The organism is Thermostichus lividus PCC 6715, from assembly GCF_002754935.1.
GTDB classification, from domain to species: domain Bacteria; phylum Cyanobacteriota; class Cyanobacteriia; order Thermosynechococcales; family Thermosynechococcaceae; genus Thermosynechococcus; species Thermosynechococcus lividus.
In genome coordinates, this window is sequence record NZ_CP018092.1 from 2,520,172 (window position 1) to 2,634,722 (window position 114,551).

112 protein-coding genes, 1 tRNA gene, 10 pseudogenes and 1 riboswitch (2 of these 124 only partly in view) are annotated in these 114,551 nt (G+C 52.8%); of the genes and pseudogenes, 56 read left to right on the forward strand and 67 right to left on the reverse strand.

Annotation, left to right across the window (positions count from 1 at the left end; translation table 11 throughout):
• A protein-coding gene (locus BRW62_RS12250; RefSeq protein ID WP_157768373.1) for a hypothetical protein crosses the window boundary here: on the reverse strand, positions 1-151 show its start. It extends 410 nt beyond the left edge of the window; the window shows 151 of its 561 coding nt (coding positions 1-151); its start codon is at positions 149-151; the stop codon falls past the left edge of the window.
• 252 nt (positions 152-403) lie between these two features.
• On the opposite strand from BRW62_RS12250, the gene trpS reads away from it, so the two are divergent.
• From trpS to BRW62_RS12265, 3 genes are read left to right on the forward strand one after another with little or no spacing between them, the layout of a single operon-like run.
• Positions 404-1,411: a tryptophan--tRNA ligase gene (gene trpS / locus BRW62_RS12255; protein WP_099799646.1), complete on the forward strand. Its 1,008-nt coding sequence runs from the start codon at positions 404-406 to the stop codon at positions 1,409-1,411.
• Complete coding sequence (locus BRW62_RS12260) at positions 1,408-2,670, forward strand: hypothetical protein (RefSeq protein WP_099799647.1); 1,263 nt, start codon at positions 1,408-1,410, stop codon at positions 2,668-2,670. Before trpS ends, BRW62_RS12260 begins: the two co-directional genes overlap by 4 nt.
• Before the next feature lie 8 nt (positions 2,671-2,678).
• Positions 2,679-3,845, forward strand: a complete 1,167-nt coding sequence (locus tag BRW62_RS12265; protein WP_099799648.1) for an aminotransferase class V-fold PLP-dependent enzyme — start codon at positions 2,679-2,681, stop codon at positions 3,843-3,845.
• A 48-nt stretch (positions 3,846-3,893) separates the two neighbouring features.
• On the opposite strand, the gene BRW62_RS12270 is transcribed toward BRW62_RS12265, so the two are convergent.
• Together BRW62_RS12270 and BRW62_RS12275 are read right to left on the reverse strand one after the other, a co-directional pair.
• Entirely contained in the window at positions 3,894-4,451 is a 558-nt protein-coding gene (locus tag BRW62_RS12270; protein WP_198406050.1) for a hypothetical protein, read from the reverse strand.
• A gap of 100 nt (positions 4,452-4,551) precedes the next feature.
• Positions 4,552-5,836, reverse strand: a pseudogene (locus BRW62_RS12275) (RNA-guided endonuclease InsQ/TnpB family protein).
• A 589-nt stretch (positions 5,837-6,425) separates the two neighbouring features.
• Between BRW62_RS12275 and pflA the strand changes: the two are divergent.
• The 5 genes from pflA (at position 6,426) to BRW62_RS12300 (ending at position 14,753) form a co-directional block, all read left to right on the forward strand.
• The gene (gene pflA / locus BRW62_RS12280; RefSeq protein WP_099799649.1) at positions 6,426-7,172 is read left to right on the forward strand and encodes a pyruvate formate-lyase-activating protein; all 747 of its coding nucleotides are present in this window, start codon (positions 6,426-6,428) and stop codon (positions 7,170-7,172) included.
• 29 nt (positions 7,173-7,201) lie between these two features.
• The gene (adhE, locus tag BRW62_RS12285; RefSeq protein WP_099799650.1) at positions 7,202-9,853 is read left to right on the forward strand and encodes a bifunctional acetaldehyde-CoA/alcohol dehydrogenase; all 2,652 of its coding nucleotides are present in this window, start codon (positions 7,202-7,204) and stop codon (positions 9,851-9,853) included.
• A 503-nt stretch (positions 9,854-10,356) separates the two neighbouring features.
• Positions 10,357-12,081, forward strand: coding sequence for an ABC transporter permease (locus tag BRW62_RS12290; protein WP_099799651.1), 1,725 nt, complete (start codon positions 10,357-10,359; stop codon positions 12,079-12,081).
• A gap of 9 nt (positions 12,082-12,090) precedes the next feature.
• Positions 12,091-13,236, forward strand: coding sequence for an anhydro-N-acetylmuramic acid kinase (locus tag BRW62_RS12295; protein ID WP_099799652.1), 1,146 nt, complete (start codon positions 12,091-12,093; stop codon positions 13,234-13,236).
• A complete protein-coding gene (locus BRW62_RS12300) occupies positions 13,236-14,753 on the forward strand; it encodes an NAD(P)H-hydrate dehydratase (RefSeq protein WP_099799653.1) in 1,518 nt (505 codons plus the stop codon). Before BRW62_RS12295 ends, BRW62_RS12300 begins: the two co-directional genes overlap by 1 nt.
• Here BRW62_RS12300 and BRW62_RS12305 read toward each other — a convergent pair.
• The 5 genes and pseudogenes from BRW62_RS12305 to BRW62_RS12325 all read right to left on the reverse strand — a co-directional run bounded on the left by BRW62_RS12305 (position 14,731) and on the right by BRW62_RS12325 (position 17,938).
• Positions 14,731-15,204, reverse strand: a complete 474-nt coding sequence (locus BRW62_RS12305) for a Tic20 family protein (RefSeq protein WP_099799654.1) — start codon at positions 15,202-15,204, stop codon at positions 14,731-14,733. The genes BRW62_RS12300 and BRW62_RS12305 overlap by 23 nt on opposite strands.
• 19 nt (positions 15,205-15,223) lie before the next feature.
• Positions 15,224-15,451, reverse strand: coding sequence for a hypothetical protein (locus BRW62_RS12310; RefSeq protein ID WP_099799655.1), 228 nt, complete (start codon positions 15,449-15,451; stop codon positions 15,224-15,226).
• Between the two features lie 117 nt (positions 15,452-15,568).
• Complete coding sequence (locus tag BRW62_RS12315) at positions 15,569-15,862, reverse strand: hypothetical protein (protein ID WP_099799656.1); 294 nt, start codon at positions 15,860-15,862, stop codon at positions 15,569-15,571.
• 21 nt (positions 15,863-15,883) lie between these two features.
• Positions 15,884-16,699, reverse strand: a complete 816-nt coding sequence (locus tag BRW62_RS12320; RefSeq protein ID WP_227517424.1) for an ABC transporter ATP-binding protein — start codon at positions 16,697-16,699, stop codon at positions 15,884-15,886.
• Positions 16,689-17,938, reverse strand: a pseudogene (locus tag BRW62_RS12325) (branched-chain amino acid ABC transporter permease). Before BRW62_RS12325 ends, BRW62_RS12320 begins: the two are co-directional and overlap by 11 nt.
• A gap of 180 nt (positions 17,939-18,118) precedes the next feature.
• Between BRW62_RS12325 and pyk the strand changes: the two are divergent.
• The 5 genes from pyk to BRW62_RS12350 all read left to right on the forward strand — a co-directional run bounded on the left by pyk (position 18,119) and on the right by BRW62_RS12350 (position 23,300).
• Positions 18,119-19,555, forward strand: a complete 1,437-nt coding sequence (gene pyk, locus BRW62_RS12330) for a pyruvate kinase (RefSeq protein ID WP_099799657.1) — start codon at positions 18,119-18,121, stop codon at positions 19,553-19,555.
• Between the two features lie 105 nt (positions 19,556-19,660).
• Positions 19,661-19,972 (forward strand): CRISPR-associated endonuclease Cas3'', encoded by a 312-nt coding sequence (locus tag BRW62_RS12335; protein WP_198406051.1) that lies wholly within the window; start codon positions 19,661-19,663, stop codon positions 19,970-19,972.
• Positions 19,973-20,291: 319 nt separating this feature from the next.
• Positions 20,292-20,630, forward strand: a complete 339-nt coding sequence (gene cutA, locus BRW62_RS12340) for a divalent-cation tolerance protein CutA (RefSeq protein WP_099799658.1) — start codon at positions 20,292-20,294, stop codon at positions 20,628-20,630.
• An 18-nt stretch (positions 20,631-20,648) separates the two neighbouring features.
• Positions 20,649-21,830: an FtsX-like permease family protein gene (locus BRW62_RS12345; protein WP_099799659.1), complete on the forward strand. Its 1,182-nt coding sequence runs from the start codon at positions 20,649-20,651 to the stop codon at positions 21,828-21,830.
• Positions 21,831-21,833: 3 nt separating this feature from the next.
• Positions 21,834-23,300 (forward strand): polysaccharide deacetylase family protein, encoded by a 1,467-nt coding sequence (locus BRW62_RS12350; protein WP_099799660.1) that lies wholly within the window; start codon positions 21,834-21,836, stop codon positions 23,298-23,300.
• Between the two features lie 84 nt (positions 23,301-23,384).
• On the opposite strand, the gene BRW62_RS12355 is transcribed toward BRW62_RS12350, so the two are convergent.
• The 6 genes from BRW62_RS12355 to BRW62_RS14760 all read right to left on the reverse strand — a co-directional run bounded on the left by BRW62_RS12355 (position 23,385) and on the right by BRW62_RS14760 (position 25,425).
• Positions 23,385-23,681 (reverse strand): hemagglutinin, encoded by a 297-nt coding sequence (locus tag BRW62_RS12355; protein ID WP_099799661.1) that lies wholly within the window; start codon positions 23,679-23,681, stop codon positions 23,385-23,387.
• Between the two features lie 167 nt (positions 23,682-23,848).
• Positions 23,849-24,133: a hemagglutinin gene (locus BRW62_RS12360; RefSeq protein ID WP_099799662.1), complete on the reverse strand. Its 285-nt coding sequence runs from the start codon at positions 24,131-24,133 to the stop codon at positions 23,849-23,851.
• Positions 24,134-24,148: 15 nt separating this feature from the next.
• Positions 24,149-24,221 (reverse strand) — tRNA-Arg (locus BRW62_RS12365).
• A gap of 18 nt (positions 24,222-24,239) precedes the next feature.
• Positions 24,240-24,959, reverse strand: coding sequence for an ABC transporter ATP-binding protein (locus tag BRW62_RS12370; protein WP_099799663.1), 720 nt, complete (start codon positions 24,957-24,959; stop codon positions 24,240-24,242).
• Complete coding sequence (locus BRW62_RS12375) at positions 24,952-25,113, reverse strand: hypothetical protein (protein ID WP_157768374.1); 162 nt, start codon at positions 25,111-25,113, stop codon at positions 24,952-24,954. Before BRW62_RS12375 ends, BRW62_RS12370 begins: the two co-directional genes overlap by 8 nt.
• Before the next feature lie 177 nt (positions 25,114-25,290).
• Positions 25,291-25,425: a hypothetical protein gene (locus BRW62_RS14760; protein ID WP_257790485.1), complete on the reverse strand. Its 135-nt coding sequence runs from the start codon at positions 25,423-25,425 to the stop codon at positions 25,291-25,293.
• 183 nt (positions 25,426-25,608) lie between these two features.
• On the opposite strand from BRW62_RS14760, the gene ubiE reads away from it, so the two are divergent.
• Positions 25,609-26,292: a bifunctional demethylmenaquinone methyltransferase/2-methoxy-6-polyprenyl-1,4-benzoquinol methylase UbiE gene (ubiE, locus tag BRW62_RS12385; RefSeq protein WP_099799664.1), complete on the forward strand. Its 684-nt coding sequence runs from the start codon at positions 25,609-25,611 to the stop codon at positions 26,290-26,292.
• Positions 26,293-26,296: 4 nt separating this feature from the next.
• Here the strand turns inward: ubiE and BRW62_RS12390 are convergent, their stop codons facing one another.
• The 7 genes from BRW62_RS12390 to pedR all read right to left on the reverse strand — a co-directional run bounded on the left by BRW62_RS12390 (position 26,297) and on the right by pedR (position 31,202).
• Positions 26,297-27,493 (reverse strand): homocysteine biosynthesis protein, encoded by a 1,197-nt coding sequence (locus BRW62_RS12390; protein ID WP_099799665.1) that lies wholly within the window; start codon positions 27,491-27,493, stop codon positions 26,297-26,299.
• Between the two features lie 5 nt (positions 27,494-27,498).
• On the reverse strand, positions 27,499-28,296 hold the full coding sequence (locus BRW62_RS12395) for a hypothetical protein (protein WP_198406052.1): 798 nt from the start codon (positions 28,294-28,296) through the stop codon (positions 27,499-27,501).
• Between the two features lie 41 nt (positions 28,297-28,337).
• On the reverse strand, positions 28,338-29,081 hold the full coding sequence (rpaB, locus tag BRW62_RS12400) for a response regulator transcription factor RpaB (protein ID WP_198406053.1): 744 nt from the start codon (positions 29,079-29,081) through the stop codon (positions 28,338-28,340).
• Between the two features lie 189 nt (positions 29,082-29,270).
• Positions 29,271-29,561, reverse strand: a complete 291-nt coding sequence (locus BRW62_RS12405) for a DUF3288 family protein (protein WP_099799668.1) — start codon at positions 29,559-29,561, stop codon at positions 29,271-29,273.
• A gap of 5 nt (positions 29,562-29,566) precedes the next feature.
• Positions 29,567-30,583, reverse strand: a complete 1,017-nt coding sequence (locus tag BRW62_RS12410; protein ID WP_198406054.1) for an aspartate-semialdehyde dehydrogenase — start codon at positions 30,581-30,583, stop codon at positions 29,567-29,569.
• 71 nt (positions 30,584-30,654) lie between these two features.
• Positions 30,655-30,906 carry a hypothetical protein gene (locus BRW62_RS12415; RefSeq protein WP_227517427.1) on the reverse strand — a complete coding sequence of 84 codons (252 nt, stop codon included), beginning with the start codon at positions 30,904-30,906 and terminating at the stop codon, positions 30,655-30,657.
• An 8-nt stretch (positions 30,907-30,914) separates the two neighbouring features.
• Positions 30,915-31,202: a photosynthetic electron transport-dependent transcriptional regulator PedR gene (gene pedR, locus BRW62_RS12420; RefSeq protein ID WP_099799671.1), complete on the reverse strand. Its 288-nt coding sequence runs from the start codon at positions 31,200-31,202 to the stop codon at positions 30,915-30,917.
• A 156-nt stretch (positions 31,203-31,358) separates the two neighbouring features.
• On the opposite strand from pedR, the gene purU reads away from it, so the two are divergent.
• Genes purU through scpB form a run of 4 tightly spaced genes read left to right on the forward strand, consistent with a single transcriptional unit; the run spans position 31,359 to position 34,243 of the window.
• Positions 31,359-32,234, forward strand: a complete 876-nt coding sequence (gene purU, locus BRW62_RS12425; RefSeq protein ID WP_099799672.1) for a formyltetrahydrofolate deformylase — start codon at positions 31,359-31,361, stop codon at positions 32,232-32,234.
• 19 nt (positions 32,235-32,253) lie between these two features.
• Positions 32,254-32,895: an L-threonylcarbamoyladenylate synthase gene (locus BRW62_RS12430; protein ID WP_099799673.1), complete on the forward strand. Its 642-nt coding sequence runs from the start codon at positions 32,254-32,256 to the stop codon at positions 32,893-32,895.
• 22 nt (positions 32,896-32,917) lie between these two features.
• Positions 32,918-33,682 (forward strand): uroporphyrinogen-III C-methyltransferase, encoded by a 765-nt coding sequence (gene cobA / locus BRW62_RS12435; protein ID WP_099799956.1) that lies wholly within the window; start codon positions 32,918-32,920, stop codon positions 33,680-33,682.
• Between the two features lie 15 nt (positions 33,683-33,697).
• Positions 33,698-34,243, forward strand: coding sequence for an SMC-Scp complex subunit ScpB (gene scpB, locus BRW62_RS12440; protein ID WP_099799674.1), 546 nt, complete (start codon positions 33,698-33,700; stop codon positions 34,241-34,243).
• Here the strand turns inward: scpB and BRW62_RS12445 are convergent.
• The 3 genes from BRW62_RS12445 to BRW62_RS12455 form a co-directional block, all read right to left on the reverse strand.
• A complete protein-coding gene (locus BRW62_RS12445; protein WP_198406055.1) occupies positions 34,215-35,093 on the reverse strand; it encodes an FHA domain-containing protein in 879 nt (292 codons plus the stop codon). The two genes, scpB and BRW62_RS12445, sit on opposite strands and share 29 nt — an antisense overlap.
• A gap of 78 nt (positions 35,094-35,171) precedes the next feature.
• A complete protein-coding gene (locus BRW62_RS12450) occupies positions 35,172-36,341 on the reverse strand; it encodes an RNA-guided endonuclease InsQ/TnpB family protein (protein WP_099799675.1) in 1,170 nt (389 codons plus the stop codon).
• A gap of 90 nt (positions 36,342-36,431) precedes the next feature.
• On the reverse strand, positions 36,432-36,707 hold the full coding sequence (locus BRW62_RS12455; RefSeq protein WP_099799676.1) for a hypothetical protein: 276 nt from the start codon (positions 36,705-36,707) through the stop codon (positions 36,432-36,434).
• A gap of 130 nt (positions 36,708-36,837) precedes the next feature.
• Here BRW62_RS12455 and BRW62_RS12460 point away from each other — a divergent pair, with 130 nt between their 5' ends.
• Together BRW62_RS12460 and cysE are read left to right on the forward strand one after the other, a co-directional pair.
• Entirely contained in the window at positions 36,838-37,449 is a 612-nt protein-coding gene (locus BRW62_RS12460; RefSeq protein WP_099799677.1) for a CRISPR-associated endonuclease Cas3'', read from the forward strand.
• A 130-nt stretch (positions 37,450-37,579) separates the two neighbouring features.
• The gene (gene cysE / locus BRW62_RS12465; protein WP_099799678.1) at positions 37,580-38,311 is read left to right on the forward strand and encodes a serine O-acetyltransferase; all 732 of its coding nucleotides are present in this window, start codon (positions 37,580-37,582) and stop codon (positions 38,309-38,311) included.
• 88 nt (positions 38,312-38,399) lie between these two features.
• Here cysE and gpmI read toward each other — a convergent pair whose 3' ends face one another.
• Entirely contained in the window at positions 38,400-39,998 is a 1,599-nt protein-coding gene (gene gpmI / locus BRW62_RS12470; RefSeq protein ID WP_099799679.1) for a 2,3-bisphosphoglycerate-independent phosphoglycerate mutase, read from the reverse strand.
• A gap of 830 nt (positions 39,999-40,828) precedes the next feature.
• On the opposite strand from gpmI, the gene BRW62_RS12475 reads away from it, so the two are divergent.
• Both BRW62_RS12475 and BRW62_RS12480 read left to right on the forward strand, forming a co-directional pair.
• Positions 40,829-41,020: a hypothetical protein gene (locus BRW62_RS12475; RefSeq protein ID WP_099799680.1), complete on the forward strand. Its 192-nt coding sequence runs from the start codon at positions 40,829-40,831 to the stop codon at positions 41,018-41,020.
• A gap of 198 nt (positions 41,021-41,218) precedes the next feature.
• On the forward strand, positions 41,219-42,541 hold the full coding sequence (locus BRW62_RS12480; RefSeq protein WP_099799681.1) for a two-partner secretion domain-containing protein: 1,323 nt from the start codon (positions 41,219-41,221) through the stop codon (positions 42,539-42,541).
• A gap of 137 nt (positions 42,542-42,678) precedes the next feature.
• On the opposite strand, the gene BRW62_RS12485 is transcribed toward BRW62_RS12480, so the two are convergent.
• The 9 genes from BRW62_RS12485 to BRW62_RS12525 all read right to left on the reverse strand — a co-directional run bounded on the left by BRW62_RS12485 (position 42,679) and on the right by BRW62_RS12525 (position 52,963).
• Positions 42,679-43,146, reverse strand: coding sequence for a hypothetical protein (locus tag BRW62_RS12485; RefSeq protein ID WP_099799682.1), 468 nt, complete (start codon positions 43,144-43,146; stop codon positions 42,679-42,681).
• Positions 43,147-43,173: 27 nt separating this feature from the next.
• A complete protein-coding gene (locus BRW62_RS12490; RefSeq protein WP_099799958.1) occupies positions 43,174-44,781 on the reverse strand; it encodes a 2-isopropylmalate synthase in 1,608 nt (535 codons plus the stop codon).
• Positions 44,782-44,856: 75 nt separating this feature from the next.
• Complete coding sequence (locus BRW62_RS12495; RefSeq protein WP_099799683.1) at positions 44,857-45,882, reverse strand: sirohydrochlorin chelatase; 1,026 nt, start codon at positions 45,880-45,882, stop codon at positions 44,857-44,859.
• A gap of 33 nt (positions 45,883-45,915) precedes the next feature.
• A riboswitch (cobalamin riboswitch) is annotated at positions 45,916-46,048 on the reverse strand.
• A gap of 63 nt (positions 46,049-46,111) precedes the next feature.
• Complete coding sequence (gene egtD / locus BRW62_RS12500; RefSeq protein ID WP_227517429.1) at positions 46,112-47,098, reverse strand: L-histidine N(alpha)-methyltransferase; 987 nt, start codon at positions 47,096-47,098, stop codon at positions 46,112-46,114.
• 35 nt (positions 47,099-47,133) lie between these two features.
• A complete protein-coding gene (locus BRW62_RS12505; protein ID WP_099799684.1) occupies positions 47,134-47,802 on the reverse strand; it encodes an amino acid ABC transporter permease in 669 nt (222 codons plus the stop codon).
• Between the two features lie 9 nt (positions 47,803-47,811).
• On the reverse strand, positions 47,812-48,735 hold the full coding sequence (locus tag BRW62_RS12510; RefSeq protein WP_099799685.1) for an ABC transporter substrate-binding protein: 924 nt from the start codon (positions 48,733-48,735) through the stop codon (positions 47,812-47,814).
• Positions 48,736-48,794: 59 nt separating this feature from the next.
• Positions 48,795-51,620 (reverse strand): translation initiation factor IF-2, encoded by a 2,826-nt coding sequence (gene infB / locus BRW62_RS12515; protein ID WP_099799686.1) that lies wholly within the window; start codon positions 51,618-51,620, stop codon positions 48,795-48,797.
• Between the two features lie 211 nt (positions 51,621-51,831).
• The gene (rimM, locus tag BRW62_RS12520) at positions 51,832-52,368 is read right to left on the reverse strand and encodes a ribosome maturation factor RimM (protein ID WP_099799687.1); all 537 of its coding nucleotides are present in this window, start codon (positions 52,366-52,368) and stop codon (positions 51,832-51,834) included.
• Positions 52,349-52,963: a precorrin-8X methylmutase gene (locus tag BRW62_RS12525; RefSeq protein ID WP_099799688.1), complete on the reverse strand. Its 615-nt coding sequence runs from the start codon at positions 52,961-52,963 to the stop codon at positions 52,349-52,351. Before BRW62_RS12525 ends, rimM begins: the two co-directional genes overlap by 20 nt.
• A gap of 187 nt (positions 52,964-53,150) precedes the next feature.
• Between BRW62_RS12525 and BRW62_RS12530 the strand changes: the two genes are divergently transcribed.
• The 4 genes and pseudogenes from BRW62_RS12530 (at position 53,151) to BRW62_RS12545 (ending at position 57,956) form a co-directional block, all read left to right on the forward strand.
• Positions 53,151-53,642 carry a CGLD27 family protein gene (locus BRW62_RS12530; protein ID WP_099799960.1) on the forward strand — a complete coding sequence of 164 codons (492 nt, stop codon included), beginning with the start codon at positions 53,151-53,153 and terminating at the stop codon, positions 53,640-53,642.
• A gap of 38 nt (positions 53,643-53,680) precedes the next feature.
• Positions 53,681-54,629, forward strand: a pseudogene (locus BRW62_RS12535) (asparaginase).
• Between the two features lie 13 nt (positions 54,630-54,642).
• Positions 54,643-55,967: pseudogene (locus BRW62_RS12540) on the forward strand (four-carbon acid sugar kinase family protein).
• A 54-nt stretch (positions 55,968-56,021) separates the two neighbouring features.
• Positions 56,022-57,956, forward strand: a complete 1,935-nt coding sequence (locus BRW62_RS12545) for a DICT sensory domain-containing protein (protein ID WP_099799689.1) — start codon at positions 56,022-56,024, stop codon at positions 57,954-57,956.
• Positions 57,957-57,973: 17 nt separating this feature from the next.
• On the opposite strand, the gene BRW62_RS12550 is transcribed toward BRW62_RS12545, so the two are convergent.
• Complete coding sequence (locus BRW62_RS12550) at positions 57,974-59,143, reverse strand: RNA-guided endonuclease InsQ/TnpB family protein (protein ID WP_099799690.1); 1,170 nt, start codon at positions 59,141-59,143, stop codon at positions 57,974-57,976.
• A 125-nt stretch (positions 59,144-59,268) separates the two neighbouring features.
• Here BRW62_RS12550 and BRW62_RS12555 point away from each other — a divergent pair, with 125 nt between their 5' ends.
• A complete protein-coding gene (locus BRW62_RS12555; RefSeq protein WP_250644939.1) occupies positions 59,269-59,778 on the forward strand; it encodes a segregation/condensation protein A in 510 nt (169 codons plus the stop codon).
• The gene (locus tag BRW62_RS14685; protein WP_250644966.1) at positions 59,748-59,993 is read left to right on the forward strand and encodes a segregation/condensation protein A; all 246 of its coding nucleotides are present in this window, start codon (positions 59,748-59,750) and stop codon (positions 59,991-59,993) included. Before BRW62_RS12555 ends, BRW62_RS14685 begins: the two co-directional genes overlap by 31 nt.
• On the opposite strand, the gene BRW62_RS12560 is transcribed toward BRW62_RS14685, so the two are convergent.
• From BRW62_RS12560 to BRW62_RS12590, 7 genes are read right to left on the reverse strand one after another with little or no spacing between them, the layout of a single operon-like run.
• A complete protein-coding gene (locus tag BRW62_RS12560) occupies positions 59,990-60,649 on the reverse strand; it encodes a Na(+)/H(+) antiporter subunit B (protein WP_099799961.1) in 660 nt (219 codons plus the stop codon). The two genes, BRW62_RS14685 and BRW62_RS12560, sit on opposite strands and share 4 nt — an antisense overlap.
• Positions 60,650-60,654: 5 nt before the next feature.
• Positions 60,655-61,185 (reverse strand): DUF4040 domain-containing protein, encoded by a 531-nt coding sequence (locus BRW62_RS12565; protein ID WP_099799691.1) that lies wholly within the window; start codon positions 61,183-61,185, stop codon positions 60,655-60,657.
• Positions 61,178-61,459, reverse strand: coding sequence for a monovalent cation/H(+) antiporter subunit G (locus tag BRW62_RS12570; RefSeq protein WP_099799692.1), 282 nt, complete (start codon positions 61,457-61,459; stop codon positions 61,178-61,180). Before BRW62_RS12570 ends, BRW62_RS12565 begins: the two co-directional genes overlap by 8 nt.
• A gap of 12 nt (positions 61,460-61,471) precedes the next feature.
• On the reverse strand, positions 61,472-61,732 hold the full coding sequence (locus tag BRW62_RS12575; RefSeq protein WP_099799693.1) for a hypothetical protein: 261 nt from the start codon (positions 61,730-61,732) through the stop codon (positions 61,472-61,474).
• Entirely contained in the window at positions 61,729-62,160 is a 432-nt protein-coding gene (locus BRW62_RS12580) for a Na+/H+ antiporter subunit E (protein WP_198406056.1), read from the reverse strand. Before BRW62_RS12580 ends, BRW62_RS12575 begins: the two co-directional genes overlap by 4 nt.
• Entirely contained in the window at positions 62,157-63,584 is a 1,428-nt protein-coding gene (locus tag BRW62_RS12585) for a cation:proton antiporter (RefSeq protein WP_099799694.1), read from the reverse strand. Before BRW62_RS12585 ends, BRW62_RS12580 begins: the two co-directional genes overlap by 4 nt.
• Positions 63,585-63,929: a cation:proton antiporter subunit C gene (locus BRW62_RS12590; protein WP_099799695.1), complete on the reverse strand. Its 345-nt coding sequence runs from the start codon at positions 63,927-63,929 to the stop codon at positions 63,585-63,587.
• Positions 63,930-64,365: 436 nt separating this feature from the next.
• On the opposite strand from BRW62_RS12590, the gene BRW62_RS12595 reads away from it, so the two are divergent.
• From BRW62_RS12595 to csaB, 6 genes are all read left to right on the forward strand, one after another.
• A complete protein-coding gene (locus tag BRW62_RS12595) occupies positions 64,366-65,967 on the forward strand; it encodes an NAD(P)H-quinone oxidoreductase subunit 4 (protein ID WP_099799696.1) in 1,602 nt (533 codons plus the stop codon).
• 140 nt (positions 65,968-66,107) lie between these two features.
• Entirely contained in the window at positions 66,108-66,335 is a 228-nt protein-coding gene (locus BRW62_RS12600) for a Calvin cycle protein CP12 (protein ID WP_099799697.1), read from the forward strand.
• Positions 66,336-66,365: 30 nt separating this feature from the next.
• Complete coding sequence (locus tag BRW62_RS12605) at positions 66,366-67,226, forward strand: fructosamine kinase family protein (RefSeq protein ID WP_099799698.1); 861 nt, start codon at positions 66,366-66,368, stop codon at positions 67,224-67,226.
• 35 nt (positions 67,227-67,261) lie between these two features.
• On the forward strand, positions 67,262-68,530 hold the full coding sequence (gene hisS / locus BRW62_RS12610; RefSeq protein ID WP_099799699.1) for a histidine--tRNA ligase: 1,269 nt from the start codon (positions 67,262-67,264) through the stop codon (positions 68,528-68,530).
• Entirely contained in the window at positions 68,527-69,213 is a 687-nt protein-coding gene (locus tag BRW62_RS12615; protein ID WP_099799700.1) for a sirohydrochlorin chelatase, read from the forward strand. Before hisS ends, BRW62_RS12615 begins: the two co-directional genes overlap by 4 nt.
• Entirely contained in the window at positions 69,210-70,247 is a 1,038-nt protein-coding gene (gene csaB / locus BRW62_RS12620) for a polysaccharide pyruvyl transferase CsaB (protein ID WP_099799701.1), read from the forward strand. The genes BRW62_RS12615 and csaB overlap by 4 nt, the downstream gene beginning before the upstream one ends.
• A gap of 6 nt (positions 70,248-70,253) precedes the next feature.
• Here the strand turns inward: csaB and BRW62_RS12625 are convergent, their stop codons facing one another.
• A complete protein-coding gene (locus tag BRW62_RS12625; RefSeq protein ID WP_099799702.1) occupies positions 70,254-70,421 on the reverse strand; it encodes a metallothionein in 168 nt (55 codons plus the stop codon).
• A 98-nt stretch (positions 70,422-70,519) separates the two neighbouring features.
• Between BRW62_RS12625 and BRW62_RS12630 the strand changes: the two genes are divergently transcribed.
• The gene (locus BRW62_RS12630) at positions 70,520-70,891 is read left to right on the forward strand and encodes an ArsR/SmtB family transcription factor (RefSeq protein ID WP_099799703.1); all 372 of its coding nucleotides are present in this window, start codon (positions 70,520-70,522) and stop codon (positions 70,889-70,891) included.
• Between the two features lie 7 nt (positions 70,892-70,898).
• Here the strand turns inward: BRW62_RS12630 and BRW62_RS14830 are convergent, their stop codons facing one another.
• The 5 genes from BRW62_RS14830 to BRW62_RS12645 all read right to left on the reverse strand — a co-directional run bounded on the left by BRW62_RS14830 (position 70,899) and on the right by BRW62_RS12645 (position 74,125).
• Positions 70,899-71,369, reverse strand: a complete 471-nt coding sequence (locus BRW62_RS14830) for a type IV pilin-like G/H family protein (RefSeq protein ID WP_099799704.1) — start codon at positions 71,367-71,369, stop codon at positions 70,899-70,901.
• Positions 71,370-71,481: 112 nt separating this feature from the next.
• Positions 71,482-71,670 (reverse strand): hypothetical protein, encoded by a 189-nt coding sequence (locus BRW62_RS13530; RefSeq protein ID WP_198406057.1) that lies wholly within the window; start codon positions 71,668-71,670, stop codon positions 71,482-71,484.
• Positions 71,648-71,962 carry a metallophosphoesterase gene (locus BRW62_RS13535; protein ID WP_198406058.1) on the reverse strand — a complete coding sequence of 105 codons (315 nt, stop codon included), beginning with the start codon at positions 71,960-71,962 and terminating at the stop codon, positions 71,648-71,650. Before BRW62_RS13535 ends, BRW62_RS13530 begins: the two co-directional genes overlap by 23 nt.
• Positions 71,914-72,111: a hypothetical protein gene (locus BRW62_RS13540; RefSeq protein ID WP_198406059.1), complete on the reverse strand. Its 198-nt coding sequence runs from the start codon at positions 72,109-72,111 to the stop codon at positions 71,914-71,916. Before BRW62_RS13540 ends, BRW62_RS13535 begins: the two co-directional genes overlap by 49 nt.
• Positions 72,112-72,457: 346 nt before the next feature.
• Complete coding sequence (locus tag BRW62_RS12645) at positions 72,458-74,125, reverse strand: DUF3370 domain-containing protein (protein WP_198406273.1); 1,668 nt, start codon at positions 74,123-74,125, stop codon at positions 72,458-72,460.
• A 439-nt stretch (positions 74,126-74,564) separates the two neighbouring features.
• Here BRW62_RS12645 and BRW62_RS12650 point away from each other — a divergent pair, with 439 nt between their 5' ends.
• Positions 74,565-75,293 (forward strand): response regulator transcription factor, encoded by a 729-nt coding sequence (locus BRW62_RS12650; RefSeq protein WP_099799705.1) that lies wholly within the window; start codon positions 74,565-74,567, stop codon positions 75,291-75,293.
• Here BRW62_RS12650 and larB read toward each other — a convergent pair.
• The 4 genes from larB to hemW form a co-directional block, all read right to left on the reverse strand.
• Positions 75,266-76,048 carry a nickel pincer cofactor biosynthesis protein LarB gene (gene larB / locus BRW62_RS12655; RefSeq protein WP_099799706.1) on the reverse strand — a complete coding sequence of 261 codons (783 nt, stop codon included), beginning with the start codon at positions 76,046-76,048 and terminating at the stop codon, positions 75,266-75,268. The two genes, BRW62_RS12650 and larB, sit on opposite strands and share 28 nt — an antisense overlap.
• Positions 76,049-76,096: 48 nt before the next feature.
• Positions 76,097-77,575 (reverse strand): site-2 protease family protein, encoded by a 1,479-nt coding sequence (locus BRW62_RS12660; RefSeq protein ID WP_099799707.1) that lies wholly within the window; start codon positions 77,573-77,575, stop codon positions 76,097-76,099.
• 54 nt (positions 77,576-77,629) lie between these two features.
• Positions 77,630-79,570, reverse strand: coding sequence for a molecular chaperone HtpG (gene htpG / locus BRW62_RS12665; RefSeq protein ID WP_099799708.1), 1,941 nt, complete (start codon positions 79,568-79,570; stop codon positions 77,630-77,632).
• A gap of 67 nt (positions 79,571-79,637) precedes the next feature.
• Complete coding sequence (gene hemW, locus BRW62_RS12670; RefSeq protein ID WP_099799709.1) at positions 79,638-80,840, reverse strand: radical SAM family heme chaperone HemW; 1,203 nt, start codon at positions 80,838-80,840, stop codon at positions 79,638-79,640.
• 125 nt (positions 80,841-80,965) lie between these two features.
• Between hemW and BRW62_RS14505 the strand changes: the two are divergent.
• The 3 genes and pseudogenes from BRW62_RS14505 to BRW62_RS12680 form a co-directional block, all read left to right on the forward strand.
• Positions 80,966-81,426, forward strand: a pseudogene (locus BRW62_RS14505) (Eco47II family restriction endonuclease).
• A 52-nt stretch (positions 81,427-81,478) separates the two neighbouring features.
• Positions 81,479-81,727 carry an Eco47II family restriction endonuclease gene (locus BRW62_RS15400; RefSeq protein ID WP_376787949.1) on the forward strand — a complete coding sequence of 83 codons (249 nt, stop codon included), beginning with the start codon at positions 81,479-81,481 and terminating at the stop codon, positions 81,725-81,727.
• Positions 81,728-81,870: 143 nt separating this feature from the next.
• A pseudogene (locus BRW62_RS12680) lies at positions 81,871-82,113 on the forward strand (DNA cytosine methyltransferase); the annotation flags it as partial.
• A 21-nt stretch (positions 82,114-82,134) separates the two neighbouring features.
• On the opposite strand, the gene BRW62_RS12685 reads toward BRW62_RS12680, so the two are convergent.
• From BRW62_RS12685 to thrC, 4 genes are all read right to left on the reverse strand, one after another.
• Positions 82,135-82,953, reverse strand: coding sequence for an MvaI/BcnI family restriction endonuclease (locus BRW62_RS12685; protein WP_099799710.1), 819 nt, complete (start codon positions 82,951-82,953; stop codon positions 82,135-82,137).
• Positions 82,950-83,876, reverse strand: coding sequence for a DNA methyltransferase (locus tag BRW62_RS12690; RefSeq protein WP_099799711.1), 927 nt, complete (start codon positions 83,874-83,876; stop codon positions 82,950-82,952). Before BRW62_RS12690 ends, BRW62_RS12685 begins: the two co-directional genes overlap by 4 nt.
• A 306-nt stretch (positions 83,877-84,182) precedes the next feature.
• Entirely contained in the window at positions 84,183-84,458 is a 276-nt protein-coding gene (locus BRW62_RS12695) for a MoaD/ThiS family protein (RefSeq protein WP_099799712.1), read from the reverse strand.
• 61 nt (positions 84,459-84,519) lie between these two features.
• The gene (gene thrC, locus BRW62_RS12700; RefSeq protein WP_099799713.1) at positions 84,520-85,818 is read right to left on the reverse strand and encodes a threonine synthase; all 1,299 of its coding nucleotides are present in this window, start codon (positions 85,816-85,818) and stop codon (positions 84,520-84,522) included.
• A 182-nt stretch (positions 85,819-86,000) separates the two neighbouring features.
• Here thrC and BRW62_RS12705 point away from each other — a divergent pair, with 182 nt between their 5' ends.
• From BRW62_RS12705 to BRW62_RS12730, 4 genes are all read left to right on the forward strand, one after another.
• Positions 86,001-86,933, forward strand: coding sequence for an ARPP-1 family domain-containing protein (locus tag BRW62_RS12705; RefSeq protein ID WP_099799714.1), 933 nt, complete (start codon positions 86,001-86,003; stop codon positions 86,931-86,933).
• Between the two features lie 1,214 nt (positions 86,934-88,147).
• Positions 88,148-89,440 carry a serine--tRNA ligase gene (gene serS / locus BRW62_RS12715; protein ID WP_099799715.1) on the forward strand — a complete coding sequence of 431 codons (1,293 nt, stop codon included), beginning with the start codon at positions 88,148-88,150 and terminating at the stop codon, positions 89,438-89,440.
• Positions 89,437-90,768: a UDP-N-acetylmuramoyl-tripeptide--D-alanyl-D-alanine ligase gene (locus BRW62_RS12720; RefSeq protein ID WP_227517432.1), complete on the forward strand. Its 1,332-nt coding sequence runs from the start codon at positions 89,437-89,439 to the stop codon at positions 90,766-90,768. The genes serS and BRW62_RS12720 overlap by 4 nt, the downstream gene beginning before the upstream one ends.
• Positions 90,769-91,055: 287 nt before the next feature.
• A complete protein-coding gene (locus BRW62_RS12730) occupies positions 91,056-92,825 on the forward strand; it encodes an ATP-binding protein (protein WP_198406062.1) in 1,770 nt (589 codons plus the stop codon).
• Here the strand turns inward: BRW62_RS12730 and BRW62_RS12735 are convergent.
• A complete protein-coding gene (locus tag BRW62_RS12735) occupies positions 92,822-93,652 on the reverse strand; it encodes an acyl-CoA desaturase (RefSeq protein WP_099799718.1) in 831 nt (276 codons plus the stop codon). The genes BRW62_RS12730 and BRW62_RS12735 overlap by 4 nt on opposite strands.
• Before the next feature lie 159 nt (positions 93,653-93,811).
• Between BRW62_RS12735 and BRW62_RS12740 the strand changes: the two are divergent.
• A pseudogene (locus tag BRW62_RS12740) lies at positions 93,812-95,052 on the forward strand (methionine gamma-lyase family protein).
• Here the strand turns inward: BRW62_RS12740 and BRW62_RS12745 are convergent.
• On the reverse strand, positions 95,037-96,311 hold the full coding sequence (locus BRW62_RS12745; protein ID WP_227517434.1) for a glycosyltransferase: 1,275 nt from the start codon (positions 96,309-96,311) through the stop codon (positions 95,037-95,039). The pseudogene BRW62_RS12740 and the gene BRW62_RS12745 overlap by 16 nt on opposite strands.
• A gap of 150 nt (positions 96,312-96,461) precedes the next feature.
• On the opposite strand from BRW62_RS12745, the gene BRW62_RS12750 reads away from it, so the two are divergent.
• The 3 genes from BRW62_RS12750 (at position 96,462) to BRW62_RS12765 (ending at position 99,205) form a co-directional block, all read left to right on the forward strand.
• The gene (locus tag BRW62_RS12750; RefSeq protein WP_099798547.1) at positions 96,462-97,631 is read left to right on the forward strand and encodes an RNA-guided endonuclease InsQ/TnpB family protein; all 1,170 of its coding nucleotides are present in this window, start codon (positions 96,462-96,464) and stop codon (positions 97,629-97,631) included.
• A gap of 334 nt (positions 97,632-97,965) precedes the next feature.
• The gene (locus BRW62_RS12755; RefSeq protein ID WP_099799720.1) at positions 97,966-98,454 is read left to right on the forward strand and encodes a DUF29 domain-containing protein; all 489 of its coding nucleotides are present in this window, start codon (positions 97,966-97,968) and stop codon (positions 98,452-98,454) included.
• 262 nt (positions 98,455-98,716) lie between these two features.
• Positions 98,717-99,205, forward strand: coding sequence for a DUF29 domain-containing protein (locus tag BRW62_RS12765; RefSeq protein ID WP_099799722.1), 489 nt, complete (start codon positions 98,717-98,719; stop codon positions 99,203-99,205).
• An 86-nt stretch (positions 99,206-99,291) separates the two neighbouring features.
• Here BRW62_RS12765 and BRW62_RS12770 read toward each other — a convergent pair whose 3' ends face one another.
• The 3 genes from BRW62_RS12770 to BRW62_RS12780 form a co-directional block, all read right to left on the reverse strand.
• Complete coding sequence (locus BRW62_RS12770; RefSeq protein ID WP_099799723.1) at positions 99,292-99,735, reverse strand: hypothetical protein; 444 nt, start codon at positions 99,733-99,735, stop codon at positions 99,292-99,294.
• Positions 99,736-99,763: 28 nt separating this feature from the next.
• On the reverse strand, positions 99,764-99,940 hold the full coding sequence (locus tag BRW62_RS14275) for a hypothetical protein (protein WP_227517435.1): 177 nt from the start codon (positions 99,938-99,940) through the stop codon (positions 99,764-99,766).
• A gap of 252 nt (positions 99,941-100,192) precedes the next feature.
• Positions 100,193-101,896, reverse strand: a complete 1,704-nt coding sequence (locus tag BRW62_RS12780; RefSeq protein WP_099799724.1) for an ABC1 kinase family protein — start codon at positions 101,894-101,896, stop codon at positions 100,193-100,195.
• Between the two features lie 339 nt (positions 101,897-102,235).
• Between BRW62_RS12780 and BRW62_RS12785 the strand changes: the two genes are divergently transcribed.
• The 4 genes and pseudogenes from BRW62_RS12785 (at position 102,236) to BRW62_RS12800 (ending at position 106,173) form a co-directional block, all read left to right on the forward strand.
• Positions 102,236-102,661 carry a ChuX/HutX family heme-like substrate-binding protein gene (locus BRW62_RS12785; protein ID WP_099799963.1) on the forward strand — a complete coding sequence of 142 codons (426 nt, stop codon included), beginning with the start codon at positions 102,236-102,238 and terminating at the stop codon, positions 102,659-102,661.
• Positions 102,658-103,632 (forward strand): thylakoid membrane protein ThyD, encoded by a 975-nt coding sequence (gene thyD / locus BRW62_RS12790; RefSeq protein WP_099799725.1) that lies wholly within the window; start codon positions 102,658-102,660, stop codon positions 103,630-103,632. The genes BRW62_RS12785 and thyD overlap by 4 nt, the downstream gene beginning before the upstream one ends.
• Positions 103,633-103,714: 82 nt before the next feature.
• Positions 103,715-105,086: pseudogene (glmM, locus tag BRW62_RS15405) on the forward strand (phosphoglucosamine mutase).
• A 164-nt stretch (positions 105,087-105,250) separates the two neighbouring features.
• Positions 105,251-106,173: pseudogene (locus BRW62_RS12800) on the forward strand (4-hydroxybenzoate solanesyltransferase).
• Here the strand turns inward: BRW62_RS12800 and BRW62_RS12805 are convergent.
• From BRW62_RS12805 to tnpA, 6 genes are all read right to left on the reverse strand, one after another.
• Positions 106,163-106,897, reverse strand: coding sequence for a 2-phosphosulfolactate phosphatase family protein (locus BRW62_RS12805; RefSeq protein ID WP_099799726.1), 735 nt, complete (start codon positions 106,895-106,897; stop codon positions 106,163-106,165). The pseudogene BRW62_RS12800 and the gene BRW62_RS12805 sit on opposite strands and share 11 nt — an antisense overlap.
• A gap of 19 nt (positions 106,898-106,916) precedes the next feature.
• Positions 106,917-107,051, reverse strand: coding sequence for a hypothetical protein (locus BRW62_RS14770; RefSeq protein ID WP_257790486.1), 135 nt, complete (start codon positions 107,049-107,051; stop codon positions 106,917-106,919).
• Positions 107,048-107,602, reverse strand: coding sequence for a photosystem II repair protein Psb32 (gene psb32, locus BRW62_RS12810; protein ID WP_227517439.1), 555 nt, complete (start codon positions 107,600-107,602; stop codon positions 107,048-107,050). The genes BRW62_RS14770 and psb32 overlap by 4 nt, the downstream gene beginning before the upstream one ends.
• Before the next feature lie 108 nt (positions 107,603-107,710).
• On the reverse strand, positions 107,711-108,991 hold the full coding sequence (locus BRW62_RS12815) for a glutamyl-tRNA reductase (RefSeq protein WP_099799727.1): 1,281 nt from the start codon (positions 108,989-108,991) through the stop codon (positions 107,711-107,713).
• A gap of 158 nt (positions 108,992-109,149) precedes the next feature.
• Entirely contained in the window at positions 109,150-110,958 is a 1,809-nt protein-coding gene (locus BRW62_RS12820) for an ABC transporter ATP-binding protein (RefSeq protein WP_099799728.1), read from the reverse strand.
• A 306-nt stretch (positions 110,959-111,264) separates the two neighbouring features.
• On the reverse strand, positions 111,265-111,474 hold the full coding sequence (gene tnpA / locus BRW62_RS15410; RefSeq protein WP_227517440.1) for an IS200/IS605 family transposase: 210 nt from the start codon (positions 111,472-111,474) through the stop codon (positions 111,265-111,267).
• Between the two features lie 107 nt (positions 111,475-111,581).
• Between tnpA and BRW62_RS15415 the strand changes: the two genes are divergently transcribed.
• The 5 genes and pseudogenes from BRW62_RS15415 to BRW62_RS12845 form a co-directional block, all read left to right on the forward strand.
• Positions 111,582-111,830 carry a zinc ribbon domain-containing protein gene (locus BRW62_RS15415; protein WP_157768376.1) on the forward strand — a complete coding sequence of 83 codons (249 nt, stop codon included), beginning with the start codon at positions 111,582-111,584 and terminating at the stop codon, positions 111,828-111,830.
• Positions 111,831-112,018: 188 nt separating this feature from the next.
• Positions 112,019-112,705 (forward strand): hypothetical protein, encoded by a 687-nt coding sequence (locus BRW62_RS12835; RefSeq protein ID WP_227517441.1) that lies wholly within the window; start codon positions 112,019-112,021, stop codon positions 112,703-112,705.
• A gap of 17 nt (positions 112,706-112,722) precedes the next feature.
• Positions 112,723-112,998: a hypothetical protein gene (locus BRW62_RS14295; RefSeq protein WP_227517442.1), complete on the forward strand. Its 276-nt coding sequence runs from the start codon at positions 112,723-112,725 to the stop codon at positions 112,996-112,998.
• A complete protein-coding gene (locus BRW62_RS12840) occupies positions 112,995-113,336 on the forward strand; it encodes a hypothetical protein (protein ID WP_099799731.1) in 342 nt (113 codons plus the stop codon). Before BRW62_RS14295 ends, BRW62_RS12840 begins: the two co-directional genes overlap by 4 nt.
• A gap of 157 nt (positions 113,337-113,493) precedes the next feature.
• Positions 113,494-114,551, forward strand: a pseudogene (locus tag BRW62_RS12845) (histidine kinase); its annotated part runs 49 nt beyond the window's last position; the annotation flags it as partial.

Genomic DNA, 114,551 nt, shown 5'->3' on the forward strand with positions numbered 1-114,551 from the left:
GGGGGGTGATATCAACAGGGCCACGAGGTGGGTTGCCGGCCGGTCGCCCACGTCCGCGAGGAGCCGCCATTACTGACAGGGCACTGCTTCCCAAAAAGGCTATGCCGGTTATGAACACGGGGAGCGATCGCCAGCGCGGTGGCTGAATCATGGTGGTTCGACCTCAACGTAAACGGATAGGAGAGTTGCTATGATAATTAGGATCTCTCGTTTCCACTCTAGCCAACCCTCTTAACCCTCATCCGTCCACTGTTACTCACTGTTACGTTTCGACAGAGGATACAGAACTTCTTTACATTTTGTCTTGTTTTCGCCTCGCTGCTTGCTTAGAATCCCTAGGGCAATCGCCGGAGGGGTGACAGTCCCCAGTAGCATAGAAAAGGAGCCATCACGGGAGAGTCGGGTGACCAAAAAACGGGTGTTATCGGGGGTTCAACCCACGGGAAGTTTACATCTTGGCAATTACTTAGGGGCTATTCGCAATTGGGTGGCCGGTCAGGCAAACTACGAAAATTACTTCTGTGTTGTTGATTTGCACGCCATTACGGTGCCCCACGATCCAACGGTACTGGCTGCCAATACCTATACCGTTGCTGCTCTCTACCTTGCCTGTGGCATTGATCCGAACCATGCCACCATTTTTGTGCAGTCCCACGTCAGTGCCCATGCTGAGCTAACTTGGCTGCTGAACTGCATCACGCCCCTCAACTGGTTGGAGGACATGATCCAGTTCAAGGAAAAGGCCGTCAAGCAGGGGGAGAATGTCGCTGCTGGGCTGCTGGACTATCCGGTACTGATGGCGGCAGATATTTTGCTCTACGATGCTGATCTGGTTCCCGTGGGCGACGATCAAAAGCAGCATCTAGAGCTGACCCGCGATATTGCCGCCCGGGTCAATTATCTGTTTGCCCGCAACCAACCACCCATCCTAAAGCTACCGGAGCCCTTCATTGCTAAGGCAGGGGCACGGGTGATGAGCCTCACCGATGGCACCAAGAAAATGTCGAAGTCAGACCCGTCGGATATGAGTCGCATTAACCTATTGGATTCTGCCGACGAGATTCGCAAAAAAATTAAGCGCTGTAAAACGGACCCCATCCGAGGGTTGGTTTTTGACGATCCAGAGCGTCCCGAAGCAAATAATTTGCTGGGGTTGTACCAAGTGTTAACAGGACAAACCAAGGAAGCGGTGGCGGCTGAGTGCGCTGAGATGGGCTGGGGACAGTTTAAGCCCTTGCTAACGGATGCGGTGATTGCAACGCTTGAGCCGATTCAGCAACGCTACCGCGAGATCATGACCGATCTCACCTATTTGAGAGGGTTACTGAAGGCCGGCCGAGATCAAGCCGCGACCGTTGCCAATGCCACTCTTGAGCGAGTGAAGTTAGCGTTTGGCTATGCCCTGTTATGACGATTGGCCGGCAGTTGCGGCGGGGCTGGCGCACGTTCTGGCGGCGATCGCGCCTTGTCAATAACGAACCCCTGAATCGGGTAAGTTTAATCGTCATTATTTTGGTGGATATTTTTATCCTCATTAATGTCTTTAGTGGCCTAGCGGAAATTGGCAACTGGCTGCTGAGTCCGAGCCAAGCACAGCCGTGCTATGCCCCATGGCAGGCCTATCGCCAGCAAACGGGGGGCGATCGCCACTGGCAGTTTATCGAGCAGCAAATTCGCGATACCCTTCCCCAACCCTCTGAGACGAGACCCCCTACTTTTCTAGAAGCTCTAGAGCAGAGTGCTGTCGGGAAATTGGGGCAAATCTCTGAGAGTTGTGTCACCTATGCCCGCTATCAGGATGCAGTGAACACGACAGTCAATCAGGAGCGGCTCCGCCTACTGAGGCAAAAGCAGCAGGAGATCGATAGCCTCGAAGCCACTAACCAGCAGATTCGCCAAGAGTATGACTCAACGCTGCTTGAACAATTAGCAGGCCAACCCACAGAGCAATCCATCAACCTAGTAGAAGCCGCTAAAGCCAAGGCGACCCTAGAGACCAACAACCGCAAAATCGCCACCCTAAATCAAGAGAAGGCAGCTCTTCAGCAAACGATTCTGAATGAGCCATCGAGCCAAACATTCCTACAGTTTTTAGCTAACGATGCCACCTTTGCCACCCTTGAGGCTGAGTACCAGCACTCGCAGTTTTGGTACCCTAGCCTGCGGTTTTTGCTGCAAGCGCTCTTTTTAGTCCCCTTGATTGGGGTGGCGTGGGGGGTCAACCGCTACGCCGATCGCCACCAGTACGGCTTGGTGGCGCTGATGAGTTGGCACCTACTGGTCATTTTCTTGATCCCGCTGATCCTGAAAATTTTTGAACTGTTGCAGGTGGGGGTGCTGTTCCGCTGGCTGTCGGAGCTGGTGGTGACCCTGTTTGGTGATCTCCTTTTTCTGGTGCGCTACCTCTATATTTTGATCATTCCTGTGGTTGGCTTTGGCCTGATTAAGGTGGCACAGGCGCTATTCCTCAACCCCCACCGCCAAGCGGCTGGGCGGGCGCAAAAGCAGCGGTGTCTCCGCTGTGGCAAGCGATTACAGCACGGCGATCGCCACTGTCCCCATTGTGGTTACTTGCAGTGGCTGCCCTGCCCGTCCTGTCAACAGCCCACCTATCGCCACCTTCCCTATTGCCGCCATTGTGGCGCTTCAACCACGCTGCCGCCCTCGTGAGACACGCTATGGATCTTGAAACCCTCAACGCTTATCACCACAGTTATCCGGCTCTGCTGAATAAAACCTATCTCAATTACGGTGGCCAAGGCCCACTGCACCAACAGACATGGCAGGCGCTGATCCAAAGCGATCGCCACATCCAAGAGCAAGGTCCGTTTGCGAATCGAGTCTTCCCATGGCTCGCGCAGCAATTACAAGACCTACGCCAAGCCCTCGCCGATTTACTCAACACCACTCCCGACACAATAGCTCTGACGGATTCAGTGACCAGTGGTTGCAATATCGTTCTCTGGGGTATTAACTGGCAAGCAGGGGATCATCTGTTGATCTCGAACTGTGAGCATCCCGGAGTAGTGGCCATTGCTGAGCAGTTGCAGCGGCGCTTAGGAGTGGTGGTGGATCGGGTTAATTTCTGGCCATGGTGTGAGGACGATGTGACAGCCATTGCAGCGCGGCTTCATCCCCGCACTCGCTTGGTGGTGATCAGTCATCTGCTGTGGAACACCGGTAAGCTATTACCCCTGCAAGACATTGTGCAGTTATGCCATCAGCAGGGGATTCAAGTGCTAGCGGATGCCGCCCAGAGTGTGGGAATGGTGCCCCTGAACCTACCTGCCTTGGGGGTGGATTACTATGCGTTTACGGGGCATAAGTGGTGCTGTGGGCCTGCGGGTCTGGGTGGACTGTATATCCGCCGCGATCGCATCGAAACCCTTGAACCGACCTTTGTGGGCTGGCGGGGCATTCATCAGACCCGGGATGCGCAACCCGCTGGCTGGAAAGAGGATGCCAGCCGCTTTGAAGTGGCTACCACAGCATTTTCCTTGGTCAGTGCCCTCACCACGGCTGTTGGGGTACACGATCAATGGGGCAGCGTTGGCGATCGCTACCGTCGCATTTGTTATCTTAGCCAGTACCTATGGCAACAGTTGCAGGGCATTGCGGGCTTAACCTGCCTCAGTCCAGTGCCTCCTCCCTCCGGCCTCGTGTCCTTTCAGCTTGCCAATGGTCAACACCGCCAACTGGTGCAGGATCTCGAAGCCCAAGATATTCTTGTGCGGGAGTTGCTATATCCTCCTTCGGTGCGCGCCTGTGTGCATTACTTTACCTTGCCCCAAGAGTGCGATCGCCTTGTCCTAGCGCTCAAAGACTGGCTAAAGAGTCACCCCTAAATACTAGCTGACCTACGCCGCAGGAATTTCCCTAGAAAACGCCGCGCATCATCGATCGTGGTGGCTGGAATAAAATGCGAGGCATTGTGCCGCGTCTGAAAACATCCCAAGGCAGCCTCTAGGTTTCCTTCGGCACCAATCCAGCGCCAAAATTGCGGAAAGGCGGTTTTCAATCTCCGCTAGGTCAATGGTCATGGTGTGGGTTTTATCGCGCAAAAAGAACTCAATGTTGCTGTTAACCGTGTCGCAGTAGTCTAAGCACACGGCAAGGGGATCTGCATTGGCAGGGAGGTTCAGCAAAATACCTTCCCGGTAGGCTTTCATGATCCAAATACCATAGCGTTCGCGATAACTGCGGGCTACACTGGCTGCATCCCGGCGCAAATGCACGTAGAAGGCGCGATCGCCGTAGGCACGATCTAAGCGGCCTAAAAACCATGAGAGGCGATTATCCACTTCGATGTGTTGATCCGGATAGGCGAGGCGATCGCCTCCCAGCAGAAAGGTGCGCGACTCGTGGGCACTAGTGAAGTTCGTCATATAGCTACAGGCCTTGGCAAAGGTCACCGAGCCGCAACGACCGGTACACAGCACAAAAACATTCATCAGAACCTCCGAGACACCCATTTTGGCAGGGGGTTAACCCCTGCCTACTGCTTCTTTCACTGAACCACACCGTGGGGCTAGTGTTGACATACTCTCCGCTCTAAAGAGCAGGGATTCTTGTTCTTGGTTCTACGAGCGCACTTACCATGTTAGGTTGCCCTTCCATAGCAGCGGTACATCTCTCCCCAAGCGTTCCCTCTTGCGAGGCGGTTCCCTTATGCCCTAAGGTACCGTTTTGCCATTCCATCCCCAAGATGCTTAGCCCCTTTTTCAAGATATTCAGAGCCGCGTTCTGGTCTCTGTCTAACTCAAACCCGCACTTAGGACAACTATGGGTTCTAGTGGATAGAGTTTTTGGCACCCTATGACCGCAATGAGTACAGTCCTGTGTGGTGTATTGTGGCGGTACTGACACTACTGCCTTATCCCACACCTTCCCGTAGTAGTCCAGCCATTGGGTGAACTGAGACCAACTAGCATCATGGATGGATTTGGCAAGATGATGATTCTTGACTAGGTTCTTCACCTGCAAGTCCTCATACACCACGACAAAGCGCTCCGCGCCGCCAAAGGCGAACGTTAGATGCCACTACGCACCGAGCAAGCTTGATTGCCCAGTCTTTACGTTGGCGTTGAACTTTCAGATGTACTTTGCCTAGTTTTTTCCTTTGCTTGTGATAATTCTTGGACTGAGGCTTGGCTCCTTTATTGAACGTCCTACTTAACCTGCGTTGGTGTTGCTTTAACCTCCGTTCACTACGTCTTAAAAACTTAGGACAATCGACCGTGTTTCCGTTCTGGTCGGTGTAGAAGTGTTTTAACCCCAAGTCAATACCGATGACATTGCCTGTGTATTGTCCTTGCTCTTTGCGCTCTACATCCAAGCAGAATTGAGCATAGTACCCATCTGCCCTGCGTATCACCCGCACTCGGTTGATTTTAGAGTTGAGGATATACTGTCTTGCCTCTCCATTGCAGTACAAGGCAAATGTACCTGCATTGAAGCCATCAGTGAAGGTGATGGACATCCCATCCCCTGACAGCTTCCAACCCGATAGCTTGTACTCTACAGAGCGGCAATGCTTCTTGAATTTGGGGTATCCCTTCTTTGCCTCCTTGTTTTTGCAGTTGGTATAGAAGCGAGAAATGGAAGCCCAAGCTCGCTCTGCACTTGCCTGCCTTGCCGCTGAGTTTAACTTTTTAGCAAAATCAAACTCTTGAGCCAAGGTTTTGCAGTGGGAATAGAGGTCATTCCTGCCCACACCCTTGTTGTCCATCCAGTGCCGTACACACTTGTTGCGCACAAATTGTGCGGTACGGATGGCTTCGTCCAGAGACTGATATTGCTCTTGTGTGCCCTTTAGCTTGGCTTCTATGACTCTCATGGCTCCATTTTATCACAGACTCAGCTTGATAAAACAATATGCGCCTTATATCCCCATAGCTAAAGCTAGGGGCTTTACGGCGTTTTTTCGGTAAAGCTACCCTATGGGCATGGTGCTAGGAAACAGCTTGTTTGGTGCAAATTAATTGCCAGCAAATAGGTCACACCGCTACAGAAACTTAAATCAGAAAATAGACGTTGATAAATTTTATATAATCTAAAGTGAGGTGCATTCCTAACGATGCGATCGCCTCACTTAAACAATGCCTAAATCAGCAGTGGCAAGGAATCAGACTATTCCGGGCAAATATTAAGCAAATCAGCAATTCTCAGCAATCTCTGGCCTTTATAAAGTCTTGATTAAGGAATGAATTCTCTCTGGATCGTTCTTTTATAATGGATTTAGGGACATATTTGAAATTGCTGTTATTAGCTATTATTAGTTGCTTGTCCCTCTCCAATTTACCGTCATTGAGACTGTATCAAGAGTCCCAAACAGCGTAAACCGGCTTATGAATTCATTCACCACAAGAGGTTTCAGCATTGTTGTCCAGTGGTAACACACCAATTCAATTTCCCTTGAGGTACCTATGGTGTCAACTCTGCCCGAGCAGCAGACAATCGGTTACATTCACTCCGTTGAGACCTGTGGCACGGTTGATGGCCCAGGGATCCGCTACGTGATTTTTACTCAGGGATGCCCGCTGCGCTGTCTGTACTGCCATAATCCTGATTGTCGTGAACCCCATCAAGGCAAACCGGTCACCGTCACAGAACTGCTCAACGACATTGAGCACTACCGCTCTTACCTGCGGCAGGGGGGGGTTACCGTCAGTGGTGGCGAACCCTTAATGCAGCCAGAGTTTGTCCGCGAAATTTTTGAGGGCTGCCATAACCTAGGGTTACACACGGCCTTGGATACCTCTGGCTATGTGGTGTTAGATGTGGCCAAGCCAGTGGTAGCGGCTGCTGACTTGGTGTTGCTGGATATTAAATCCTTCTTGCCAGATACCTATCGGCGGGTCACTAGTGTCGCCATTACACCCACCCTTGAGTTGGCTCGCTACCTCGATCAGATTCACAAACCCACTTGGATTCGGTTTGTGCTAGTGCCCGGCCTCACGGACGATCCGGACAACATCCGTGGCCTCGCCCAATTTGTTGCTGGTCTGCGCAATATCGAAAAGGTTGAAGTCCTGCCCTTTCACAAAATGGGGGAATACAAATGGCAGCAGTTAGGGTTGCCCTATCAATTGTATGACACCCCTGCCGCCAGTCCGGACGATGTTGCCCGGGCGATCGCCATCTTTCGTGACTACAATCTCACAGTTCAATAATCCCTTGATGAAGGTTTAAGGAGTAGCCAATGACTGCCACCACCAGCTATGCACCGGTCAAGGATTTGACGGGGTTAGAAGCACTCATCCAGCGCGTCAAAGACGCCCAAGCACGCTACGCCCAGTTTACCCAAGCCCAAGTCGATCATATTTTTCATCAGGCTGCAATGGCCGCTAACCAAGCCCGCATCCCCCTTGCCAAGGCTGCGGTTGCCGAAACTGGCATGGGGCTTGTCGAAGATAAAGTGATTAAAAACCACTTTGCCTCAGAGTTTATTTACAACAAGTACAAAGAGGAAAAAACCTGTGGGGTGATTGAAGATGATCCCCTCTTTGGCATCCAAAAAATTGCTGAACCCGTAGGCATTGTGGCGGGGGTGGTGCCGGTCACCAATCCCACCTCGACCACGATTTTCAAAGCCCTGATTTGCCTGAAAACTCGTAATGGCATTATCTTTTCTCCCCATCCTCGTGCCAAAGCCTGTACGGCTGAGGCCGCCAAGATTGTCCTAGAGGCAGCAGTGGCGGCGGGTGCCCCTGCTGACATCATTGGCTGGATTGATGAACCCACCATTGAATTGTCGCAGGCACTCATGCAACACCCTGAGATCAAGCTGATTTTGGCAACGGGTGGGCCGGGGATGGTTAAGGCCGCCTACTCCTCCGGCCATCCCGCCATTGGGGTGGGGGCTGGCAATACCCCTGCCCTCATTGATGCCACTGCCGATATTGCCACCGCTGTTAGCTCGATTTTGCTCAGTAAGTCCTTTGACAACGGCATGATTTGTGCATCGGAGCAGTCAGTCATTGTGGTTGATGACGTGTATGAGGCAGTGAAAGCCGAATTTCAACGGCGGGGCGGCTATATCCTCAAACCAGAGGAGCAAGAGCGGGTTGGGCAACTCATTTTGAAAGATGGCCGCCTGAACGCCGCTATTGTCGGTCAGTCAGCGTCTCGTATTGCTGCTATGGCTGGCATTGAGGTACCCCCACAGACGCGGGTGCTGTTGGCAGAGGTTACCGAGATTGGTGTCCAAGAGCCGTTTGCCTACGAAAAACTGTGTCCGATCTTGGCACTCTACCGCGCTCCCCAGTTCCATAAAGGGGTTGAGATGGCAGCGCAGCTAGTCAACTTTGGAGGGATGGGGCACACGTCCGTTCTCTATACCGATCCCCGTAATCAAGATGATATTGCCTACTTTAAGTATCGGATGCAAACTGCACGGGTACTCATTAACACGCCGTCTTCCCAAGGGGCGATCGGGGATCTGTATAACTTTAAGCTGGATCCCTCCTTAACACTGGGCTGCGGCACGTGGGGCGGCAACATCATTTCCGAAAACGTCGGCCCCCATCATTTGCTGAATATCAAAACCGTGAGCGATCGCCGCGAAAATATGCTTTGGTTCCGGGTGCCACCTAAAATTTACTTCAAACCTGGGTGCTTACCTGTGGCACTGCGGGATTTAGACGGCAAACAACGCGCCTTTTTAATTACCGATAAACCCCTTTTTGACCTAGGTATTACCGATCCCATTACCCATGTCCTTGAGGAAATGGGGATCAAACACGATATTTTCCACGAGGTAGAGCCAGATCCCACCCTGAGCACGGTTAACCGTGGCCTTGCCTTGCTTCGACAGTATCAGCCAGATGTCATCATTGCCGTTGGTGGTGGCTCCCCCATGGATGCAGCCAAAGTCATGTGGCTTTTGTACGAGCATCCTGAGGTCGAGTTTGACGGCTTGGCCATGCGCTTCATGGATATCCGCAAGCGGGTCTATCAATTGCCTCCCTTAGGACAAAAAGCCATCATGGTCGCCATTCCTACCACCTCGGGTACCGGCTCAGAAGTCACCCCCTTTGCTGTTGTCACCGATGACCGCGTGGGGATTAAGTATCCCTTAGCTGATTACGCCTTAACCCCCACGATGGCCATTGTGGATCCTGAGTTGGTGCTGCACATGCCGAAAAAACTCACGGCCTACGGTGGCATTGATGCCCTCACCCACGCGTTGGAGTCTTACGTGTCGGTACTGTCCACGGAATTTACCGAAGGATTAGCCCTAGAAGCCATTAAGCTGCTGTTTGCCTACCTGCCACGCGCCTACCGCCATGGGGCTGCCGATCCAGAAGCGCGCGAAAAAGTGCACTATGCCGCTACCATCGCGGGGATGGCCTTTGCCAATGCCTTTTTGGGGGTGTGTCACTCCATGGCGCACAAGCTCGGATCTACCTTCCATGTCCCCCATGGTCTAGCCAATGCCCTGTTAATTTCCCATGTCATTCGCTATAACGCGACGGATGCTCCCCTGAAACAGGCAATCTTCCCGCAGTATAAGTATCCGCAGGCCAAAGAACGCTATGCCCAGATTGCCGATGCGTTGCACCTAGGGGGTGAAACGGCAGAGGAAAAAGTCGAACGGCTGATTGGGGCGATCGAAGACCTGAAAGCTCAGCTAGAGATTCCAGCTACCATTAAGGAAACACTGCATAGTGAAGATCAAATTTTTTACGATCAAGTAGCAGAAATGGCAGAGCTAGCCTTTGACGATCAGTGTACGGGAGCCAATCCCCGCTACCCGCTCATTCAGGATCTGAAGGAGCTTTACACCCTTGCCTATATGGGGTGCCGCTTAGAGGCCGCAGCCTATCATCCCGAACATTCATCAACCGCTTAGGCGATTTGCCCCTAGCTACACTTCCGGCAAAAAGAGCAAATCAGGATTTGCCAATATTTGACACTCCCACCACCTAAAGGTGGGGGATTCTTACGCAGTCCATAAACGGACTCATAAAGGCGCTGTCAAGACGCCCCTACACAGTTCCGTGTTCCAGCTAGCATTACAGTGCAGCGGATTGACGGGCGATCGGGGCTGCGTTGAAGATCTCTGCAACTGCTGATCTTGGCCGTTAGGTAGCTTGAGCGATTGTTTGGGTGTTGAGCCAACTGCCATTCATCCTTATCAAGAAGCAACTTGGTATGAGATGGCTGCGATCGCCAAGCCCAATCTCTAATATTCGATCAGTTGAGATTAACTGCGATGCCGCATCTGCTTTTGGAAAGATCTGCAAAGGAACCTTTAGCAGATGCCGCTGTGATGCTGTTGTATTGCCCCACTCAGATACATTGGCGGTGGAGCGATATAATTTGCCTCGTGAAGATGCCCCGTGGAGGAACCGCATGGCACGCCCCCTCACCCCCGATAATCAAACTCTGAACCGTTCATGGACGTGGCAAGATGGCTTGATTATTCTTGCCCTGATTACGCTTATTTTCTGGATTGTGAACACGGCGGCAAAATTCACCGCTAGCTATGACCCTACCATCACCATTCAGCTCAGTCCCAGCGTCTTACCCAGTTATACGGCGCAGACGCTCCTACGGATGCTAATTGCCTACATCATTTCCTTAGTGTTTAGTGTGTTGTATTCTTACTTGGCGTTTTACAACCGCACCGCCGAAAAGATTTTGCTACCGCTACTGGATATTTTGCAGTCAATTCCAGTGCTGTCGTTTTTGCCCGGCGTTGTCCTAGCGCTGATTGCGATTTTTCCGGGAAGTCGCCTAGGGGTGGAGTTAGCGGCGATTATTCTCATCTATACTGGCATGGCCTGGAACATGACGTTTAGCTTTTACCAATCCCTCATCAGTGTGCCGCGAGAATTGCGGGAGGTGGCCAAAATCTACCGCTTGGGCTGGTGGCAGCAGGTGTGGACGCTGGACTTACCCGCAGGAGCCATTGGTTTGATCTGGAATAGTGTGATGTCGGTCGCGGGGGGCTGGTTTTTCTTGATGGCGATCGAGTCGTTTACCATTGGTGAGCAAACCTTTACGCTTCCGGGGTTAGGCTCGTACCTTGCAGAGGCAGCGAACCAGCAGGACTATGCCGCCTTGGTTTACGGGTTGGCGGTGCTCATTAGTGTCATTATTGCGGTTGATATTGTGGTCTGGCGGCCACTGATTGCTTGGGGGGAAAAGTTCAAAATAGAGATGGTCGAGGCCGAAAGTACGCCTAAGTCTTTTGTGTTAGATTTTCTGCGGCGATCGCCCACCCTGCGTGCCTTTCATCAAACGGTCTTTACGCCGGTGTGGGAACGGCTAGACAATTACCTGCGCCCTAAAGGGGCACAGCGGACGACCGCTGCTCCCCCTCGCAGTCATAGTGTGCCTATTTTGCCGATCGTGTTCTTTTTGTTTGTTGCTGTGGTCGGTTGGGGCACCATTGCCTCAGCCGTGCAAATGACGACCGTCAGCATCCGCGATTGGCAACTCATCGGCATTGGTGCGGTGTTAACCACGGTGCGGGTCAGTGTTGCTCTAGTTTTATCCCTATTGTGGACCGTGCCAGTGGGGGTAGCCATTGGCCGCAATCCACGGGCGGCGCAGGTGCTCCAGCCCTTGGTGCAAATTGCTGCGTCAGTGCCAGCAACGGCGCTGTTTCCGGTGCTCCTGCTAGCGTTGGCCAACTTAGGGGGGGGGTTAGAAATTGGCGCTGTGGCATTAATGATGCTGGGGACAATGTGGTACATTCTCTTTAACGTCATTGCTGGGGCACAGGCCATTCCCACGGAGTTATTTGAGGCGGCAACGATCTATCAACTCTCGTGGTGGCAACGCTGGCGCACTGTTATTCTGCCGGGCATTTTCCCCTACCTGATTACGGGGATTATTACCGCTGTGGGGGGGGCATGGAATTCCAGCATTGTCAGTGAGTACGTTGAGTTTCAGAACCAAACGGAGCAGACGTTGGGCTTAGGTGCAATTATCTCTGAAGCCAGTGTGAAGGCTGATTTTCCGCTGTTGCTAGCGTCCACCGTTGTGATGTCTCTCCTAGTGGTGCTGACGAATCGCTTCGTTTGGCGACCCCTGTACCGCTTGGCGGAAACTAAATATCAGCTCTTATAGGAGGGTGCCATGCGGGTCATTGGCCTGATCAGCGGCACATCGGTGGATGGCATTGATGCGGTGTTGGTGGAGTTGCAGGGGCGGGAACTGGACTTGCGGGTGCAGGTGCTAAATTTTTGCACAGTTCCCTACCCGCCGGAGTTACGGCAGCAGATTTTAGCAGTCTGTGCCGCAGAGCCGCTTACTATGGCGGCGTGGTCGGAACTAGACGATGCCATTGCTACTGCCTTTGCTACCGCCGCGTTAACCGTCCAGACGGGCTACCCGCCAGCGCAACTGATTGGCTCCCATGGTCAAACGGTGTTCCATCGTCCCCCCACGGGCGATCGCCTCGGTCACAGTGTGCAGTTGGGGCGCGGTGAACTGATTGCCCATCGCACTGGCATTCCCACCGTTTCGAACTTTCGTGCCCAGGATATTGCCCTAGGGGGGCAGGGGGCACCCCTCGTGCCGCGGGTGGATTGGTGTCTGCTGGGGCACCCCCAAGAGTATCGCTGTATTCAAAATATTGGCGGCATTGGCAATGTGGCCTACCTCCTCCCCCAGCAACAGGATCAAAGCGGCAATCACGTGCTGGGGTGGGATACTGGCCCTGGCAACGTCCTCCTTGATCTGGCGGTGAGTTATTTTTCTGCTGGACAACAGCGCTACGATGCGGATGGGCACTGGGCACGGCAAGGGCACGTGTGTGAGGCGTTAGTGGTGCAATGGCTGAGCCATCCCTTTTTTAGTGCACCGCCCCCTAAATCCACTGGCCGGGAACTCTTTGGCTGGCTATTTTGGCAGCAGTGTTTAGAGCAAGCCACTGCCCTAGGCCTTAAACCAGCTGATGTGTTAGCCACCCTCACGGAGTTTACCGCCCGCAGTATTGCCCAGAGCTATGAGCGCTTTTTACCCCGGCGACCGGATCGGGTCTTATTGTGTGGTGGCGGTGCCCATAATGGCTTTTTGCAGGAACGCCTACGGCTACATCTGGGGGAAATTCCAGTAGAAACCACGGCAGTGGTGGGGGTACCTGTGGATGCCAAAGAGGCGATCGCCTTTGCGGTGTTGGCCTACTGGCAACAGTTGGGGATTCCGGGGAATGTGCCGCAGGTCACCGGTGCCCATCATGCCGTACCCCTTGGTCAGTATTGGCAGTCGGTGCGCGTCTAATGGTTAGTCAACCCTTTCCTAGCATCGTCACTACCTCAGAAATGCAGGCGATCGAGGCAGCGATGTTTGCGGCTGGCTTACCGATCGCGGCTCTCATGGAAAAGGTGGGGCAGCGCCTCAGCGATCGTCTATGCTGCCTCTATCCGGTCACCACCCATCCCAAGGTGGGGGTGCTGGCCGGTCCTGGGCACAATGGGGGTGATGCGTTGGTTGTGGCGCGGGAGTTGTGGCACCGGGGCTACACTGTAACGGTGTGGCAACCCTTTAGCCGCCTGAAACCCCTAACGGCGGATCACGCCAAGTATGCCCGTTTTCTTGGCATTCCCTTCACTAGCGAGGTAGCTGAGCTAGCAACGGCCAACCTAATTGTGGATGGGGTGTTTGGCTTTGGGCTAGAGCGGTCTGTCAGTCATGAGCTAGGGGCTGCCTTTGCTCAGGTGAATCAGTGGTGTGTGCCGCGGCTGAGCATCGATGTGCCCTCTGGCCTGTGTAGCGATCGCGGGGCAGTGTTGGGGACAGCCATTCAAGCCACTCGCACCCTCTGTCTAGGCCTGTGGAAGCGGGGACTTCTGATGGATGAGGCGCTGCCGTGGGTGGGGGAGGCCGAACTCCTTGCCTTTGACATTCCTGCAACCGTCATTGATAACGTCCTAGGAACGATGCCGCGGCGCTATTGCCTCGATTCTCAGTGCTGGCAGCTGTTACCCCTCGCCAGATCCCCCATAACCCATAAGTATCGGCAGGGGCAACTGTTACTCATTGGCGGCTCGGCGCGCTTTGGTGGCAGTATTCTCCTCAGTGCCTTAGCAGCGCGCTGTACGGGGGTGGGGATGCTGGTGGTGGCAGTGCCCAACTCCTTAAAACCCTTGGTGCTTGCGCGGGTACCCGATGCCATTGTGGTGGGCTGCCCAGAAACCAACACAGGCGCGATCGCCCACTTGCCAGCAGATTTAGATTTACAACGCGTTCAGGCGATCGCCTGTGGGCCGGGCTTAACCACTGCCGCCACAACCGTTATCGAACAGGTGTTAGCGGCGGGGATACCCACAGTACTGGATGCCGATGGTTTGAACATTTTAGCCGCCCTCTCCCCGTGGCCCTTGGCCGCACCGCTGGTGTTGACCCCTCACCTAGGGGAATTTCGGCGGCTCTTTCCCGACCTAAGTGCCGAGGGCGATCGCCTTGAGCAAGTACAAGCGGCAGCCGCTCACAGCAATTGTCTTGTAGTCCTCAAAGGTGCACGCACCGCGATCGCCACCCCTGCTGGCAACCTGTGGATCAATCCCGCCAGTACCCCTGCCCTTGCCCGTGGCGGCAGTGGCGATGTCCTCACTGGCCTCATTGGTGGTCTCTTGGCACAACAGGAGCTGCTGCACTCAACCCTTGGGGGCGTATGGTGGCATGCCCAAGCAGGACTTGCAGCAGCCAAGCAGTGGACCACCTTAGGGGTGTATCCTGAGCGCCTTGTGGATGCGCTGCTACCGACCCTCAGCGCTAAAAAACCTGACTTTTTGTAGCATCAGAGAGGGTCGGAATTTCCGCATAAATGCCGCGAATAGACTGGACAACGGCAAAGATAACCCCTGCCACTGTTGCAATGAAAATAAAGTTAAACAATACCTTCATCAGCAGTTCAAAGCTGGCAACGCGGGTCAAAAGCTGTAGCACCAATTGCGCGATAAACAGGGCAATCCCCATCAGCATTGCCTGCATCGTGTTGTAGCGAATAAATAGACTAATGCGGGAATTGCGAACCACCAGCAGGTACAGCAGCATAAATACAATTAACCCCGCAAACGGAATGGAGTACAGTAGGGCAACAGGCAACACCACGATAAATAAAGCTTGCAGCGGCGGAAACATCTCAAAGAGGAACCCCCCCAACGGCATAACGTAAAACAGGGGCAAGAGGTAGGCCAAGCAAGCAAAGATGCGATCGGGGATCGTTGTTGTGGCACGCCAAGTCACAATGTAGCCCTCACAATGATTAGGTGTCTTGTTCTAGGGTAGCGGGCAAATCCGACACTTGAACTAGATGAAACCCCATCTGACAGCGAAACTGCTGACACCCCCGCTCTGAGGAACCATACACAGGGGCACCGCACCGCAATTGACCTTCTTTCCAGCGAGGTTGACCATGGCGATCGGCAAGGAGACAGGACTGGCAAACAGACTGTGACGGTAGAATATGATTCTGGGTCAGGATCACTAGCATGACAGACCTCCCGACAGAGCTTACGCTGCTGCTAGCTACTTATAAATCAGCTAAATCAGCGTAATTCTCATGTATGTATTTTACCGCCTCTGAAGGGGCGACTCACTGCCACTGTGATCAAGACGATCGGGACAAGCAGACGACAAACCCAAGCACTGGGTGCAGCGCTTGAACTAGGACAAGAACCGCCAGCAGAAACGTAACAATTTTCGCCCAGAGGGGGCGTAAAGGGCAGTATAGAAAGCCACAAACTGCTAGTGCGCCTACAAGGACACTGCCAAAAACCTCAAGTAAGCCATAGGGCATCCCACAGATGCGGGTAGGTTGATAGTACACAGGCACCGCAAATAAAGCCACAACAAACGTAGCAACAGTCCAGCCAACCGCTATGAGGCTTTTGCGATGTGCCATCTTTTTGCTCCTGATGCCAAATCACTGTCCTAGGTACGCTCTCAAGACATCAGGATTCGTTTGAATCTCACTGGGAGAGCCATTCGCAAGGTTTTTACCTTCTGCCAATACCCAGATGTGATGACACAAAGACATTATGACATCCATATTGTGCTCAATAATCAGGAAGGTGACACCATCCTGTTGATTCCACTGAAGAATATACTCACAGATTTGATTAATGAGGGTAGGGTTAACACCAGCCGCTGGCTCGTCCAACAGAACAAGCCGCGGGCGATGCATCATCACCCGTGCCATTTCCAAGAGTTTGCGCTGACCACCGGAAAGGGCACCGGCATAGTCATTGGCTTTAGCTGCTAGTCCAACAGACTCTAAAAGATGCCAAGCACGCTGCCGTAACTCTTGTTCTTCTTGGCGAATGCGCAGGGGCTTGAGCCAACTATTCCAGAATTGTTCACCGGTTTGCCGGGGAGCCGCCAAGAGCATATTTTCTAGAACCGACAGCCGGGACAGTACCCGCGGTACCTGAAAGGTGCGCAGTAGCCCCTGCAGCGCCACTTGGTGGGGGGGTAAATGGCTAATGGGTTCACCGTCAAAGATCACCCGGCCTTGATCGGGGGGAATAAAATTGCAAAGCAGGTTAAAGAGCGTTGTTTTGCCTGCGCCGTTGGGACCAATCAGACCCGTGATACTATTGCGAGCCACTGAAATTTCGGCATGATCGACGGCATGAATGCCTCCAAAGCACTTGCACAATCCCGTTGCCACCAGCAGGTTGGGGTCAGGTGACTGAGTGACTCCACTGGAAACAGGTGCAATGGATGGTTCATCGACCAAGGCTGAGTTCCTCCTTTTTGCCCAAAATACCCTGTGGTCGCCACATCATCAAGAGGATCAAGAGCACACCAATGAGCATCATCCGCAAGGCTTCGAGGCGACCCCCATCTAGGGGAATAAAGCGTGTTAAGGCAGTATAGGCCCAAAACAGAGTGGCACCTAAGAGGGTACCCATATTATTGCCAGCACCGCCGAGCACCACAATAGTCCATGCCTGAAAAGTAATGAGGGAAACAAAGCCATCGGGGTTCACAAAGGTCAGTTGCCACGCATAAAATGACCCCGCTACTGCCGCGATCGCCCCTCCCAGCATCAAGGACTGCATTTTATACGCAAACACGTTTTTACCCAGCGCCTTGGCCACCTCTTCATCTTCACGAATGGCTTTGAGCACTCGTCCCCACGGAGAATGGATCCAGCGCTCCAATTGCCACACCACAATCGCTAGCACCAACACTAACAACCACAGCAGGCCAGCCCGATAGCTAAAATCCCACAGGCCAACGGTTAAGGCTTGCACCACCAGTCCCACCAGCGCTGCCGCTAAGGTATTTAAGCCTATGGGCACGATTGGAACCCCACGCCATTGACTACCCAACAGCGCGATCGCCCCGCCAAGGGTGATCAGGGTGACCACCAACGGTGCTATAGCAAGGCCACGCCCTAAACTCAGTGGTTCAAGGGTCAGCCACAACCCCACAGACCCCGCAACCAGTAGAGCAGCGTAGGCAGGTAGTCCCCAAGGGGGGAGCGATCGCCCCCGACTGTACTGGCGCTCTAACCACTGCCACCACTGCACTGCTGCGGCCACCACTACCCCCAGAAAATGGCAATCATCCCCAGCTTAGTCGGCAGATTCGGCTCAAACTGTGCCAAAGGTAACGGAAAGCCATAGACCCCCCGCCCACCCCGGGTCAGCCAATCTTCATTCAGGGCAACCAGACGGACAATTTCCGCCATCCCAATTGTGACAATGGCCAAATAATCCTCCCGTAGGCGCAGGGTAGCAATCCCCATCACAAACCCCAGCCCCATTGCCAGAATCACACCTGCTAGAACCGCAAAGAGCATCGGCACCCCAGCAATCCCCAGCAAAATCGTGGTGTAGGAGCCTAAGGCCAAAAACCCCACATGGCCAAAGTTAATCAGCCCTGTGTAGCCCCACTGTAAATTTAAGCCCAAACTAAAGAGGGCAAAGGTTGCGGTAAAGATACCCAAGGAAATTAGATAGCCAACCATGTGTTGCGATAGATGACTCAGTGAAGATGAGCTCAAATTACCACAGTTAAGAGAGGCTGCGGCTGTTGAAAATCTGGTCGCGGATGTTTAGCAAAAATTTAAGGCAAGGTGCAGTCTAGGTTACCCTGCGGGCTAAAGGTCTCCCCCTATAGTGAGTAGTAAGTTTTGCAGGTTGCTTCCATGACCTTCTCCTTTCGTCGGACAAAAATTGTCGCCACCATCGGACCTGCCAGCCGCTCCCGCGACATCATCGCGCAACTGCTCGCGGCGGGGATGAGTGTAGCGCGGCTGAACTTCTCCCATGGCGATTATCGCGATCATGCCGAAACTATTACCCTACTGCGGCAGGTGGCGAATGAGCAGGCAACCCCCCTAACGCTGCTCCAAGATCTGCAAGGCCCCAAAATTCGGGTCGGACAGCTACCATCCGGCTCTGTTGAACTGGTGGAAGGGGCGCAGGTTAATTTATTGCCCTTAGCAGAAGCAACGGAGAGCACCAGCGGCATTGGGATTGACTACCCCTACCTTGCTGAAGAAGCTCAGCCCGGAATGCAGGTGCTGCTCGATGATGGGTTAATGGAATTAGTGGTGGAAGCCGTTGCCGAAAAGGTAGTAACCTGTCGGGTGGTGCAGGGCGGTACCCTCAAAAGTCGCAAAGGGGTCAATTTACCCGACTTAAACCTGCGGTTGCCATCCCTAACGGAAAAAGATCGGCAGGATATTCTCTTTGGTATTGCCCAAGGGGTAGATATTATTTCCCTTAGTTTTGTGCGCCGTGCAGAAGATTTGTGGGAATTGCGGGAATTCTTGGCGGCTCATGGTGCCAGTGATATGCCCATCTTGGCTAAAATTGAAAAGCCTCAAGCCGTAGAAAACCTAACGGCGATTTTGGGGGTTGCCGATGCCATTATGGTGGCTCGCGGTGATCTGGGGGTGGAAATGCGGGTGGAAAAAGTACCGCTGCTGCAAAAACAAATTATCCGTGAGTGTAACTACCGCTCTATTCCCGTCATTACTGCCACGCAAATGCTGGAGAGTATGATCCACAACCCCCGTCCGACCCGTGCCGAAGTCAGTGATGTTGCCAATGCCATTTTGGATGGTACCGATGCAGTGATGCTCTCAGGGGAGTCGGCCGTGGGAGCGTTTCCGGTGCGCGCCGTCCAGATGCTAGCGCGCATTGCTGCGGATGTGGAACCTCAGTTAAATTTTGAAAATATGCCCGCCTACCGCAATGATGAAACCCATGCCCTAGGTGAGGCGCTATCTACGATTGATAATATTTTGGAGTTGAAGGCGATCGCCTGCTTTACGGAAACCGGATACACCGCCACAATTGCTTCTGGTGAGCGCGTTAAGTGCATTATTGTAGCCTTTACCGATCGCCCACGGGTCTATCACTGGATGAACTTACTCTGGGGGGTCAAACCGATTTTGCTTGACACCTTGCCCCTGACCTTTGAAGGCATGATTGCCACTGCCGAAGCCCAGCTCCAAGAACGTGGCATAGCCGCCACAGGGGAGAAAATTTTGATCATGGCGGGTCTCCCTGCCCAAACTCCCCAAGGAACAAATTTCCTTAAAATTCATACCATGGGAGGCGCAAGTCAGTCCTGAGTTAACAAGGATCATTCTTAGAGTAGCCCCATAAGCCATGGCCTTCAGGAGAAATAAGCAGTAAACTACTCCCAGCTAAAGCAGGGAGCTTTTAGTAGCCCTGCAGTGACGACCTTACTTGATGAATTGGGCGATGGATTAATCAAGCGGTTTGGGCTATCTCAGGATTTTGCAACCCTGCGGGCTACGGCGCGGCTGGCGGCGTTTCTTCATGACTTGGGTAAGGCCAATGACCATTTTCAAGCGGTGGTTCGCGGGTTCAAGAAACCAATGGACAATCCACAACTGATGCGACATGAGGCGCTATCGGTCTTGTTGGCCTGGGAATTGAGAGATTGGTTATCGACAGGGGAGGGGGATCTGATGGTGGCGATCGCCGCTGCGGGTGCCTCTACCTTTGATGCCGTAAGGCGTTGAGCACGTTGTTTATTTATTGTTGTTCCTAACACTACTACTGCCCCAGTACCAATTTTATACCCTCCCGCCGTTTATCCTCCTGTATTTCCTCCTACCATGCAAACAGGAAATCCAGTAGCATATCAGGTGATGGCACAAAATGGTTTGATGCCTGTTGCCTGTATGCCCGGAACAGTGATGATCCAAAGTATGAGTTATCCCGGCTATCCTCCATCGCCTCCTATGTGTGCTTACCCAACGCCTTACATTCCTGCGGGCAACTACTATATCCATTAGAGGTTGGGCTGGGGGGTATCGGATAGGAGCCGGTTGTTGAGCTATGGCGAGTATCTATCAGTACTGTGTTGTCATTGTAACCACTGCTACAGAGGCGGACGCAACACTGTTAGCTCAGCAACTGGTGCAAGCTCGGCTCGCTGCCTGTGTACAAATTTATCCTATTCAGTCGATGTATCGCTGGCAGGGAGAGGTTCATCAGGACAGGGAGTGGCAATTGCTCATTAAAACCCGCTATGCTCTGTTTCCGCAGGTGCGCGATCGCCTTCAGGAGTGGCACTCCTACGAGGTTCCAGAAATCATTGCCCTGCCTATCATTGCAGGTTCATCTGCCTATCTGGGTTGGCTGGAGGCGGAAACACAGGTGCCCCCCACAGAGTAAACAGAGTATAATAGCGCAATGGTTTCTCTTGCCCGTAAAAACCTGTTAGAGGACTTTAGCCGCTTTTTGGTGGCTCAACTGGGGATTACCTTTGCGGTCAGCCTAGTCACGATTCAAGCAGGCTTACTGGAGGGCTTTGGCCGTTCGGCAACCCTGCTCATTAACCAAAGCGAGGCAGATGTTTGGATTGCCTCCAGTGAGCTACGCTACTTTGGCTTAACATTGCCCATTGAGTATCAAACGGTCATTGATGCCAAATCGGTGGAGGGTGTAGCCTCAGCGGAGCCTCTGCTGATGCAGTCTGCCATTTGGCGGCGATCTGAAACAGCTAATATTGATCCGGTACAGATCATCGGTCTTGAACCTACAGGCTCATTACTGCCGTTGCGGACGGTAGCTGGCGCTTCGGTAACAGAATTAGAAAAGCCCTACACCGTGCTGGTGGATCAAATTGACCTCGATGCCCTATCAATTACTGCCCTAGACCAAACAGCTAAGATTAATAACTATCCAGCGGTGGTGCTGGGCTGGACGCGGGGGGTTAAGTCCATTGTGTCGAGTCCTTATGTTTTTACATCGTTAGAAACAGCAAACCTGTACCTGAACTTTCCCCGTTTTGATGAGAAGGAGCCGCCTCCTACCTTTTTGCCCTTGATTGAACCCAGCAGCCGCATTACCTACGTGATGGTCAAAGCGTCTCCAGAGACTAGCTTGGCTGACCTGAAGCAGCGCCTCAAGGCAGCTTTACCTAACCATACAGTGCTCAGTTCGGCGGAGCTGAAACTGCTGACTCGGCGCTATTGGTTGGCCAGCACCAGTGTTGGCTTTATTTTGGGGCTTGGGGCAGGTGTTGGGATGATTGTGGGTGTGGTGATTGTGAGTCAGATTCTGTACTCCTCTGTGAGCGATCGCCTACAGGAGTATGGCACCCTTAAGGCGATGGGTGCTTCTGACTGGTACCTATACCGGATTATCATTGAGCAGGCATTGTGGATGGCGGTGCTTGGCTATTTGCCCGGCTTGGGGCTATGTTTGGGTCTAGGGATGTGGACCATGCAGGCACGGGCTATTCAAATTATTATTACGCCGCAGCTTGCGATCGCGGTTTTTAGTACTACGGTGGTGATGTGTGTCAGTGCATCACTGTTAGCTGTGCAAAAGGTGATGCGTCTCGACCCCGCCCAAGTGTTTCGAGCGTAAGTCATGCCCTATCTTTCTTTACCATGGCCTGCGGTTACCCCAGTGGGGCAACCCATTCTGAGTGGCTGGGAGGCGCAACTGGCTGCCCTCCGACCCAGCGAACCCCTTGTGCCATCGGACTACAGTATCATTCGGGCGGGCTTCGCCTGTGCCCTACACATGCATCAACCAACCATTCCCGCCGGACATGATAGCCGTTTAATCAGCCACTTGCAGTATATGCTGGAGCACCCCCACGAAGGGGATAACCATAACGCCCAAACCTTCCTCTGGTGTTATCAACGTATGGGGGACTGGATTCCAGAGCTTGTGGCTGAGGGCTGTCAGCCCCGCATTATGCTGGACTACTCCGGGAATTTACTGTGGGGACTTCAGCAAATGGGTCAGGAGGGGGTGCTGGATGCTCTGCGCCGCATTACGGTAGAGGCGACTTATGCGCCTTACGTGGAGTGGCTTGGCACCTGCTGGGGGCACGCGGTTATTCCCTCTACTCCGATCCCTGACATTGAGTTACACCTGCGTGCTTGGCAGCATCAGTTTGTGGCTTTATTTGGGGTTGAGGCGCTGCAGCGGGTACAGGGATTTTCGCTGCCGGAAATGCACTTGCCCAATCACCCTGATACCCTGTTTACACTCGTGGAATGCCTCAAACGCTGTGGCTATCGTTGGTTGTTGGTGCAGGAGCACAGTGTTGAGCAGTTGGATGGCTCACCCCTGAGTGCCACGGCAAAATACGTACCCAATCGTCTAGTGGCGCGGAATTCTCAGGGCGAGGTTAGCGAGATCACCGTGTTGATTAAAACCCAAGGGTCAGATACGAAGCTGGTGGCGCAGATGCAGCCCTACCATGAGGCGAAGCATCTGGCGACCTATTGGTCTGGGGCGATCGCCCCGCCCTGTGTGACCCAAATTGCAGATGGTGAAAATGGCGGTGTGATGATGAATGAGTATCCCCGCGACTTTATGCCGGTGTGGCACGAGCTAAAAGCACAGGCAGCAGCAGGGGTTGTGGGACTCAACGGCAGTGAATACCTTGCCCTATTAGCCGCCAAGGGGATCACTGCTGCGCAGTTTCCGCGCGTGCAAGCGGTACAGCAGCACAAACTCTGGCAATACGTCGATAGCACCTCCTGTACACCAGAGGCAGTGGCGGTAGCGATCGCCCAGCTGAGTGCCACTGACCCCCACTTTTCGATGGCAGGCACATCGTGGACAAACCACATTAGTTGGGTCAAGGGTTACGAAACCGTGCTGCAACCCATGGAGCAGCTTAGTCGTGAGTTCCATCGTCGCTACGATCCGTTAGTTGCAGCAGATCCCCAGATCACCCAAACAGCGGAGTACCAAGAAGCGCTGCTTTATCTGTTGACCTCCCAAACCAGTTGTTTTCGCTACTGGGGCAGTGGTCGCTGGACAGAGTATGCCAAAACAATCTGTGAACGGGGTCTGGCACTGTGTGCAGCAAACTGAGAGGATGTCTGGAACAGTAGCTCAGTATCAGCTAATTCACCGGATTCGCCGTGATCTGTGCTGCTTTCGTGTTGATGGCTCTTTTTAGGCACGGTCAAACCAGAGCACCTTAATCACGCTACCACCCACTAGAGTGACCAGCCCCACAATGAACGCCCATAACCTTGCATCCGTCGTCTTCTGTTGGCTACGTAGCTCGGTAACATTGTCTCGCAGCTCAGAGCGGAACGCCTCAACCTTGTCATCTAGCGCCTTAATTTCAGCCTTCACCGTCTTGAATTGCTCATCCGTTCTAGCGATGTGGACATCTAGCTTCTTATCCATGGATTGTAGTAAATCCATGATTTGCTTGGCTTCACTGGCTGTGATCTGCTCACTCATGACTTGCCTCCACTGACAAACGTAGCGGCATAGATAGCCGCCGCCTTAGCCTTCCATTGGCTACTTAAGTTAATCCCTTTAGCCGCCATCATTCTTCCTTGCTCTTGCTTCAGGATATTCCTCTTTTCACATCGCTCAACATTGTGGCTATCACCGAAGCCCATAGGTCATATCTTGTCGAACAGTGTGAGCTTCACCAACCCAGCGGCCAGCAACAAAATTAACGCCACAATGAAACTCCACAGACGGTTATCGATCGCCCGCTGCCTATCCCGTAACTCCTCAACCTTCTCATTGAGCGCCTTAAATTGCTCGTCGTTCTTCGTCTGGTTAACTTTGACTTCCATGGTCAATGCCTGGAGTTCAGACTTGACCGCTTTCATATCGCCGTGCAATTCCTTGAGAATATCCATGATTTGCTTGGCTTCACTAGCGGTGATCTGTTCACTCATGGCTTGTCTCCATTACGGACGTGGAGGGATTCGAACCCCCGACCCTCAGAACCGGAATCTGATGCTCTATCCACTGAGCCACACGTCCAGCTTATCAATCATATCACTATCCGAGATAGGCTTGCTTCACTCGTTCATCCTGCAACAGTTCTGCGCTCGTGCCACTCAAGGTAATTTTTCCAGCTTCAAGCACATAGGCGCGATCGCCCAGTTGCAGGGCAAGATGAGCATTTTGCTCTACCAAAAGTATTGTGATACCTTGCTGCCGCAGCTCTGCCAAAATCGTAAAAATGTCCTGCACCAGATTGGGAGCTAGGCCTAAACTAGGTTCATCGAGCAAGAGTAGGCGCGGCCGGCTCATCAGGGCGCGGGCAATGGCTAACATTTGCTGCTCACCACCGCTGAGAGTGCCCGCCAATTGGTGCTGACGATCCCGCAAGCGTGGAAAGCGTGTGAGTTGTTGCTCGAGATCTTGTTTCACTTGGATGGGGTCATGACGGGTATAGGCACCCAGCAAAAGGTTATCGCGAACTCGCTGTTGTGCTAATATCTGCCGTCCTTCAGGACAGTGGGCAATGCCTAGGCGGACGAGTTCATGGGGCGATCGCCGCTGTAGTGACTGTCCTTGAAAACGAATCACCCCTTGACTGAGGGGGACTAACTTAGAAATAGCCCGCAGCAGTGTGGTCTTACCGGCACCGTTTGCGCCCACTAGGGTAATGCATTCCCCCTCGGCAATACTGAGGCTGACCTCTGTCAGGGCACAGATTCCCCCATAGTGAACCGTGAGGGATTCAATCTCAAGAATCGCTGCTGTCTTAGACACTAGTGTTATGGGAGGTCTCAGATTCAATGGTACTGCTTGGGCAAACGGTGGCTTCTTCCCATTCGCAGATGGCAGCGTGTTCCGTTTGAGCCGCGGCACTGGTGACCAAGGTTGTGATTTCGCGGGGAGAAAACCCTTCCTCTAGGAGCTCCATATAGATAGGGTAAACTACTCCCAGCTAAAGCAGGGAGCTTTTAGTAGCCCTGCAGTTAGCAAGCCAACCACGAGCCTCTGGGGTGGTTTACAACACCCCCAATCGACCGTTACCAGTGCCTTAAACAACCGTTTCTGGTGTCCGCAGTACAATTATAACCTAAGGCAACTAAAGTTGCTAAAGGAGCTTTCCTCCCCGTACTTCAGTGCGGGGCTTCCAGCCATACCCGATGTGAAGATTGCGCTGTAATTCTTTGAAGATGGCACGGGCACGATCGGTGTAGCGAAAATTTTGATCAAACAGGCTAGCCATAGAGCGGTTCCGGTTGCGATGATGGAAGAACGGCCACGGGTCGGGAGAACACAATTTTTATGATAAACGGCGCAGCCACGGATCATTGTTAGCTGAGTGTTGCGGAATTCCCCATCGATGCGGTGGGGTAGTTTATGATGACATCCTCCTCTGTTGTTCACGCGGGGGGTGTTGGAGGTTCTGATGACCGATGTTCGGGCATTGTTTGAGCGGATTGCCCCGCTGTACGATCGCCTCAACGATCGCCTAAGTTTTGGCTTGCACCACGTCTGGAAACAGATGGCGGTGGATTGGTTACACTTAGAAGCGGGAGCTAGGGCGCTAGACCTGTGCTGTGGCACTGGAGATTTGACCCGCTTACTGGCACGGCGGGTCGGTCGCCAAGGGCAGGTGATTGGCTTGGACTTTGCGGCGGCACCCTTGGCCATTGCCCAGCAACGCAGTCTAGGGTACCCACAAATTCAATGGGTTCAAGGCGATGCCCTTGCCGTTCCCTATGGCGATCGCACCTTTGCAGCCATTACCATGGGCTACGGTTTACGCAATGTGGCTAGTATTCCGCAGGCATTGCGGGAAATGTACCGGCTCCTGCAACCCCAAGGACAGATAGCCATTCTTGAGTTCAGCCACCCCGAGTCCCCTGCGCTTGAGCAGTTCCAAGCATGGTATCTCCAGCAGTGGGTGGTGCCAACGGCCCAAGCCCACGATTTTGGCACTGAGTACGACTATTTATGGCCAAGTATCCAAGCCTTCCCCAAACCGGCAGACCTCTGTGCCATGATTCAGGCGACCGGGTTTCACGCCATTCGACACTATCCCCTGCTCGGCGGCTTGATGGCCGTTACCCTGGCTGAGCGCGATGGGTGATGGATTATTCCCGAGTGCTAGGCGTGGTCCATGACTGTTGGGGCAAAAAGGCGCGATCGCCCGGCAAGGGAGCCACCGCTTCTGCAAGGGTAAACTCACCCTTAAGAATCCATTCCTTGAGGCGCTCCGCAATCTGCTGGCCAAAGTAAAGACTGGTGAGCGGGGCAGTGCGCACAGTTTTCCCGTCGATTTTGATAGTGCCGGACTTTAATTGCGCATAGTTCACTACGCCAAAGGTGGGACGAACCCGGCGCGGAATTGAAAAATCAATAATTGGCGCCACCACGTCCTCATCGCGAATGGCGCAGCGAGCAATCACCTCTTCATCCAGCACTGGCAGGGGAATCCCCACCCCTAACATCAGGGACGCACCATAGTTTTTGAAGTAACAGCCGCGCACCCAAAAGGGGTCCATCTGCTTGGCATCGCCAATGAGGGCAAGGGTTGCCGCTGGGCCAATGGGCGTGTCGTTTGCGAGGCGTTTTTGTAAAGGGAAGTGTTGGGTTCCCTCCCAGGCAATGTAGCCAATGCCACCCCCAAGAAAAATCCGGGTGCCAATGCCCACTAAGCGCAGGTACGGATCATTTAACAGTGGTGAGAGGGCACCACTACTGGCATAAACCGCATTGCCTAACTGGGGCTGGAGCGGGCCTAAATAGGTATAGAGGGGGCGATCGCCACCATTGACCCCAACAATAAAGTTCTGGTACAGATTGCGTGGATTGTAGAGGTAAAACTGGTTAATCGTGTCCTTGCTAATCATGGTTTCCAGACTGGCGCGCGGATAGCAGTCAGTGACGTGCCCCAGCGCCCGTAATGGGATAGCCTTGCCCGCAATCAAATCCGCAATGACATGACCGCCGCCGCGCTCCCGCAGGGTATCCGCTTCCCCTCCCTCTGGATTCAGATCCACAGACTGCGCCGCTCCCAAATAGAGATCAACGGCGCCAATGCCACTGTAGGCAGGAATGCCATCTAACCAGCACTGCCGCAGTTTGAGGGGGGGATCCGTCGGGCCAAGGTTAATGATGGCACCGGAGGACTCCATTGGCTCAAAGGTACCCGTTGTAATGACGTCCACCTGCTGGGTGGCTTCGGCCACAGTAAGGCTCTCGAGGCGTTCTTTGAGTTCTGCCAACGTCCAGACGATAGCATGGCCACTGCGAATCTTGGCATTAATTTCGGCAATAGTGCGCTCCACGATCGTTACCGCAAATCTTCAGGGTGGCGAATTTGCCAACTGCCATCGGGAAGGCGAGAGACCTCCCCCCCCAAGCGTTCAATATTTTCAATGGCGGTTTCGCGGGAGCGATCGCTCACAGCATTCACCAACGCCCAAATCCAAGCGTTAATTTGCGCCATGCGACTATCAGGGTCATTGCGGAGGGTCTGCGCCAGCGATCGATAGTAGGGCGCCGCCTCCCGAATGTGCGGGTCTGTTTGTAGTTCTGCCCACTCCGCCGCGCGATTGTAGGATTGAGCCGCCGCCAGCCCCTGACCTAAAAAGAGCAACTCATCCATGGCCCGAAACACCCACACTAGGTACGCACTCGGTTGATAGTGGGGGTCGAGATGGGTTAAGCCCTGCGCCATGAGTTCTACCGATGTTTTGGGCTGACTGGCATAGACCGTGATTGCCGTTGAAAGGTAAGGGTAGCTTTGGACAAAGCGCGGATCCTTCGCTACAATCACACGAAAAAAGGCAGGCACCTGATCATAGCCAGTGACACGGCGGGCATCAGAGTCACCAAAAAATTGCAAAAACTGTAGGAACGCCCAATCACTCACAAGATTATCAAACCCCAAGGCCGGTAGCTTCGCCAAGGCCTCCATCTGGGCAATGGTCTGGGCAGTTTGCCGCTGGTATTCGGCCTCCGTAAGCACTTGCCCCGATGGGTCTTGCAGGGTCTCTAGGGATCGCCGTTGCATAATGGCCACACTGCTGAGTGCCACCAGTGTCACTGCTAAGCCAATGACATCAGACCATCGCCAGCCGCGTTTCATGATGTACCCGCCTCTGGATGAGGGAATCGCACTAGGACGAACTACTGGGCTTTATTCAGCATTTCACCGGGTTCGATAATGCGCTGAAATAGATACCCCGTCCCCCGCGCCGTGAGAATTAACTCCGGATTACTGGGATCTTCCTCTAGCTTAGCCCGTAGTCGGGAGATATGAACATCTACGACCCGGGTATCCACGTGCCGCTCCGGCGTATAGCCCCATACCTGCTCAAGAATTTCCCCCCGAGAAAATGGCTCCCCGGAACGCCCCACCAGCAGTTCCAAAAGCATAAACTCCATTCCCGTTAGGCGAATGCGCTCATCCCCTTTATACACCTGCCGCTTATTGGTATCGATGCGAATATTGCCAATCTGAATGACACCGGAACTGGGAATACCTGAGGTGGTGGTCTTTTCAATGCGCCGTAGAACCGAGCGAATCCGCGCTTCTAGTTCCTTGGGCGAAAAGGGCTTGACCACATAGTCATCTGCCCCAAGTTCCAGACCCGTGATGCGATCGGCCACATCCCCCAACGCCGTGAGCATAATGATCGGCACGTCGGACTCTTTACGCAGTTCCTGACACACGCCATAGCCATCTAACTTGGGCATCATCACGTCCAGCACAACTAAATCAGGCTGTTCGTGCCGAAATGTGGTTAGAGCTTCCTCGCCATCAGCCGCCGTAACCACGGTGTAACCAATCATGGATAGGCGGGTTTCGAGGATGCGGCGAATACTCGCTTCATCGTCAACGACGAGAATTTTCTCTTTATGGCTCTCCAAAGTGATGAATACTCCCTTCTCAAGAGGACAGGATTTACAGCAGTTTAAATGGGAATTTTTTGTACTCTATCATTTTTGTGCCAGCTCCAGAAAGCCCTCTAGCTCTTCCTGAGCGCCGATTGTAAGATTTTTCTACCAACTTTAGCCTTTAAGATTTTTTAACAACCCAATAGTCCTTAAGCTGAGGGTCTAGGTCCAATCCTCCCGCTTGTTACTGCCAACTTTATAGATTCCCCCTTTGGCATGGATGGCGCGGGTGCGCTCAAAAAGCTCAGTCTCTGTCAACCCCCACCGTTCCAGAATGTTGGCTAGCTGTGTCTTAATGCCCTCGGCTCCAGGAAACCCCTCGTAGCGAATGAGCAGGCGGCCTAACTCCGCCAAATTGTAGTCGCTCATGTCTTCTTGAAGCAGCCGCTCAATCACCAGCCGATCAAGGGCTTCGCGAGGGTGCTGTTGACGTTTGAGATTCACATCAGCCATTGATCTTAAATTAAACCCTGTGCAATTAAGGACTCAGCAATTTGCACCGCATTCAGGGCTGCTCCTTTACGAATTTGATCGCCACACAACCACAACTCTAGGGCATTGGGTTCTGAGAGGTCTTGCCGGAGTCGTCCCACAAAGACGGGGTCTTTACCTGTGGCCTCAAGGGGCATCGGGAAGTAGTTGCGCTCCCAATCCTCAACAAACGCTACCCCCGCCGCCTGCTGCAGGAGATTCCGAGCCTCGGCTAGAGGAAACGGCTCAAAAAATTCGACATTGAGTGCTTCAGAATGGGCGCGCAGAACAGGCACCCGCACACAGGTGGCACTCAAGCGCAGGTCAGGGGTATGGAAAATTTTGCGGGTTTCATTGATCATTTTCATTTCTTCTTGACAATAGCCTTGGTCATTAAGAGGCGAGTTATGGGGAAAGAGATTGAATGCCAAGGGATAGGGAAACGCTGCTGTGCGGGGAGGGTTTCCTTTGAGTATGTCAAGGGCTTGGTCTTTGAGTTCTTGCATGGCTTTGGCACCGGCACCACTGGCAGATTGGTACGTTGCGGCAATAATTCGCCGAATGGGTCGGACTTGGTGCAGCGGCCATAGCGCCACTGTCATCAGAATGGTGGTGCAGTTGGGGTTGGCAATAATCCCCTGATGATCTTTTAAGTCTTGGGGATTCACTTCTGGAACCACTAGGGGCACATTGGCCTCCATGCGGTAGGCACTAGAGTTATCGATGGCGATCGCCCCGGCCTGAACAGCAATGGGTAACCACTGCCGCGAGACGCTAGCTCCGGCAGAGGCTAAAATCAAATCTAGCCCTTGCAGCGTTTCAGCACTCACGGCTTGCACTGGGAGGGGGGTACCAGCAAAGGTCAGGGTTTGCCCCGCCGAGCGCGGTGAAGCCAGCAGGCGTAAGTCTGCGATGGGGAGCGATCGCTGCGCTAAAATGCCAAGGATTTCGGTGCCAACGGCACCCGTTGCCCCTAAAACCCCTACTCGCAATCCTTGAGCCAAGATCCTAAACTCCGAGAAAACAAAACTATTCTAACTTTTGCGGGGGGGACGCTCTCAACCGATGTCAATCCTTAAGTGGAAGATACCGTTTGCCATCCGCCGTAGCGATCGCCATAGTGCTGTAGGATGTGCTCTAGCTGACGCACTAAGGTAGGGGGTAGGCTCTCAGGAACCCCTAGGGCAACCCCAGCAACTTGGCTGAGGGAGTAGTCAAACTGGGGACTTGTTTGGGGCAGTAAGCGCACCTCCACGCCCTCTAGCAGCCCTAGGTGTGCTGCCATTTCCCGATAGACCGCCAAGGGCATTTGGCTGTTGTAGTACACCTGCTCCTTCATAGCGCTGGTGGTGTGGTTTCGGTGGAGGTCGGCAAGGCACAGCAGTTCACATTATCCAAGCAAACCTTGCCCCACGCCAGTGCCCAGCGGACTAAGGCCACACGATTTTCTGACTTTGTTTTGGTCAGGATATTACTGATGTGGTTATCGACTGTCCGCTTACTGATGTCTAACTTTTGAGCAATATCATGATTGGTCAAGCCAGCAGCCACTAGCTCTAGTACTTGTAGTTCTCGCTCTGAGAGCAGTGAATACTCAAACCCATCACTCTGCGGTATAGACATCCCTAAATCCGTATAATTACTTAGACCCTTGTTCTGATTGTAGGGGAAAATTTTTGCTTGTGGCCAAGCAGCGCACAGACAATCTCAACTGCCGCAGTAGAATACAAATCGCCCCTAGACCCTCTGAGACCGTTACCCGTCTTGACCGAGGTGCCCATGCCATCGCCCACCATGACCCTCTCGATCTCCTGTCCCGATCAACGAGGACTAGTGGCTAAGCTGGCGCAGTTTGTCTATCGCTACAACGGCAACATCATCCATGCCGATCACCATACCGACGCAGTGGCCGGTATCTTTTTGTCGCGCTTGGAGTGGGAACTGGATGGGTTTGGCATTCCCCGCGAGCAAATTGGCGCCACGTTTATTAACTATGCCCAGCGAGAGAAACTCTTTGCCAGTTGGCAGGGGGTACGCTGGCAACTCCGAGCCTCAGATGTGCCCTACCGCTTGGCGATCTGGGTGAGCCGACAGGAGCATTGTCTTTGGGACTTGATCCTGCGACAGCGGGCGGGAGATTTACCCGCAGAGATTCCGCTGATTCTCAGTAACCATGAACAGATGCGTCCCATCGCCGAGCAGTTTGGCATTGACTTTCACTACATTCCGGTCACACCAGACACTAAGCCTATGGCAGAGGCCAAGCAACTACAGCTTCTGAACGATTACAAGATTGACTTAGTCATTCTGGCAAAGTATATGCAAGTCCTCAGCCCCCAGTTTTTAGAGCAGTTTTCACAGGTGATTAACATTCACCACTCATTTTTACCTGCCTTTGCGGGTGCAAACCCCTACCATCGTGCCCATGAGCGGGGAGTGAAAATTATTGGGGCAACAGCCCACTATGCCACGGCTGACCTAGATGAAGGCCCAATCATCGAGCAAGCTGTGGTTCCTGTGAGCCACCGCGATACGGTGGCCGACCTGATTCGCAAGGGTAAAGATCTAGAGCGCATTGTGCTGGCGCGAGCCGTGCGCCTTCACCTACAAAACCGCGTTCTGGTCTATGGAAACCGCACTGCCGTGTTTACCTAGGTGTACCATAGATACCAACATGGCAGAGATTTTTACCCTCCACCCCGTTAATCCACAACAGCGCACCATTGAGCAAATTGTGGCAGCGCTGCGGCAGGGGGCAATTATGCTGTACCCCACAGATACGGTCTATGCCATTGGCTGCGACATGAATAATAAAGGAGCCGTACAGCGGGTACGCCAACTCAAGCAACTCTCGAACGATAAGCCAGTGACGTTTTTATGCTCGTCGCTGTCTAATATTGCCCATTACGCCTACGTGAGTGATGCGGCATATCGGCTGATGCGCCGCTTGGTTCCGGGGCCTTATACGTTTTTACTGCCAGCCACTAAGCTGGTACCCCGTTTAGTCCAAAATCCTAAGCGGAAAACCACAGGAATTCGTGTGCCGAATCATGCGGTCAGCCAAGCGCTGCTCACGGGACTTGGCAACCCGATTATTTCAACCTCAGCACGGTTGCCTGATGACCAAACCTACTATATCAATACCGCTGAGCTATTTGATACGCTTGATAAGCGTGTGGATCTCATCCTCGATACGGGCGAGCCACCCGGACAACAAATGTCTAGCATTCTTGACTTCACGGTGGAGCCACCGGCCTTAGTCCGTAAAGGGCAGGGGTGGGAGAACTTACCCCCAGAATTGTTGGCGATAGACTAAAGGCATGAGTAAACCAGCAGGCATGAGTAAACCAGCAATTGTCGGCAAGGTGTATTTGGTGGGGGCAGGCCCAGGGGATGTTGGCCTTTTAACCGTGCGGGCAAAAAGCCTCTTAGAGTGCGCCGATGTGGTTCTCTACGATGCCCTCATCAGTCCAGAAATTCTTGGAATTATCAACCCTCGTGCGTTGAAGGTTCATGTGGGGAAGCGGCGCGGTAACCATACTCTGTCTCAAGAGCAAATTAGCGAGCGCCTGATTGCGTTGGCGCAGCAGCACGCGGTGATCGTACGCCTTAAGGGGGGAGATCCCTTTATTTTTGGCCGTGGTGGGGAGGAGTGTCTGGCTTTGGTGCAAGCAGGGATTCCGGTGGAGGTAGTGCCCGGAGTGACCAGTGGCATTGCGGCAACGGCCTATGCGCAGATTCCGCTGACGCATCGTGACTTTAGTTCGTCTGTAGTCTTTGTAACAGGCCATGAGGCAGCAGGTCGCTATCAGCCGCGAGTGAATTGGGCCGCGTTGGCAACCGCGGTGGATACGATTGTGATCTATATGGGGTTGCACCATTTAGGGGACATTGTGCCTGCACTGTTAGCGGGGGGGCGATCGCCCCAAACCCCCTTGGCCTTTATTGAAGCAGGTACAACACCGCAGCAGCGCGTCGTTGTTACTACTCTCGCGGACGCGATCGCCACCTGTGAGCAGGAGCACATCCAAACCCCCGCCCTCATTGTTCTTGGCACCGTCATCAACCTGCGACAATACTGGCACTGTCCTCCCTCGTTCTAAGGTCTTTGCGTGCCAATGGCTCCTGAACCGGATCACCCCCCTGCCCATGACTCAGCTATCGCTGACCTAGCAGAGCTAACAATGCGGGTGGAAGCCATCCTGTATCTGAAAGCTCAGCCTCTCACGCTTCACCAATTGGCAGATCTAGCAGGTCACGAGGCAACGGCTGTGGAGCTGGCTCTGATTGAGCTATTCAATGACTATGCTCACCGCCAAACAGCCTTAGAAATTGTCGAAGTAGAGGGGAAGTATAGCCTGCAATTGAAGCCTCGCTATCAAGACCTCGTACAGTCTTTAGTGCCTGTTGAGTTGGGGATTGCGGTGCAGCGTACCTTGGCGATGGTTGCCTTGCGCGGCCCCATTCGCCAAACAGAACTGATTGAACTGCGTGGCTCCAGTGCCTATCAACACATTCATGAGCTAGTGGAGCTCGGTTTTGTGCAACGGCGGCGGGAAAGCCATGGCCGCTCCTATACGCTACAGGTGACAGAACGCTTTTATCAGTATTTTGAGGTGGATCAATTACCTGCAGTTATTGGGGCAGAGACGGCGGCTGATTGATATACTCGCTGAGCAGTTGCGAGGGTAAATCATCATTGGTGGCTAGTTGCAGGTTGAGCAGTGAAACAGCCAGTTTTTCTTGTTCTAGATTACTGCGACCCAAGGCTTTGAGAACACGCTTTAACTGGGCGGCAACTTCAGCACCGTACATGGTTAAGTTGTCATCCGGCAGTGCGGGCAACCAATCAATGGCACCGTACTGGGTTGCCCATTGCCGCTGCATGGGGGAGATGTGATTATCGTAGCGGTCAATAATAAAACTGCGCAGCTTGGGATAGGTGGCCTTGACCCATTCTAAGAGCTTGCTAATATCCGGCGTTTCTAGCTGGGAATCTAACATCAATATGTCAGGATTCCGGTGCATGACACTAATAAAATCACTAATAATGCGGCGACTGTTAATTTTTCCGGATTCAACGACGACTTGCAACCCTTGACTGCGTAATAGTTCTTGCCAAATCTGGACTTGGATGCCCGGGGGTTGAATGATCAGGACAAGGGGTTGGAGCGCAGTAGGGGTCTCTGGCGGCATGGTTGAGACGGCTTCGTCAGTGCGAAACTCAAGGGTTGTTTTGCCAATGATGAAGCGATCGCCGGTTTTTAGGAGGGTCGGCACTTGAATGGTTTGGCCATTGAGGACGCAGCCATTGCGACTACCTAGGTCAATGAGGTAATAATCTTCGGTGTCTAAACGCTGCACCATGGCATGACGTCGAGACGACCAGCGATCCGCTAGGACGATAGTGCAGTCTTTGCCCCGACCAATGACCCACGAGTTTCCTTGGGTGAGGGGAACAATGTAGGTGCTGGCTTCTGTGGAGATGACTAGTTGCGGATACTGTGCAGGCAATGTTATCCCCTTTCCAAACGTAGGCAATGGTGAAATGTTAATGTTAGAGAGTAATTAGTAAACTTCCCCTGACTGAAGTCAGGGGCTTTCAGTAGCCCTGAGCCTGTTATGTTCTGCAAGAGAACAAGACAGACCCGAGCCTCTAGGCTGGTTTACGACAGCCCCCAAAAGCGCAATTACACTAGCACCATTGAAATCTGCGTCTCCTGTCCAGCCACAATGCCCACACTTAAACTGCTTCCCAGTGCGATAGGACTGCTTTGGGTCGGGGTAAATATGCAGGCATCTGTGGCAAGTTTGACTACTGTAGCGAGGATTAACTAGCACTATTCCCACACCTGCTTTGAGTGCCTTGTAGCTAATGAAGCTACGCAGTTGGTAAAACGCCCAACTGTTGGCACGCCTACGCTCTGTTTTAGAACGAGGTACTTGATTAGTGCGCTCCCGTATCCCTGTCAGGTCTTCCAAAGCAATAACACTGCCCGTTGCTTTTGCCCTTGCCACAATGGTCTTAGAAATGCAGTGGTTCACCCATGCCTGAAAGCGTCTCTCCCTGCCAGATAGCCGTTTCACCAGTTCCCGACATCTACGCCTAGAACTGCGTGTGCCTTTACTGGCTTTCTGCTGGAGTACCGCCCTCAGTTTGGAGTAGTGGTCTCGTACCTTAGTTAACTGCTGTCCATGCCAGTTGTCTCCTTCCGATGTATGTGCAATGTCTGTCCTACCAAAGTCAACGCCCAAAACCCCATGTCCAGTCTGAGGTTCTGGCAATTCTTCCTTTACTTGGATGTGGATATAAAACTTACCATCTTTGCGTTTGCAGAGAGTGGCAGAAGTAGGCTTCTTGCCCTTGAGTTTTTCTATCTGGTAGTTACCCACCACTAAGGGAATGCGTTCCCGTCCGTCTAGGGTGGAGAGGCTAACGCATTGTTCTTTCGCTCTGTAGTCAAACAGGCGAGCATCATAATCCACAGAAGTAGCCCTGAATTCCTTAACCTTTCCCACCTTGCGGTTAGCGGCAACTCTGGCACAAGCCCTGACAGCCAAGTTAGCGGTTAAGCCGAATTGCTGTCGTACTGCTCTGTAAACTTCTTTCTGAATACGGTTCTTGTTAGTAATGCTGGGGCAAATGGTACTGTTGATGTATCTGCAAGCCTCAGCGAAGCCCTGCAGAACTTGGTCTAGCTTGACAATTTGCTCTGCAGTGGGATTTAGTTGACAGACAATGGTCAGTATTTGTTGTGGCATGAGTTCATTTTATGCGCCTAAATGGTAATATGGCAACTGAAGTTGCTAAAGGAGCTTTCCTCCTCGTACTGAAGTACGGGGCTTCCAGCCCTACCCGTTGTGAATGTCATAGTCTGGGCAGTGAATTGCCGCTTCTGTTGCTGCCCAGTCAGGATGGAGAGAACACTTGAGGCGATAGTCTCCAGAAAAAAACCGACACTGTGAACAGGGAATTTTGTGCATTCGCTGGGCGATCGCCAAACCCTCCTGAAAAAACCGCCAAAGATTCCATGCGAGGAGTGCTAGCAGTAGCCATGCCCCACAAAAGCAAAGGGGAACCAAAATTGGCTGTAATGCCCAGAGTAATGATGATAGCCAAAGTGCCATGGAATTTACTGAGTGATGCGTGTAACTCCTAAACTCTATAATTTTTTTCTAATTCGATTTTATCATCTATCATAAAGTTCGCTGAAAACCGTTGCAAAAGTGTAACAGCCACCGGTTCTAACCCCTACCGCTGACTAATCATGACTCAACCGTCGGCCTATGCCCACACCCTAATGCATCTGGAGACTGGCATGGTCTTGCACATCACTTACAAAAAGTGGCGGCGCGATCGCGCACCTTGGCAGAGAAGTTAGCCACCCCCCAAATGGGGTATTATGCGGGTCTCTGGCACGACCTCGGTAAATACAACCCAGACTTTCAAGCCTATCTGCAAGGGTGCGCCAAACATCAACGGGCAAACAAGTCAGTGCCCCATGCTAAGTATGGTGCACTACTGGCATACACAAAAAACTCCTCCCCCCTTGCAGTTATCATTTATGGCCACCACAGCGGTTTGCCATGCGTTAATGAGCTGAAAAATCGGTTGGCGAAAGTGGATCGGTCAACCTATGCCCAAATTGAGGCAGCGGCTAAGGCTGATGAAATTGACTTGGCGCTACCAGAGACGGTGCAGCAAGAACTAGCTGCCATTGCTAAGCATTCATTGGACTGTAAACTGTGGTTGCGCTTGCTCTTCTCCTGCCTTGTTGATGCAGATTATCTGGTTGCGATCGTCCTATGCCTACGGCAGGCTTCGCCAACGGGGCGATCGAGGATTGAAACTGTACGCCTTAATAGATGAAAAGACTGTCTTATCTTATATTTTGTGTGCTTCTGGGCAGTGGATTCCCTTGGTGGCGATCGCCAACTGGGCAACAAATTGTTAAGATCAAAAATGCACAACGTTGCCAACCGCAGCGAAGGAGCTTGCTGTGCTAAGTGTCCTAAAGGCCGATTTTCAGATCATCTTTGAGCGCGACCCAGCAGCGCGCAACTGGCTAGAAGTTCTGTTCTGCTATCCGGGCTTACAGGCAATTGTCTTGCACCGCTTTAGTCATTGGTTATGGCGGCTTGGGCTTCCCTTTGTACCCCGTGCTCTGTCGCACTTAGCACGATTTCTAACGGGCATTGAAATTCATCCGGGCGCAACCCTTGGCAAAGGGGTCTTTATTGACCATGGCATGGGGGTTGTGATTGGCGAGACCGCAATTGTGGGCAATTACTGCCTGATCTATCAGGGAGTGACCCTCGGTGGTACAGGCAAGGAAACGGGCAAGCGGCACCCCACCCTTGGTGAAAATGTCGTGGTGGGCGCAGGCGCAAAGATCTTAGGCAATCTCACGATTGGCGATAATGTCCGCATTGGCGCAGGGTCAGTGGTGTTGCGGGATGTCCCCTCCGACTGTACGGTGGTGGGTATTCCTGGGCGGGTAGTGTATCGCGCCGGAGCCAAAATCGCCCCTCTAGAGCATGGCCAGCTACCAGACTCAGAGGCAGAGGCAATTCGCTACTTGCTAGACCGCATTGAACTACTAGAAAAACAGGTGCAGGCTCTACAAAATCAACAGCAAGAGCAGGAAAAGGTGCCAGTATTGGCGCAAGGTCGCAACTGTCGCCTCAGCGATCGCGCCATTGAGGAATTCTTGAACGGTTCCGGTATCTAAGCTGCTGACGTAGTGCCTCGTGACATCCTCCCGAGGCTGATCCTACGGCGATAGCGCGGGACGTATTACTCCCCGAACCCCTCATGAGTTAAAGCTTGACGGAGAGGGGTGTACGGTTCAGGCGGCTTTCGTAGGGGGCGCTCACAATGAGCGATCGCCCCGTCATTTCCACTGGCTGGGGCAAGCCCAAAATTTCAAGAATTGTTGGTGCAATATCCGCTAAACAACCATCCTCCCGTAGAACGACCTGTGCGCCATGCCCAGGAATTTTACGTTTTTCGCCTTCTACAAGAATAAACGGCACTGGATTGGTGGTATGAGCAGTCCACGGATTGCCATCGGCATCAATCATATACTCAGCATTGCCATGATCCGCAGTGATGAGCAGGGTTCCCCCCACTTTTGTGGTCGCTTCAACAATGACCCCAACGCAGCGATCCACGGTTTCAATCGCTTCAATGGTTGCTGCCATTTGGCCAGTATGCCCCACCATATCTGGATTGGCAAAATTTACCACCACAAGGGCATATTCTTGGGTTTCAATCGCCCCTTTCACAGCCTCGGTAACCGCTGCCGCCGACATGGCTGGGGCTTGATCATAGGTGGCCACCATCGGACTTGGGATTAAAATCCGGTCTTCCCCTGGAAATGGCTCTTCCAACCCCCCATTAAAGAAATAGGTGACGTGAGCATACTTTTCTGTTTCTGCGGCTCGCAGTTGTTTCAAGCCATGCTCAGCGATCACTTCCCCGAGAATATGGTCGAGGTTTTGCGGCGGAAAGGCCACACCACAATTGAAGCTTGCATCATACTGAGTCAGGGTGACAAAGGCTAGTGGCGTAATCAATTCCCGTTCAAAGCCACTAAAGTTGGGGTCAATGAAGGCTTGGGTTAGCTGCCGGGCGCGATCGGGGCGGAAGTTAAAGAAAATAAGTCCATCTCCCGGTTCTACCGCTCCGGGGGCAATGCGGATGGGTTGGATAAATTCATCCCCCAAGTTGTGGGCATAGGACTTCGTGGCTACTTCACTGGCACTGAGGGGCTGAATGTTGTCATTCTGGGTCATGACCCGGTAGGCGGCTTCGGTACGATCCCAGCGGCGATCGCGATCCATGGCATAGTACCGACCGCTCACCGTGACAACTTGGCCACACCCCATTTGTGCCAATCGTTGCTCCATCTCTGCCAACACGCCAGCGGCATCCCGCGGTGGGGTATCACGGCCATCGGTAATCGCATGGATGCATACCTCGGCAATACCATAGCGTTTGGCTAACTCCACCAAGCCGTACAGATGCTCAATGTGGGAGTGAACCCCTCCTGCTGAACATAGCCCCACTAAATGTAACTTGCCATTGCGCTCTTTTAGGGTTTGACAAAGATTTGCCAGCACCGGAATGTCAAAAAGGCTGCCATCTTCCACAGCATCGGAAATACGCACCAACTCTTGAGGCACAATACGACCTGCACCCAAATTTAAGTGCCCAACTTCAGAATTGCCCATCTGTCCTTTCGGCAACCCCACTGCTTTTCCAGAGGTACAAATTAAGGTGTGGGGATACGCGTGCCACAGACTATCCATCACCGGTGTTTTGGCGTTGGCAATTGCGTTACCATGGGAATCTTCGCGGTAGCCCCAGCCATCCAAAATCACTAAAACAACGGGCGCAACGGGTGACGATGCCATGGCAATGCCCTACCTTACTGCAAGTCTCTGGGAAACAGGATGAAATTTGTAACCTCGCAAATCATACCATTTCCAACTGTGGGAGACAAATCCCCGCCACACCCTAACTTATATCAATTTTCGAAAAATTTGCTACACATAAAGGAAGATGGTATTGCCTAACCTCCCATGTCTGGAGTCCTCAAAAATCGATATTGCTGAATCCTCTACAGAGCTAAAAGCGGTCTTGACCCAGCAGTAACGGGTCGCTCAACGCAGTTGGGTGCAAGTGCTGTGGTGGCTAACAACAGACCAAGCAACGAGTGTTGACCAATTAGACCAAATGAGTGGCTGCCATCGTACGACCGTGTCTCACTGGCTGAGTCAGCATCGAGCGAGTGGCCTGGCGGCGCTGGGGCAGGTGACACCTCGCAGGGGGTGACCACGAGCGATTACGGGTGAGGTGCAGCCTAGCATAGTAGCAGCAGTGAGTAAAATAATTCTTGCAGTGGTGAGATAGGTTCAGTCAAATGCCAAGCTCGACTAACTGTTGAATCGGGTCCGAGTCCTTGGGTTTAAATCGGTGGATAAAGGCTTTTAATTCCCACCCAAAATGCTCTATGGGTTGAATACGCTCTTTGTCTTGCGCATCAAATGCTAAGCCCGCGTAGCCTTCACCGCAAACCCCAATGCAGCCTTTTTAGGATTTAGGGTGAGGGTCTTCTGAGTTTTGTGAGTTAACCAAAATCCCTAACCGCACCTTACGTTTTGTAAAATCTGTTTCGTTTTTCTATGGATTAAGTCATCATTGATCTATGTTAGTGTATATTAGTGTGCTCTCTTAAAGCACTATGCTGCACCACCGTTCCCTGTGGGCAGGCCTGCTGTGCGCGGTAGGCACCTTCTTACCCGCCTCAGCCCTCGGCCAAATTATCCCAGACCCCAACGGTACGGGCACCCACGTCACCCAAACCGGCCAACAGTTCGACATCAGCGGCGGCACCTTTTCAGGTAATGGTCAGAACCTCTTTCACATCGGGTAGGGCTGGAAGCCCCGTACTTCAGTGCGGGGAGGAAAGCTCCTTTAGCAACTTCAGTTGTTTTAGGTTATAATTGTACTGCGGACACCAGAAACGGTTGTTCAAGGCACTGGTAACGGTCGATTGGGGGTGTTGTAAACCACCCCAGAGGCTCGCGGTTGGCTTGCTAACTGCAGGGCTACTGAAAGCTCCCTGCTTTAGCTGGGAGTAGTTTACCTCTTCCGTGACTTTGGCCTCAGTCAAGGACAAATTGCTAACTTCCTCTCGAACCCCCACGTCCGCAATATCCTCGCTGGCGTGAATGGCGGCAATGCGAGCTACATTAATGGCCTCATTCAAGTCAGTGGCGGCACTAGTAATCTCTATCTAATGAACCCCGCTGGCATTGTCTTTGGTTCCAATGCGCGCTTAAATGTCCCCGCTGCCTTTCATGCCAGTACCGCCTCTCGGGTTCATTTTGAAGGCGGGGTCTTTGACCTCTTTAGTCCTAGTAATACCTACGCGACTCTCCTCGGCAACCCCACCGGCTTTGAATTCAACAGCAAAGGAATTCTGATTAATGAAGGACACCTGAGGGTGAAGGAGGGGCAACAACTGACCCTGATGGCGCATCAAGTGATTAATACCGGGACAGTAGCGGCACCGGGGGGCAGGGTCACAGTACAAGCGGTGCCGGAGACAGGGATGGTGCGGGTCTCGCAGGATGGGATGATTCTCAGTTTAGAGATTCCGCAGGAGCGCATTACCGGCGAGATTACTGCGGTTGATTTGCCCACGTTATTGACGGGAAGCACCCCTGAGCAGCGGGTAAATAGCGTGATTCAAAATCCCGATGGCTCGATTGCTCTCGTCCATGACCCAAACAAAGTAAGCATTCCAATGCAGGGAGCCACAGCGGTCGTGGGTGGGACGATTGATGTGTCGCATCCAACTGGGATTGGCGGCAGTGTGACTGTCTTGGCCAATCAGAATATTGCGGTGGTTGGAGCGAACATTAATGCATCTGGGAGGACGGGTGGTGGCACGGTTTTAGTTGGAGGTGATTATCTCGGGGGAACAGCGGGTACAGGTCGCCTAGATAGTAGTTTGAATGCCCAGAACCTCTTTGTGGACAGCAACACCGTGATGAATGCGGATGCACTCACGAATGGCAATGGCGGCACGGTGATTAATTGGGCAGATAACAGCACTCAATTCCATGGCACGATTACAGCGCGGGGTGGAGCTTTAGGGGGTGATGGCGGGTTTGTCGAAACCTCTGGGCGAGAGCTACTGAGTGTGACAGGTAGTGTCGATGCTAGTGCGCCCCTTGGTAAGCCAGGGTTATGGTTGCTTGACCCTCACAATGTCACAATCACTAATACCAGTACGTCCAATGGCAGCTTTAGTGGTGGTAGGTTTGGTCAGGAGTCAACAGACTCAATACTTGCTGAAGCACTGTGCGAGTTTGCAGGGGACGAGCAGATTATCAATCTTGAGATATTGGCAAATCCTGATCTGCTCTTTTTGCCGGAGTGTAGATAGCGGCAAGTCGCCTAAGGGGTTGATGAATGTTCGGGATGATAGGCTGCGGCCTCTAAGCGACACCCCATATAGGCACCCATATAGGCAAGGGTGTAAAGCTTCTGTAGATCCCGAATGAAGCGTTGGCATCACTCCCTTCATCGGTGGCGATCGCGTCCAAACAACGGTTGCACCGGTGCCAGTCCGGCAAAAATACGCAACACTAAAACCGCATGGGCAAAAAATGTTAACCCCACCCAAAACAATGGAAACCAGTGCCAGCGATCGCCACTGAGGGGCGGAAACATCTGCTGCCCTAACCAGACTAACCCTGGCGGCAGGGTAATCAGTAACACACCAAGGACAATGGCCGTATAGGTCAGGGTGACAGGCGGCGTGTTGAGCGATCGCCACGTGGTGCCAGTCCACTGCCAGCGAAACACCATTGCCGTGTCTTCTAGGCGTGCCGTTTGATGGGTGAGGTCAATGCTGAGGATATGGCGGCAAAAATTACAGGCATAGGTGTCCATGAGCACCATAGGGGCAATCTGACCATGGCGACACACCGGACACAGATATACCCCCTCAGGCTCTAACAGCTTCGGTGAGGGAACCAACTCCGCCATAACATCCTTTAAGCTCTAGAACCTTCCTTACACTTGAGGATGCAACACCCGCTGCTCTAAACCACGGTAAAGCCGATTGAGGGCATTCATATAGGCTTGTGCCGAAGCCACAATCACATCGGTGTTGGCCGCATGACCGGAATAGATGCGATCTTCGTGCTGCAGGCGAATAGTTACTTCACCGATGGCATCAATGCCCGCCGTTACTGATTGCACTGAGTATTCAATAAGCCGGTTAGGAATTTGCACCACCCGGTTAATGGCACGATACACCGCATCTACAGGACCGGTGCCAATGGCTGCATCTGTGAGTTCTTCGCCGCTGGGGGTGCGTACCGTCACTGTTGCCGTAGGTCGGGCATGATCACCGCAGGAGACTTGCACAAACTCCAATTGGTAGCCCTGTAGATCGATGCCTTGGGTTTCGTCCTTGGCGATCGCCTCTAAATCCCAGTCGGTGATTTCCTTTTTCTTATCCGCCAGATCTTTAAAGCGTAAGAAGGCTTTGTTGAGTTCAGTTTCCGTTAATTCAAAGCCCAACTCCCGTAAACGGGTAGCGAAAGCATTGCGACCCGACAGTTTACCTAAAACGATTTGGTTGTCTGCCAAGCCAATTAGGTGAGCATCCATAATTTCGTAGGTGCGCTTGTTCTTGAGCACCCCATCTTGGTGAATCCCCGACTCATGGGCAAAGGCATTAGCACCAACAATGGCCTTGTTGGGTTGGATAAGCATCCCCGTTAAGTTGGAGACTAACCGCGAGGTTTTATAGATTTCGCGGGTATTGATATTCGTGAGGGGAGCCTCCGACTCGGCGGGGCGACCCAAGAAGGGGTTAAAGTACTGCCGCCGCACGTACAGTGCCATCACCAGTTCTTCGAGGGCAGCATTACCCGCACGCTCGCCAATACCGTTGATGGTACATTCCAGTTGACGGGCACCGTTTTTAACTGCCTCAAGAAAGTTGGCCACCGCCAAGCCAAGATCATTGTGACCGTGGACTGAAATGACCGCTTGCTGAATGTTCGGCACATTTTCCTTGATACCCTTGATCAAGGCTCCAAACTCTGCCGGTGTGGTGTAGCCCACTGTATCGGGAATATTGATTGTGGTGGCGCCTGCCGCAATCACCCGCTCAAGCACTTGGTACAGAAACTCGGGGTCAGAGCGGCCAGCATCCTCCGGTGAGAATTCCACATCCTCCACAAAGGATTTGGCATAGGCGACCATCTCTGGGGCAATCTCTAGTACCTCTGCGCGGGTTTTCTTGAGCTTGTACTCAAGGTGAATGTCAGAGGTGGCAATGAACGTATGAATGCGTGGATAGTAGGCCGGTTTTAAGGCGTTGGCTGCCGCTTCAATATCCGAGCGGGTGGCTCGTGCTAGGCCACAAATCACTGGCCCTGTTTCGGTGCCCACCACTTCGGCAATCCGCTGCACGGCTTCAAAATCTCCAGGGCTGGCAAAAGGGAAACCAGCCTCAATAATATCCACCCCTAGCCGAGCCAGTTGACGGGCGATCGTGAGTTTTTCATCTACATTCAGTGCGGCTCCCGGAGACTGCTCTCCGTCCCGCAGCGTCGTGTCAAAAATCAAAACGCGATCAACCGTCTGGGGAGGATACTTTATCGCCATAAACAAGCCCCGTCCAAGCTTGAAAAAAGGGATCATTACCCCCTAGTCTAGCATTTTCCTTAGGTGGCCATCCCCCTAGGGAACCTGCCAAATCCGTTGATGGTAGCTGGGTAGATGATCTAAATTCACACTGGGGTGATGATGCCCGTGGGAATGAGACTCATGGTTATGGTTGTGATCGTGGTGGTGATGGTGGGAATGATCGGCACCATGGGCGATCGCCGCCAAGCGAAATTTACAGGCTTCGCAATTCATGGCCACTTGGCCGGTGAGGGTTTCTATTTCCCGTTGCCGCGTTAAATAAAATAACTGCGGATGTAACCCAATTTCCGGCAAGTTAACGTATTCTACCGCCGGGTACTGTTGCTGGGCAGTAGCGGTCAGGGTATAGATTTTTTTCACCAGTGCGCCAGTGAACATAAAGTGGGGCAGGACAATCACCCGCTGCGGCTGATAGAGATTGGCGCGGGCAAACCCTACCTCTAGGCGGGGATGGGTAATACCAATAAAGCACACCTCAACGGTCTTGTAGCCACTACCTTCCCAGAGCATCCGCGCTAGCTTGAAGACATCGCCGTTGGCATCGGGGTCACTCGAGCCACGTCCCACCACCAGTAACACCGTGTCGTCGCGGCCAATGCCTCGGGGGTTAAATTCCGGTGAGTCGAGCATTTCAAGGCGCGATCGCCAGAGGGTGAGAATTTCAGGGGCAATGCCATAGTGGCGACCGTAGTGATAGCGCAACTGCGGGAACGCTTGGCGAGCACGATCCAGTTCATTGGTCACATCAAACTTGTTATGGCGCGCCGCAAATAATAAAATCGGCAGTACCGACAGATCGGTGTAGCCCTCTACTGCACACTGGCTTAAAACCTCAAAAATCGAGGGTTGAGTCAACTCCAAGAAGCAAGGAAAGACCGGGCGGCAAGGATCTAATTGATGATACGCATGGGCAAAGTCTAAAAATGCTTGGCGGCCTTGCGGATCGCGAGTGCCATGCCCCACCATCAGTAGCGGTCGGGGCTGGGGTAAGGGTGGTAAATCAAGGCTAAAACTCAGGGGATTAAGAATTGAATCGTTGGGCTGAATAGTAACGACCACGCTATAACTCCATGCCTGTGCAACGCAGACAAATAGAGTGAACCGCAGTAGGTAGGCATTCTGGCTTAGGGATCGCTCCCCTCACAGCTGCGGCACAGCCCCAGATTTACACTGGTGTTTCCCTACAAACTGCTCTTCACGGTTAGCCTTCCAATTCTAACGAGCGTATTGTGGCTCTGTCTATGCGGGGGGTGGGGACTCGCTACCCCCTAGACCGCCTCCTGTGTGTTCACCGGCAACACAAACATAGAGCAAACCAGTGGTTTGGATCGGTAAAGGCTCGAACCCACGTCAAGCCAGCCGCCACGAGGTCTGACCTTAGGGAATCCAGCCAAAACTTCCGCGAGATTTCTGTGAGGATGCTTTCCCCGGCGGCAATGTCACAGGTCAATTCTAGGGCAGTTAGGGTTACCGTCTGTGTGTTTTGGCTGTCAAGATACATTTCGATTTGCTGTGCCACTGGGTTATAAATGGCTCGATGATCGAAGGCCAATGGCTCGAAGTTGCCCTGAAATCGCCAGTTAAGGTGGCTAAGGATATTGCGGTTAAAGGCAGCCGTAATTCCCTGAGCATCATTGTAGGCGGCAAGCAAAATCTTGGTATCTTTCACTAGGTCAACCCCTAGGAGCAGGTAGTCACCAACATTGAGCACCCGGTACAGTTGGCTGAAGAAACGTTGGCACTCAACCGGTGAGAGGTTGCCCAAGGTACTGCCTAAGAAACAGAGTAAGCGTCGCGGTGCAAGGGGTGGGGGCAAGTGCTCTAGGCCAATATCGTAGGTGCCCACAAGGCCATTGATCCACAGTTGGGGATAATCCTTCAGCAGCGCTATGGCACTAGTTTTGAGCATCGAGCCACTGACATCAATGGGACGATAGACAAGCTGAGGTTGTAGCTGGGCATAGGCGGAGAGTAAGTAACGGATTTTGCGATCGCTGCCGCTGCCGAGCTCAATTAATTCACAGATGCCGGTCAGGGTGGCAATTTCTTTGGCGTGTTGACTCAGCAGCGCTAGTTCGGTGCGGGTGAGGTAGTACTCTGGCAGGTCAGTAATCTGCTCGAATAACCGCGACCCAACGGCATCATAAAAGTAGTAGGAGGGTAAATATTTTTGCGGTGAACAACTCAAGCCAGCAATGACATCTTGGCCAGCAGGATCGGTTTTAGAACCACTCAGGTAGGTCAGGTGTAGGCGATCGCCCACAGAAGGCAACATCAACTGGCTCCAGCAACTGGTAACAGAGGCAACCCCTAGGACATTCTAGCCTTTAGACGGTGTTCGATGTGCCGCCCCCACGCAGCGATCGGCAAACTCATCAACAAATACAGCACCAGCGCTAGGGCATAAAGGGGGAAGGGATGACTACTATGACGGATGATCCAGACCCGCAACACCGATGTCAGATCGACCCCTGCAATCACACTGACAATGGCCGAATCCTTGAGCATATAAATGAAATCATTGATCAGGGGTGGAATAACAATTTGCGCCGCCTGCGGCAAAATCACCCGCACAAACCCCTGCTGCTGGGTCATCCCCAAGGACAGCGCCGCCTCCCGTTGACCCGAATCCACGCCGCCCAGGCCAGCCCGAAAGACCTCTGCTTCGTAAGCGGCATAGTTAAGGGCTAGAGCCGTGACCCCTGCTGTCCACGCATTCACCCACGTTGCTAAATTGATCTGCGCTAAAACTGCCCCGACACCGTAGTACAGCAACAACAGTTGGGTGATCATGGGGGTACCGCGCATCACCTCAATAAATCCGGCAGCAGGCCAGCGCAAAAACAGGTAAGGGGAGGTGGTCATTGCTGCTAAGAGAATGCCAAGCACAATGGCGATCGGGAAGGAAATCGCACAGTAAATAAGGGTATTCAGCGCCCCCCGCAGAAAGGCCGGTAACGCCGCTTGGATTAACTCCATCCCCTACTCCTAAACAATGCCAATTTGCGCTTGCTGATCATTCCACAGTTTCCAGTGCTCATAAATTCGCCGCAGGGTACCATCGGTCTTGAGAATTTCAAGGGCTTGATTGACCTCTGTTTCTAGGGTTTTTGCTTTAGGGCTGCTGGCATTGAAGGCAATGACGTAATTGTTCAGGAAAATTGGCACTCCAATGGGTTTTAGGGCTGGGTTGACCGTGCCGCCGGGGCCTGATCCCAAAACATAGTAGGCCACAATCGGAAAGTCCACCATCACTGCATCAATCCGTCCCTGCACTAGATCATCGAAGGGCAAGTTGCCATCATAAGCGCGGGTTTTCAGGTTAGGGTCTTGCTCTAGAATTTCTTGAGCTTTGTAGCCAATGCCGGTGCCCACCGTCATCCCTGCCAAGTTGGCAAGGGTAACATCACTTGCAGCATCGTACTGGGCAAACCGCTCGTCATTGGTACGAACCACAATTTGCTGGCCGTAGCGATAATAGGGCTGGGAAAAACGCTGAGTGCGCTCGCGATCGGAGGTAATTTCCCAACCGTTGAGGATGAAATCAAAGCGGTTGGCAGCTAAGGCGGCGGGTAGCTGATCGTAGGCAGTTGCAACAAATACGGCCTTTACACCCATCAGTTTGGCGATCGCGTCGGCAATTTCCACCTCAAAGCCAATGAGTTGACTAGGATTGACCGGATCATAAAACACGTAGGGGGCACCACTGATGGCTTCGGCACCCCACGCCAGCGTGCCTGGGTTCAACAGCCCCTTACTAGAAACAACCCCTGCAGCAGACCTGCCCTCTTCCGTAGCGGTATCGAGATTACCGGCACAGCCCGTCAATAGGGATTTTGTGCCTGCTGCCAAAACAAAAGCCCCTGCCCCTTGAGCTACACGGCGCAAAAATGCCCGTCGTTGCAGTCCCATGCCAGTGTCCTCACGAACCTGAACAGTAGATCACAATCAATGATCAACTCTGCTTCAGTTTAGGTTTTCTCGCTACCGCTGCCAAGACTACGACGTTTTGTCACGGTTTGATAGGCGGCAATAATGTCCCCCTCTTGCCACAGTTGGAAGTCGTCAAGGCGAACACCGCACTCGTACCCCGCAGCCACCTCACGGACATCGTCCTTCATGCGCTTCAACGAGCTAAGGATGCCAGTGTGCACAACGGCCTGCTGTCGCAGCACCCGCACCTTGCAATTGCGCACTAGCTTGCCATTGAGGACATAACAGCCAGCAACCGCCCCCTTGCTGAGGGGGAAGACAGCCCGCACTTCCGCTTGCCCGAGGTCTTCTTCGACGAGTTCCGGCTCTAACAACCCTTCCATTGCCCCTTGAATGTCATCGAGGAGCTTGTAAATAATGTTGTATTCGCGGATATCAACATTGTTTTGATCCGCTGCTTGACGCGCACCACTGGCAAGGGTGGTATTAAAGCCAATAATTACGGCATTACTGGCAGTGGCAAGATCAATATCGGTTTCTGTAATCTCCCCCGGAGCCGCTAGTAAAATGCGCAGCTGCACCTGATCCTGCGGAATCTGGTTCAAGGCCGCTAAGATCGCCTCTACGGAGCCTTGGACATCTGCTTTGAGGATGAGGTTCAGCTCTTTTAGCTCTCCTTCGCGGGCTTGATCTGACAACGAAGTCAGGGACACCCGCCGCGCCGTAGCCGCTTGAGCCAGACGAGATTGCCGCTGAGCCGCAGCACGCTCTTCGGCGATCGCCCGTGCAGATTTTTCATCACTAAAGACTTCAAACTCATCCCCAGCAGCAGGCACCTCTGCCAACCCTAGGACTTCCACAGCAAAGGAGGGGCTAGCGGTTTCCACCCGCTGGCCGCGATCGTCAATCATGGCGCGAACTTTGCCAAAACACGCCCCTGCCACCAAAATATCGCCAACTCGCAGCGTCCCGTTTTGCACAAGCAACGTTGCCACCGGGCCACGGGCACGATCTAAGTGGGCTTCAATAACGGTTCCCTTGGCTGGACGATCCGGATTGGCGTAGAGATCTTCAACCTCCGCCACCAAGAGGATCATCTCTAGCAGCGTATCAAGATTTTGTTGTTGCAAGGCGCTGACGGGCACCATAATCGTTTCGCCACCCCATTCTTCGGGGACAAGGCCAAACTCGGTTAACTCTTGCTTGACGCGATCGGGTTGCGCCGATTCTTTATCAATTTTGTTAATAGCGACAATGATTGGCACCTTTGCCGCTTTGGCATGGCTAATCGCTTCAATGGTTTGCGGCTGCACCCCATCGTCTGCGGCTACCACGAGAACGGCAATGTCTGTCACCCGTGCCCCCCGCGCCCGCATCGCAGTAAAGGCTTCGTGACCGGGGGTATCTAAAAAGACGATCTGGTGCTTCTCGCCATTTTGCTCCACATCCACATGGTAGGCACCAATGTGCTGGGTAATGCCACCGGCCTCGCCTTGGGCAACCTTGGCATTGCGAATGGCATCCAAAAGGCTGGTTTTACCATGGTCAACGTGCCCCATGATCGTCACAACCGGTGGTCGCCGTTGCAGATGGTCTAGGTCACTGGACTCGAGCATTTCAGTGACCTTCGCGGCCTCGGCACTGTGGCTGGCGGTTTCTACGGTAATGCCTAGCTCATTGGCAACCAGTTCAATGGTTTCTACTTCTAGGGTTTGGTTAATGGTGGCCGCAATCCCCTTAAAGAATAAAATTTTAATGATTTCAGCTTCTGAGTGGCGCAGCAAACTGGCCAATTCTTGCACTGACATTGCCCCTTCAATGGTGATGCGCTCCGGTGGGGGTTCTGGGGCGGTTTCTTGGCGGCGATCGCGACTTCGGGGCGGTTTCTTCTCAGGGTGTTTTTCTGGTTTAGTGACTGGGGTGGCAGGGCGGCTAGTGCGTGCGGGCTTTGCTTTGGGGGGACGCTGTAGTGATTGACTTACATCCACGGTCACTTGGGGCAGACCCACCAAACGGCTACTTAGCTCTAGCTCATCATCGTCATCAATAGTTTCTTCCCGTGGCTTCAGGCTCCGCGGCAGCTTCCGCTTGTTATCTTCCTCTTCAAGATCTTTATTGCGATGCCGATCTTTAATGACTTTGTTGATGGTTCGGGTATCCAAGACCTCAATCCCTGACTCCTCGGGGGGCAGTTTCGGTGGAGTGGGGGAGCGCAGCACTGGTGCCACGGGTTTTGGCGGCGGTTGCAGTTCGGGCAGGGCTGGCTTGGGTGCCATTTCTGGCTTGATGGGTGGCGCCGGACGACGGACAATTTCAATGCGATCTTGACTATGAACCTTGGGTACGTCTGCGACTTTCTCTTTTTTGGCAGACTCTTTGCGCGGTGGTGCCGGTTTCTCGGCTTTTTGGGGACGTGCTGGGGGTGCTACGAGGGCAGGGGCTGGCTTGGGAGGAGCAGGCTCTGGCTTGACGGGGGTAGGAACGGGTTTAGGAGCCTCAGCCCGTGCTTGCTGAGGGGGGTGGGGGCGCACCGGAGCTTTGGGACGGCTGGGAGGTTGCTGCAACTGTGGGGAAGCAGTCGCTGTGTCTGGGCGGGGTTGGGTGTGAACTGCAACAATTTGCTGGTTTTTAGGAGCGGTATTTGTTTTGACTGGCCCTGGGGGGGAGGCCACTTTTTTCGGTGGGGTTGGCTCAGGGGTATAGGTTTTAGCAGTTTCGCGAATGCGATCGGCATCGACATCAGAAATGGTACTGCTGTGACTTTTGTAGGGAATGCCCAAGCGATCGCAGATCGTGAGTAACTCGCGATTGTCTAGGTTTAATTCTTTAGATAGGTCATAAATACGTACTTTACCAATGCTCATGCTGACTCTCAAAATATCTGACGGCGATAATATGTTGTATGGCGGTAGGGCAATCGCTAGGGATTGCGCAGGTCAGGGCTACCGCAATGTAGGGGGAGTTAAAACTTTTTAAGGGGTTGGTTGGGGCAACTCACTCAGCAGATTCTCAATACTAGGGGCAAAATAAATAAAACCAAGTAAGTCTATTATTAACGATTTCGGGGGAGAATGATCAGGGGAGCAAGCCCAAAGGCGGATCAATTTCAATCCGTTGGCGGTCTAGGTCAATCTGAGTAACAATGGCGGGCACAAAAGGAATATACGCATTAGCCGCCTCTGGCAGCGCTACCTCCAGCAAGTCATTGCCAGCACTGACTAACCCTACCACCTGACCCACATACCGATCGCCTTGGTAAACCCTGAGGCCAATTAAATCCATCAGATGGTACTCGTTGGCCGCCAGCGGGGGGCGATCGCTGGCAGGTACTAGCACGTCTGCTCCCTTGAGGTGCTCGGCAGCGGTGCGGTTGTCAATTTCCGCAAAGGCGACAACAAACTGTTCGGATCGGGGTAAAAAGCGCCCTCGCACCAGCGTCACGGGGGCGGGTTCCTCGCGGTAGGTGTGGCGCAGCCAGCGTTGCCCGGGGATGGTAAAGCGCTCCGGAAAATCGGAAAATGCTCTGATGCGCACCTCACCCCGCAAGCCATGGGCAGCCACCACTTGGCCAATACACAGCCATTCAGAGGGGTCAGGGGTTGGGTTCACCATAGGCTGTCCATGCCAACTGAATCAGGCCATTCACGATTGCTGTAGCCACAGCCACCCCTCCCTTACTGCCTTTGATCGTAATATGGGGCACCCACGACTTTTGTAAGCGATCCCCAATGGGGGGTAAAAAATTGGGGGCAGCATCGATAATGAGGGCGGGTCGAATCTCTTGGGCTTCCACCAACAGCAGCAGCGGCTCAAGGGCAGAATAATCACTACTAATGACAAAGATGGCCGTTGGATGCCGACGGGCTAAGGTTTCCATGCCAAAGGCAATGCGTGACTTTTCCTGCTGCGGTCGCGTAAAGGTTTCGGCACCGCAATAGATGGGGTTCGCAAAGCTGTCTTGAGTTTGAGGGAGCAGTCCCACCTGCACCATGGTGACATCCACAACAATGGGGACGTGGGCTGCCAGTGCCGCCACTCCCGACTGCAACGCCTGCTCTGAGTACCGAATGAGATGGAGGTATTCCAGATCCCCAGTGGCATAGACCACCCGCCGGACAACGTCGTACTCTGCTGGACTGAGGTTATGCCCAGCCAAAAGCTGATCGATCAGTCGAAGTTGAGCCACGTCGGCCTGATGCCATTCCATGCAGACTTACCGCAAAGGGGAAAGGACTAATCACTATAGCAACAAACGTCTCGCCTCACTAGCGCAGGCGTGTTGGGTGCCATCCCCTAGTTTACGGGCTGAGGGCAGCGTTTCATCCACTCGTGAATCGATCCACGATCCCAAAGAGACTGGTATGCTGGAGGCAGTGTCTTCACATTTTGCCACTGTGTCTCAAACGCTCTGTCCTGTTCCGGCGGATCAGCGACCGATTAACGAGTACCGCGATTTACAAGGGTCGTGGTTTTTTGGCTGGTCTATGTGGCCGTTGCCCCGCTTTCAACGCCGTTTAGCACTGCTTTGGGGGATGGCGGGGGTGGTGAGTGGGCCACTGGCGATCGCCAGCATGACGAGCCAAGCAGCACCCGCTAAGGTGGCAGTGGCGGGGGTACTTGGAGCAAACCTCTTCGTGTTACTGGTCGTTGTGCGGTTAATCTTAGGCTGGCTCTACGTGGGCGATCGCCTGCAACGCCCCACCGTCATCTACGAAGAAACAGGGTGGTACGACGGTCAAGAGTGGCCAAAGCCAGAAGCAGAACTCGCTCAAGATCGGCTGATTTACACCTACGAGCTACGGCCCATTTTGCAACGGTTACGGGTTACCTTGATCATACTCCTTCTCTTTTCCGTTAGCCTGATTGGGCTTTGGGGCTGGTTGTAGTCCCTGCAATGTTTTATGGTGTCCTAAATTAATAACCTATGGCGAAACGAACCCAGTCCCCTCCTCTTGAGGTCTGTTTATTACGGGAAGGAATTATTGAATCCAAGCATCATGCCCATGGGGTTGTGTGTGATGCCCGCGGGCGTATCCTTGCCTTGGCGGGCAATGCCGAAACTGCCGCCTTTATTCGCTCAGCTCTAAAACCCTTACAAGCCTTGGCGGTGACCACCACTGGCACCATGGAGCGGTTTGACCTCAGCGATCGCGACCTTGCAATTATTTGTAGCTCTCACCAAGGGCGCATTGAGCAAGTGCGACAGGTCTTTAATATTCTGTGGCGCGGCGATGTTTGATCCCACTGCCTTGCAATGTCCGGTTCCCCAAGGGCGGCAAGGGGCATTAGCCCATAACTGTTCTGGCAAGCACGCAGGGATGCTCGTCGTCTGTCAGCAACGCAACTGGCCTTTGGGCAGCTATTTGCACAAAAATCATCCGGTTCAACAGCTAATTTTGACTAAAGTTGCAGAACTGTTGAAAATGCCCGCAGCAGAATTCATCTATGCCCACGATGACTGCGGTGCCCCCACCTACCTGATGCAGTTAGTGCAAATGGCCACCCTCTACGGTCAGTTAGCCTCCGGCAATGACTGGGCGATGGAGCGCGTTGTACGAGCCATGACCCACCATCCGGATTTTGTGGCGGGGTCGGGGGAGTTTGACAGCGAACTCATGCGCCTCACGGAAGGGGAAGTGCTGAGCAAATCCGGTGCCGAAGGGATTCAATGCCTTGGCCGGGTTGGGGAAGGGATGGGGCTGGCCATCAAAGTCACTGATGGTGCTAAGCGTGCGAAGTATGCTGTCGCCATTCAACTGCTGAAACAATTGGGCTGGATTACCCCTAGTGTGGCAGAAGCCCTTGGAGAGCAGTTCCTAACGCTGAATCAGTTTACCCGCCTTGAGGTGAATGGCGAGCTAACCTTCGCTTAGGGGAATAATAATCATGGCTCAACCTAAAATCATTGTGCTAGACGATGACCCCACCGGCTCCCAAACCGTTCATAGTTGCCTGCTGTTGACCCGCTGGGATGTGGACACCCTCTGCACGGGGTTAACCGATAGCGTCCCCATCTTTTTTATCCTCACCAATACCCGCGCCTTACCGGCGGTTGAGGCGGCTGAGGTCACGCGCACCGTCTGCCGTCATCTGAAGCAAGCGTTGGCGCTAACAGGAGTCAGCGACTATATCGTGGTTAGCCGCTCTGACTCAACCCTGCGGGGGCACTATCCCCTTGAAACCGATGTCATTGCTGCGGAGCTAGGACCGTTTGATGCCCATTTTCTGGTGCCAGCCTTTCTGGAGGGGGGACGCATTACCCGCAACAGCCAGCATGTTCTGATGGTTGAGGGGCAGCCTGTGCCAGTGCATGAAACGGAGTTTGCCCGGGATTCAGTGTTTGGCTATCGCCATAGTTATCTGCCGGAGTATGTGGCGGAAAAAACGGCAGGACGCATTCCTGCAGCGGCAGTGGAGCGCATTTTACTGCCAGATCTGCGCAGTGCTGGGTTGGCTCAGCGGTTAGCACGCTTGACGGGGAATGTCTGTGGGGTTGTGGATGCCGAAACCCAAGCGGATCTGGATCAGTTTGCTGCTGCCGTTCTTGAGGTTGCCAGTGGCGGCAAGCGGTTTTTATTTCGCAGTGCGGCGAGCTTACTCACGGCATTGGCTCAGTTACCGCCGCAGCCGATCCCACCGGAGGCGATGGCGACCTATTGTCGCCCCGGGCGGCGCGGCGTGGTGCTGGTGGGTTCCCACGTCCGTAAAACCACCGAGCAGCTAGAGGTGTTACTCTCAGAACCCGATATTGCCCCCATTGAAGTGCCGGTTGCTCCCCTCAAAGACAGTGCCACCGCAGAAGCGCAGATTATTGCCACGGTGCTAGAGGCGGTGAACGGTGCCGTTGCGGCGGATCAAACACCGGTGATTTTCACCAGTCGGCAGGAGCTGACCTTTGCGGATGCGGCTACACGTCTTGCCTTTGGCCAGCGGGTGTCTGAGGTGTTGATGGCTATTGTGCAGCAGTTACCTACAGACCTACGCTTTTTGATCAGTAAGGGGGGGATTACCTCTAACGATGTGTTAAGTAAGGGCTTGGCACTGCCGACGGTACGGCTGTTGGGGCAAATTTTGCCGGGCTGTTCGGTGGTGCGCACTGGTGCTGATCACCCTCGGTTCCCCAATTTACCCGTGGTGCTCTTTCCGGGAATGTGGGCGATCGCCAAGGGTTGGCCACGGTTTATCATCGCTTGCATTGTGCAAAGGGCTAATTATGGATAATTACTGATAATGGTAGCGTAGGGCATTGTTGATGGATTGTTTCCATGGCCAACAAGATCATTGTTAGGTCGGTTCTTGAGGATTTGTTGGCACAGATCCCCCGTTTGCGATCGCAGTTGTACTTTAAGACCTCCCTCACTGCCTTATCCCATGCAATGGAAGATCAGGTTTTGGCCAGTGCTGATACCCCAATTATTATTGCCTGTTTTCAGCGGGAGCGGTTTTATCGGCAAGAAGCGCATCGCTATCAGCGCATTGCCAGCAAATCAGATCAGGTTTATGTTTTAGCCGCACCGGAAACCGAGTTTACAAATTGCTCCGGAGACTACGAAACCATTGCCTTTGATCCGCAGGATGCCCTCAGTCAGGAGTGGCACTTGGTGGTGCTTAGCCCTAACTACAGCACCTGTTTAATCTGTCGTGAGGTGCGGCGATCGCCCACGGCAACCCGACCAGATGTGCTGCCCCCCCTCGATCAGGCGCGGCGCTTTGAAGGGATTTGGACGTTTGACCGCGAGGTTACGGCCACAGCGGCAACAATGCTGCTGCAACGAATTCAGGAATACCGCCCAGAGCTATGCCAAAAAGTAAGTACAGCGTTGAGCATGGTGGCGCAGTTTCGCTCCCGCGAGGGATGTAGCGGCGACCCGGCTCCCTTCGCCGATCGCCTAGTCACCTATCTGCAAGCGGGGCAATACAAGCAAATTAAAGCCTATCGCCAAATTGCGATCCAAGAGCGCAAGGAACGCCTCACCAATGCGATGACCACTACAATTCGTAACTCCCTGAACCCAGCGGAAATTTTGACCCAAGCAGTAGCGGAACTTGGCACAGTGCTAGAGAGCGATCGCTGTTTGATCTACCGCTGCCGCAGTACCGATAGTCGGGTGCGCATTGAGTACGAGTACACCACAGCAGGAACCCCCTCCCTGCGTCATCAGTACTGGCCTGTGGCCGAGCATCCCTACACGCAGCAAGCCCTAGCCCATCAACAGGCGGTGCAGGTCGATGATCTGAGGGCGGATCCGCGCTGGCAACATCCTGAGGAGGCGAAGTATTTTAAGCCCTTAGAAACTGCCGCTGTTCAAGCCCTCTTGCTTGCCCCTGTGCTTTACCAAGGGCGCTTACTGGGAATGGTAGAACTGCACCGCACCACCCCAGTACCTTGGCACGATATGGATGCGGAACTGGTGGCGGCGATCGCCATCCAAGTGGGGGTTGCCCTCATTCAAGCGGAAGCCTATGCCGATCTCGAAGAACTAAACGCCCAGCTAGAAGCCCTCGATCGCACCCGCAGCAACTTGATTGCCATTACCGGCCACGAACTGCGCACCCCCCTTTCGACCATCCAAATCTGCCTCGAAAGCCTCGCCAGTGAACCGGACATGGATCCGGAACTGCGGCAAGTGATGCTGAGTACGGCTCTTGCCGATGCCGAGCGGATGCGCAAACTCATTCAGGACTTTCTTACCCTGTCCCAACTAGAGAGTGGCCGTGTCCAGTGGCGACCTGAACCCTTGCCCATTCAGGAACTGGTGGATTTAGCCCTCAGCAGCCTGCGCACGCCGAAAGAACAACTGCCCAGCATTCATGCCACCCTCCCCCAAGAGTTGCCCCTTGTTCGAGCCGATGGGGAATGGCTGGTGGAGGTACTCTCTAAGCTGCTGGACAACGCCTGTAAGTTTACAGAGCAGTCTGGCCAAGTCTCGATTGTGGCCACACCGCGCCAAGATGGGTTACTGGAGGTAACCATTGCCGATACAGGCCGCGGCATTGAGCCGGATCGGCTGGAAACTATTTTTGACCGTTTTTACCAAGAAGAGGGCGCACTGCGACGATCCGCGGGGGGCACTGGTCTGGGGTTGGCGATCTGCCGCCAAATCATTACAAACCTCGGCGGGCAAATTTGGGCAGAGTCCGCTGGGCGCGATCGCGGCAGTGAATTTCACTTTACAATTCCCCTCGCTGACCCCTTGTAAACTTCCCCTGACTGAAGTCAGGGGCTTTCAGTAGCCCTGAGCCTGTTATGTTCTGCAAGAGAACAAGACAGACCCGAGCCTCTAGGCTGGTTTACGACAGCCCCCAAAAGCGCAATTACACTAGCACCATTGAAATCTGCGTCTCCTGTCCAGCCACAATGCCCGCACTTAAACTGCTTCCCAGTGCGATAGGACTGCTTTGGGTCGGGGTAAATATGCAGGCATCTGTGGCAAGTTTGACTACTGTAGCGAGGATTAACTAGCACTATTCCCACACCTGCTTTGAGTGCCTTGTAGCTAATGAAGCTACGCAGTTGGTAAAACGCCCAACTGTTGGCACGCCTACGCTCTGTTTTAGAACGAGGTACTTGATTAGTGCGCTCCCGTATCCCTGTCAGGTCTTCCAAAGCAATAACACTGCCCGTTGCTTTTGCCCTTGCCACAATGGTCTTAGAAATGCAGTGGTTCACCCATGCCTGAAAGCGTCTCTCCCTGCCAGATAGCCGTTTCACCAGTTCCCGACATCTACGCCTAGAACTGCGTGTGCCTTTACTGGCTTTCTGCTGGAGTACCGCCCTCAGTTTGGAGTAGTGGTCTCGTACCTTAGTTAACTGCTGTCCATGCCAGTTGTCTCCTTCCGATGTATGTGCAATGTCTGTCCTACCGAAGTCAACGCCCAAAACCCCATGTCCAGTCTGAGGTTCTGGCACTTCTTCCTTTACTTGGATGTGGATATAAAACTTACCATCTTTGCGTTTGCAGAGAGTGGCAGAAGTAGGCTTCTTGCCCTTGAGTTTTTCTATCTGGTAGTTACCCACCACTAAGGGAATACGTTCCCGTCCGTTTAGGGTGGAGAGGCTAACGCATTGTTCTTTCGCTCTGTAGTCAAACAGGCGAGCATCATAATCCACAGAAGTAGCCCTGAATTCCTTAACCTTTCCCACCTTGCGGTTAGCGGCAACTCTGGCACAAGCCCTGACAGCCAAGTTAGCGGTTAAGCCGAATTGCTGTCGTACTGCTCTGTAAACTTCTTTCTGAATACGGTTCTTGTTAGTAATGCTGGGGCAAATGGTACTGTTGATGTATCTGCAAGCCTCAGCGAAGCCCTGCAGAACTTGGTCTAGCTTGACAATTTGCTCTGCAGTGGGATTTAGTTGACAGACAATGGTCAGTATTTGCTGTGGCATGAGTTCATTTTATGCGCCTAAATGGTACTATGGCAACTGAAGTTGCTAAAGGAGCTTTCCTCCCCGCACTGAAGTACGGGGCTTCCAGCCCTACCCGATGTGAAAAAAAACAATGGGCACAAGCCATGGCGCGATCGTTTGCAGATACAGCCATTGATATTTTGATTGAGCTGGCAGAGCGAGGGGAGATTGATCCGTGGGACATCCAAGTCATTGATGTGTTCGATCGCTGCCTAGCAGAACTGGCCAGTCGCGGTCAACCCAACCTGAGTGAATCCGGCCAAGCCTTCCTGTATGCGGCTATGCTGGTGCTCCTCAAAAGCGATCGCCTCGTGGCTGTTGACGAGGCACCTCTGGAGGAGGATCTTGAGCCGGACAGGACAGATATGGCACCCAACCCATCCTTGGTGGTCTGGCCCGGTCAACTGGAGCAGCACCTCCACCGCCGTCTGGTGGCTCCTCCTCAGCAGCGCCGCCGGGTAACCCTCGATGAACTGATTGTCCACCTCAAAACAATGGCAGTGCAGACCGAGCGGGCCAAGGTCTTGCGCCCCCACACCCCCGCAGCCGTCGCCGCCCCACCACCCTCAAAGCCATTACCCAACTGGCGCACCAAGAAAACCTCACGGAACTAGCCGCAGAGGTTGAAACCCTCTTAGCCAGAGTCGCACCGGCAGGGACATGGCTGGAACTCAGGGATCTCCTCAGCCTGAAGAATGATCCCGTGGGCATATTTTGGGCATTGCTGTTTTTAGCCGCCCAGTCCAAAGTTGATCTCAGCCAAGACACTTTCTATCAGGGGTTGCAGGTACGCTCCTGCTGTGTTGAGGCTGTTCCCCTCGAAGCCTAGAGTAAGCCGCGATAGCGAATAAAGGTGAGAACCGCAGCCCACAACCCCAAAGCCACTTTGAGGGCAATCAGAATATTCAGCCAGGGAATCATCCCACCGCTGAGGAGCGTGCCAAACTCCCCTGTGGGTAGCTCAACCCCCATGAGCAAACTAGCACCACAAAGGATAAAAACGATAACGGAAATTTTCTCCCATGTGGCGGCATGGAAACGCTGGTAAATACTCTCTAGCCATTCTGGGGCAGAGGTAATCGCCACCAGACCAATCGCCGTGCCGCCAGCCACCCCAGCCGCAAAGCCACCGCCAGGACTAAGGTGCCCCCGCAACGCCAGTTCAATGCAGACCAGCGAACAAATGGTGGCACCAAACCGCGCCAAGACAATCGAGGGTTGATCGTTAAAACGGCTGACATGCCCTAGGGGAGCTTCGTTGGCGAGGAGGTATTGTGACCCCAAAATGGCAATGGTAAACACAACAACTTCAAAAATGGTGTCGTAGAGACGATTGCGTAGCAGAATCCCTGTCACTGCATTCGGTATCCCCGCTTCTGTCACAAGGGTGCTGACAATGGCTGCCGTGGGTTCTGAAAATAGGGTGGGTAAAGCCAGCATCTTAATCAAGAGCAGTAGAGCCGCCAGTCCATAAATCACCATCATGATGCTCATCGGGGGGCTTCCTCGTCCGTTGTCAGGGGGTAGTACACTAAGTCTGTCCATTCGGCCAAAGCAGGTTTGAGGAGGGTGTAAAGGCGAGCTATACGAGTCATGGTCAACAATTGTCGATCGTCTTCAGCACACAGAACATGAATGTCGCGTTGGTGGAGAGCGCTTTTTAACTGCCCAACGGTAGGATAGACAATCAGCTCGACCCGTAAATGGTAGGGAGCCACTGCGACCCGTAGAGTCTCTAACAGATGGTCTAAGGTATCGGTGGACAGGGCAGAGGCGAGCACCCCTAGGCGCAATACCAGTGAGGAGCGCACGGCGACAGCGTAGAGCATAATCGAGAGCATGGTACCCACCAATGCCTCGGTTAGCGCCACATCCGCTGCCCCTAGCACCGCATAAATTAAGGCAGCAACGGCACCGACAATGCCACGGATGACCAGAGCATGGTAAGGGTTGCTCTGAAAGACTAACATCAAGGTGGTGAGGGGCAACAGGGTTGTGACAGCAATCAACCAGTTATCCATCGCTGTCCTCCCCTTGGGAGCAATAGGCCAACACGTACCCCAGAATCGTATTCCAGAGGGCAAGGAAAATAACGGCCAACAACAGGAGTGGCCACTCCCGCGGAATGCGCAGCAGTACCCCCAACATGATGGCCATCGACCCTAGGGTATCGGCAATCGATAAATAGTGCAGCTTAAAGAGGGGCGATCGCCGCCCCACTAGCGGCCACGTTCCCCACAGCCACAAAAAGAGGCCAAAACTAATGCAGGCATAACTCAGCCATTGTAAAACCATGTCCCCAGCTCCCTAAAGATTGGCCACATCCCGCAGCCGGCGGAGAATTTGTGCTAGCAGCATCAATGCACCGTTGCCAACGCTGAGAATAATAACCCCGACAATACCAATCATCCAATCATCGCGATCCACCGATACCATCAAAATCATGATGGCCGTCTTGGTGGCAATGCTGGCAAAGGCCAACATTTTCGACCAAATATGCTCCCCTTTCCAAGCAGCGTACAGGGGAATGCACAGGATAAACAGCATCAGCACCAAAAAAGCCGTCATTGTCCACTATCCTCTTTGGGGTTTTTGGTTGTCCCTAACTGTGGCCGTTGCTGAACTAGTTCATGCACCTCGAACCACCCCTGTTCGTCGTAGTGCAGCACAATGGTTTTGGGGGTAAAGGTAATGGCAAAAATATCGAGGAAAATTAACCCTGGCGATCGCGTCGGGCTGACGGGTTGACGCACCACTGCTTCATGCCGATGCGGGCGCAGCAGGATTTCAATCGCTTCGGCGTAGGCACGGGGGACGGCCATGGCCACTTTGCCTAGGGTACTGAGCCACTGCCTGAGGCTGGCTGCCCGTACCCGGCTTTGGGGCAGCAGTAAAGCCACCACCACGCCAATGAGGACATTCACCAGTCCAAAGTCTGCGGTGAGCAGCAGCCAAATGGCTAACCGCAATGCAAAATTCAGATAATTGATCGTCATAGCGCCAACCACACCAAGCCAATTAACAGCAACAGCATTACCCCCAGTAAATGCTCGAGCTGCTCCCAGGCGCCCCGCCATGAGGACTCCCAACGAGACACCCCCAGCCCCACAAGGAGCAGCCCCACCGCTGGCGGCACCAGAGACCGCAGCAGGTTCGCTGGGGTGTAGGCTTGCAGGTAACCAGCATCAGCAAATACCAGACCGCCAAGCAGCACCAACGTGGCCGCACTATAACCAAGGGGCAGTGGGGTTGAGGTCGGCTGCTGCGGAATAAACACCAGTTTGCTATAGATGGTGGCGGTCAAAAAGCCAGCCCCATACAATAGTCCTTGTTGCCATGGCGCTAGGTAACTGATTGTCAGCGCCTTGGCACTGAAACCTGCTAACAGGGGCACGCCAACAATGCCATAGCCAGCAATGATCATGGCGATCGCGATCGGACGCGCCATGCCGTGCTGTCGTAGCTCACTCAGGCGATAGTGGCGCAATTCACCTACACTGAGGAATAGGGCAGCTTTTGCCAGTCCATGCATCAGAGCATACAAGCCCGCCGCCGCCGGCGAAATAATCACCCACCCCAGTTGGCCAAGGGTACTAAAGCTGAGCAATCGTCGCACATCATCAGCCACCAACGCTAGGAGTGGGCCAAAGAAAATCGAACCGAGAGCAAACAGTTGCACGATCTTGCTAATTTCCCCATAGAGCAGGCTCAACCGCACCAAAGGAAAAACCCCAGCATTTTCAACAATTCCAGCTAACAGTGCCGCTACCACCGGCGCAGCCACGACATTGGTTTGGGGCAGCCAAAGACCGCTGACAAAGATCGCCCCCTTGGCTAACAGTGCCATCAAAATCAGTGCCACCGCCTCTGGGGGAGCGTGCAGCAAGACATCAAAGGAAAAGCTGTGACTGGCCTGATAGACTAAGCCCACCCCCATCAAATAAAAGAGCATGGCCACATTGCCCACCATCAGGTAGCGCAGGCCAATCCACAGGGGGCGATCGCCCCGGGGATAGGCAATTAAAAGAAAGACCACTATCCCCAACACCTCTAGGTTGACGTAGAGGCTAAGAAAATCCGCCGAGATAAAAACCGTATTGGCACTGCCGTGAAGCAGGCACAGCAGCACGTAAAAAAAAGCCTTGTAGTCACAGCGCCAGGTATAGAGCACTGCCGCCAAGAGGACAAGGGCATTCGTGACAATGAAATAGCCACTGAGACTATCAATGCGTAGGGCAATGCCAAAACTATCCATCAACACAAAGGAGAAGTTGATGTCTTGGATGGTGATGGCTAGCCCCACGCAGAGCGACAGCACGGCGATCGCCAAGGTCAACCCCCGCGCCAACACCGGCAGTAAATAGAGCGTGAGTCCGGCCACAAAGGGGACTAAAATCCAGGCGATCGCTAAATCAGTCATCTACAAATACTTCTGATCAATTTCACTTGTTTCTAGGGTCGGGTTATCCCGCGCCAGCTTCATGGCGGCCACCAGCATCAGCGTTTGGATTGACAAACCAATCACAATCGCCGTCAGAATCACCCCTTGGGGCACTGGATCAGCGTAGGCAATTGCCGGTGCTGCCCCCGGACGTAAAATCGGTGTCACCAACCCACTATGGGTGGCAATGACCACAAAGAGGGCAACAACCCCAGTACTCATCACATCCATCGTCACGATTTTCATGAGGAGATTTTTTTTAATGATGGTGGCTAAAAACCCCACCAAAATGGTGATAAAGATACTGGCTTCGAGATAGATCATGGGGACGGCTCCTCCACGGTGGCCATAGGTGGATCAGGACTATCAAATGCCAATCGTAACAGGGAGGGTTGCAAAAGTTGTCAGTTTTACCATAGCAATGATTATCACAGGGAACCCCGCCAGCACTAATCCAGAGCAATTTTCGGCCACAAAAAGATTGAGCAGGGTCACATTCGATGTTGCCCCTGCTACGACAAAGAAGATAGGCACCACCAAATTGTTGGAAGAGCCGAGCCTTGGCAGGCAACAATTGATTATCTTACCTTTGTCACGTTCAATATAGACAGCCTATTGAATAGATTTCAATAAATGAAATAACCGCAAAGTTTATAATTTAGAAAAATGCTTAACAATTTGCAACATTAGGACGAATAGGTATATATTCTTATTTAGATGCTCTAACTGTTTACTGGATTCGTCCCTTGGGGGTTTGTCAATGAATGCCCAATTTCCTTGGCTGACTGTACTGACGGTGTTGCCGTTAGTGGCTGCACTTTTGATTCCCTTGTTGCCCGATCGCGATGGCAAGACAGTCCGCTGGTATGCACTGGCGATCGCGCTCGTTGAATTTGCCCTTTCAGCTACCGTATTTTGGCAGCACTACGATGGTCAGTCTGCTCAGATTCAGATGGTGGAGACCGTGGCGTGGCTGCCGCAAATTGGCCTGAATTGGTCATTGGCGGTGGATGGTCTTGCCGTTCCCCTAATTTTGCTGACGGGTCTAGTCAACACAGTGGCAATTTTTGCAGCTTGGCAGGTCAAGCAAAAGCCACGCTTGTTTTACTTCCTGATGCTGGCGCTCTATAGTGCTCAAGTTGGAGTGTTTGCCGCTCAAGACTTAATTCTCTTTTTCCTGATTTGGGAACTGGAGTTAGTGCCGGTCTATTTATTGATTTCAATCTGGGGAGGCCCCAAACGGCAGTACGCGGCCACTAAGTTTATTCTCTACACCGCTGTTGGCTCGGTCTTTATCCTCCTCGCAGGGTTAGCGATGGCCTTTTACGGCGGTGACGTCACATTGAATATGGCAGCCTTGGGGTTAAAAGACTATCCCTTGGCGCTCGAGCTGTTTGCCTATGCTGGGTTCCTGTTGGCCTTTGGGGTGAAGCTGCCCATTTTCCCGCTGCACACGTGGCTACCGGATGCCCATGGCGAAGCCTCCGCACCTGTCTCGATGGTCTTGGCAGGGGTGCTGCTGAAGATGGGGGGGTATGGCCTCATTCGCTTTAACCTACAAATGCTGCCGGATGCGCACATTTACTTCGCCCCTGTCTTGATTGCCCTAGGGGTCGTGAATATTGTCTATGGCGCCCTAACGGCTTTTGCCCAAGAAAACCTGAAGCGGCGGCTGGCCTACTCCTCCATTTCTCACATGGGGTTTGTGCTCTTGGGGATTGGTGCCCTCAATAGCGTTGGTCTGAATGGGGCGATGTTGCAAATGCTCTCCCACGGACTCATTGCAGCGGTGTTATTCTTCTTGGCGGGCGTCACCTACGATCGCACCCACACCCTAGCGATGGAAAAAATGAGTGGCATTGCCCAATCGATGCCGAAAACCTTTGCCCTCTTTACTGCGGGGTCGATGGCCTCCTTGGCCTTGCCGGGGATGAGTGGCTTTGTCAGCGAACTCACAGTCTTTTTAGGGCTGACCAGCAGTGATGCCTACTCCACAACCTTCAAGGTAGGCGTGATTTTCCTTGCGGCAGTGGGGCTGATTATTACACCAGTGTATTTGCTCTCGATGGTGCGGCGGGTGTTCACCGGCCAGCAGGGTGGGGATATGTTTGACAAGCTGTTGCTGGACATTAACCCCCGCGAAACCTTTATTGCCCTTTCGTTGCTGCTCCCCATTTTGGCAGTGGGCATGTATCCTAAGCTGGCGACCCAAACCTACGATGTCACGACCACGGCGATCGCCACTCAGGTTCATGCGGCCTTACCTGCCATTGCTCAGCATCACCTACCCCTTTACGCGCAACTGACCCAGTCTGCACCGATGTTACCCACAGAGGCCACGGTGGCGGTGAACCGCCTCTAGGGGTGCTAACTGGCCAAGCCGACAGTTCTCTCCATGACTGTCAATGGCAGCAAGGAGCATTCGTTGCTAAAGTGGAGTAACGGCATTCCTGCCCTTGGGCAGATTGCATAAACTGAATAAGGTGATTCAATACACGCTCTATGAGTAATCTTGAGAAACAAATTGAGCAAGCTCGTGAGGAAGCGCATCAGGTGTGTGATACCGAAGGTGTGACCTCTGGACAATGTGCCGCTGCATGGGATGCCCTAGAAGAACTCCAAGCAGAAGCCGCCCATCAGCGGACTGAACAGCAAGAGCATAAAACCTCGTTTCAGCAATACTGCGACGATAATCCTGACGCTGCGGAGTGTCGCATTTACGACGACTAGGCTACCCATACCTTGTCGGGGTATTCTTCCATGAGTCGCTGGCCACAACTGTGGGATCGCCTTGAGGCGGCAACCGGTCAGCGACTTCATGACGGTAAAGCCTTGGCGGTGGGTGGCGGCAGCATTAACGATGCTTACGTTTGGCAGCATCCCCAGCAGACCCTATTTGTAAAGTTTAATCGTCCAGAGCGGGAGGCGATGTTTGCTGCCGAGGCGCTGGCTCTTGAGGCGATCGCCAGTGTCCAAGCCATTCGTGTGCCTAAGCCCATGCTTTGGGGCACCGTTGCGGGGGCTAGCTTTTTAGTACTGGAGTATTTGCCCCTGACCAGCCATGGGGACTGGCGACAGATGGGGGTGCACCTAGCGCAGCTGCACCGACAGGGAACCGGCGATCGCTACGGCTGGGTGCAAGATAACACCATTGGTGCCACCCCTCAGATCAACCCTTGGTCTGACCACTGGCCAGACTTTTTTGCAGAGGCACGCCTAGGCTACCAGTTTAAGTTAGCCCGACGGCGGGGCGGAGTGTTTCCCCAGGCGGATGCACTCTTAGCACGGGTGAGTGACCTGCTCAATCATCACCCCACCCCAACTCTTGTGCACGGTGATCTGTGGTCAGGGAACGCTGCGTTTATCCGCGGTGGTGAGCCAGTGATTTTTGACCCTGCCAGCTACTACGGCGATCGCGAGGTGGACGTAGCAATGACTGAACTATTTGGCGGCTTTCCTAGGGCATTTTATCAGGGCTACGCAGACACCTACCCCCTCGCCTCTGGCTACGAGCAGCGCAAGACACTCTATAACCTGTATCACATCCTCAACCACTTCAACCTCTTTGGCGGTAGCTACGAAGCCCAAGCACAGCGGATGATTCAACAACTGTTGCGCTGATATAATACCTCTGTTCTATACCATTGCCATGGAGCATGGGGTTACAAGCACCACGGGGTACCCGCGACATTTTGCCTGCCGAGCGTATCTATTGGCAGCAGCTAGAGGCGACGGCACGGCAGATTCTAGATCGCGCGGCCTATCGGGAAATTTGTACGCCTATTTTTGAGCAAACCAGTCTGTTTGAGCGGGGCATTGGCGAGGCCACCGATATTGTCGGCAAGGAGATGTACACTTTTCAGGACAGGGGCGATCGCTCCTTGACCCTGCGCCCCGAAGGCACCGCTGGGGTGGTGCGTGCCTACATTGAGCATGGCCTCTACAGCCAAGGTGGGGTGCAACGCCTCTGGTACCTAGGGCCCATGTTTCGCTACGAGCGTCCCCAATCCGGGCGGTATCGCCAATTTCACCAGTTGGGCGTAGAAGTGCTCGGCAGTGCCGATCCCCGCGCCGATGCGGAAGTCATTGCCTTGGCGCTGGATATTCTCAAAGCCCTTGGCCTTGAAGACGTGACCCTAATGCTCAACTCTGTGGGCGATCGCGACGATCGCGCGCACTACCGCCAAGCCTTAGTGGACTATCTCACCCCCTACGCCGCCGATCTGGACCCCGATTCCCAAGATCGCCTTCACCGCAACCCCTTGCGGATCCTCGATAGCAAGGATCCACGCACTCAAGCCATTGTCAATGAGGCACCCCGCCTATTGGATTACCTAAGTGCGTCATCGCAGCAGCACTTTGAGCAGGTGCAGTCCCTCTTGGAGGAGCTAGGTATTCCCTATCAAATTAACCCTACCCTTGTGCGGGGACTCGACTACTATACCCACACTGCCTTTGAATTTCAGCAGGGCAGCCTAGGCACTGAAGGCACTGTCTGTGGCGGCGGACGCTACGATCACCTCGTTGAGGAATTAGGCGGGCCAGCGACCCCAGCCATTGGTTGGGCAATGGGGCTAGAGCGGCTGATTCTGCTGATGGGCGATCGCCCCAAGGAACCTAGCCCTGTTCCCCATCTTTACGTAGTCACCCGGGGCAGTAGTGCCGAACGGCAGGGGCTAGTCTTGGCGCAACAACTGCGCCATCAAGGGTACATTGTTGAAGTAGATTTCAGTGGCAGCAGCTTCAAAAACCAACTGAAGCGGGCAAACCGCAGTGGCGCTACCCACTGCCTCGTGATCGGTGAGGAGGAAGCAGCAGCGCAAACGGTACAGGTGAAGTGGTTAGCGTCCGGCGAGCAGGAGCAAGTTGCTCAGGCGGATTTGCTCTCAGCAGCGGGGCGATCGCGCCTTTTTGGGGAGCAATGAGCCGCGCCTACTTTTTAATTGCCCACGGTAGCCCCAGTGCTGACCCGCAGCAGGCCATGGTGCAGGTTGTGAGCCATCTCGCCTCCTTAGGTAAGGTGGGATGGGGTGCCCTAGAAAGCCAAGCGCATCCCCTTGAGCTACAAATTCTGCACTTTTGCCAACAAGTCCAGCAGCCCGTGGTGCTGTTGCCCCTATTTCTGCTGCCCGGAAACCATGTCGCGGTGGATGTACCGAAGGCGTTGGCCGCTGCTGAGGCGATCGCGCCTTTTCCGTTGCATTGCCTGCCATTTCTAGGGAGTCAGCCGCGCTTTCAGGTATGGCTCCAGCAGCAGCTTGTCAATGCTAAAGCAGATATTCTGGTGGGGCATGGCAGTCGGCGGCATGCTGTCTTGCCATGGTTTCAGCAGTTGTGTGACTCCTTGGGGGTGTTGCCTGCTCTGCTGAGCGACCCCGAGAGCCTTAGCAATGCCCTGAAACAGCGCCGGGCATTGGAGTACGCCCATAGCCATCTGTTTGGTTACTTTCTCTTTGGCGGCAAAACCGTTGATGCCTTTACAGAGCAAGTGCAGCAGCTACAGACAGAGTACCCTCAGCAACGGCTGTCCGTTACACCGGCGATCGCCCCCACGCCGGAGTTCATCGCCACGATCGCCGCAATTTTAGCCCAAGACGTTGTGTCATGACTCAAGTGGTTCTCTGTGGGTACTACGGCTACGGCAATGCGGGGGATGAAGCCCTGTTGGCCACCCTCCTCGAGCAACTGCCAGCCCACTGCACCCCCATCGTCCTCAGCGGCAACCCCCAAGCTACAACAGCACTCTATGGTGTGGCCGCCTGCGATCGCTACCAGTGGAGACAGGTTCTGCGCACCCTGCGCCGCAGTCAGGTCTTTATTTGGGGCGGCGGTAGCCTCATTCAGGATGTCACCAGTTGGCGTAGCCCCCTCTACTACCTTGGCTTAATGACCCTTGCCCAACACTTGGGCTGTCGCACCGTGGCATGGGCACAGGGGATTGGGCCTGTGAAATCGCCTGTCTATCGGTGGTGGCTGCGGCAACTGCTGCGGCGGTGTATTGCCGTTACCGTGCGTGACTCTGGTTCGGCGGCACTGCTGCGCCAATGGCAGATTCCCCACCAGCAGGGGGCGGATCCCGTATGGTTAATGCGCTCACCCCCCCCTTCGGCACCTAGCCGCACCCCCACGATTGCAGTGTCATTGCGCCCCCATCCCACCTTGACCCCTGAGCGCTTCGCAACCATTGCTGCTGCTCTCCGGGCTTGGCAAGAAGACGCAGGGCTTGAGGTTCTGCTACTGCCCTTTCAGCCCTGCCAAGATTTACCCCTTGCGGAGCAACTGTATGGGCAACTCATTGCATCGCAGACCCGCCTCCTCTGCCTTGCAGATCCACGCCAGATCAAAGCCGTGCTGGCCGGAGTGCAGGGGGCGATCGCCATGCGCCTTCATGCCCTGATTATGGCCGCCAGTGTGGGCTGTCCCTGTTTTGCCCTAAGCTATGACCCTAAAGTAAGCCATTTAATGGCAGATACCGGAATCCCCGGCTGGGAGTTGTCTGCTCTACCGGCGACCCCCCACGTCCTACTCAGCCAATGGCAGCAGCACTGGCACCCCAACCCACCTTACCTCAATTACCAAGCCTATCGAGACTCGGCACAGGTGCATCAAGCAGCCCTTGAGGGACTGGGAGATACGTTTTAGCTACAGTTAGCTACAGCCGCAACCTGTGTGGCCGCACCCACCCTGTGCTTTACAGGTGCCATTGGCACAGACCTCGGAGCAGTAGGGTTTATCCGCTACCATGATGGCATCACTCAAGGAAACAATGCACAGGCAGTGGGGGCAAGCACATTTCATTTGGGAAACAGTGGTCATGGATATGGCCTCCAAACGGGGTATGACTTAATTATGATTGAACAACTGTTCAGGTGTCAACTACCATTAACGATCAGTCTAGCCGTTATGATGGAGGTATGAATGCTAAAACTGCTGCGACAGTCAGTGCTCATCCCTATGATGCGGCAGCGCTTACTCAGCTCGGCGATCGCCTCCTGTCCCTCGAAAAAGCGCAGCGCATGGCGCAATTTTTTGGGTTGCTGGCCGATACCAATCGATTACGGATTGTTTCTCTGTTAGCGGAAAGGGAACTGTGCGTTGGGGATATTGCCCTTGCCTTAGGCATGAGCGAATCTGCGGTCTCCCATCAATTGCGCATCCTCAAAACAATGCGCCTCGTAAGTTTTCGTCGCCAAGGGCGGCATATGTTCTATCAATTACTGGATCAGCACATTTTTGCCCTTTACCAATCCGTTGCCGAGCACCTCGACGAGGAGGACGAGCCTTAGCTGCTACTTACGGACAGGTGGCGGGTGTTGCTGTGCCAGACGTCGGCGGATCAACTTCGATAATCTCTGTTGAGGTTAAGGTAAAGGTTGTCAGCGCACGGGCACAACCGGTGAGGGCTTTGAGTTCTGGCCGGTTGGGAGTTGCCTGAAACTCGGCAATCAAAGATGTGGCATTGGTAATGGCATAGTCATAGTCCGGGGTTTCACTAATGCCAATTTGTAGGCTTGCAATATTATCACTAAAGGTTGGATTGGCAAGACGATAGGCTTGCTGGGCGCGGTTGACCGCTCCAATATTTGTCTTGGCCTGAGATTCTCGGGCTTTTGTAGCCTGACTGAGCATGGAGGGCAAGGCGATCGCCGCCAAAATAGCCAAAATAATGACAACAACGAGCAACTCAATCAACGTAAAGCCTTGGGAACGTGAGCGCAGACGTAAGCAGTAGAACCAGAACCAACTAGAGCGGTAGGGTAACATACGGGTACTCCAACAACAGTGGGCGCGTCACTTACCCTGAGTGTTCCCCAAACTCTCCGTAAAATTACAGAGATCTTGCTCAATCTTGTGGCAGTTAACTCAGTACTTTTACTTACTCGGATTTGCTACAGCCCACAGTTGCCACGTCCACCACAAACTCCTCAAGCCCCCCTTGGCGAATGCCACCGTGTAACACATTCATTTGCCACACCCATTGACGGCTCCAGTCAAGGGCAGTCAACCAGCCACTACGGTGGTGATAGGCACCGGTATCAATATCAATCCAACCGTTGCCGCGCACAAGTTGACCGGGCAGCACCCCACGAAATGTAAAGGTAATTGTGTTCCCATAACAGTTCCGTTGAGGTATAGCTGGCAAGGGTATCATCCCCGCCACTGCTGGCCCAAACAAAGAACCGTGAGGGGTTAAGGTGTTTGTCCTCAAAGGCCAACAACATCATATCTTCGTGGTTACCGCGCACGGTGAAATAGCGCTGCTGGCGGAGTAGTTCGACCACTGCGGCACTGTTGGGGCCGCGATCTACTAAATCCCCCAAAAAGTAAAGGCGATCGCCCGCCGTTGGTGCCACCACGTCCAAAAGACGGCATAGCCCTTCTTGACTTCTCCCCTCCTTGAAAGAGAGGGGATTCCCAACGGATGCTGCGCAACGGGCTGAAGCCGCGTTGCTTCGCTTTTCCCTTGAGCTGTCACCCACAACTTAATGCGGGTGGGGGCAGTCAAAGACCCCCTACTCACCTCAAGCATTTCTGCTATTGGGACTACGTTTATGTTTTGGTTCGTGGTTTCGCGCTTTTCAACACTAGCCAATTCGATACGCTCAACATCCTGCCATTGCTTGCAGTGGTTTAGGCTTGCCGCCAAAGCGGTAGTGACTTACTTGCCGGGATTTCTCCGTACTAGGATGTTTCTTCGCGTAGTTGATACGCCTACTTTCCACGTCTCTAGTTTAACACATAGAGAGGGCTAAAGCCCCCTGAGTTGGCTGTATCCCCTCGCTAAAGCGGAGGGGTTTTAGCCCGCCCACATCACTACTATAAAGATGAGGCGATCGCCTACCATATAGCCCCTAGGGTGCAGAAACTGGTGTCAAGGATAGAGAATCGGTGACCGGTGCGTGGGTGGTATTTTGATAGCTCGGTCCCAGCAAGGTGGCCACCGTTAACACTTGGGGAGGGGTGGCATCGGGAGGATAGAGCAAATCGACGCTAACATTTCGTTTTTCGCCTGGGCGCATATTTAAGGTCACCAGCGGTTCGCCCCGCTGCCCCCGCCGCTGCACCAAATGGACATAGCGTTCTTGGGGCTGCCCCACATCATCCGTAAAACGCACCCGCACTGTTCCGCGGAAAAACACTTGGGGAGCGGGCGGCTCTAGGAACTGCAGGCTCACCGTACGGTGATCCTGCTTGAGGGGGGTTTGCAGCGTTACGACAACCGACTGAAAACTGCGGCTATCATTCAGCAAGGGCAGTGTCAAACTATAGTGCACACCATAGTTACCGTGAGCATAGTAAGCTGTATCGGGATAGCGCGCCAACATTGGTGCACTTTGGATTTGCCCGGTGCCAAGGGTGCCTCGATGGAGGGTACTAATACCGTAGGAAATCGCCCGACCGGGTGCTGGAATGGTTAGCGCCGTCCCTTGACCGTGTTCATCGGTCAGGCTAGCTTTCCACTGCGACCCTCGACTGATGCCTGCTACGCGGCCATAGAAAAAGCGGGGGGACGTGCTATTGGGAGGCGTGGGGGGAATATCTCGGGGGGTTACCAGTTGTCCACGATGGAGCATTGTCCACCACTCTTCAAGGGTTGGTGCTCGCTCCGTACCATGTTCACTCATACGGGCAAACATCGACATTTTGGCAAGGTAGATTGGCCCGTTGCTTTGCAAATGCATGAGGGTTGAGCGACCATTGGAGGACGAGACCTCACCAAACGGACTAACATCGGTAATCAAGGGCATCATCGGGCCAACGGTACCGTCTTGGTTGATCATAAACTCAGCACGGGCGCGGTTAATGACCGCATTAGGAAACTGGGTTGGCAGGGGCAACGGTAAATTACTCAGCATTCGTGCTTCCCGTGCCGGAATAACCACTTGAGAGGGGAAAAAGGTTTGGCGCACCCCCCGCAACACCTGATTGGTGACGCGGCTGCCCGGCCCCGAAAAAACATAGCCAATAGGGTTGTCGACGATTGCCGGTAAGCTGCGGAACGGGGCATCCGGCGTGCTTAAGAAACTGGCAGCTTGGTAAAAGGTGACGGTAACCGGGCGATCGCTGGGATTGTAGGCCAACAGCCCCAAATAAATTGTTGGTGTACTAACGGCTCGATTGGATTGGGTAATGTGGTGGGCAAACACATCAAAGCGTCCTTGTATAGGATAGTTAAGATGTGCTGCCGGTTGCCATTTGCCTTGGGGGGGAAACGTAGAGAGTAAAATACCCTCACTTCGCACCATTTCAGGGCTGTTGCTGTTAAAGACGGGGATGTTGTCTAGGTGCCCTGGCAGAGGCCGAATATCTTGGGGAAAATAGGCAAAATTTGTTGGTGTGACGTAAGCCGTTGCGGCTGGCGTAGGTGGTGTGCTAACGCGTGGAGCTTGCGCACCCACAGGCGCAGCATTTGCCTGAACAATAATACTCGACTGCACCGAATGCTCCTGGACAACAACCGGAACCTGTTGAGGTGGAGTAGGTAAAGCGGCTTGAGCCAAAAGAATGGGAGCCAGCATATTATGTCCAAACCACAGCATCTAATTTGAGTGAGTAGTTCGCAAAAACGGACAGAGTAACGTCCTCTGCCCCAAAGTTGCATTTCCAAAGTATAGCCCAGGTTTGCAGAAAATCTAGTTAATGCTGCATAGAACTAAAAATCGACTAGTACCACAAGGGTAGTCTGGTTGCTCGTAATTCCTGATTTGGGGTTCGTTTGAGAGCATCCAACTACTCTCCTAAGAGTAAAGTAACCCAAGCCAATGGGCAACGCTGTTGCGCTCCTGACCGCCACATGGACACAAGGTACCAGCAATTGGGTTGTAGTGTTGCTCCCTGCGCCAAATATTGAGCCAATCTAAAGAAATCCAACAAAGTCTTAAGCTTTTTGCTGAGATGTTTATAATTCTCTCAGAGGTGCTTGTCCCTTGCCCGTGAGGATTGAGTAACGTCGATTCTATGAAGCCTCGTATTCTAATTATTGATGATGACCCAGCGATCGCCGATGTCTTGGCGATTAACCTGCAAATGGCAGGCTACGATGTCACAAAGTCCTTGGATGGGATGCAAGGACAAGCGTTGGCCGTGCAGATTTCCCCGGATCTGATTTTATTGGACTTGATGCTGCCGCAGGTCGATGGCTTCACGATTTGCCAGCGCCTACGGCGCGACCCCCGCACCCAAGACATTCCCATTTTGATGCTGACTGCCCTCAGTCAAACCCACAATAAGGTAGAGGGGTTTAATGCGGGTGCCGATGATTATTTGACGAAGCCCTTTGAATTAGAAGAGATGTTGGCACGGGTGCGAGCGCTGTTGCGGCGCGCTGACCGCATTCCAGCCACCGCTGGGCATCGGGAAATTCTTAGTTATGGGCCTCTAACCCTGATTCCTGAGCGCTTTGAGGTCTCGTGGTTTAGCAAAATCATCAAGCTGACACGCTTGGAATTTGAACTATTGCATTGCCTGCTGCAGCGCCACGGCCAGACTGTGTCTCCGAGCGAAATTCTCAAGGAGGTTTGGGGCTATGACCCAGATGATGACATCGAAACCATTCGTGTTCATGTCCGCCATCTGCGGACGAAGCTGGAGCCAGACCCGCGTAGCCCGAAGTACATTAAAACGGTTTACGGGGCAGGTTATTGTCTTGAACTGCCCAGTCACATTGAGCCAGTGGCGGCACGTTGAGGGAGCGATCGCAACATTTTAGCCGCTAGCATCGCTGCGCCAAAGCCATTGTCAATATTCACCACGCCAATGCCGGGGGCACAGGAGTTGAGCATAGTGAGTAGGGGAGCGAGACCTCCGAGGTTTGCGCCATAGCCAATGCTGGTGGGCACGGCAATCACCGCTGCACTCACTAGACCCGCCACAACACTGGGTAACGCGCCTTCCATGCCGGCCACGACAATGAGAACCTGCATTGTTTCAAGGCGATCGCGCACACTGAGCAGCCGATGAATTCCTGCCACACCCACATCCCAAAACCGCTCCACCGCAAACCCCGAGAGTTGTAGCGTGATGGCGGCTTCTTCGGCAACGGGTAAATCGGCAGTGCCAGCACAGACTAGGCCAACCTGTCCCGGATAAGCAGGTGGCAAGATAGGGGCTGTACTACAGATTTGCGCCACTTCAAAGTAGTGCAGCCCTCCTAGGCGCGATCGCACCGCCGCAAAAACATCCGCAGAGATACGGGTGGCCATAACACAGGGATAGTAAGGCCGCATCCGCGCCAAGATTTCGGCAATTTGTTCAGGGGTCTTGCCAGGCCCCCAAACAACTTCAGGAAACCCTGTACGCTGTTGCCGTTGATGGTCAATCCGGGCAAAATGGCCAATGGTTTCGTAGCTCAGGTGTTGCAGTTGACGGTGGGCAGCCTCTACGCTTAACTGTCCTCGGGCAAGTGCCTCTAGTAACTGCCGCACAGGATCGGCGCTGTCCATCAAAAATCCTCCGAAATCCCGTCATCTGGTGCTAGGGAGTTCCTCTCATTAGCCTCCAATCCCCAACTGGCCTGCCAAGCCGGGGGCTAAGGGAATCAGTGTCGCTGCCATTAAAAACAGCAGTAGCAGCCCCAACCCCGCGCGGGTATCATCCGGCTCGGTCATTTCATCCAAACTAGGACGATCTAGGTCACGCTGTAGCAGGAGAATAATCAGCGCCCAGTACAGGGCTAAGGGATTGACGATCGCCACCAAGCCCAACACAATCAGGGTAATCCATGTCAGGCGCTGAGCGGTTTTAATGCCATAAATCGCTTGAATGATCCGACCGCCATCCAATTGCCCCGCAGGCATGAGATTGAGGGCGGTGATAATCAGTCCTAGCCACCCCATAATCACCAAGGGATGCACCGCCACAACCTCACTTTGCAAGTGGTCGCCCAAGAACAGACGAGAGAGAGTGCCCACCAAAATTGACCCTTGGAAGAAAATAGTGGGCACCTCTAAACCGCTACTGCTGGGAGAGAGCACCAAGCCAATACCCAGAAATAGCAACGACAATGCCCCAGAGGCAATCGCTCCTGCAGCAGCAATGTCAAATAGCTCGTTGCGGTTTTTCAGAAACGATTCAATGCGGGTTACAGCACCGAAGGTACCCAACTGCCACGCAGGCAGAAAGAAGGGGGGGCTAAGTTTAGCATCGTAGCGCTTGGCCATGAGCCAATGTCCTAGTTCCCGCGCTCCGGCAATCAGCACTAAACAGAGCGCCAAAGGGAGCGATCGCTGAAACAAACCCGGCGTATTCAGTAAACTAAAGCCCTGGAGCACTGAACTGGTTTCTAGGCAGGTGCCAAGGGTCGCTACCCCTAGCAACACCGCGGTTAGTTTTTGTAAGAGCGTTGAGCGAGCTATGGTGGTCGTTGCCGGCAAAATAATGACCACAGCCTTGCCCTCGCTATTGGGCACCATAAATAGGCGATAGCGATCTGGCAATGTAGCTTGCAAGCGTTCTGTTAGAGTGGCATGCACTGCTTTCGCATCACCGCGCAGGTTGCCGCGACAGATCACCCCGCCTTTGTAGGGAATGTACTCAGTGGCAAAGTAGGTATCAATACTAAAAATACTTTGAATTCCTTGCAGATCGTCTGGCGGCAAGGCAGAGGGGGCACTGGTTGTGAGGGGTTCGCCACTGTCAGGGGTAGATTGTGAGGGGGCAAGGACGTCATCAACCTCAGGTCGCCCCGACCGCAAGGGTGGTAATGGTGCATCGGAGGTGGCAGCAAGGAGGCGTAACCAGCGACCCAAGGCAATGTAGGCCACGATGGAGAGGACAAGGCTAAACAAGACAGCGGCAAAGTTGAGGACAATGCCAACACTCAAGGTGCCAAATACCACCAGCCATGGCAGCATCAGCACTAGGGTTTGCAACCAAGCAATAATGCCGAGTTTGCCGTAGGGTAGGGCGCGATAGAGTCCCCAGCCCAACAGGGCGATCGCCCCCGCGAGTAAGCCTGCTGTAATGATCATCTAGAATCCTCCACGACCCCCTAGCCTTACCCGCTAGGGGAAGAGCTATATCGATTAGCGCATAGCCATTGCAGTCAGTTGGGTAAGCACCTGACTGGCGCGTTCACTAAACTGCTGCATGCCGTTGGCATCAAAGCCTCGCTGGGACATCAAGGCCAAATCATAGATATAGTGGCACAGCTTTTCTACAAGTGCTGCGGTCTCTGACGAGCCACTGGTTTGAATAATAGTGCCCTGACTCAAGTTCAGCAGGTTCTGAATCAGGGGATGGGTGGTATTCACCACCAAGGTGTGCTCCTCGGGCAGTTGCACATTGAGTTGCTGTTGCATCATGGCCATCATTTCCTGCATTCGCCGACTGGTTTCTGGCAGCAGAATCATGGCGGGTGGGGCATCACCGCTATTGCCAGACTTGAGGGCTTCAGTACGAATGGTGAGCTTCGGCTTCTTGAGCACCGACTCAAACAGCGCCTTAATCTGTTCGCTACGGGTTTTATTACTGCCCGGGTCAATTATTTCACTGCTTTGGTCTTTGTCAATCAGGGTTTCATCTAGTTCTGCATCCACCCGCAGGAATTTAACATCGCTGTAGGTTTGCTCTAGCCACGGCACAAAGTGGGTGTCAATGAAGCTATCCATAAAGAGCACTTCAATGCCTTGCCCCTTGAGTAACTGAACGTAGGTGGCTTGGTTCACCTCATCGGTGCAGTAATAGACGCGGTTGGCGTGGCGCGCCTTGTTGCGCTCTAAGTACTGTTTCAGGGTGGTGTAGGCTTGGCCATCGACAACAATACCCCCTTGAGTGCTCCATTCATCGTTCTCTGCTGGTGTACTTAAGGTGGCTGTGGTGCGATAGATCAAAATATCCTCAACCTGTTTCTTGAACTTCTCGTCGTTGAGGGAGCCAAATTTGACAAAGGTGCCCAAGTCTTTCCACGAACGCACGTAGGCATCCGGGTCTTCGCGGTACAGTTCGTTGAGGCGATCGCCCACCTTTTTAGCGATATAATCAGCAATTTTACGCACGGTGCGATCGTTCTGCAAAAAGCTGCGGGAGACATTGAGGGGAATATCGGTGCTGTCAATCACGCCCCGCAAAGGCAGCAGAAAGCGGGGAATGATCTCTTCGCAGTTGTCGCTGACAAAGACTTGGTTGCAAAAGAGTTTGATCTGCCCTTTAGTGACATCAATATCCGGGCGGAGCTTGGGAAAGTAGAGGATACCGTTAACCACAAAGGGATAGTCGGTATTCAGATGCACCCAAAGCAAGGGATCCTCTTGGAAGGGGTACAAGTAGCGATAAAACTCTAAATACTCCTCTTTGCTGAGGCTGCTGGGGCTGCTCTTCCACGGCGCAATTTGTTTGTTGATTTGCTCGCCATCGAGTTTGATGGGCACCGGCAAAAAGTCGCAGTACTTGCGCACCAATTCACGAATCCGTGCTGGTTCGAGGTAACCCAGTTCGTCGTCTTGCAAGGTGAGGGTGACGGTGGTACCCACACTGGTGCGCTGGCCATCCTCAAGGGTGAATTCCGTAGAGCCATCGCAGGTCCAGTGGACGGGCGTTGCCCCAGCTTTATAGGACAGGGTATCGATTTCGACGCGGCTTGCCACCATGAAGGCGGAGTAAAACCCTAAGCCAAAATGGCCGATGATCTCTTGATCGCCATTGCCTTTGTACTTTTGGACAAATTCTTCAGCGCTGGAAAAGGCAACTTGGGTGATGTACTTTTTCACTTCCTCTGCGGTCATGCCCAAGCCTGTGTCGGCGATCGCCAGCCTCTTGTTCTCGCGATCGAGGGTAATTGTAATTTCGGGGTGATCCACATCGCCACCGTACTCACCAGAGCGAGCCACCATGCGTAATTTTTGGATGGCATCTACAGCGTTAGAGACAAGCTCCCGCAGGAAAATTTCATGATCGGAGTAGAGCCATTTTTTAATGATTGGGAAAATATTCTCGGTATGAATTGAAATGGTTCCCTGTTCCAGCATGATCGGTTCCCGTGAGCGCTACTGAATCACTAGAGACCTGCACATTGGTGCAGTGTCATCTCCTGATCTAGTGTATCGGCAGGGGTAACTTACTCTGTTGGTGGATAACCGATCTCTCGATCGCCTGCCAGAGGGTGACAATCACGCTGTTGGCCAGCAAGAATCCATCCGGCTGAGTCAGCCATAGGCGATCGCTGCAACACTGTAAATGGGCAGGGTCAATCGACTGTGCCGCTGTGACCAGTGCCTCTACCCATTCCTGCGGAAAGTCCGTGGCCAACTGCTTCAGGCACAGCCCCTCTTTGAGACGCAACCCCAGCATGAGGGTCTCCAGCCACCGATCCCAAAGGGTCTCCTCAGCAACGGTGCAAAGCCCTGTAGGTAGGGTTTGCACCCACTCGTAGTATTCGCGGCGTGTGCGCGGACGGGTGAGGCGGCGCTGCCCCAGATAGCTGGTGGCACCCATGCCAAACCCATAGTAAGGCTCATTGCGCCAGTACACCTGATTATGACGACAGGCGAACCCCAAACGGGCATAATTAGAAATTTCGTAGTGCTCATAGCCCGCAGCCCGCAGCCGTTCATGGGCAAGGCGATAAGCCGCAGCAGCCTGCTCTTGGGACGGTAAGGGGAACACCTCTGGCTGGTAACGGCGGCTAAAAACCGTCTGCGGCTCCACAATCAAGTCATAGACTGAAAGATGGCTTGGTGCAAGGGCGATCGCCGCTGCGAGGGACAGCTCCCACTCCTGGAGCGATTGTTCCGGTAACCCACAGATAAGATCCAAGCTCCAATTGTCAATCCCAGCAGTCTGGATCACCTCAACAGCAGCATAGACCTCGGCCACAGTATGGCTGCGACCACACACCTGCAAAAGCCTATCTTGAAACGCTTGCACCCCTAAGCTGACCCGATTCACCCCCGCTCTGAGATACCCCCGTAGCCGTGGCAGATCAAAGGTTCCGGGATCCATTTCCATAGAAATTTCCGCCGCCGCCGCGATACCAAAGCGCCGATCTAGTGCCCCTAAAAGCCGGTCAATCTGCTCAGGCGCAACAAGAGAAGGCGTCCCCCCACCAAAGAACACCGTTTGCAGCGGCTCCCCCACACTGGGGGTTTGCCTAATTTCATAGCAAAGGGCATCGATGTAGTCACTCAGGAGGGGCGAAGAGGCGGCCAGAGGCCGGTCACCTACCACCGTAATCGGAAAATCGCAGTAGAAGCACCGCCGCCGACAAAAGGGAAGATGTAGGTAAGCCGCAGTAACCATGAGAAATAATAAAGCCTTGCCTATTGATTCTAACTGTTCCCGGACTTTATACTGTCATATCTAGGAATAAGCAAAAAATTAGATATAGTATGCGTAAACTCTCACTAAATCTATGAATGCTAAACATGAATAAATCAGGCGATTATCAATTGGGGTTTATCAGCAATCAGGATATTTATAACCATGTTAAACAAACTATTTCAAGATACCGTCTTTCTATTAATTTTAAGGAATTTACAAAACTAAAAATTGATCCTATAAAAGCAAGTTTTGATATGGCTATTTATAATTTAACAGCGGATGAATTTATAAGAAGAGAAATTATGCGACAAATTGACAAATCAAACAATAATCAAATTGGATATTTTCATCAAAATATATTTCGATATATTAAAGACTGGCAAGTTCCTGAATGTGGCTATGATATAATTAATGAAAATCTCAGCTATTATGTAGAAATGAAAACAAATTTAACACCATGAATAGCAATTCAAAAGAAAACGTTTATCGAAAAATGAAGCAGACAGTTGATAGTGACCCAAAAGCAACATGCTTCTTAGTTGAAGTGATTGCAAAAAAAATCTAGAAATGATCCGTGCCATTTCAAGCTAGATAATCAATAAATAATATATGAAAGAATAAGACTTATATCCATTGACAAGTTCTATGAAGTTGCAACTGGAGACAAGAATCCATTTGCTAAATTATGTCAAAATCTACCAACCATAATCAATGATATTATCAAGAATGAAGGCAATCAAACATTTATTTCAACTGATGGTATTAATCAAAATTTAGCTAGAGTTAATCCCGATGTACTGACTGCCTTGTATCTTCTAACTTTTAAGAGCTATGAAGGATTCAAGAATTCTTCACAAAACAAATGATGTATTTTCTGCTGAACTGATTGCAGATATTTTTGGTGTAACCAAGGCAACAGTGCAAAAGTGGGAAAATCAAGGTGTATTAGTCTGTCAATATAAAGATAAATTAGGCAAAAAATATACAGGTTCTCAATGCCCTGTTCTACTGTGTTCCTCAAAAACAAACTGAGCGGTGCCATCCTGACGAAACCCGCCCCCTAACGATCCGGGAATATGCCCGTATCCAAACATTTCCAGATTTCTGGGAGTTCTGTGGTTCCTTGTCGAGCCAGTATCGACAAATTGGGAATGCCGTTCCGGTTAATCTTGCAGAAGCTGTGGGGCGATCGCTCGTCCATTTGTTGAATAGCATCGAAACTAAAACAGTTCAACCGAAAAGCATTCTATAATAAATAAAGCCCTGCTTGTCATTAGTGGCTTACTAGCTTGATGTCTTCAACAGAGTTGTAGAGAGTGTGCCATTGATTTTGTCGAATCCTAAACTTAGTCCCATGATTGTGACCTGTTCGGGCATCAAAATCTACAAGCACTGTTCCATTTTCAATACATTTCAAAAAGTTATCAAATGAAAATCTAGAGAGAATTAACAACCTTACATACTTAAAAAATTCATGACCATCTTCGGTTTTACTATCTGCAATAACATAAAAACAATTTTTGATTTTAGCCCCTATTTCATACTTCAAATCATCTAGACCCCAGTATGGCTCAGGATTGATTCCTTGCAAGCCAATTTTACTTTCTATTGATTTTATCCAATCACGAATTTTTGTGTCTGATTTATCAGCTTGAGAAGGATCAAAAACAAATCTTAATTTTCCTTTTTCTCGATCCATAATTAATCTAAAACCCCGATTAGTAAATTCTGTTGCTTTCGTTGTCGAGCGAAAACTTTTTTCTGTAGCTGGATACTTGCTTCCTGCTTGTTTATGCTCCCATCCATAATAGGGCAATAAAATGTTAGAAACTATTTTTGCACCTCGTGGTGATGGCTCAATATGTTTGAGGGTTACTAATGATGATGTGTGATGTCGTTGCCCCTTCAGTTCCCATTCCTGCATATTTGGAATAGGTAGATTATTTTCCCGAAGCCCTAGTAAGGCTTCTAGAGTATTTCCTACGGCACCATCATTACGACTATTTTTCGTTTTTTTAACACTGCGATGCCACCCCTGAGCTGCAACCTGACGAATAAGGTCAACTAACTCAGTTTTGGTATACAGTCTCACTGAGGTGGTCTCCAAAAATCTAATAGATACTCAAAAGTGGTTCCCATTGTAATGTAATTACTAGGCCAGCCAAATATACCAACTTTATTAACAATGTTGGTTCTATCCCAGATAATCGTATTTCTGAGTTCATAGCCTCGCTTTCTTAACTCTTCAATCAGGGCTACATGAATGGTAATACGCTGATCTTCCCACCACATATCAGGAACATTGATCACACAGTGAGCTTTCGGCTTCAACAGTGGCAGAAGTGACTCAAAAATATCACCCATGGCTGTAGTATATTCTGCCAGAGGCATTGTTCCTAAGTCCCGCGTATCCTGTGAGTACTGCTCGATCTTGCCAAATTGTTCATTGCGACGGTTTCTCCTAGACTTGTTCGTGCGCCTACGATTCAGTAGGTTAGCGTAGGGGGGAGATGTCCAAATCAAGCTAATCATTTCAGGCTCAAAGTAGTTAGGGATATTTCTAGCATCATCTTGCAAGGCTAGTTGTTGGGCTTGATTGAATAAATTATTAGCAGCTAGGCGTTCTTGGCATAACTGAATATATGTTGCATTCAGATCAAACCCAACAGCATTGCGATTTAGATCCTGAGCAGCAACAAGAGTGGTACCACTGCCAACAAACGGGTCGAGCACAAGTTCACCTTCATGGCTAAACAGGCTGATCACGCGCTTAGCAAGAGCAATAGGAAAGGTTGCTGGATGTAAATTTTTATCACGAATATCTCTGCCTTCATAAGTAAACTGCCAGACACCAAGCTGACACTTAATCCATTCCTTGGCACTGAGACAGTTGATATGATTTGCTGGACAAGAACAGGTTCGTGTATGCGCAATAGAAATCTTTTGCTGACTTTGAGGAACTGAGCTTAAGGAAGCAGCTAGCGCCGCCGGAGTATTCGTATTGGTGAGCAACATGACCTCTACAGTCAGTCAAAAAATTATGTTGGAACGTATCTTTTATTAATGTAGTATATAAACTATTTGCTAGTTCTTAGACGGTTGTAATTGTGGACAAACCCTTAAAGTGATCGCAAGCATTCAGGTGAGCCTAGGGATTGACAAGTAGAACAGCACTCATCCCATGGACTCGTTAGCCTCCCGTTCTTTGGGGATCACCGGCACCTAGCGGAGCACTGTCCCTCGGACACCTCAGTAGCACGGGTCATCCCCGCTAGGCAGATAGGTGCAACAGCCAAGGAGGAGCATTCATCTAGTGATATCTTAACCGCCAGCGATCGCTGGGATGATACTCACTTCATCACCATCCCTGAGGGGAGTTTCAATGCCATTGAGGAAGCGAATATCCTCATTATTTACATAAAAATTGACAAATCGCCGTAGTTGACCGCTGTCGTCACACAGACGTCCTTTGATGCCTGGGCAGTCCTGCTCGAGTTTTTCGAGTAGATCAGCAATGGACTGGGCATGGCACTCAAGGGTTGCCTGATCGCGGGTAAGTTTTTGCAAGGCGGTAGGAATTAAAACGGTAACAGCCATAGGTCTCTATAGGTCTCTAGTGTGAATGGAATGTTAATAGAACAAAAGACGACGAAAATATCTAAACCAGCACAGGTTGCCAGTCGAGTCGCTCAAGGGTGCGCGCTCGCTCCAGCGCCCGCTCGAAACTACTCAACTTCGGTTCAATGGTCAGGGGTTCGCCAACATAGTCTTGCACTGCTTCCTGAGTTTTTAGACCATTACCGGTGATATAGACGACGGTGACTTCCTCAGGGTCGATTTTCCCTGCTGCCACTAATTTCTGCAGGACGGCAATTGTGGTGCCCCCAGCGGTTTCGGTGAAGATGCCTTCAGTTTCTGCCAAGAGCTTAATTCCCGCCACGATTTCGTCATCGTTGGCGGACTCAATAGCTCCGTTGGTTTTGCGGGCAATATCAAGGGCATAAACGCCATCGGCAGGGTTACCAATGGCAATAGATTTAGCAATCGTGTTGGGTTTCACCGGTGAGACAAAATCTCGACCCTCGGCATAGGCTTGGGCAATGGGGGAGCAGCCCGCCGCCTGCGCACCACTACAGCGCACCGGTTTATCAGCCACTAACCCCACGTCGACAAATTCCCGGAAGCCCTTATAAATTTTTGTAAATAGCGACCCGGAGGCTAGGGGTGCGACAATGTGATCGGGCAACTGCCAGCCCAATTGCTCAATGACCTCATACCCTAGGGTTTTTGAGCCTTCGGAATAGTAGGGACGCAAGTTGATGTTGACAAAGCCCCAACCGTGGGTATTGGCTACTTCGGAACACAATCGGTTCACCTGATCGTAATTGCCTTGGACTGCCATCAGCGTGGGTGCATAAATCAGTGTCCCCAAGACCTTGCCCGATTCTAAGTCAGCGGGAATAAAGACGCAGCAGTCTAACCCCGCATGGGCGGCGATCGCCGCTGTGGAGTTGGCCAAGTTACCAGTGCTGGCACAGGACACCGTCGTAAACCCTAGCTCCCGTGCCCGCGTTAATGCCACGGATACCACCCGATCCTTAAAGCTGAGGGTGGGCATATTCACTGCATCATTTTTAATGTAGAGATGCTTTAGCCCCAGCCGTCGTGCCAAGCGACTTGCTTTGACCAATGGGGTCATGCCAGTGCCTAAGTCAATCGGCTCTGTGGACGTAACGGGTAAAAAGGGGCGGTACCGCCAGATGGACGGTGGCCCGGCTTCAATGGTGCTGCGACTGACGGCTTCAGACAACTGGCTGAGATCGTACTTGACTTCAAGAGGGCCAAAGCAGTACTCGCAGACGTGGATGGCTTGGGCTTCATACTCCGCTCCACACTCTTTGCACTGGAGATGGGTGAAGTAGGTATCGCTGGTTGCGGAAGTCAGGGTTGCGGTCATGGGTTCAGACGGCCTTAGACAAGTTGCTGACCATCCTAACAGGGGGCGATCGCCCTGTCAAATATACCCGACTAAAATAATCGGGTATTTATGATTTTTGTAAGCATCGACATTTGCAGAGTCTGCTGTATAGGAACTGATTTTGCTATGGATAACCGTTTGAAGTCGTAGAGACACTAAACATGGAAACACTGCAACAGCTACTGAAAAATATTGAATTGAGCACCGCCCAAATCTTTGGTGCATTGACGGTCATTCCCTTGGTGCGATCAGTCACAGGGTCTGCTGACTATTGGACGTTAGACGAAGCCATGGCTCATAACTGGGTGACGATCACTGAAGTTTCTGAAGCGGGTGCTGTGCCTGAGCTATTGTGTAGCAACACTAGCGATCGGTCGGTTCTGTTGCTTGATGGCGAGGAAGTGGAAGGAGCAAAGCAAAATCGCATCTTCAACCTGACGTTGCTAGTGCCAGCACATACGAACTTAAACATCCCCGTCAGTTGTGTTGAGCGAGGTCGTTGGCGTTATCGCTCTCGCACCTTCAAGACGGCGAAGCATACCTACCACGCCAGCGGCCGTGCCAAGAAAATTCAGCAAGTCACTCGTGCGTTGAAACAACAGGGACGACCGTATGCTGATCAGCACCAAATCTGGGCAGAGGTAGATGAGCATCTTGAAGTTCTTGAATGCGACTCCCCAACCTCTGCCATGGCGGATCTATACGCTCAAGAGTTGCCTAAGCTAGCAGACTATACAGCGGCTTTTCAGGCCATTACGAACCAAGTGGGGGCTATTTTCGCACTCAATGGACAGATTTGGGGTCTAGAGTTGTTTGACTTCCCCAGTACGTTTGCGCAATTGTTGCCTAAACTTCTCCCCAGCTATGCCCTTGAGGTGCGGGGTGTCCCTGACCCAACTCCCCTTGCCCCCCAAGCCGTGACAGACTTTCTTCAGAACCTGTCTCAAGCGGATGCAGAAACCTTCCCAGCCTTGGCCGAAGGACTGGATATCCGTCTCAGTAGCCCCACAGTAGTTGGCAGTGCCCTTGTTGCTAAAGAGCGGGTGATTCACGTGAGTGCCTTTCCGAATACACTGGCCACTGAAACGTACTAGGCACAACAGCTAACACAGAAGTAAACGACTCCCGCTAAGCGCTAACGCGCTGTAGATGGGAGCTTTCAGTAGCCCTCAAGATATGCTCACTCAAAGAGCAAGACAATATCTCGGATCCTCTAGGCTGGTTTACAGACAGCCCCAAACACAGAAGGATAGCTTGGTAGCCCCGTATTTTAGTACGGGGAGGAAAAGCTACCTAGCAACTTTAGTTGCTCTATGTTAAACTACACTTAATCGCCATCCTTGGTGAAAAACCCAATCGGCGACAGTTGTTGCAAGTAAGCAGAACTTTGGGGCTTTGCTTCAAGGAACTGTGTAGGGGCGTCTTGACAGCGCCTTTATGAGTCCGTTTATGGACTGCGTAAGAATCCCCCACCTTTAGGTGGTGGGAGTGTCAATTGATCAGGTTTGCTCCATACTTGATTGGTCTGACTCTGGTGCTTCAGTCTTCAGTTGGATGTGCAGATAGACGTTGTCGTCTCGATGCTTGCAAAGCTGAGCCGAGGTTGGCTGACGCCCTTTGAGTGTGCCTCTTTGGTAATGGCCTGCATTCAACTTCACCTTCTCTGTGCCTTGAACTGTTGCAAGGCTAACCTGCCACTCCTTATCGTTGAAGGTAAACAGATCGTTGTTACAGTCCATACTGGTTGGTGCAAACCGTTTAACAGGCTTGCCTTTGAGTTTGGCAGTCTTACCGCCACACGAGCGCACGCCCTGAGCGCCATGTTGGCCACCAAGGAGAATGTCTCTTTGATGGTCTAGTCGGTCAAGGACTGAAGAGCGATTTTGTTGGTGAGTTTGGGATGGGTGTTGTCATTGACATAGTTGCACGCATCAGCAGACGCCTGAAGAGTTGCCGCCAGTTTGGACGCTTACTCAGGCCTAGGTTGAAGCTTTACAACGAGTGTCAGGACTTGTTTCATGGTTGGTACTTTACCACCACTGTGAAGATTGTCTAGAATGGCCAAGAGTATTACTGATTTCGGGGGTATCGAGCCGCACTTATACGCCTTTGGCGGAGCGAAGCTCGACAGCGCTCCTCCCTCCCTGACCGCCAAGCTTCGCTGTGGCGAGAGCACCTCGGAGGTCTAGGTGGTTATTGTGCCATCTTCTTCCTTAAGGCTCGCTGCAACTATGGGGATCGTCCTAGTCGTTGAGCCAAGCGCAGGTCTAGGGTAGGATGAATGCGGTCTATCGTTTATTGACGGCCTGTGATTGATCTCAAACAGCTTCGTGAGACTCCCCAAGCGGTGGGCGATCGCCTACGACGGCGGCAAGGTGATTACGATCTTGAAACGATTCTTAAATTGGATGAGCAGCAACGCCAACTCGAGCAACAGCGCTCCCAACTACAGGCACGCAGCAACGAAATTGGTGCCCTTGTCGGCAAAAAAATCAAGGCAGGAGCCGATCCGCGCGATCCAGAGATTCAAGCCCTGAAAGCAGAGGCAAACGACCTGAAAAAAAAATTAGCCGATCTTGAACCCCGAGAGCGTGATCTCAAGGAGCAGCTAGAGGCACTGCTTCTAACCATTCCCAACCTGCCTAGTGACACCACCCCCCTTGGCCGCGATGAAAGAGATAATGTTGAAGTCCGTTGCTGGGGCGATGAATTCAAACCAAGCCATCCCTGTCAACCCCATTGGGAGGTTGCCACTCAACTGGGGCTGCTAGAGGTGGAGCGATCGGTCAAGGTGGCACAAAGCCGCTTTGTTACCCTCGTGGGGATGGGGGCAGCGCTCGAGCGCGCCCTCATTCAGTTTATGCTGGATACCCATACCGCTCGGGGCTACGTCGAAATTCTGCCGCCTTTTTTGGTGAATACTGCCTCCCTAACGGCAACGGGGCAGCTCCCCAAGTTTGCCGAAGAAAGCTTTCGCTGTGCTGAGGATGATCTGTGGCTCATTCCCACCGCCGAGGTTCCCGTCACCAATTTTTACCGCGATGAAATTTTGTCAGCTGAGCAGTTGCCCATCTACCACTGTGCCTATACCCCCTGTTTTCGCCGCGAAGCTGGCAGCTACGGTAAGGATACCCGGGGGCTGATCCGCCTGCACCAGTTTGACAAGGTGGAGTTAGTGAAGTTTGTCCACCCTGAGACCTCCGCAGCAGAGCACGAGCAATTAGTGGCCGATGCCGAGTTTATTCTCCAAGCCCTTAAGCTGCCCTATCGGGTTATAGAGTTATGTACGGGGGACTTAGGGTTTGCGGCCATGAAATGCTACGACTTGGAGGTGTGGCTGCCTGCGGCCAACTGCTATCGGGAAATTTCCAGTTGCTCGAACTTTGGCGATTTTCAGGCACGGCGCGGCAAAATTCGCTTTAAGGGGGCAAAACAAAAGGGAACCCAGTTTGTGCATACCCTGAACGGCTCCGGACTGGCGGTCGGGCGTACCATGGCTGCGATTTTAGAAAATTACCAGCAACCCGATGGCTCTGTGGCTGTGCCCGAGGTGCTCCAGCCCTATCTGCGCTGCTCCCATTTAACCGGAGCAAGGCTGTGAAGACAACGCTGGCGGCGATCGCCCAAGCTCTTGGTCAAACGGGGGACTGGCCAGAGCAACCCGTGACCGGCATTAGTACAGATTCGCGCCACGTGGCTGCTGGCAATGTCTTTGTGGCACTGCGGGGAGATACCTTTGATGGGCATCAGTTTGTGGCGCAGGCGGCAACAGCAGGGGCAACTGCCCTGATTGTGGAGGAACCTGTCGTTAGTCAGCTTCCCCAATTGCAGGTGGCCAATACCCTTGCTGCGTACCAACGCTTAGGGCAGTGGTGGCGCAAGCAGTGCCGCGCAGCCATTATTGCCATTACTGGCTCCGTGGGTAAAACCACCACTAAGGAAATGATTGCGGCCGTCCTCCGTCACTACGGCAGGGTTCTTAAAACTGAGGCCAACTTCAACAATGAGATTGGCGTTCCCAAAACCCTCCTGCAATTAGAACCTGCGCATGACTTTGCAGTGATTGAAATGGGGATGCGATCGCCCGGGGAGATTGCCCTCCTCAGCCAAATTGCCCAGCCCGATGTAGCGGTGATTACGAACGTTGGCACAGCCCACATTGGCCGCCTTGGATCCCGGGAAGCCATTGCTGCGGCCAAGTGCGAACTCCTGGCCGAAATGCCCGCCACCAGCACCGCGATACTGAATGCCGATACTCCTCTCCTATTAGAAACAGCCAGTCGCGTCTGGTCAGGAACAACCCTCACCTACGGTTTAACCGCCGGTCAGCACCGCGGGGTCTATTTGCCGCCCCATACCCTCCAGATAGGGGATCACGCCTACACAGTTCCCCTTGCCGGTGCTCACCATGCCCTCAACTTTTTGGCAGCCTTAACGGTTCTCAGGGCGCTGGGGCTGAATCCTCAAGCGTTGCCACCGCAGCTAGAGCTACACTTGCCCGCGGGGCGAGGTGGCCGGTATCGGCTAGAACCAGATATTCTTTTACTGGATGAAACCTACAATGCTGGCCTCGAATCCATGGTGGCGGCACTCCAGCTCCTGCGTAGCCTGCCCGGACAGCGGCATTTGGCGGTGCTGGGTGCGATGCGAGAGCTAGGGGACTTCTCGCTTCCCTTTCATCAACAGGTGGGGGCAACGGTCGCCCAGTTGGGGCTCGATGGGTTATTGATTTTAGATGAGGGCGCTGAAGGGAAAGCCCTTGCCCAAGGAGCAGCAACGGTGCCAAGCCAGCAATTTGCTAGCCATGGGGGCTTAGTGGAGTATTTATTGACCCATTTGCAACGGGGCGATCGCGTGCTGTTTAAGGCCTCCCATGCCGTTGCCTTGGATCGCGTTGTGGCAGAACTGCGGCAACGTTGGCCGCGTTGATAGTCCGCTGTTGTTGCGCAATTCTCCATCGGTCTATAGGGTGTTGCTGAATGTGACTATGAATTGCCCTCATCCCCAACCCTTCTCCCCAAGGAGAAGGGCGCTAAGAGTCTTGTTCCCTCTCCGTTGGGAGAGGGCTAGGGTGAGGGCGGCAAAAGACTCAAACCTGAAAGTCATACTCCTATTCAGCAACGCTTGGTTGGTTGACAGGAACATAATTGCGTACAAGAGTGAGTAGAAGAACTGGGCAAAACTGACCAATCGGCATCATAGCAATTTGAGAAGGTGTGGCAGTGACCATTCAAAAGCGACTGAGTTGGCGATCGCTAGGATTCGATTGGCTCCCCGTCATTCTGGGGAAGCGATCGCGCCTTAACTCTTTGTTACAACGGTTAGGGCTACACCATTGGCAGGTTGGCGCTATCTTGTCTCTGTGTGCGTCCCTTGGAATTTCTAGCGTTTCCCTATGGCTGCTCTTGCGGCAACCCAACACAGCGGGGAACTGCCAATTTGTGTTTTGGCCTTTTGCCTCAGCTGCCTTTCGGTTGTACTGTGCCCAAGCAGCAGCGGAGCAGCAACGCTTAGAGGATTTACTCTACGCCATTGACTTAATTGACAACTTGCCGCGAGATCATCCCCTTGCCCCCGAAGTTAACCGCCGCCTCGAAGTGTGGTCGGATCAGGTGTTGGCGCTAGCGAATGCTGCCTTTCATGAGGGGCAACTCAGTCGAGCCATTACCTTTGCCCGCCGTATTCCCCGCCATGTCCATGCCTATGGCAAAGTTGAGGCGCAAATAGCCCGTTGGCAAGAGATTTGGCAAGAGGGGGAAGGGATCTACCGCCGTGCCGAAACTGCCCTGAAAAACCTTGAGTGGCGCGAGGCGTTTGAGATTTCTCTACAACTCCAGTTTGTCGAGTGTCGCTATTGGTCACAGGAGCAGTTTGGTGCCTTTAACCAGCGGATTATTCGTGCTCAAAAAGAGGATCGGCAACTGGATGAGGCGCGAGCCTTGATGGCGCGAGGTGGTGCCGATAACCTTGCGGCTGCCATTACCATTGTCCGTCGCATTCCTAGCAGCAGCGATGTATATCCTGGGGCGCGGCGACTCATCAATGAACTGGGGGAACGCTTGCTCCAAGAAGCCATGGCTGCTCTTGAGCGCTACGAAGCGGCAGAGGCGCGGCGCATCGCCCGGCTCGTTCCCAATGATGTTAGCAGTGTCAGGGCAGCCCAAGATGTGGTGAAGCTAGCGATGGCCGAGGAATTAGCCCAGGCAGGGATGGGGGCAGACATCGGCAGTGCGATCGCCCAAGCGCGCACCATTAGTGCCCAGCGTCCTCTTTACTTTGATGCTCAGCGGGCAATTCGTCGATGGCAAACGGATCTGAAGGTATTGCAAACCCTAGCAGAGGCGCAGGCCATTGCCCGCAGTGGCGACATTGGCCACCTCCGCCAAGCGATTGCCATGTTGATGATGCCCCTCACGGAGGCCAGTCCCTACCGCCAAGAGCAAATCCGTACCCAGCAGCGGATTTGGCAGCGGCAAGTGGAAGTTGCTGAAGATCAGCCACTGTTGGATCGTGCGAATGCGTTTGCCCGCCTCGGAACACCTGAAGGGTTACTGCAAGCGCGGCAACTTCTAGAGCAAATTCGCCCGAATCGCGCCCTGTACGAGACGGCTCAAAACCGCATCGCTGAACTGTTTCCGGCAACACCTACAACCACTGAGGCTTGGATCCCTGATGTGGATACCCTGCGGCTCAGTCAAGCCCAAAATCGTGCCCGGGGTGGGCGACCGACGGATTTTGCTGCGGCGATCGCCATTCTCCAAGAGATTTCCCCCGAGGCCACGATTTTCCCCGAAGCTAATCAGCTACGTCTAGAGTGGGGGCACAATATTCTAGAGCAGGCACGCTACTGGGTGGGGCGCGATACCGCTGAGGCGATCGCCACCGCAGAACTCATTCCCCAAGGCCATCCCCTCTATCCTGAGGCTGCTGAACTCATTGCCACATGGCGGCAGATCATGAGCCAACAACCGCCGATGTCGCCTTAGCGAGAGGTACTCTCCACTAGCCGGATCTTTTTGGCTAACCCCACCGCTTGGAGAGCACGAATGGTGATCCAAGTAATGTCAAATTCCCACCATTGCAGACCGTGGCGAGCCGAGTGAGGATAGGTGTGGTGGTTATTGTGCCAGCCTTCGCCAAAGGTGAGCAGGGCAACCCACCAGCAGTTCGTGGAGCGATCGCCAGAGTCAAAGGTACGGTAGCCAAATTTATGGGTTGCACTATTGACAAACCATGTTAGGTGATATACCAACACCAAGCGCACAAAAACTCCCCACACCACAAAGGGTAAGCCCCCCCAAAGGTATAGCAACACCGCTAAGACCACTTGCAGCGGCACAAAGTACTGATTGAGAAAGCGATAGATAGGATCGCCGTTAATATCCTTCGTGAGGCGTTCCACCTCAGCTTTAGCGGGTATGGTCACCAGCATCCACCCCATGTGCGACCACCAAAAGCCCCGTTGAGAATTATGCTGATCCTGTTCTTGATCGGAGTGCAGGTGATGATTGCGGTGCAGCCCGACCCACTCAATCACACCACCCTCACAGGCTAAGCTGCCGCAAAACACGAAGAAATATTCTAGCCATTTCGGGCACTGGAAACTGCGGTGAGTCACTAACCGATGCCAGCCAAGGGTAATGCCTAAACCGCCGGACACCCAGTAAAGGACAGCACACAAAATCACTGCCTCAACGGAAAAAAACTTCGGCACAACGGCCAGTAACGCACCCACATGGACAACAACCATAAATAGAATCACCCCCCAATTAAGACGTGAAGGGGGTGTGGGCACAACGGAAACAGATGTCATACAAATCTCTTTTTTCAGTGATAACAAGCCCTGTTATAGAGACACCCCGTTTCCGGGGTCTATTTCAGGGATAATAGCGGATGGGCTTGCTTGAAGCCCCGATCGCCTGAAGGACAGGCGAGTGCCAGACATTCAATTCAGGAGAGTGGTATCCTCACTGTGAGAACTAGCATCCTTGCGGCAGCGGAGCAAACCCTGTCTCCTATTTTTTCCGAGATTGATAGCCGCGTCAAGCAAAATTTAGATCGGGTTTTACGCTCATTTCGCAATCAACGGGTAGGGGTACACCACTTTAGCAGCATGACTGGCTACGGCCACGGTGATCTTGGGCGCGAGACCCTCGATCGGGTGTTTGCTGAGGTGATGGGGGCAGAAGCCGCCTTGGTACGGGTGCAGTTTGTGTCCGGAACCCACGCGATCGCCACCGCTCTGTTGGGGCTGCTGCGTCCGGGGGATGAACTGGTTGCCCTCACAGGCGCTCCCTACGACACCCTCGAAGAGGTCATTGGTCTGCGGGGACACGGGCAAGGCTCCCTCAAGGACTTCGGCATCCACTATCGCGAAATTCCCTTAGACGGAAACGGGGAGCCGAACTGGGGGGCGATCGCCACCTGTGTAGAGCCACAGACGCGGATGGTGCTGATTCAACGCTCCTGTGGTTATACGTGGCGACCCAGCCTCAGCCTTGATCAGATGGCCAAGATGATTCAACTGGTCAAGGCACAAAATCCTGCTGTGATTTGCTTTGTCGATAACTGCTACGGCGAATTTGTCGAGACCCAAGAACCCACCCACGTAGGGGCGGACTTAATGGCTGGTTCCCTCATTAAAAACCCCGGCGGTACCATTGCCCCAGCGGGCGGTTATCTCGTAGGCAACGCCGCCCTCATCGAACAAGCAAGTTATCGGCTCACAGCCCCCGGCATTGGCCACGAGGGGGGAGCCACCTTTGACCAACACCGACTCCTGTTCCAAGGTCTATTTTTAGCACCGCAGATGGTGGGCGAAGCCCTCAAGTGTAGCTACCTGCTAGGGTATGTCTTTGATCAATTGGGCTATGCAGTCAATCCACCGGCGCTTGCCCCGCGCCGCGATGTCATCCAAGCAATTGCTTTGGGCAGTCCCGATAAACTAATTGCCTTTTGCCGCACGTTGCAGCGCTACTCCCCCATTGGTTCCTACCTTGACCCAGTGCCCGCGCCCATGCCCGGCTATGCCGATGAGCTAGTGATGGCGGGGGGCACCTTTATTGATGGCAGCACGGCAGAACTCTCTGCTGATGGCCCACTGCGCTCCCCTACATTGTCTTTTGCCAAGGCGGTACCCACTGGACTCATATGGCCTTAATTCTGGAGGCACTCCTTGCAGATAAAACGCTGTGGCCTCAACCGACCTGTTGAGGGGGCGCGATCGCTTCCCAATGGCTAAGAATATCCGCTTCAAACGCCTCTTGCCACGAGGGGCAAGTGCGCTGAGTTATCGCGTGAGCCGCTGTGCCCATCCGCTCGCGATAGCTAGGATCGGTGAGCAAGGGTGCAATGGCTGCCGCCCACACCTGCGGATCACGGCTGAAAACAACCATACCATCGACTCCCGATGCATCCACGTACTTGCGCCCCCCATCAAACCCTGAAATCACAACCGGTAGCCCCGCTGCTCGCGCCTCAACCACCACATTGGGACCTGTTTCCGACTCTGAAGGAAACACAAACACATCGCTGCTGGCGTAGATCGCCCCTAGTTTCTCTTGGGGTACTTTGCCCGTCAGGGTCACCCGATTTCCTAAGCACGCCTTGACCTCCCTGTCCTGTGCTCCTTCCCCCACCACTAACACGTGGAAATCATAGCCCTGCCTAGCTAACTCCATTGCCGCTGCTGCCATCAGCAAGACGTTTTTACTGGCATCTACCCGCCCCACAAACAGTAGGATGGGAACATCAGGGAGGTGATATTCTTCCCGTAGCCACTGCGGTTGACGCCAACGCGGATGAAAGCGATCGCGATCGATGCCCCGGCGAAACCAATACACCCGTTCCTTGGGTAAAAAACTCATCAGCCACTCATAATCCTGCTGCCGCGAAACAAGAATGCGATCGCTAGCACGCATAAATCCCGCGAGCTTTCGCTCGGCTCGCCGACTAAACCACTGGTCAACCTTCAGTTGCTCCAGCCATAGCCATTGCCATAGCTTGCTGCCCCAGCTACGGCCACTCATACGCAGGATAATTTCCCGGGAATAGATGCGCGTTAGTAACGGTAAATTGGTATGGATTGAACTCAGTAGGGGGCGGCGCTGCTGCTGGCAAAAACGGCGTACCGTTTGCGCAAAGCTAAAGGTATCGGTGAGGTGAAAGACATCGTGCTCAGCTAGATGCCGCCATAGCTCCCAATGAAACGGTGCGACATCTGTCAGTCCTGCCCCTTGGCGCAAGATTTCAAGGCGCTGCGTGCTGAATTGGGGTCGCAGCAAGCGGTAACGTACATTGGCAGCTAGGTCAATGGTTTGTGCCGTTGCCCCCAAAAAGTAAATCGTCAGATCAACACGTTCTGGATACTGGGTGGCGGCTTCAGCAAAGCGTTCCCAGCATTTGACGTGCCCCCCAGCATTGGGCTGCCATTCCAAGCAGATAAAAACAGCAACCGATAGCGGCGGTTTCAAGCCCCTCTCCTGAAAGATTGCACCTTAGTAAAACCAACAAGAACCCTTCACATCGGGTAGGGCTGGAAGCCCCGTACTTCAGTGCGGGGAGGAAAGCCTCTTTAGCAACTTCAGTTGCCATATTACCATTTAGGCGCATAAAATGAACTCATGCCACAGCAAATACTGACCATTGTCTGTCAACTAAATCCCACTGCAGAGCAAATTGTCAAGCTAGACCAAGTTCTGCAGGGCTTCGCTGAGGCTTGCAGATACATCAACAGTACCATTTGCCCCAGCATTACTAACAAGAACCGTATTCAGAAAGAAGTTTACAGAGCAGTACGACAGCAATTCGGCTTAACCGCTAACTTGGCTGTCAGGGCTTGTGCCAGAGTTGCCGCTAACCGCAAGGTGGGAAAGGTTAAGGGATTCAGGGCTACTTCTGTGGATTATGATGCTCGCCTGTTTGACTACAGAGCGAAAGAACAATGCGTTAGCCTCTCCACCCTAAACGGACGGGAACGCATTCCCTTAGTGGTGGGTAACTACCAGATAGAAAAACTCAAGGGCAAGAAGCCTACTTCTGCCACTCTCTGCAAACGCAAAGATGGTAAGTTTTATATCCACATCCAAGTAAAGGAAGAAGTGCCAGAACCTCAGACTGGACATGGGGTTTTGGGCGTTGACTTCGGTAGGACAGACATTGCACATACATCGGAAGGAGACAACTGGCATGGACAGCAGTTAACTAAGGTACGAGACCACTACTCCAAACTGAGGGCGGTACTCCAGCAGAAAGCCAGTAAAGGCACACGCAGTTCTAGGCGTAGATGTCGGGAACTGGTGAAACGGCTATCTGGCAGGGAGAGACGCTTTCAGGCATGGGTAAACCACTGCATTTCTAAGACCATTGTGGCAAGGGCAAAAGCAACGGGCAGTGTTATTGCTTTGGAAGACCTGACAGGGATACGGGAGCGCACTAATCAAGTACCTCGTTCTAAAACAGAGCGTAGGCGTGCCAACAGTTGGGCGTTTTACCAACTGCGTAGCTTCATTAGCTACAAGGCACTCAAAGCAGGTGTGGGAATAGTGCTAGTTAATCCTCGCTACAGTAGTCAAACTTGCCACAGATGCCTGCATATTTACCCCGACCCAAAGCAGTCCTATCGCACTGGGAAGCAGTTTAAGTGCGGGCATTGTGGCTGGACAGGAGACGCAGATTTCAATGGTGCTAGCGTAATTGCGCTTTTGGGGGCTGTTGTAAACCAGCCTAGAGGTTCGGGCTTGTCTTGTTCTCTTGCAGAACATAACAGGCTCAGGGCTACTGAAAGCCCCTGACTTCAGTCAGGGGAAGTTTACTGGCAATCTATGATGGAAGTATCTATAGATTGAAGCGCGAGATAAGTTGTAGCGATAGCCCATGGTACCATTCTTTTTCGCTGAAGCTTGAGCCATTCTGTTGCCAGCACCAAAGCGATATTGCCGTTTGTAGTGGCCGCATTTAGTGAGCCTCTAGCCGTAACAGAGCAGTTGGAGTGAGGGCTGATGCGATCGTTGACGGTCAAGGTGAATCTGATTGGTATTGAGCCGCTGTCTGATAGGGGCACGGGTTTTACGCTGCGTGTAGTGATTTTTCTCAATACAATACAGATCTGAATGGAGGCACTCAGGTATGGAACCTCAAGTTAAGGCTAAACCCACGTCACTATACGATGAAGATTACCAACGTTGGTTAGATCAAACGGTTGCTCAATTGAAAGCGCGCAACTTTAGTGATCTTGACTTGGAAAATTTAATTGAGGAGATTGAGAGCTTGGGCAGAAGTGAGAAACATGCAATTTCAAGCTATCTCATGTGCTTATGTGAGCATCTCCTCAAAATTAAGTATTGGGAATCTGAACGAGAGATGTGCTTGCGAGGTTGGAAACGTGAGGTCATCAACTTCAGATTGCAAATTCAGGAGGAGTTGGAAGTCAGTCCTAGCTTGAAGTCGTTTTTACAGGATGTTTTCCGTAAACAATATAAAAATGGTAGAAAGCTTTTTCTCAATGCAAGTGAGTTGAATGCCTACTTGATTCCTGAAGAGCCGGTATTTTCATTGGAGCAAGCCCTAGATGAAGACTGGCTCCCTTGGCCGCCAGAATCGTCTTCTCGTTCGTAGCGATCTCAACAACAAATAAAGGTTTTACTACAACCTTTTGCCTTAATCATGTCTCAACTCACATGCCCAACTGTCCAATGCGCGCGGGGCAAGGATGGTGTCCACGAGATGGATATTGTGGGGTCTGCGATGCCGATCCAAGAGTGTCAGGGCAAGGTAGATTTGATTTATATCGACCCGCTGTTTGATGTAGGTGCAGATTTTTCGAGGCGTGTGATATTGGCAATCAATACAATGAAGCAACTGATGGAGGTGAGGCACTATGGAACCTCAAGTTAAAACTAAACTCACGTCACTATACGATGAAGATTATCAACGTTGGTTGGATGAAACGGTTGCTCAATTGAAAGCACAGGATTTTAGCAGTCTTGATCTGGAAAATTTAATTGAGGAGATTGAGAGCTTGGGGAGAAGTGATAAACGAGCCATTTCCAGCTACCTGATGCGATTATGTGAGCATTTTCTAAAGCTCCGGTATTGGAAATCCGAGCGAGAGATGTGTTTTAGAGGGTGGGATCTAGAGATTACTAATTTTCGTTTGCAGATTCAAGCCATTCTCGAAGATAGTCCCAGCCTCAAAAATTACCTCAATGACCAGTTTTTATCTGCCTATGGCAATGCTAGAAAGCTTTTTCTGAAAGCAAGCCAACTGGAGTCCCAAGAAGTTCCTGATGAGCCAGAATTTTCGTTGGAGCAAGCCCTAGATGAAGACTGGCTCCCTTGGTCACCAGAATCGTCTTCTCATTCGTAGCGATCTCAACAACGAAATTACAGGGTCTGCGTTGATGTTGAACTGAAGTAGTGGCCTCAAAGCAAGTTGCTAGGTCTCTAATTCCATCAGGCTATGTTAGGGGGAAGGCTCAACGTGCTGCGAACTTGAGCTAGCAGTGACTCACGACTGACTTCCCAACCCTGCTCGCCATTGGGAGGCTCTAACACAATCAGGCTATCTACGGGGTCGGCAGCTAAGAGTTGGAACAGCAGTGGAATAATGGGCATTTCGACAACAACGAGTTGGCGATCGCCCTCACTATGGGCATTTGCCATCTCAGCACTACCGTAGGCGTGAATGACCACCTTTTGGTGGTAGGGGGGATGGCGCTCTTCAAGGGTAATAATCTGCCACTGGCCATCCTCGGTTTGCAGCACATAGTACATGGTCTGCTGGTAGCGTTGGGCTTCCTCTAGGAGGATAGGGGCGATCGCCTGTACCGCCGCAATTGTTGCCGGGTCGTCTGGGGCGTTGGCAATTAATTGGTTAACTTGGGTGGCTAAATCCACACCGCCTCCTTGGATCGAGTGGCACGACCTACTTTTTCGCGTCAAGGGCATCAAGGTCAAGGGCTTGGGAGCCACCCGTACCCAAAATGGTCAGCAGCTTGCCCAGTTGGTACCACACTAAAATGGCCGTGGCAACCGTCAGCCCAAGGGCGATCGCTATGCTCAGCCGTGCAGGAAAGCCATAGGTCCATAGCCCTGCGCTCAAAAATAACCAAATTCCTAAACAAATACCTAAGTAAGGTACCTGTAGCTGGAACCGCGAAGCTGACTGAGAATACGCGTTGAGCGACTACGGTTCCACTCCTGCACACTTTGTTTCAGGGTGGCCTCAAAAGCCTTGCCACTGGCCAACCCTATAAAAATTCCGGCAAGCAGCACTACAATGGGTGGATCAAACACAACAATAACCTGTCCTTACTGCATTAGCGAGCAACCGACAACCGCCCGAGCCCACGCTCTAGCGGGCAACCACTAAGGACTCCTCTTCTTTAGGAAGCGCTTGGGACACTGAAGCTTTGAGGGCTTCCCACGCCACATCAATGAAAAAGAGTGGCCGCAGGTCAGATTTCACCAAGTTCCAGAGCCGTTGCACCTCTTCGGTGTGGAGTCGGTCATCTTCGGTTAACGCTAGCACAATTTGGCGCCGTAAATACTGCCCCTCGTCTGAAAAGAGATACTGTAGGCCAAGGGTGGCTGTAGGTGCAAGGTTAAAATGACCATCTTGACGGGCGATCGTAATCAAGTTTTCAAGCCGCTGCCATTGCAGACGACCGTCTTTGAACAGTACATCCAATAATCGCCGCCGCAGTTGGGGCGATTCACCTTGCAGCAAGCGTCGCGCCACATAGGGATAGCTAACATCCACAATCCGAAACTCAGGGTTTAAGCAAAGGGCAATCCCTTCTTGGGTGACGAGGGAGCGAATAATCAAGGCAAACTTGGCTGGCACCCGAAATGGATAAGCATACATCAACTCTGAAAAGCGATCGGTAATAACCTTAAAGTTAAATTCTTGGACACTCGAGCCAATCACTTCCTCAAACACCGACTCAAGGGCAGGGATGATGGGCGTAATGTCGGTATCTGGGGTCAGGAAGCCTAGCTTGACAAAGTCTGCCGCTAATTGTGGGTAGTCCTTATTAACAAGGTGAACCACCGCATCTACCAAGGATTCTTTGGTGGTGTCTTCTAACTGATCCATCATGCCAAAGTCAATGTAGGCCATACGGCCATCCGCCATGGCAAACAGGTTGCCGGGGTGGGGATCCGCGTGGAAGAAGCCAAATTCCAGTAATTGGCGCAGACCAGAAATCACACCGACACGAATGAGATTGTCTGGATCAACCCCCGCCGCCACCATACAATCGGTACGGGTGAGCTTAATTCCGTGGATCCACTCCAGCGTTAGGACGTGCTGGCTGGTGAACTCCCAATAAATTTGCGGCACTTTTACCGTTGGGTCATCCCGGAAGTTGGCGGCAAATTTTTCAGCATTGCGCCCCTCATTTAAGTAGTCGATTTCCTCAAAGAGCTTCCGGCCAAACTCATCGACAATATCGCGCAGATCATGGCAAAGGTTAATGGGCAGCAAGGGCTTCACCCACTGCACTAACAGCCGAATTAAAAACAAGTCGCGGGTAATTACCGGCAACAAGTTGGGTCGCTGTACCTTCACTGCCACCTCTTCGCCGGTGTGCAGTTTGGCACGATACACCTGACCAAGGCTGGCAGCCGCCACTGGCTGGGGTGAAAATTCTGCAAAGATATCCCCTAAGTTCAATCGCAAATCTCGTTCAATAATGGCGATCGCAATTTCGGTGGGGAAAGGAGGCAGCTTATCTTGCAGTAAGGTGAGCTGCTCAAGATAATCGGGACACACCAGATCGGGACGGGTGGACAGGGCTTGGCCTATTTTAATAAATGTTGGCCCCAAACGAATTAAGAGCTTGCGTAGCTGCATGGCTCGCAGTGGGATGTTAACCTCCTGTTGGCCGATCAATTTATCCCATTGCAACAGCAGCCAAAATGTAAAGAAGGATACAAAAATATTACAGAACCGCCCTATCACCTGCCATGGTCGAAACAGGAAGTAGCGGGCAATAGCCTCGGGATCGTAGCGACGATGACCAGCAGATGGAGCAGCGGGAACGAGGGGAGTCACAGTTTTTTCTCACCTTTTACCTGAACCCACGTTACTACAAGCATGTTGTCCTGCCATGAGTGCTTTTACGGATACGAAAAGGTACCAACGTAAGCAACCATCGCATTTATGAGGATTTTATTGATCCCCACTGAGTAAGCGCATGATTCTTTAGGGTTTGCTTAAATATACTATAAGTATAGTATAGAAAACTACACATTATCCTTGCTAATTTCAGGAATTCTTAACAAAACTTTAATATTGGTGTGCTTGTGAGGCTCCTGTTAACGCAGCAGCTAGTCGAATATCCGCAGTGTCAGAGAGTATGTCAAAGTGAAAGTGTTGGTTTATGAGCAGGTAATGTCCACAGATTTGCAGCATCCCCAACACTCCTTTCAGCAATTTCTCAAAGACTGTAGCCGTTTAGGACTGCTACGCCTTGTTGTTACGAACGATACAGCAGTTCTTGAGGTGCGATCGCCCCTTGAAAAGGTGTTCTACGCTGAGCTACCCAAAGGTCGGTATGCCAATATGCACAGCGATGACTTTGAGTTTCATCTCAATATGGATCAGGTTGCCACCATTCGCTTTGAGGAAGGCCAAGCTAAGCGGGGGAACTTTACCACCTACGCGATTCGCTTTCTTGATGGCAATGACAAATCGGTGCTGAGTGCCTTTTTGCAGTGGGGCAACCCCGGGGAATACGCCAACGGCCAAGTGGAGGCTTGGTACGCCCTGCAAGAGCAGTACGGTCGCCAATGGCATCCCATTGTGGAGGCTGTATGAGAGTTGTTGTCACCGGTGCAACGGGCTTTGTTGGGCGGCAGGTAGTACGGGCACTTGTGGAGCGCGGCGATCAGGTGGTGGCCTTAGTCCGCAGGGTATCCAAGACGTTTGCCACTACCCCGCAGGTTACCGTGGTGCCCTACACCCCTAAAGCCCAGGGAGACTGGTATCAGGTGCTTGAGGGTGCGGATGCAGTGATTCATCTGGCGGGGGAACCCCTAGCCAATGGCCGCTGGACTCCCAGCCGCAAGCAAGAAATTTACGATAGTCGTGTTATTGGTACCCAGCAACTGGTGCAGGCGATCGCCGCAGCTCAGGCGCGTCCTAAAGTCCTGGTTTCCACCTCGGCGGTTGGCTACTATGGCACGAGTGAAACGGAAACCTTTATTGAAACAAACACTGCTGGCACAGATTTCCTCGCCCATGTTTGCCAAGACTGGGAAGCCGCTGCCCGCGCCGTCATTCCCCTTGGCGTACGGCTGGTAATTCTGCGGTTTGGGATTGTCCTAGGAGATCAAGGGGCACTGGCCAAACTTCTCCCGATGTTTAAGCTCTATCTGGGAGGGCCTTTAGGCTCAGGGCAACAGTGGTTTTCATGGATTCATCAGCAGGATTTAGTCCGGCTTATTCTGACCGCCCTCGATCAAGACACCCTGCAGGGAGTGTACAATGCCACTGCTCCGGAACCGCTGACCATGGCGGAATTCTGCCGCATCTTAGGAGAGGTACTGCAGCGTCCCTCTTGGTTGCCCGTGCCTGCCATTGCTCTGCAACTGTTACTGGGGGAAGCCGCAGAAGTTGTGCTGAAGGGGCAGCGAGTGTTGCCGGAGCGCACCTTAGCCAGTGGATTTGAGTTTGAGTACCCGAGTGCAAAAGCAGCCCTGACAGACCTTCTCAACAATACCGCTGTTCGTTCCTGTGGTGGCACGTTAGTGGATGGGGAGCAGCGGAGGTGGTATAGTCCAGATTAATTAACAAATGTTAAGGCTGCTATCGTGAATAGCCATAGCAGTGTGATAGAAAATGTGACTATCTGTGTGGCGTGAGGACTCCATGATGAGTGTGCAGCAACCGATTCGTTTTGGCACCGACGGTATTCGTGGGCGTGTAGGCCAATTACTCACCCCCAATCTGGCATTGCATTTAGGCTATTGGGTCGGTCAAGTGCTGCGCGAGGGAACAGATTTCCCCCATCCTGCCTTTGTTATTGGTCAAGATTCCCGCAATTCTAGTGATATGCTCGCCACTGCCCTAGCAGCAGGCTTGACCGCAGCCGGCGTTGATGTTTGGAATGTGGGGTTGTGCCCAACCCCCTGCATTGCTTACCTGACGGCCCATACCGAGGCCATCGGCGGAGCAATGATCTCGGCGAGCCATAACCCCCCCGCCGATAATGGCATTAAAATTTTTGGCAGCGATGGTAGCAAATTAGCACCAGCTCTGCAACAGCAGATTGAAGCTCGCCTCAATGAAGGATCGGTACTGTCACCAACGCACCAGTGGGGTCGCCTGCGCCATCGCCCGAGCTGTTGCAGCGATATCGCCATGCCCTCCAAGCTCCCCTAGAGGAGCGTCAACCCTTGCGGGGGTTACGGGTGGTGCTGGACTTGGCATGGGGGGCTGCTGTATCGATCGCGCCGACGGTGTTCCATGCCCTAGGGGCTGAAGTGATTCCGCTACACGATCAACCCGATGGCGATCGCATCAATGTGGCGTGTGGCTCAACTCATCTAGAGCCATTGCGCCAAGCAGTGAGTGAAACGAAGGCTGCGATGGGCTTTGCCTTTGATGGGGATGCCGATCGCGTCCTTGCGGTGGACAATGAAGGCCGCACGGTCGATGGTGATCATATCCTTTACTTTTGGGGACAGACCCTACAGGCACAGGCGCAGTTGCCCAAGGATTTAATTGTGGCGACGGTGATGTCTAACCTTGGGTTTGAGCGGGCGTGGCAGGCACGAGGCGGCCAACTGGTACGGGCCGCTGTTGGGGATCAGTACGTCCATGCCGAAATGGTGCGCCATGGCGCAATGCTGGGGGGTGAACAATCGGGACATATTTTGTGTCGGCACTATGGCGTGGGGGGGACGGCCTCCTAACCGCCATTCACCTCGCTACATTAGTACAGGATGCAGGCTGCCCCTTAGCCCAACTGCGGAATAACAGTTTTACGGCGTATCCACAGATTTTGCGTAATGTTCGGGTGGAGGATCGGCACCGCCGCCTCCAGTGGCACGAGTGTGAGCCACTGCAACAGATGATTGCTAAAGCACAGCAGGATATGGGCGATCGCGGTCGCGTCTTGGTGCGCGCGTCCGGTACTGAGCCTGTGATTCGGGTAATGGTTGAGGCCGAACAGCAGCCTGTTGCCGACTACTGGACTGAAACCCTTGTTAAAACTGTAGCCCACTATTTGGCAGCATGACATCTATGACATCACAGTGGCGGCTTCTCTACCCCCGACCCCCCTCAGCTAAGAGCTAGCGTACTCTCAGACCAAGCCTTCAGCAACTGCGGATCTGCTACCTCAGTGCCGACTGCGAGAGGATCGCAATGGGCTGTACCATAGGTAGCTAAGGGCAATTGAAGATGACTGAAACCGCTGTGGTGAACTCCCAACTGCCAACAACATCTGGTTCCACGTGGCGGGCGATCGCCCAGTTGCTTCGCTGGCACAAACCCGCAGGCCGCCTTATTTTATTAATTCCAGCCCTGTGGTCGCTGGTGCTGGCCAGTAACGGGCTGCCCTCTGTCACGCTCCTCGGCATTATTATTGTCGGCACAATCACCACCAGTGCCGCAGGCTGTATCATTAATGACATTTGGGATCGCAATATTGATCCCCACGTCCAACGCACCCAGCACCGTCCTTTAGCCAGTCGGCGACTCTCGCTGAGTCTAGCGCTTGGCCTCATGGTGATTGCGTTTGGGTGTGCTTGGGGCTTAACCTTTTATCTCACACCTTTGGGCTATGGGCTGGCGATCGCTGCGGTGCCAGTCATTATCCTTTACCCTTTAGCAAAACGGGTGTTTCCTATTCCCCAACTTGTGCTTGCCTTAGCATGGGGGTTTGCGGTTTTAATTCCATGGGCAGCGGTTCAAGGTCGCTTAACGCTGACAACGGCGTGGCTATGGGGGCAGTGGTGGTGTGGACGCTGGCCTTTGATACGGTCTATGCCATGCCCGATCGCCCCGACGATCGTCGCTTGGGGGTGCATTCCAGCGCCCTGTTTTTTGGTGCCTATGCCCCGTTGGCGATCGCGCTCCTCTATGGCTGCACCATCCTACTGCTTGTAGGCGTAGGGTACAGCGCTAATTTGAGCTGGCGATTCTGGCTGGCCTTAGGGGTTACCAGTTACTTTTGGCTGCGGCAGTCTCTACAAATTTACAGCCACGAGCGCCGCGACATCCAAACCACAACATTACCGATCCAGACCTATGGTCGCTACTTTAATGAAAATGTCTGGCTAGGGTTTCTGCTGTGGGTGGGAATGTGGTGCCCTAGGCCTTAGTCAATACTTTGGCAGCAATCTGCCACGGCACAATCTCAAGAATATCGGTCTGAGCACAGTACTTAAGATCCGCCTCATTGCCAAGATTGAGGAGGCGCTGGCCATGGCTAGAGTGGTGAAACAGAGTCAGTAGATCCTCTTGATAGTAGCGGTAGAGTGCTGTGGCCGCTATCGTCTCATCATTTCCGGCCAAGGTTTCAAGGGAGACATCCTGTTGCCCCCACAGGCAGTGGACCAGTGCACCAGCGCAGACCGTATCCTCTAGCGAATAGCTCCCCTGCCAACCCGACCCCACGACCCAAATCGTTTCGGGCTGATGTTTATGGACAAATTCAGCCACCGCAGCACGGTTCACTAAGGCCGCCGCCAGCACCAGAGGACTGGCTTGAATTCGCTCTAGAGAACGGGTACCATTCGTTGTACTCATAAACAGCCGCCGCCCCTGCACCCGCTCGGGCACGCACTCGCTCGGCGAGTTGCCCATATCAAAGCCAGCAACTTTCTTGCCACCGCGCTCTCCGACCCGCACCCGTTTTGCCGCCGGCCACTGCTGGCTGGTGCGCTCTAGCTCTTCAAGATCACTAAAGACCTGTACCGCCTCGGCTCCGGCAGCAAGGGCAGCCGCAATGGTGGTAGTGGCACGTAATACATCAACTGCGATCGCGCAGTCGGGCTGCCAATCGGCGGGAACACGCTCCGGCGTGTGGTAGGTATAGATTTTCATAAATAATAAAGGCGGTTGGCTACGATGATCCTTGATAGATAAAGTATGTCACCATTGGAATCACTGTAGCGGCAATTAAGAGCATCACGACAATAATTGTGGCAGAGCGGTCATCGGTTTCGCTTTTACTTTTATAGGTCTTTTCCGTAATCACTTCACGAATGACGGGGGGCCTGGGTCGGGTTCTCCTTGGAGCACCTTACTGAGGCGATCGCCCGCATCTAAGACTGATTGATTGTAGTTGCCATCGCGCAGCGGTACCCGCATGGTTTCTTGGACGATGCTGTCGGCAGTTTCTGGGCTGAGGGTTTGGGCAACGGCATCGCCGTAACGAATAGCCGTACCATTGGTCACCGTATCAAGGGCAACAATCACTTGGTTGGCTTGGGCAGCCGCATCGGGAAACCATTCGGTAAACAACGTATCCACAAAGGTTTGCGGTGTTTCCCCATAGTCCAGTCGATGCACCGTGACAAAGTGAACATTAAAGCCAGTCTTCTTGGCAACCTCTTGCAGAAGCCGACCGAGGCTGCTTTGGGTAATGGGGCTGAGCACATTCCCTTCGTCAATCACTCCGCTGTCGCCAGCGGGGAAAGGAATCTCTGCGGCACTGGTGGCCCACACCGGCATCGCCATGAGGGCGATCGCAATCACACCCAGCCCCACACAGCCAACAAAGCGTTTCCAAACCACTTGCCAATTCATTCTTAGCTCATCCTAAGAGTCTCAATGCAATTTTCCCAGATTTTGCTTGAGTAAATGAGTTAACTCTCAACAAATCTTAAAAACTCGCTGCATAGGCCACACGGGCAGTTAGGCTTCCACAGGCTCCAAATTAAACAGCGCCTGGAGGGTCTGCATGGCTCGCTGGCGACTTTCTAAATCTTGCTGGGATTGCAATTGTACCGTGGGGTCGTGGAGGATTTTGTTAATAATGGTTCGGGTCATCGCCTCAATCACCCCTTGGTGCTTATCGGCAAACTCACTGCCGAGGCGCGAGAGGGCTTTGTCGAGTTCTTGGGTGCGAATTAGCTCCATTTTTTCCCGCAGGCAACGAATGGTTGGGATGGTTTCCAGAGCGTGCCACCATGCGAGGAAGGTGTCTAATTCCTTTTCAAGAATGGCTTCAGCTTCTTGCGCCAGTTGGCGGCGGGCTTCTTGGTTTTGAGCCACCACCGCTTCTAGATCGTCCACATTGTAGAGCTGCACGGCTGCTAGTTCCGTAACGTTGGCGTGAACATTTCGGGGCACGGAAATATCAATGATAGATAGGGGGCGATCGCCCGTGAGCACTGCGCCTAGGTTATCCCGATCCAAGAGGGGCTGCGTTGCGGCGGTGCCGGTAAAAATTAAATCCATCGCGGCCACAATCGGCAGCAAATCAGTCATGGTAAAAAGTTCAAATCGTACATCCGGAAACTGCTGTGCGAGGTCTTGGGCGCGCTCCACAGAGCGGTTAATAATACGTAGCTCCTTGACTCCGCGGGCAATCAGGTGTTGTACCACCAAACGCGACATTTTACCCGCACCCACAATTGCAATGCGGCAGTGTTGCAGGTTGGGGATTCGCAAATCCGCTAGCTCCACTGCTGCGGAACTAATGGAGACTGCCCCGGTACCAATACTGGTTTCAGTACGCACCCGCTTCCCCGCAGCGATCGCCGTAGTGAACAGACGATTCAGAATTGACCCAATGGCTTTATACTGCTGCCCCAACTGGTGGCACCGCTTGACTTGGGAGAGAATTTGGCCTTCGCCAATCACGAGGCTATCTAACCCCGAAGCGACTCGCATCAGGTGCATCACAGCATCTTGGTGCAGCAAAATAAACAGGAATGGCCGCAACTGCCGCAAGGGAATATGGCTCCATTCACTGAGGAATTGGTGTACCTCCCGTACCCCAGCTTCCGTGTCGCTGGCCACAATGTAGATTTCCAGACGATTGCAGGTACTCAGAATCGTTGCTTCTTGGATATGGGCATAGCCACAGAGGTGCTGTAGTGCTCGCTCCCGCACATCCTCTGGCACGCTGAGTTTTTCGCGAACCTCTACGGGGGCAGTTTTATGGCTTAATCCAATGACAGCAATATTCATAACAGCGTGTTCTCGTGGTTTTTAGCGGCAACTCCATAGATTGTTGTATCAAGATTCTTGAACCCCCTTCACGCTTGTTTGCAAGTCTTTACTTTTTGGTGTGCTGGTTTTGCGAGTATCTGAAGGAGCTTGGGCTACAAGGCTGCCACCCTTTGCCGCTAGGCCGATGCCTCGGTCATGTCCGATAAGGCCTGTAGGCGGTAAAGATTGGCATAGACCCCATTGCGTTCCAAGAGTTCAGTGTGGGTGCCCTGCTCCACCAGTTTGCCGCGCTTGAGCACTAAAATGCGATCCACATAGCGAATAGTGGCGAGGCGGTGGGCAATGATAATGGCTGTGCGATTCACCAAAAGGCGGTTCAAGGCTGCCTGAATCATGACCTCGGTACCCACATCAAGATTGGCTGTGGCTTCGTCCAGTACCAGAATTTGTGGATTGCGGATGGCAACCCGCGCAAAGGCGAGAAGTTGCCGTTGCCCTGCCGATAGATTTGTGCCGCGTTGCCGTAGAAGGGTGTCGTAACCTGCGGGCAATTGCTCAATAAACTCAGCAATGTTCATCTCCCTTGCGACCCGCTGAATCTCCTCGAGGGTGTAGGCATCACCAAGGGTAATGTTGCTTTTCACATCCCCGGAAAACAAAAAGCTATCCTGCAAAATTACGCCAATGTGGTGCCGCAGTTCCGCTTGGGTGAACTCGCGAACATTACGACCATCCACAAAAACATCGCCGCGACTGGGTTCGTAAAGACGGCAGAGTAAGCGAATAATGGAGCTTTTACCAGCCCCTGTGGGGCCAACGATAGCTACCTTCTCACCGGCCGCAATCTGAAAGGATACCTGTTGGAGGATATAGTCATCGTCTTTGTAGGCCAGCCAAACATCACGAAACTCGACGGCTCCTCGCTCAGGGCTGTGTGGCGCGATCTGTACAACGGTGGGATCGGGGTCTTGGATATCAATTGGCTCTGTCAGCAGATCGGTGATGCGCTCAATGGCCGTTAGCCCCGCCTGCAGGGTAGTAAATTTCTCAGCCAGTTGCCGGAGTGGATCAAACACGCGCTGCGAAAAGAGAATAAATGTGGCTAGGGTACCAAAGTCAATCGTGCGCTGCTCTACTAAGGCACCCCCTAACCACAGCACCCCAGCGATCGCCACAAAGGCAATCCACTCTAGGGTGGCCGAAACCGCTGAATCGTAAAAAATCGTGCGATCCACTTCAGCAACGTAGCGTTGATTACGCCGCCGGAATAAGTCACTATTAAAGGCCTCGCGCCGAAACAACTGCACTACGCTAATGCCAATAATATTTTCCTGTAGGTTGGCATTCAGGAGCGATAACTCTTCGCGGGATTTGTAATTGGCCACCCGATAGCGATTCTGAAAATAGATAATGAGCGCCGTAATGGGCAACACCAGTGCTAGCAACAGGGTAGCTAGGGTGCGATCAATAAAAAACATGGTGAGGATCACCACCACCATGGAAAAGACATCGCTGATCACCCCCACCGCACCCGTGGCAAACACATCGCCGAGGGCATCTACATCACTGGTCAAGCGGGTAATCAGCTTACCCACTGGTGTGCGATCAAAGAAGCGAGAGGACAACCGCAATACATGGTTAAACAAGTCGTGGCGAATATCTGCGGTAATCTGCTGACCAATTTTCTGAATCCAATACCCTTGGGCCGCCTGCATCGTAAACCGCAATAACACGGTGATCAGCAGCGCCATACTCAGAACATCAATGCCTTGGGTCAGCGACAGGGGCTTGAGAAAAGCGTAGGTGCTCTCCTCCCCCTTAAGGAAGGCGATCGCCTGCCCAATGATAATGGGCTGTAGGGCGGCGGCAGCGGCCAAGGGCACTAGCAGTAAACCACTGCCTAAGAGCGCCCAACGGTAAGGCCGTAGGTAGGGGATCAATTGCTGTAACAATTGCCAGTCAGTGGCGCGGGATGCAGATACCATGCTGTCTAAGAACGAGACTGTACTCTACCAACAACGCCAAAGCACGGCCTGGCGATACAACTTGGTTAAATGCTCGGAGAACTTTTTTTGCAAATACAATAGCTCTATGATACCCCTGCCGCATAAAATAACCGAAAACCAGACTACGCCGTAGGCTCAACTGGGAAACCTGCCCATGGAGCAAAGGGCGAGTCTCGCTGGATAGTGATTTATAGAAAATGGAGGGCACGGGAACCAGATAAACCCCCTTCCTTCAGGTCGGGGATACAGAATGGTTCCCGCGCCGCTGCAAAGCGGCAGAGTTGATCAACCCTGGCACTCCTCGATATAGCGCTTAACGGTTTGAGCCGACACATGGCCACAGGTTCCCCAATAAAACGACCTGGCCCAAAGCGGATCTTTTTGGTAGAGCTGCTTCAGCCAGGGAAACTCCATCCTAAGATGCCGTGAACTGTAGCCTTTCAGGATGTTCACGACTTCTGACATTCTAGGCGGGAAGGAAACGCGCCAGTTCAATAAGAATCAGTACAAGGTGATGCTGCCCGACTTGAAGCGGCAATTTGCGTGGCTGAAATACCCCAATTCACAGTCACTCCAAAGCGCCGTAGATAATCTGTATCCGAGTGCTGCACGTCTACACCACCTATAAGGGCAAGTGGTACGGAGCTGCCGTTCAATTCATTGAGGGCTGGTTCCCGTCCACCAAGCTTTGCTGGGATTGCGGGTCACTGAACGACAATTTGACGCTCAGTGACCGAGAGTGGACGTGCCCATCGTGTGGAAGGCAGCATGTTCGCGACGTGACCGCTGCATGGAATATCCTGCAAGAGGCGGTTCGTCTTTTACTGGGGAACCCGGAATTAAGCCCCTAACCGGGGTAGAAGCCTCGCCCTTCTAGGGCGGGGTTCAGTTCACCCACTTCCTAAGGCTTAGCCCTAGGTCTTTAGCTACGTTGGGATACTGTCAGATTGGGTTGCCTTTAGTCTGAGAGCTGCGTTACAATTCTTAATACAAGGCATAAGTAAGCCTTTTGCCCTGTTGCAGGTTAGCTGAGGTTTCTATGTTTGATAACACGCAGGGGGCTATGGCGATCGCCACCGACTCGCCGTCTTCCTTAAGCAGTCTGGCGCAAGCATGGGCAAAGCGCTACATTACCACATTGAATACGACAGCGGTTGCCGAGGACGCTCCTGAAGTTGTAGCACCGCGGCTGCTTTCAGAGTTACGCAATGCCAGTATCAAGGCATGGCAGCGCACCGAAGGATTTTTGGCCGCAGAAATGATCCGCCATGGAATTGCCGCAGAGTTAGTGGATCCGTGGGCAATTTCCAAGGATATTCACGACATCTATCAGCGAACCCTGAAGCTATACCAAGATCATAAAAGTACGCAGCAGATGACGGCCAAGGTGGCCAGTGCCATCAGCGAGGTTCGTGCTCGCTATACGGCGGCGGATCCGCGGGTTATTGGCTTTGTCAGTATGCAGTTTCACCACACCGGCTTGCTATTACTGGAGGCAGCGCCAGAGAGCCAACGCGGCATCTTGGGTAGCTTTTTTAAGGTCATTGACGACCATTTGTATATGCCCTTACACCGAGCGTACGAGGCAGCCGCCAACTATGATTACGACGCGCCAGCGCTACAACTGGTTCGGCATTTACTCCCCAAAGCACAGCGATCGCCACTTGCATTTGTGAGCGTGTGGCGGCACTCAACCCCAAACACCGTTGTTTTAGCGGTTCTTTAAGTCAGCCCAGCGTCAGGGTGTCCAGTATTCGGGATGTGGAAATGTTCCAGATTTACCTGTGGGTGTGCTTGTTGGAACAGCGTCTTGAAGCGTTGCAGCGGGAGTTGTTTCCCTTGTGTCTCATGCTCTACCCGTCCCTAAACGTTACATGGGAGCTAGTCTTTCAGATGGTGCACCTACTGGGGAAAGAAATCGAAACCCGCGCCGCAGATCATGATACAAGTGTGTTCATCCCGTACTATCTTGCCCTGCGGGACATGTTTGATCCCAAAATTTTCCAAGGATTGTTATGATTCAAAACCTACACCAGATTTCCCTCTCACCGATCGCCATTGCCGGTTCTGGGCTGTGGGCGATCGCCCTGTATTGGGGATTTTACCCAACGAGCCAAGCCTTTATTCAGCGTTTGTCCACTTGGCTGAGTGGGGATGTGGCACTGGTTAAAGCCGGCGATCGCGCCGACTTTTGGGCAGGGATGGTTGGAGTGATTCCCTTTGTGGGGCTAGGCATTATCTGCTTTTTGCTTTTGAGCCTTGGGTTGGGGCAAAGCTGGGCATTGAGCATGGGCTTAATGGGCATGGTGGGCGGTGGCATTTACGAGCTAGGCCGCCGCAATGGTCAACAGTCCTAAGTTGGGTTCTAGCCAAGAATCCGCTAAGATTTAGCTAACTTTACACTGTATTGTTGGCAGTGCGAAGGGTGGGCGATCGCAGTTGAAATAATGATGTTTGTGGTGGTTTGATGAAAGCCTTTGCTGATCCCAGTTGTAATCATACCCCCCCACAGCAGCGCCCCTCAGCCTCCTGTTGTTTGTGGCTGATCGACCAGGGGATGAAGAGGAAACGGCTGCCATCCAATCCTATATCCAGCAACTGCCGTCCAACTTTGGTGTGGAGTTAAAAGTTGTGCCCATTGGGGAGCAGCCTTACCTGCTCGAGGAGTATAAGCTGGTGGCTACCCCAGCCCTCATTAAAGTGCGACCCGAACCCCGCCAAACCCTAGCCGGTCGCAAATTGTTGGAAAAAGTAGATTACTGGTGGCCACGCTGGCAGCAGCAACTGGCCATGGTGTTACAGGCAGATATGGAAAAAACTGCTGCTGAGCAATCCGATTGTAGTATGGAGCTGGTGCGCCTTCAGGAAGAACTCTTTCAACTGCGCCAAACCTGCGATCGCCTCAGTGAGCAACTGCACTTTAAAGATCGCATTATTAGCCTGCTCGCCCACGAATTACGCAACCCCCTCACCGCCGTTGGCATTGCCCTAGAAACCTTAGAGTCTCATTGGCACAACGAACTCAGTTGTCAACTCAATCGGGAGGATACACAGCGGCTGTTTCACCATGCTCGCAGCCAAACCGTCGTCATGGGGCAATTGATTACCGACCTGCTATTGGCCGCCCGTGGGCCGCAAGATAACTTGCAAATTATGCCCCGCCAACTGGATCTGCGCAGCCTCTGCCAAGAGACCATCAACGATGTGCGTCTGAACTTTGAACGCAAACAACAAACGTTTACAACTGACTTACCGTTGGATATTCCCCTAGTCTATGGGGATGGCGATCGCATCCGCCAAGTGTTAGTCAATCTACTAGACAACGCCTGTAAATACACCCCAGAAGGCGGCACCATTCACCTGAGTGTGCTGCACCGCATGACCCAAAAAGTCCAAGTGACCGTCTGTGATACCGGGCCAGGTATTCCGCCGGAGGATCAGGAGAAAATTTTTGGTGAGACCGTGCGCCTCGATCGCGATCGCGCCATTGAAGGCTATGGCATTGGCCTTGCCCTCTGTCGCCAAATCATCCGGATGCACTACGGCCAAATTTGGGTGGACTCCCACCTCGG

Coding starts and splice junctions, on each gene's coding strand:
- BRW62_RS12840 (WP_099799731.1), top strand. CDS start 112,995: ATGATTCAAAACCTACACCAGATTTCCCTCTCACCGATCGCCATTGCC.
- BRW62_RS12575 (WP_099799693.1), bottom strand. CDS start 61,732: ATGACGGCTTTTTTGGTGCTGATGCTGTTTATCCTGTGCATTCCCCTG.
- BRW62_RS12625 (WP_099799702.1), bottom strand. CDS start 70,421: ATGACCACTGTTTCCCAAATGAAATGTGCTTGCCCCCACTGCCTGTGC.
- htpG (WP_099799708.1), bottom strand. CDS start 79,570: ATGCTGGAACAGGGAACCATTTCAATTCATACCGAGAATATTTTCCCA.
- adhE (WP_099799650.1), top strand. CDS start 7,202: ATGACTGCCACCACCAGCTATGCACCGGTCAAGGATTTGACGGGGTTA.
- BRW62_RS12430 (WP_099799673.1), top strand. CDS start 32,254: ATGGCAGAGATTTTTACCCTCCACCCCGTTAATCCACAACAGCGCACC.
- rimM (WP_099799687.1), bottom strand. CDS start 52,368: ATGGTGAACCCAACCCCTGACCCCTCTGAATGGCTGTGTATTGGCCAA.
- ubiE (WP_099799664.1), top strand. CDS start 25,609: ATGACCGATGTTCGGGCATTGTTTGAGCGGATTGCCCCGCTGTACGAT.
- BRW62_RS12345 (WP_099799659.1), top strand. CDS start 20,649: ATGGTTTCTCTTGCCCGTAAAAACCTGTTAGAGGACTTTAGCCGCTTT.
- BRW62_RS12735 (WP_099799718.1), bottom strand. CDS start 93,652: ATGACATCTGTTTCCGTTGTGCCCACACCCCCTTCACGTCTTAATTGG.
- BRW62_RS14830 (WP_099799704.1), bottom strand. CDS start 71,369: ATGTTACCCTACCGCTCTAGTTGGTTCTGGTTCTACTGCTTACGTCTG.
- purU (WP_099799672.1), top strand. CDS start 31,359: ATGCCATCGCCCACCATGACCCTCTCGATCTCCTGTCCCGATCAACGA.
- BRW62_RS12660 (WP_099799707.1), bottom strand. CDS start 77,575: ATGATCATTACAGCAGGCTTACTCGCGGGGGCGATCGCCCTGTTGGGC.
- cobA (WP_099799956.1), top strand. CDS start 32,918: ATGAGTAAACCAGCAATTGTCGGCAAGGTGTATTTGGTGGGGGCAGGC.
- BRW62_RS12645 (WP_198406273.1), bottom strand. CDS start 74,125: ATGCTGGCTCCCATTCTTTTGGCTCAAGCCGCTTTACCTACTCCACCT.
- BRW62_RS12315 (WP_099799656.1), bottom strand. CDS start 15,862: ATGGCACATCGCAAAAGCCTCATAGCGGTTGGCTGGACTGTTGCTACG.
- BRW62_RS12265 (WP_099799648.1), top strand. CDS start 2,679: ATGGATCTTGAAACCCTCAACGCTTATCACCACAGTTATCCGGCTCTG.
- BRW62_RS12350 (WP_099799660.1), top strand. CDS start 21,834: ATGCCCTATCTTTCTTTACCATGGCCTGCGGTTACCCCAGTGGGGCAA.
- larB (WP_099799706.1), bottom strand. CDS start 76,048: ATGGACAGCGCCGATCCTGTGCGGCAGTTACTAGAGGCACTTGCCCGA.
- BRW62_RS12395 (WP_198406052.1), bottom strand. CDS start 28,296: ATGAAACGCGGCTGGCGATGGTCTGATGTCATTGGCTTAGCAGTGACA.
- BRW62_RS12405 (WP_099799668.1), bottom strand. CDS start 29,561: ATGGCTGATGTGAATCTCAAACGTCAACAGCACCCTCGCGAAGCCCTT.
- BRW62_RS12585 (WP_099799694.1), bottom strand. CDS start 63,584: ATGACTGATTTAGCGATCGCCTGGATTTTAGTCCCCTTTGTGGCCGGA.
- BRW62_RS12290 (WP_099799651.1), top strand. CDS start 10,357: ATGGCACGCCCCCTCACCCCCGATAATCAAACTCTGAACCGTTCATGG.
- BRW62_RS12560 (WP_099799961.1), bottom strand. CDS start 60,649: ATGATGGTGATTTATGGACTGGCGGCTCTACTGCTCTTGATTAAGATG.
- cutA (WP_099799658.1), top strand. CDS start 20,292: ATGGCGAGTATCTATCAGTACTGTGTTGTCATTGTAACCACTGCTACA.
- BRW62_RS12650 (WP_099799705.1), top strand. CDS start 74,565: ATGAAGCCTCGTATTCTAATTATTGATGATGACCCAGCGATCGCCGAT.
- gpmI (WP_099799679.1), bottom strand. CDS start 39,998: ATGGCATCGTCACCCGTTGCGCCCGTTGTTTTAGTGATTTTGGATGGC.
- BRW62_RS12600 (WP_099799697.1), top strand. CDS start 66,108: ATGAGTAATCTTGAGAAACAAATTGAGCAAGCTCGTGAGGAAGCGCAT.
- BRW62_RS12310 (WP_099799655.1), bottom strand. CDS start 15,451: ATGCTAGTGATCCTGACCCAGAATCATATTCTACCGTCACAGTCTGTT.
- BRW62_RS12525 (WP_099799688.1), bottom strand. CDS start 52,963: ATGGAATGGCATCAGGCCGACGTGGCTCAACTTCGACTGATCGATCAG.
- BRW62_RS12835 (WP_227517441.1), top strand. CDS start 112,019: ATGTTTGATAACACGCAGGGGGCTATGGCGATCGCCACCGACTCGCCG.
- BRW62_RS12690 (WP_099799711.1), bottom strand. CDS start 83,876: ATGTTGCTCACCAATACGAATACTCCGGCGGCGCTAGCTGCTTCCTTA.
- pyk (WP_099799657.1), top strand. CDS start 18,119: ATGACCTTCTCCTTTCGTCGGACAAAAATTGTCGCCACCATCGGACCT.
- BRW62_RS12630 (WP_099799703.1), top strand. CDS start 70,520: ATGAATGCTAAAACTGCTGCGACAGTCAGTGCTCATCCCTATGATGCG.
- BRW62_RS12545 (WP_099799689.1), top strand. CDS start 56,022: ATGGCCAACAAGATCATTGTTAGGTCGGTTCTTGAGGATTTGTTGGCA.
- pedR (WP_099799671.1), bottom strand. CDS start 31,202: ATGTCTATACCGCAGAGTGATGGGTTTGAGTATTCACTGCTCTCAGAG.
- scpB (WP_099799674.1), top strand. CDS start 33,698: ATGGCTCCTGAACCGGATCACCCCCCTGCCCATGACTCAGCTATCGCT.
- BRW62_RS14760 (WP_257790485.1), bottom strand. CDS start 25,425: ATGGCTAGCCTGTTTGATCAAAATTTTCGCTACACCGATCGTGCCCGT.
- BRW62_RS12765 (WP_099799722.1), top strand. CDS start 98,717: ATGGAACCTCAAGTTAAAACTAAACTCACGTCACTATACGATGAAGAT.
- BRW62_RS12705 (WP_099799714.1), top strand. CDS start 86,001: ATGGAAACACTGCAACAGCTACTGAAAAATATTGAATTGAGCACCGCC.
- hemW (WP_099799709.1), bottom strand. CDS start 80,840: ATGGTTACTGCGGCTTACCTACATCTTCCCTTTTGTCGGCGGCGGTGC.
- BRW62_RS12820 (WP_099799728.1), bottom strand. CDS start 110,958: ATGGTATCTGCATCCCGCGCCACTGACTGGCAATTGTTACAGCAATTG.
- BRW62_RS12270 (WP_198406050.1), bottom strand. CDS start 4,451: ATGAATGTTTTTGTGCTGTGTACCGGTCGTTGCGGCTCGGTGACCTTT.
- BRW62_RS12295 (WP_099799652.1), top strand. CDS start 12,091: ATGCGGGTCATTGGCCTGATCAGCGGCACATCGGTGGATGGCATTGAT.
- BRW62_RS12300 (WP_099799653.1), top strand. CDS start 13,236: ATGGTTAGTCAACCCTTTCCTAGCATCGTCACTACCTCAGAAATGCAG.
- BRW62_RS12555 (WP_250644939.1), top strand. CDS start 59,269: ATGGCGCGATCGTTTGCAGATACAGCCATTGATATTTTGATTGAGCTG.
- BRW62_RS12375 (WP_157768374.1), bottom strand. CDS start 25,113: ATGGAGCTCCTAGAGGAAGGGTTTTCTCCCCGCGAAATCACAACCTTG.
- BRW62_RS12695 (WP_099799712.1), bottom strand. CDS start 84,458: ATGGCTGTTACCGTTTTAATTCCTACCGCCTTGCAAAAACTTACCCGC.
- BRW62_RS12490 (WP_099799958.1), bottom strand. CDS start 44,781: ATGGCGATAAAGTATCCTCCCCAGACGGTTGATCGCGTTTTGATTTTT.
- BRW62_RS12450 (WP_099799675.1), bottom strand. CDS start 36,341: ATGCCACAACAAATACTGACCATTGTCTGTCAACTAAATCCCACTGCA.
- BRW62_RS12750 (WP_099798547.1), top strand. CDS start 96,462: ATGCCACAGCAAATACTGACCATTGTCTGTCAACTAAATCCCACTGCA.
- infB (WP_099799686.1), bottom strand. CDS start 51,620: ATGAGCATTGGTAAAGTACGTATTTATGACCTATCTAAAGAATTAAAC.
- hisS (WP_099799699.1), top strand. CDS start 67,262: ATGGGGTTACAAGCACCACGGGGTACCCGCGACATTTTGCCTGCCGAG.
- thrC (WP_099799713.1), bottom strand. CDS start 85,818: ATGACCGCAACCCTGACTTCCGCAACCAGCGATACCTACTTCACCCAT.
- BRW62_RS12260 (WP_099799647.1), top strand. CDS start 1,408: ATGACGATTGGCCGGCAGTTGCGGCGGGGCTGGCGCACGTTCTGGCGG.
- BRW62_RS12615 (WP_099799700.1), top strand. CDS start 68,527: ATGAGCCGCGCCTACTTTTTAATTGCCCACGGTAGCCCCAGTGCTGAC.
- BRW62_RS12605 (WP_099799698.1), top strand. CDS start 66,366: ATGAGTCGCTGGCCACAACTGTGGGATCGCCTTGAGGCGGCAACCGGT.
- BRW62_RS12590 (WP_099799695.1), bottom strand. CDS start 63,929: ATGATCTATCTCGAAGCCAGTATCTTTATCACCATTTTGGTGGGGTTT.
- thyD (WP_099799725.1), top strand. CDS start 102,658: ATGAGAGTTGTTGTCACCGGTGCAACGGGCTTTGTTGGGCGGCAGGTA.
- pflA (WP_099799649.1), top strand. CDS start 6,426: ATGGTGTCAACTCTGCCCGAGCAGCAGACAATCGGTTACATTCACTCC.
- BRW62_RS12580 (WP_198406056.1), bottom strand. CDS start 62,160: ATGACGATCAATTATCTGAATTTTGCATTGCGGTTAGCCATTTGGCTG.
- BRW62_RS12805 (WP_099799726.1), bottom strand. CDS start 106,897: ATGAAAATCTATACCTACCACACGCCGGAGCGTGTTCCCGCCGATTGG.
- BRW62_RS12505 (WP_099799684.1), bottom strand. CDS start 47,802: ATGGAGTTAATCCAAGCGGCGTTACCGGCCTTTCTGCGGGGGGCGCTG.
- BRW62_RS12570 (WP_099799692.1), bottom strand. CDS start 61,459: ATGGTTTTACAATGGCTGAGTTATGCCTGCATTAGTTTTGGCCTCTTT.
- BRW62_RS12475 (WP_099799680.1), top strand. CDS start 40,829: ATGCTGCACCACCGTTCCCTGTGGGCAGGCCTGCTGTGCGCGGTAGGC.
- BRW62_RS12785 (WP_099799963.1), top strand. CDS start 102,236: ATGTCCACAGATTTGCAGCATCCCCAACACTCCTTTCAGCAATTTCTC.
- csaB (WP_099799701.1), top strand. CDS start 69,210: ATGACTCAAGTGGTTCTCTGTGGGTACTACGGCTACGGCAATGCGGGG.
- BRW62_RS12510 (WP_099799685.1), bottom strand. CDS start 48,735: ATGGGACTGCAACGACGGGCATTTTTGCGCCGTGTAGCTCAAGGGGCA.
- BRW62_RS12485 (WP_099799682.1), bottom strand. CDS start 43,146: ATGGCGGAGTTGGTTCCCTCACCGAAGCTGTTAGAGCCTGAGGGGGTA.
- BRW62_RS12565 (WP_099799691.1), bottom strand. CDS start 61,185: ATGGATAACTGGTTGATTGCTGTCACAACCCTGTTGCCCCTCACCACC.
- BRW62_RS12595 (WP_099799696.1), top strand. CDS start 64,366: ATGAATGCCCAATTTCCTTGGCTGACTGTACTGACGGTGTTGCCGTTA.
- BRW62_RS12815 (WP_099799727.1), bottom strand. CDS start 108,991: ATGAATATTGCTGTCATTGGATTAAGCCATAAAACTGCCCCCGTAGAG.
- BRW62_RS12455 (WP_099799676.1), bottom strand. CDS start 36,707: ATGGCACTTTGGCTATCATCATTACTCTGGGCATTACAGCCAATTTTG.
- BRW62_RS12755 (WP_099799720.1), top strand. CDS start 97,966: ATGGAACCTCAAGTTAAGGCTAAACCCACGTCACTATACGATGAAGAT.
- psb32 (WP_227517439.1), bottom strand. CDS start 107,602: ATGAATTGGCAAGTGGTTTGGAAACGCTTTGTTGGCTGTGTGGGGCTG.
- BRW62_RS12550 (WP_099799690.1), bottom strand. CDS start 59,143: ATGCCACAGCAAATACTGACCATTGTCTGTCAACTAAATCCCACTGCA.
- egtD (WP_227517429.1), bottom strand. CDS start 47,098: ATGTTGCCTTCTGTGGGCGATCGCCTACACCTGACCTACCTGAGTGGT.
- BRW62_RS12355 (WP_099799661.1), bottom strand. CDS start 23,681: ATGAGTGAGCAGATCACAGCCAGTGAAGCCAAGCAAATCATGGATTTA.
- BRW62_RS12360 (WP_099799662.1), bottom strand. CDS start 24,133: ATGAGTGAACAGATCACCGCTAGTGAAGCCAAGCAAATCATGGATATT.